This is a genomic window from Arachidicoccus ginsenosidivorans (assembly GCF_007971385.1).
Taxonomy (GTDB): domain Bacteria; phylum Bacteroidota; class Bacteroidia; order Chitinophagales; family Chitinophagaceae; genus Arachidicoccus; species Arachidicoccus ginsenosidivorans.
This window is the reverse complement of record NZ_CP042434.1, coordinates 403,699-519,041: the sequence shown is the minus strand read 5'-3', so window position 1 is coordinate 519,041 and position 115,343 is coordinate 403,699. Positions and strand designations below refer to the sequence as shown.

General features: G+C 41.1%; 103 protein-coding genes, 3 tRNA genes, 5 pseudogenes and 2 riboswitches (2 of these 113 only partly in view). Of the genes and pseudogenes, 77 read left to right on the top strand and 34 right to left on the bottom strand.

What is annotated here, in order from left to right:
* Together FSB73_RS02005 and FSB73_RS02000 are read right to left on the bottom strand one after the other, a co-directional pair.
* Positions 1-2,213 (bottom strand): annotated as a pseudogene (locus FSB73_RS02005) (cation:proton antiporter) (it extends 17 nt beyond the left edge of the window).
* 46 nt (positions 2,214-2,259) lie between these two features.
* Positions 2,260-2,841: a hypothetical protein gene (locus tag FSB73_RS02000; protein WP_146779914.1), complete on the bottom strand. Its 582-nt coding sequence runs from the start codon at positions 2,839-2,841 to the stop codon at positions 2,260-2,262.
* 387 nt (positions 2,842-3,228) lie between these two features.
* On the opposite strand from FSB73_RS02000, the gene FSB73_RS01995 reads away from it, so the two are divergent.
* Positions 3,229-3,516: a hypothetical protein gene (locus FSB73_RS01995; RefSeq protein WP_146779913.1), complete on the top strand. Its 288-nt coding sequence runs from the start codon at positions 3,229-3,231 to the stop codon at positions 3,514-3,516.
* Positions 3,517-3,640: 124 nt separating this feature from the next.
* On the opposite strand, the gene FSB73_RS01990 is transcribed toward FSB73_RS01995, so the two are convergent.
* Positions 3,641-3,901, bottom strand: a complete 261-nt coding sequence (locus FSB73_RS01990) for a hypothetical protein (RefSeq protein WP_146779912.1) — start codon at positions 3,899-3,901, stop codon at positions 3,641-3,643.
* Between the two features lie 62 nt (positions 3,902-3,963).
* Positions 3,964-4,067, bottom strand: a riboswitch (SAM-I-IV-variant riboswitch).
* 325 nt (positions 4,068-4,392) lie between these two features.
* Between FSB73_RS01990 and bioB the strand changes: the two genes are divergently transcribed.
* Entirely contained in the window at positions 4,393-5,544 is a 1,152-nt protein-coding gene (bioB, locus tag FSB73_RS01985) for a biotin synthase BioB (protein ID WP_146779911.1), read from the top strand.
* 135 nt (positions 5,545-5,679) lie between these two features.
* On the opposite strand, the gene FSB73_RS01980 is transcribed toward bioB, so the two are convergent.
* From FSB73_RS01980 to FSB73_RS01970, 3 genes are all read right to left on the bottom strand, one after another.
* Entirely contained in the window at positions 5,680-6,252 is a 573-nt protein-coding gene (locus FSB73_RS01980) for a Crp/Fnr family transcriptional regulator (protein ID WP_158639372.1), read from the bottom strand.
* A 78-nt stretch (positions 6,253-6,330) separates the two neighbouring features.
* The gene (locus FSB73_RS01975; protein ID WP_262712590.1) at positions 6,331-7,221 is read right to left on the bottom strand and encodes an NAD-dependent epimerase/dehydratase family protein; all 891 of its coding nucleotides are present in this window, start codon (positions 7,219-7,221) and stop codon (positions 6,331-6,333) included.
* A gap of 366 nt (positions 7,222-7,587) precedes the next feature.
* A complete protein-coding gene (locus tag FSB73_RS01970; RefSeq protein WP_146779909.1) occupies positions 7,588-8,046 on the bottom strand; it encodes a DUF2269 family protein in 459 nt (152 codons plus the stop codon).
* Positions 8,047-8,328: 282 nt separating this feature from the next.
* On the opposite strand from FSB73_RS01970, the gene FSB73_RS01965 reads away from it, so the two are divergent.
* Positions 8,329-9,309, top strand: a complete 981-nt coding sequence (locus tag FSB73_RS01965) for an aldo/keto reductase (protein ID WP_146779908.1) — start codon at positions 8,329-8,331, stop codon at positions 9,307-9,309.
* A gap of 218 nt (positions 9,310-9,527) precedes the next feature.
* On the opposite strand, the gene FSB73_RS01960 is transcribed toward FSB73_RS01965, so the two are convergent.
* Positions 9,528-10,982 carry an NADP-dependent isocitrate dehydrogenase gene (locus FSB73_RS01960; protein ID WP_225974378.1) on the bottom strand — a complete coding sequence of 485 codons (1,455 nt, stop codon included), beginning with the start codon at positions 10,980-10,982 and terminating at the stop codon, positions 9,528-9,530.
* A 489-nt stretch (positions 10,983-11,471) separates the two neighbouring features.
* Here FSB73_RS01960 and FSB73_RS23725 point away from each other — a divergent pair.
* From FSB73_RS23725 to FSB73_RS01920, 9 genes and pseudogenes are all read left to right on the top strand, one after another.
* Positions 11,472-12,286: pseudogene (locus tag FSB73_RS23725) on the top strand (LUD domain-containing protein); the annotation flags it as partial.
* A 42-nt stretch (positions 12,287-12,328) separates the two neighbouring features.
* On the top strand, positions 12,329-12,877 hold the full coding sequence (locus FSB73_RS23720) for a 4Fe-4S dicluster domain-containing protein (RefSeq protein WP_394344833.1): 549 nt from the start codon (positions 12,329-12,331) through the stop codon (positions 12,875-12,877).
* A 121-nt stretch (positions 12,878-12,998) separates the two neighbouring features.
* Complete coding sequence (locus FSB73_RS01950; RefSeq protein ID WP_146779907.1) at positions 12,999-13,955, top strand: fatty acid desaturase; 957 nt, start codon at positions 12,999-13,001, stop codon at positions 13,953-13,955.
* Positions 13,956-14,158: 203 nt separating this feature from the next.
* Positions 14,159-15,037, top strand: a complete 879-nt coding sequence (sucD, locus tag FSB73_RS01945) for a succinate--CoA ligase subunit alpha (RefSeq protein ID WP_146779906.1) — start codon at positions 14,159-14,161, stop codon at positions 15,035-15,037.
* A gap of 177 nt (positions 15,038-15,214) precedes the next feature.
* A complete protein-coding gene (gene rpsF / locus FSB73_RS01940; protein ID WP_146779905.1) occupies positions 15,215-15,571 on the top strand; it encodes a 30S ribosomal protein S6 in 357 nt (118 codons plus the stop codon).
* A 3-nt stretch (positions 15,572-15,574) separates the two neighbouring features.
* A complete protein-coding gene (gene rpsR / locus FSB73_RS01935; protein WP_091397181.1) occupies positions 15,575-15,841 on the top strand; it encodes a 30S ribosomal protein S18 in 267 nt (88 codons plus the stop codon).
* An 82-nt stretch (positions 15,842-15,923) separates the two neighbouring features.
* Positions 15,924-16,373: a 50S ribosomal protein L9 gene (gene rplI, locus FSB73_RS01930; RefSeq protein ID WP_146779904.1), complete on the top strand. Its 450-nt coding sequence runs from the start codon at positions 15,924-15,926 to the stop codon at positions 16,371-16,373.
* 192 nt (positions 16,374-16,565) lie between these two features.
* Positions 16,566-18,959, top strand: a complete 2,394-nt coding sequence (locus tag FSB73_RS01925) for a TonB-dependent siderophore receptor (protein ID WP_146779903.1) — start codon at positions 16,566-16,568, stop codon at positions 18,957-18,959.
* A 47-nt stretch (positions 18,960-19,006) separates the two neighbouring features.
* Positions 19,007-20,287, top strand: a complete 1,281-nt coding sequence (locus FSB73_RS01920; protein ID WP_146779902.1) for a PepSY-associated TM helix domain-containing protein — start codon at positions 19,007-19,009, stop codon at positions 20,285-20,287.
* Between the two features lie 95 nt (positions 20,288-20,382).
* Here the strand turns inward: FSB73_RS01920 and FSB73_RS01915 are convergent, their stop codons facing one another.
* Positions 20,383-21,225, bottom strand: coding sequence for an N-acetylglucosamine kinase (locus FSB73_RS01915; protein ID WP_146779901.1), 843 nt, complete (start codon positions 21,223-21,225; stop codon positions 20,383-20,385).
* Positions 21,226-21,380: 155 nt separating this feature from the next.
* Here FSB73_RS01915 and FSB73_RS01910 point away from each other — a divergent pair, with 155 nt between their 5' ends.
* From FSB73_RS01910 to FSB73_RS01890, 5 genes and pseudogenes are all read left to right on the top strand, one after another.
* Entirely contained in the window at positions 21,381-22,979 is a 1,599-nt protein-coding gene (locus FSB73_RS01910; RefSeq protein ID WP_146779900.1) for a S41 family peptidase, read from the top strand.
* Positions 22,980-23,086: 107 nt separating this feature from the next.
* Positions 23,087-23,160 (top strand) — tRNA-Arg (locus FSB73_RS01905).
* Between the two features lie 276 nt (positions 23,161-23,436).
* A complete protein-coding gene (locus FSB73_RS01900) occupies positions 23,437-24,030 on the top strand; it encodes a hypothetical protein (protein ID WP_146779899.1) in 594 nt (197 codons plus the stop codon).
* 168 nt (positions 24,031-24,198) lie between these two features.
* Positions 24,199-24,348, top strand: a pseudogene (locus tag FSB73_RS01895) (IS3 family transposase); the annotation flags it as partial.
* A complete protein-coding gene (locus FSB73_RS01890) occupies positions 24,341-24,646 on the top strand; it encodes a hypothetical protein (protein ID WP_146779897.1) in 306 nt (101 codons plus the stop codon). The pseudogene FSB73_RS01895 and the gene FSB73_RS01890, both read left to right, overlap by 8 nt.
* Here the strand turns inward: FSB73_RS01890 and FSB73_RS01885 are convergent.
* The 3 genes from FSB73_RS01885 to FSB73_RS01875 form a co-directional block, all read right to left on the bottom strand.
* Positions 24,629-25,138, bottom strand: coding sequence for a GNAT family N-acetyltransferase (locus FSB73_RS01885; RefSeq protein ID WP_146779896.1), 510 nt, complete (start codon positions 25,136-25,138; stop codon positions 24,629-24,631). The two genes, FSB73_RS01890 and FSB73_RS01885, sit on opposite strands and share 18 nt — an antisense overlap.
* Positions 25,128-25,415 (bottom strand): type II toxin-antitoxin system TacA family antitoxin, encoded by a 288-nt coding sequence (locus tag FSB73_RS01880; RefSeq protein ID WP_146779895.1) that lies wholly within the window; start codon positions 25,413-25,415, stop codon positions 25,128-25,130. The genes FSB73_RS01885 and FSB73_RS01880 overlap by 11 nt, the downstream gene beginning before the upstream one ends.
* A 403-nt stretch (positions 25,416-25,818) precedes the next feature.
* The gene (locus FSB73_RS01875) at positions 25,819-26,415 is read right to left on the bottom strand and encodes a tyrosine-type recombinase/integrase (RefSeq protein WP_146779894.1); all 597 of its coding nucleotides are present in this window, start codon (positions 26,413-26,415) and stop codon (positions 25,819-25,821) included.
* 37 nt (positions 26,416-26,452) lie between these two features.
* Here FSB73_RS01875 and FSB73_RS01870 point away from each other — a divergent pair, with 37 nt between their 5' ends.
* Entirely contained in the window at positions 26,453-26,701 is a 249-nt protein-coding gene (locus tag FSB73_RS01870) for a helix-turn-helix domain-containing protein (RefSeq protein WP_146779893.1), read from the top strand.
* 191 nt (positions 26,702-26,892) lie between these two features.
* Positions 26,893-27,885: a glycoside hydrolase family protein gene (locus tag FSB73_RS01865; RefSeq protein WP_146779892.1), complete on the top strand. Its 993-nt coding sequence runs from the start codon at positions 26,893-26,895 to the stop codon at positions 27,883-27,885.
* A 42-nt stretch (positions 27,886-27,927) separates the two neighbouring features.
* Here FSB73_RS01865 and FSB73_RS01860 read toward each other — a convergent pair whose 3' ends face one another.
* On the bottom strand, positions 27,928-28,236 hold the full coding sequence (locus FSB73_RS01860; protein ID WP_146779891.1) for a Dabb family protein: 309 nt from the start codon (positions 28,234-28,236) through the stop codon (positions 27,928-27,930).
* A gap of 201 nt (positions 28,237-28,437) precedes the next feature.
* On the opposite strand from FSB73_RS01860, the gene recD reads away from it, so the two are divergent.
* The 6 genes from recD to FSB73_RS01830 all read left to right on the top strand — a co-directional run bounded on the left by recD (position 28,438) and on the right by FSB73_RS01830 (position 38,375).
* Entirely contained in the window at positions 28,438-30,216 is a 1,779-nt protein-coding gene (gene recD, locus FSB73_RS01855; protein WP_146779890.1) for an exodeoxyribonuclease V subunit alpha, read from the top strand.
* A gap of 36 nt (positions 30,217-30,252) precedes the next feature.
* Positions 30,253-33,504, top strand: a complete 3,252-nt coding sequence (gene recC / locus FSB73_RS01850) for an exodeoxyribonuclease V subunit gamma (protein WP_146779889.1) — start codon at positions 30,253-30,255, stop codon at positions 33,502-33,504.
* A gap of 62 nt (positions 33,505-33,566) precedes the next feature.
* Positions 33,567-37,130, top strand: a complete 3,564-nt coding sequence (locus tag FSB73_RS01845) for a UvrD-helicase domain-containing protein (protein ID WP_146779888.1) — start codon at positions 33,567-33,569, stop codon at positions 37,128-37,130.
* A 463-nt stretch (positions 37,131-37,593) separates the two neighbouring features.
* Positions 37,594-37,779 (top strand): DUF6496 domain-containing protein, encoded by a 186-nt coding sequence (locus FSB73_RS01840; RefSeq protein WP_146779887.1) that lies wholly within the window; start codon positions 37,594-37,596, stop codon positions 37,777-37,779.
* A gap of 57 nt (positions 37,780-37,836) precedes the next feature.
* Entirely contained in the window at positions 37,837-38,175 is a 339-nt protein-coding gene (locus FSB73_RS01835) for a hypothetical protein (RefSeq protein WP_146779886.1), read from the top strand.
* Between the two features lie 44 nt (positions 38,176-38,219).
* Entirely contained in the window at positions 38,220-38,375 is a 156-nt protein-coding gene (locus tag FSB73_RS01830) for a lmo0937 family membrane protein (protein ID WP_146779885.1), read from the top strand.
* Positions 38,376-38,479: 104 nt separating this feature from the next.
* On the opposite strand, the gene FSB73_RS01825 is transcribed toward FSB73_RS01830, so the two are convergent.
* A complete protein-coding gene (locus tag FSB73_RS01825) occupies positions 38,480-38,734 on the bottom strand; it encodes a hypothetical protein (protein ID WP_146779884.1) in 255 nt (84 codons plus the stop codon).
* Between the two features lie 152 nt (positions 38,735-38,886).
* Between FSB73_RS01825 and FSB73_RS01820 the strand changes: the two genes are divergently transcribed.
* The 3 genes from FSB73_RS01820 to FSB73_RS01810 all read left to right on the top strand — a co-directional run bounded on the left by FSB73_RS01820 (position 38,887) and on the right by FSB73_RS01810 (position 41,833).
* Positions 38,887-39,318, top strand: coding sequence for a hypothetical protein (locus FSB73_RS01820; protein ID WP_146779883.1), 432 nt, complete (start codon positions 38,887-38,889; stop codon positions 39,316-39,318).
* Between the two features lie 23 nt (positions 39,319-39,341).
* Positions 39,342-39,767, top strand: coding sequence for a restriction endonuclease subunit S domain-containing protein (locus FSB73_RS01815; protein WP_146779882.1), 426 nt, complete (start codon positions 39,342-39,344; stop codon positions 39,765-39,767).
* Between the two features lie 167 nt (positions 39,768-39,934).
* Entirely contained in the window at positions 39,935-41,833 is a 1,899-nt protein-coding gene (locus FSB73_RS01810; RefSeq protein WP_146779881.1) for a glycoside hydrolase family 15 protein, read from the top strand.
* 12 nt (positions 41,834-41,845) lie between these two features.
* Here FSB73_RS01810 and FSB73_RS01805 read toward each other — a convergent pair whose 3' ends face one another.
* Positions 41,846-44,038 (bottom strand): bifunctional alpha,alpha-trehalose-phosphate synthase (UDP-forming)/trehalose-phosphatase, encoded by a 2,193-nt coding sequence (locus FSB73_RS01805; protein WP_146779880.1) that lies wholly within the window; start codon positions 44,036-44,038, stop codon positions 41,846-41,848.
* Between the two features lie 451 nt (positions 44,039-44,489).
* On the opposite strand from FSB73_RS01805, the gene FSB73_RS23715 reads away from it, so the two are divergent.
* The 7 genes and pseudogenes from FSB73_RS23715 to FSB73_RS01770 all read left to right on the top strand — a co-directional run bounded on the left by FSB73_RS23715 (position 44,490) and on the right by FSB73_RS01770 (position 54,687).
* On the top strand, positions 44,490-45,653 hold the full coding sequence (locus FSB73_RS23715) for a transketolase family protein (RefSeq protein WP_225974377.1): 1,164 nt from the start codon (positions 44,490-44,492) through the stop codon (positions 45,651-45,653).
* Complete coding sequence (locus tag FSB73_RS23710) at positions 45,548-46,498, top strand: transketolase-like TK C-terminal-containing protein (protein ID WP_225974376.1); 951 nt, start codon at positions 45,548-45,550, stop codon at positions 46,496-46,498. Before FSB73_RS23715 ends, FSB73_RS23710 begins: the two co-directional genes overlap by 106 nt.
* 214 nt (positions 46,499-46,712) lie before the next feature.
* A complete protein-coding gene (locus FSB73_RS01795) occupies positions 46,713-48,059 on the top strand; it encodes a sigma-54-dependent transcriptional regulator (RefSeq protein WP_146779879.1) in 1,347 nt (448 codons plus the stop codon).
* A gap of 122 nt (positions 48,060-48,181) precedes the next feature.
* Positions 48,182-52,122, top strand: a pseudogene (locus tag FSB73_RS01790) (CheR family methyltransferase).
* 4 nt (positions 52,123-52,126) lie between these two features.
* Positions 52,127-52,489, top strand: coding sequence for a response regulator (locus FSB73_RS01780; RefSeq protein WP_146779877.1), 363 nt, complete (start codon positions 52,127-52,129; stop codon positions 52,487-52,489).
* Positions 52,490-52,599: 110 nt separating this feature from the next.
* Positions 52,600-53,226 (top strand): histidine kinase dimerization/phospho-acceptor domain-containing protein, encoded by a 627-nt coding sequence (locus FSB73_RS01775; RefSeq protein WP_158639371.1) that lies wholly within the window; start codon positions 52,600-52,602, stop codon positions 53,224-53,226.
* Between the two features lie 924 nt (positions 53,227-54,150).
* Entirely contained in the window at positions 54,151-54,687 is a 537-nt protein-coding gene (locus FSB73_RS01770; RefSeq protein WP_146779875.1) for a DUF2383 domain-containing protein, read from the top strand.
* An 89-nt stretch (positions 54,688-54,776) separates the two neighbouring features.
* Here FSB73_RS01770 and FSB73_RS23705 read toward each other — a convergent pair whose 3' ends face one another.
* Positions 54,777-55,178, bottom strand: coding sequence for an NAD(P)/FAD-dependent oxidoreductase (locus tag FSB73_RS23705; RefSeq protein WP_225974375.1), 402 nt, complete (start codon positions 55,176-55,178; stop codon positions 54,777-54,779).
* Positions 55,178-56,074, bottom strand: coding sequence for an NAD(P)/FAD-dependent oxidoreductase (locus FSB73_RS01765; RefSeq protein WP_225974374.1), 897 nt, complete (start codon positions 56,072-56,074; stop codon positions 55,178-55,180). The genes FSB73_RS23705 and FSB73_RS01765 overlap by 1 nt, the downstream gene beginning before the upstream one ends.
* 480 nt (positions 56,075-56,554) lie before the next feature.
* Positions 56,555-56,651: riboswitch (TPP riboswitch) on the top strand.
* A 63-nt stretch (positions 56,652-56,714) separates the two neighbouring features.
* Here FSB73_RS01765 and thiS point away from each other — a divergent pair.
* The 30 genes and pseudogenes from thiS to lpdA all read left to right on the top strand — a co-directional run bounded on the left by thiS (position 56,715) and on the right by lpdA (position 82,987).
* On the top strand, positions 56,715-56,942 hold the full coding sequence (gene thiS, locus FSB73_RS01760) for a sulfur carrier protein ThiS (protein WP_146779874.1): 228 nt from the start codon (positions 56,715-56,717) through the stop codon (positions 56,940-56,942).
* 59 nt (positions 56,943-57,001) lie between these two features.
* Positions 57,002-58,881: pseudogene (thiC, locus tag FSB73_RS01755) on the top strand (phosphomethylpyrimidine synthase ThiC).
* Positions 58,881-59,657, top strand: a complete 777-nt coding sequence (locus tag FSB73_RS01750; RefSeq protein ID WP_146779873.1) for a beta/alpha barrel domain-containing protein — start codon at positions 58,881-58,883, stop codon at positions 59,655-59,657. The pseudogene thiC and the gene FSB73_RS01750 overlap by 1 nt, the downstream one beginning before the upstream one ends.
* 34 nt (positions 59,658-59,691) lie before the next feature.
* Positions 59,692-60,513 carry a bifunctional hydroxymethylpyrimidine kinase/phosphomethylpyrimidine kinase gene (locus FSB73_RS01745; RefSeq protein WP_225974742.1) on the top strand — a complete coding sequence of 274 codons (822 nt, stop codon included), beginning with the start codon at positions 59,692-59,694 and terminating at the stop codon, positions 60,511-60,513.
* Between the two features lie 89 nt (positions 60,514-60,602).
* Positions 60,603-61,421, top strand: coding sequence for a thiamine phosphate synthase (locus FSB73_RS01740; RefSeq protein ID WP_146779871.1), 819 nt, complete (start codon positions 60,603-60,605; stop codon positions 61,419-61,421).
* 115 nt (positions 61,422-61,536) lie between these two features.
* On the top strand, positions 61,537-62,442 hold the full coding sequence (locus tag FSB73_RS01735; RefSeq protein ID WP_225974373.1) for a thiazole synthase: 906 nt from the start codon (positions 61,537-61,539) through the stop codon (positions 62,440-62,442).
* Positions 62,443-62,568: 126 nt separating this feature from the next.
* Positions 62,569-63,846, top strand: coding sequence for a 2-iminoacetate synthase ThiH (thiH, locus tag FSB73_RS01730; protein WP_225974372.1), 1,278 nt, complete (start codon positions 62,569-62,571; stop codon positions 63,844-63,846).
* Positions 63,847-63,865: 19 nt separating this feature from the next.
* The gene (locus FSB73_RS01725) at positions 63,866-64,609 is read left to right on the top strand and encodes a HesA/MoeB/ThiF family protein (protein WP_146779870.1); all 744 of its coding nucleotides are present in this window, start codon (positions 63,866-63,868) and stop codon (positions 64,607-64,609) included.
* Positions 64,610-64,728: 119 nt separating this feature from the next.
* On the top strand, positions 64,729-65,724 hold the full coding sequence (trpS, locus tag FSB73_RS01720) for a tryptophan--tRNA ligase (protein WP_146779869.1): 996 nt from the start codon (positions 64,729-64,731) through the stop codon (positions 65,722-65,724).
* A gap of 90 nt (positions 65,725-65,814) precedes the next feature.
* On the top strand, positions 65,815-66,456 hold the full coding sequence (locus FSB73_RS01715) for a deoxynucleoside kinase (protein ID WP_146779868.1): 642 nt from the start codon (positions 65,815-65,817) through the stop codon (positions 66,454-66,456).
* A gap of 91 nt (positions 66,457-66,547) precedes the next feature.
* On the top strand, positions 66,548-67,021 hold the full coding sequence (locus FSB73_RS01710; protein ID WP_225974371.1) for a VOC family protein: 474 nt from the start codon (positions 66,548-66,550) through the stop codon (positions 67,019-67,021).
* A 38-nt stretch (positions 67,022-67,059) separates the two neighbouring features.
* Positions 67,060-68,115, top strand: coding sequence for a dipeptide epimerase (locus FSB73_RS01705; protein WP_146779867.1), 1,056 nt, complete (start codon positions 67,060-67,062; stop codon positions 68,113-68,115).
* Between the two features lie 193 nt (positions 68,116-68,308).
* Entirely contained in the window at positions 68,309-68,857 is a 549-nt protein-coding gene (locus tag FSB73_RS26165; RefSeq protein WP_262712456.1) for a LacI family DNA-binding transcriptional regulator, read from the top strand.
* On the top strand, positions 68,839-69,345 hold the full coding sequence (locus tag FSB73_RS26160; protein WP_317132850.1) for a substrate-binding domain-containing protein: 507 nt from the start codon (positions 68,839-68,841) through the stop codon (positions 69,343-69,345). The genes FSB73_RS26165 and FSB73_RS26160 overlap by 19 nt, the downstream gene beginning before the upstream one ends.
* Before the next feature lie 184 nt (positions 69,346-69,529).
* Positions 69,530-70,738: a glycoside hydrolase family 88 protein gene (locus tag FSB73_RS01695; RefSeq protein WP_225974370.1), complete on the top strand. Its 1,209-nt coding sequence runs from the start codon at positions 69,530-69,532 to the stop codon at positions 70,736-70,738.
* Positions 70,739-70,828: 90 nt separating this feature from the next.
* The gene (locus FSB73_RS01690; protein WP_146779866.1) at positions 70,829-72,136 is read left to right on the top strand and encodes a DUF2264 domain-containing protein; all 1,308 of its coding nucleotides are present in this window, start codon (positions 70,829-70,831) and stop codon (positions 72,134-72,136) included.
* A gap of 149 nt (positions 72,137-72,285) precedes the next feature.
* A complete protein-coding gene (locus FSB73_RS01685; protein WP_146779865.1) occupies positions 72,286-72,492 on the top strand; it encodes a hypothetical protein in 207 nt (68 codons plus the stop codon).
* On the top strand, positions 72,483-73,592 hold the full coding sequence (locus FSB73_RS01680) for an alpha-L-fucosidase (protein WP_225974369.1): 1,110 nt from the start codon (positions 72,483-72,485) through the stop codon (positions 73,590-73,592). The genes FSB73_RS01685 and FSB73_RS01680 overlap by 10 nt, the downstream gene beginning before the upstream one ends.
* Entirely contained in the window at positions 73,589-73,762 is a 174-nt protein-coding gene (locus FSB73_RS23700) for a hypothetical protein (protein ID WP_225974368.1), read from the top strand. The genes FSB73_RS01680 and FSB73_RS23700 overlap by 4 nt, the downstream gene beginning before the upstream one ends.
* A 106-nt stretch (positions 73,763-73,868) precedes the next feature.
* Complete coding sequence (kduD, locus tag FSB73_RS01675; protein ID WP_146779864.1) at positions 73,869-74,639, top strand: 2-dehydro-3-deoxy-D-gluconate 5-dehydrogenase KduD; 771 nt, start codon at positions 73,869-73,871, stop codon at positions 74,637-74,639.
* A 96-nt stretch (positions 74,640-74,735) separates the two neighbouring features.
* Positions 74,736-75,623, top strand: a complete 888-nt coding sequence (gene kduI / locus FSB73_RS01670; RefSeq protein ID WP_146779863.1) for a 5-dehydro-4-deoxy-D-glucuronate isomerase — start codon at positions 74,736-74,738, stop codon at positions 75,621-75,623.
* Positions 75,605-76,741 (top strand): DUF4861 family protein, encoded by a 1,137-nt coding sequence (locus tag FSB73_RS01665; RefSeq protein ID WP_146779862.1) that lies wholly within the window; start codon positions 75,605-75,607, stop codon positions 76,739-76,741. The genes kduI and FSB73_RS01665 overlap by 19 nt, the downstream gene beginning before the upstream one ends.
* A complete protein-coding gene (locus FSB73_RS26155; RefSeq protein WP_146779861.1) occupies positions 76,735-76,890 on the top strand; it encodes a hypothetical protein in 156 nt (51 codons plus the stop codon). Before FSB73_RS01665 ends, FSB73_RS26155 begins: the two co-directional genes overlap by 7 nt.
* Positions 76,891-76,957: 67 nt before the next feature.
* Positions 76,958-77,392, top strand: a complete 435-nt coding sequence (locus FSB73_RS01655) for a nuclear transport factor 2 family protein (RefSeq protein WP_146779860.1) — start codon at positions 76,958-76,960, stop codon at positions 77,390-77,392.
* A 339-nt stretch (positions 77,393-77,731) separates the two neighbouring features.
* On the top strand, positions 77,732-78,934 hold the full coding sequence (locus FSB73_RS01650) for a bifunctional 3,4-dihydroxy-2-butanone-4-phosphate synthase/GTP cyclohydrolase II (RefSeq protein ID WP_146779859.1): 1,203 nt from the start codon (positions 77,732-77,734) through the stop codon (positions 78,932-78,934).
* A gap of 144 nt (positions 78,935-79,078) precedes the next feature.
* Complete coding sequence (locus FSB73_RS01645; protein ID WP_146779858.1) at positions 79,079-79,582, top strand: GbsR/MarR family transcriptional regulator; 504 nt, start codon at positions 79,079-79,081, stop codon at positions 79,580-79,582.
* A complete protein-coding gene (locus FSB73_RS01640) occupies positions 79,575-79,958 on the top strand; it encodes a hypothetical protein (RefSeq protein ID WP_146779857.1) in 384 nt (127 codons plus the stop codon). Before FSB73_RS01645 ends, FSB73_RS01640 begins: the two co-directional genes overlap by 8 nt.
* A 43-nt stretch (positions 79,959-80,001) precedes the next feature.
* Positions 80,002-80,358: a hypothetical protein gene (locus tag FSB73_RS01635; RefSeq protein ID WP_146779856.1), complete on the top strand. Its 357-nt coding sequence runs from the start codon at positions 80,002-80,004 to the stop codon at positions 80,356-80,358.
* A gap of 132 nt (positions 80,359-80,490) precedes the next feature.
* Positions 80,491-81,453, top strand: coding sequence for a TIGR01777 family oxidoreductase (locus FSB73_RS01630; protein WP_146779855.1), 963 nt, complete (start codon positions 80,491-80,493; stop codon positions 81,451-81,453).
* Between the two features lie 124 nt (positions 81,454-81,577).
* Positions 81,578-82,987, top strand: coding sequence for a dihydrolipoyl dehydrogenase (gene lpdA / locus FSB73_RS01625; RefSeq protein WP_146779854.1), 1,410 nt, complete (start codon positions 81,578-81,580; stop codon positions 82,985-82,987).
* 267 nt (positions 82,988-83,254) lie between these two features.
* Here lpdA and FSB73_RS01620 read toward each other — a convergent pair whose 3' ends face one another.
* The 3 genes from FSB73_RS01620 to FSB73_RS01610 form a co-directional block, all read right to left on the bottom strand.
* On the bottom strand, positions 83,255-83,968 hold the full coding sequence (locus FSB73_RS01620; RefSeq protein WP_146779853.1) for a ferredoxin reductase domain-containing protein: 714 nt from the start codon (positions 83,966-83,968) through the stop codon (positions 83,255-83,257).
* 192 nt (positions 83,969-84,160) lie between these two features.
* Complete coding sequence (locus FSB73_RS01615) at positions 84,161-84,895, bottom strand: C40 family peptidase (protein WP_146779852.1); 735 nt, start codon at positions 84,893-84,895, stop codon at positions 84,161-84,163.
* Between the two features lie 295 nt (positions 84,896-85,190).
* Positions 85,191-87,176: a M1 family metallopeptidase gene (locus FSB73_RS01610; RefSeq protein WP_158639370.1), complete on the bottom strand. Its 1,986-nt coding sequence runs from the start codon at positions 87,174-87,176 to the stop codon at positions 85,191-85,193.
* A gap of 219 nt (positions 87,177-87,395) precedes the next feature.
* Here FSB73_RS01610 and FSB73_RS01605 point away from each other — a divergent pair, with 219 nt between their 5' ends.
* The gene (locus FSB73_RS01605) at positions 87,396-87,830 is read left to right on the top strand and encodes an FKBP-type peptidyl-prolyl cis-trans isomerase (protein ID WP_146779851.1); all 435 of its coding nucleotides are present in this window, start codon (positions 87,396-87,398) and stop codon (positions 87,828-87,830) included.
* A 101-nt stretch (positions 87,831-87,931) separates the two neighbouring features.
* Here FSB73_RS01605 and FSB73_RS01600 read toward each other — a convergent pair whose 3' ends face one another.
* The 6 genes from FSB73_RS01600 to FSB73_RS23695 form a co-directional block, all read right to left on the bottom strand.
* Complete coding sequence (locus FSB73_RS01600; RefSeq protein WP_146779850.1) at positions 87,932-88,438, bottom strand: GNAT family N-acetyltransferase; 507 nt, start codon at positions 88,436-88,438, stop codon at positions 87,932-87,934.
* A gap of 131 nt (positions 88,439-88,569) precedes the next feature.
* Positions 88,570-91,194, bottom strand: coding sequence for a valine--tRNA ligase (locus tag FSB73_RS01595; RefSeq protein WP_146779849.1), 2,625 nt, complete (start codon positions 91,192-91,194; stop codon positions 88,570-88,572).
* A gap of 340 nt (positions 91,195-91,534) precedes the next feature.
* Positions 91,535-92,245 (bottom strand): DUF4197 domain-containing protein, encoded by a 711-nt coding sequence (locus FSB73_RS01590; protein ID WP_146779848.1) that lies wholly within the window; start codon positions 92,243-92,245, stop codon positions 91,535-91,537.
* Positions 92,246-92,315: 70 nt separating this feature from the next.
* Positions 92,316-93,098 carry a diaminopimelate epimerase gene (dapF, locus tag FSB73_RS01585; RefSeq protein ID WP_146779847.1) on the bottom strand — a complete coding sequence of 261 codons (783 nt, stop codon included), beginning with the start codon at positions 93,096-93,098 and terminating at the stop codon, positions 92,316-92,318.
* A gap of 39 nt (positions 93,099-93,137) precedes the next feature.
* Positions 93,138-93,734 carry a phosphorylase family protein gene (locus FSB73_RS01580; RefSeq protein WP_225974367.1) on the bottom strand — a complete coding sequence of 199 codons (597 nt, stop codon included), beginning with the start codon at positions 93,732-93,734 and terminating at the stop codon, positions 93,138-93,140.
* Positions 93,735-93,762: 28 nt separating this feature from the next.
* Complete coding sequence (locus tag FSB73_RS23695) at positions 93,763-94,014, bottom strand: nucleoside phosphorylase-I family protein (RefSeq protein ID WP_225974366.1); 252 nt, start codon at positions 94,012-94,014, stop codon at positions 93,763-93,765.
* Positions 94,015-94,239: 225 nt separating this feature from the next.
* Between FSB73_RS23695 and FSB73_RS01575 the strand changes: the two genes are divergently transcribed.
* The 3 genes from FSB73_RS01575 (at position 94,240) to msrA (ending at position 96,097) form a co-directional block, all read left to right on the top strand.
* Positions 94,240-94,310, top strand: a tRNA-Cys gene (locus FSB73_RS01575).
* A gap of 185 nt (positions 94,311-94,495) precedes the next feature.
* A complete protein-coding gene (gene prmC, locus FSB73_RS01570) occupies positions 94,496-95,374 on the top strand; it encodes a peptide chain release factor N(5)-glutamine methyltransferase (RefSeq protein ID WP_146779846.1) in 879 nt (292 codons plus the stop codon).
* Positions 95,375-95,554: 180 nt separating this feature from the next.
* Positions 95,555-96,097 (top strand): peptide-methionine (S)-S-oxide reductase MsrA, encoded by a 543-nt coding sequence (gene msrA / locus FSB73_RS01565; protein ID WP_146779845.1) that lies wholly within the window; start codon positions 95,555-95,557, stop codon positions 96,095-96,097.
* 261 nt (positions 96,098-96,358) lie between these two features.
* Here the strand turns inward: msrA and FSB73_RS01560 are convergent, their stop codons facing one another.
* The 3 genes from FSB73_RS01560 to FSB73_RS23685 all read right to left on the bottom strand — a co-directional run bounded on the left by FSB73_RS01560 (position 96,359) and on the right by FSB73_RS23685 (position 99,738).
* Positions 96,359-97,390, bottom strand: coding sequence for a PDDEXK nuclease domain-containing protein (locus FSB73_RS01560; protein WP_225974365.1), 1,032 nt, complete (start codon positions 97,388-97,390; stop codon positions 96,359-96,361).
* A 912-nt stretch (positions 97,391-98,302) separates the two neighbouring features.
* On the bottom strand, positions 98,303-99,070 hold the full coding sequence (locus FSB73_RS23690; RefSeq protein ID WP_225974364.1) for a M1 family metallopeptidase: 768 nt from the start codon (positions 99,068-99,070) through the stop codon (positions 98,303-98,305).
* Positions 99,028-99,738: a gluzincin family metallopeptidase gene (locus FSB73_RS23685; RefSeq protein ID WP_225974363.1), complete on the bottom strand. Its 711-nt coding sequence runs from the start codon at positions 99,736-99,738 to the stop codon at positions 99,028-99,030. The genes FSB73_RS23690 and FSB73_RS23685 overlap by 43 nt, the downstream gene beginning before the upstream one ends.
* Positions 99,739-100,022: 284 nt before the next feature.
* Here FSB73_RS23685 and FSB73_RS01550 point away from each other — a divergent pair, with 284 nt between their 5' ends.
* The gene (locus FSB73_RS01550; RefSeq protein ID WP_146787965.1) at positions 100,023-101,654 is read left to right on the top strand and encodes an ABC transporter substrate-binding protein; all 1,632 of its coding nucleotides are present in this window, start codon (positions 100,023-100,025) and stop codon (positions 101,652-101,654) included.
* Between the two features lie 358 nt (positions 101,655-102,012).
* Here FSB73_RS01550 and FSB73_RS01545 read toward each other — a convergent pair whose 3' ends face one another.
* Positions 102,013-102,258 carry a hypothetical protein gene (locus FSB73_RS01545; RefSeq protein WP_146779844.1) on the bottom strand — a complete coding sequence of 82 codons (246 nt, stop codon included), beginning with the start codon at positions 102,256-102,258 and terminating at the stop codon, positions 102,013-102,015.
* A gap of 137 nt (positions 102,259-102,395) precedes the next feature.
* On the opposite strand from FSB73_RS01545, the gene guaB reads away from it, so the two are divergent.
* From guaB to FSB73_RS01530, 3 genes are all read left to right on the top strand, one after another.
* Positions 102,396-103,895, top strand: coding sequence for an IMP dehydrogenase (guaB, locus tag FSB73_RS01540; protein WP_146779843.1), 1,500 nt, complete (start codon positions 102,396-102,398; stop codon positions 103,893-103,895).
* Positions 103,896-104,207: 312 nt separating this feature from the next.
* On the top strand, positions 104,208-104,633 hold the full coding sequence (locus tag FSB73_RS01535; protein WP_146779842.1) for a hypothetical protein: 426 nt from the start codon (positions 104,208-104,210) through the stop codon (positions 104,631-104,633).
* 71 nt (positions 104,634-104,704) lie between these two features.
* The gene (locus FSB73_RS01530) at positions 104,705-107,128 is read left to right on the top strand and encodes an ABC transporter permease (RefSeq protein ID WP_146779841.1); all 2,424 of its coding nucleotides are present in this window, start codon (positions 104,705-104,707) and stop codon (positions 107,126-107,128) included.
* 181 nt (positions 107,129-107,309) lie between these two features.
* Here FSB73_RS01530 and FSB73_RS01525 read toward each other — a convergent pair whose 3' ends face one another.
* The 3 genes from FSB73_RS01525 to FSB73_RS01515 form a co-directional block, all read right to left on the bottom strand.
* Positions 107,310-107,936, bottom strand: coding sequence for a metallophosphoesterase (locus FSB73_RS01525; RefSeq protein WP_146779840.1), 627 nt, complete (start codon positions 107,934-107,936; stop codon positions 107,310-107,312).
* Positions 107,937-108,001: 65 nt separating this feature from the next.
* A complete protein-coding gene (locus tag FSB73_RS01520) occupies positions 108,002-109,309 on the bottom strand; it encodes an RNA ligase family protein (RefSeq protein ID WP_146779839.1) in 1,308 nt (435 codons plus the stop codon).
* Positions 109,310-109,660: 351 nt separating this feature from the next.
* Entirely contained in the window at positions 109,661-110,917 is a 1,257-nt protein-coding gene (locus FSB73_RS01515) for an RNA-guided endonuclease InsQ/TnpB family protein (RefSeq protein WP_262712455.1), read from the bottom strand.
* 261 nt (positions 110,918-111,178) lie between these two features.
* On the opposite strand from FSB73_RS01515, the gene FSB73_RS01510 reads away from it, so the two are divergent.
* The 4 genes from FSB73_RS01510 (at position 111,179) to ricT (ending at position 114,460) form a co-directional block, all read left to right on the top strand.
* Positions 111,179-111,251: transfer RNA gene (locus FSB73_RS01510), tRNA-Gly, on the top strand.
* 250 nt (positions 111,252-111,501) lie between these two features.
* Positions 111,502-112,509, top strand: coding sequence for a DNA polymerase III subunit (locus FSB73_RS01505; protein WP_225974362.1), 1,008 nt, complete (start codon positions 111,502-111,504; stop codon positions 112,507-112,509).
* A gap of 239 nt (positions 112,510-112,748) precedes the next feature.
* The gene (locus tag FSB73_RS23675; protein WP_225974361.1) at positions 112,749-113,189 is read left to right on the top strand and encodes a hypothetical protein; all 441 of its coding nucleotides are present in this window, start codon (positions 112,749-112,751) and stop codon (positions 113,187-113,189) included.
* Positions 113,087-114,460: a regulatory iron-sulfur-containing complex subunit RicT gene (gene ricT, locus FSB73_RS01500; protein ID WP_225974739.1), complete on the top strand. Its 1,374-nt coding sequence runs from the start codon at positions 113,087-113,089 to the stop codon at positions 114,458-114,460. The genes FSB73_RS23675 and ricT overlap by 103 nt, the downstream gene beginning before the upstream one ends.
* On the opposite strand, the gene FSB73_RS01495 is transcribed toward ricT, so the two are convergent.
* Complete coding sequence (locus FSB73_RS01495; RefSeq protein WP_146779838.1) at positions 114,408-115,043, bottom strand: lysophospholipid acyltransferase family protein; 636 nt, start codon at positions 115,041-115,043, stop codon at positions 114,408-114,410. The two genes, ricT and FSB73_RS01495, sit on opposite strands and share 53 nt — an antisense overlap.
* Before the next feature lie 190 nt (positions 115,044-115,233).
* On the bottom strand, positions 115,234-115,343 hold the 3' portion of the coding sequence (locus tag FSB73_RS27885) for a hypothetical protein (protein WP_317132821.1). 46 nt of this gene lie beyond the right edge of the window; the window shows 110 of its 156 coding nt (coding positions 47-156); the start codon falls outside the window, past its right edge — the gene reads right to left on this strand; its stop codon occupies positions 115,234-115,236.

Below are 115,343 nucleotides of genomic sequence, written 5' to 3'. Positions count from 1 at the left end.
TCCTCCTTTTTTCTTCTGGACCTTCCTCTAATCCTGGATTATTTTTTGGGGCGTCCTTTCTGAATAAATTACCGATCAGATTACCTGTTTTTTCTGCCACTTTGCGGCCTTCTGAGAAAACATCCAAAATAGTTCCTTCTTCATGATGCAGATCGGTCAGCTTAGAATAGGTAATTTGCTGCTGTGGATACAGCAGTATGTAACTAAATTTTGCAAAGTATTTATTCAGATAATAGGAAGTCTTCGCCAGTTTGGCATGATAGGAGCTATATCCGGGTCTGGAAATCACGACAATAAACAGATCATTTGTTTGCAGTTCTCTACTCAGTATAAGGAAATCATCCCAGTCTTCCCAATTCTCATAGGTGATGGTCAACGGCTTGGAAGACGGTTGATTGATGGCTTCAACCGCGTCTTTGATAGCAGGGTTACAATAGATGACCAAGGGCAAACCACTCTCTTTGGAAATCGTCAATACTTTAATGACCCAATGATTAAAGCCTTCCTCCCATTCTGCATGTTTATTCACCACCACCACGATCCGACCAAGGGTATTAAAGGGTTGGACTGAGTGGTGTACAAAGACAGTTTGTTCTGTATGGGAGAGAATCTGGTCGGTGGTCACACCAATCAGGCTCTTTTTGCTACCAGATTGAGTAACGCCAATGATGATATCTGTAATCAGGTGCTCCTTGATGGTATATAAAATACCTTTTGATACGCTCTGATCATACCGGATAATAGGGGTAATGATCGTATCTGAACCGGCTGCCTGTTCCAGAGCCGTCTTCATCATTTTTTCGGACTCTTTACGTTTGGATTCATCATCATTTTGTTCTTCCACCACATGGAGGGCAAAACGCTCTGGTGCTTCTTTTCTGGTATTCATCATTAGGGATAAATCCACCAGATCGCTGACCGTATCCGGCTCATCAAAACAGATAAGTACCTTATCCTTATCCACGTTGGTTTCTTCTGTCGTAGCAGAGGCGTCCGCCTCTGCAATGTTCTTAGAGGCCTTCTCCACAATAAGCGAGCTGACCGTGCAGGTAACTAAAATGGTCAGGATACTCCCATTTAAAATATCTTCACTAATCAGGCGAATAGGCGTGCCATCCGGCGCTTCTCCTAAAATAACATTATAACCAACCAAAACGGTGGCAAGCGTCGCTGCCGCCTGGGCCATACTCAGTCCACCGATCATACGGCGCTGGTCCCGGCTTAACTTAAAAGATTTTTGGGTCAGCCAGGCGGCGCCAATTTTCCCCAGTATAACAACCGCAATCATGACTGCGCCAACTTTCAGGCCGCCCAGATTACTGAAGAGTTCTTTGACATTGACTAGCATGCCGACACCCACCAAAAAAAACGGGATGAATATGGCATTGCCAACAAAACCAATGCGGTTCATGAGTGCCGAATTATGCGGTATGAACTTATTGAGTACAAGGCCGGTTAAGAATGCACCGACGATTGCCTCAATACCAGCTACTTCCGCCAGAAATCCACCCAAAAAGACCATGGCCAGCACAAAAATATATTGACCAATACTATCCTCATAATGTTTAAAAACCAACGAGCGATCAATGGAAAGATAAATATAACCGTCAAGGCAAACAAAACCATTGAAATGGATAGATTCAGCCAAAAGCTACTGCCAATCACACCTTGTGACATACCAACGATAACGGCCAAAACGAGTAAAGCCAGAATATCAGTGATCATGGTCCCGCCAATGGTAATGGTCACAGAAGGATCTGTTGTGATCCCATAACGACTGGTAATAGGATAGGCCAAAAGCGTGTGCGAGGCCATCATGGAGGCAAATAATATAGAGGTTGTCATGGAATAGCCCAATATATAATAACCGCTGATGGAGCCTAAAAGCATTGGCAGGCAGAAAGTAAATAGGCCAAATAGCATGCTTCTGAACTTATTTTATTGAATTCCACCAGATCGATTTCCAGGCCTGCCAAAAACATGATATATAATAAACCTACAGTGCCAAATAAGACAATACTGCTGTCTCTTAATAATAAATTGAGTCCATATGGGCCAACAATAACCCCGGCAATGATCAAACCTATAATATGCGGAATTTTAATCCGATTCAGCAATATGGGCGCAAATAGGATAATAAACAGCACCAGCGAAAAAATGATCACCGGATTGGTTAGGGGTAAAGAAAAATCTAAGGCGGCTATAAGGGTCATAACATGGTTTTAAAGGTGATGTTTGCCGGGTAAACCAAAGGTGGATTTACTGCTTTTTCATGGTCAGGTTGTAGATGATCTGGCAGTCGGGCCGGATTATGCTTCTTTTTCCGCCAAGGGTTAAAGAATCATTCATTTGTCTTAAAAATACATTAATCTGCGTGTTGCTGTTAAGTGTCGTATCTGCAGATTGTGCCGTCAATTGCAATAAACCATCTTTATATTGACCCACATAGACCCGACTTAACACATTTTTTGTAAAAGCCTGGGCAATTACTGAACTACCAGCAATAGAAAAAGTCCATTGTTCCGTTTTTGTATCTCCAACGGCAGAGCCCGAGCAGGTGGCTACCGAACAAACCATACTGACGTTCCATTTACCAGGCAGTTGAGGAAACTTCACTTTAAGTGAATCCTCAATGACATGGGCGCTATCCAGGCTTTTGGCCAGTTTATGGAGCTGGTCTTCTTTTAATGCCAGTTCATTGGCCTTTAATATTAACTCTTGTTGCTGTTCCATGACCTGTTTTTCGCGGGCGGCCAGTTTTTTCTCTCTTTCTGCCTGGCCGCAACCAAGTGATAAAAGCAGCACTGCAAATAGAAGTATGGTGGTTGTTTTACGATACATGAGGGCAATATATAAAAATATATAAAATAGTTTAAGAATTATACTCCTAAATATAAAGATTTTTTTATTAATAAGAAAAGTGATGGTTAATTTGGCTAAATCAACAACGCTGGCAGGCGCATGGCCACATCTTTAAGGCGCTTGCCGCAAATATATTCGTTGAATCCTTTTTTATAAGAAAAACAGGCACTGAACCTTTATGTTTTGCCATTATGGCGTCCCAAGAGCAATAGGTAGCTATTAGCTTAAGTGATATTATTGAAAATTTATATACAAATGGATAGACGCCAGATCAAAACGGCCAAAATAGTTTTACCCTTACTTTTTGTATCTTTGGTAGGGTGGGATTTTAAGCAAGCATTAAAAATAAAATTGAATCATACCATTATGCAAGCAACCATACAATTAAAAACCATTACCAGAAATAGAGATGTTTATCCTGCAGATGTATTCATTGAGCAGCAGGATAGTGAACCTGCACATCCAAGACTCGGGTTTGCCAGGGCATTTTTACAACACATATTATCTGATCATTATCCAGCCTTGCACGTAGGTGATCAATTTAAAGAAAATACCTTGCTTTTTACTTTTTCAATTCAACATATTCATATAACGGCCCATAATCCGTATGATGGAGAGAAAAGGATAATCGTAACAGGTGTGCTGCAGGATTAGATTTGGGGCGGAGTTGCGGCTGTTGTCATCGAAAAAGGAACCACTCCATTACAGAGTAGTTCCTATACAAATGGATGAAAACTTTTGAAATAAATGGTTGCGTAGGCCTTTATTTCAAGCTTCTTTAGGCATACACCAGCCTTTGATTCTGCAATTTGACTTTATGATGCAGGCGCAGCCCGCATTTATTGAGTACAATACTGCTATCAAAATTTCTTTTGCTTAATTCTGCTCTTAAAACTTCAAGATAAACTTTACGGATGGTATTTCTGCCCAGACACCTGACCTGCTTATTGAACCTTGCAACCAGCTCTTCATCTGGCAGCCTGGTAAACTCTGATTTAAATAATAGTGCCTGTTCTTGTAATAAAACTTCGTAATCCATTGCAATAAATTTTTATAGTTAAAAAATATTGCATCAAAGAAAATTGCTGTTTAAATCGTTGGACTTTTCAACTTTTTTGGTTTCTAAAACCCTCATCCTTTGACCACCGTAGCTTTTCTCGCTCGGTTGGCGTTAAAAATAACTGCTTAACTTCTTGATGCGGATACAAAAATAGGGCCTTTTAATTGCTGACCAAATAAATCTACTAAAATTGTAGACTAATAGAATTTATTTTTAACTAAATGATTGTAATTTAATTAATTATGTCGAAATATTTTTTCAATTATTGGCATAATTTTCTTTCGTGACTGATATTTGGCGCCTCATATAAGTCGCTTTGTGTAGTTTTTTTACTTAATCAAGGGACAACAAATAAAATGCTCATGGGGATATAGCTTCAGGTTTTAAAGCGGTATGGATATAAGGTTTTTAAATGGGAATAATTGTTGAAAATATATGTCTTGAATTACAAAACTCCCTACATTTGTTCCATGACAGACAATCATACATTTAGCGATAACCAGACAAGAAAAACCTGGACAAAGCAGCAGATTCTTTCCCTCTATAATAAACCGTTTTTGGAATTAGTATATGAAGCGGCTAGTGTTCACCGGGAACATCACGATCCAAATAAAGTGCAGATCAGTTCACTTATTTCTATAAAGACGGGCGGCTGTCCGGAGGACTGTGGCTATTGCCCACAGGCGGCCAGGTATCATACGGAAGTGAAGATTCATGAGCTATTACCTGTCCATCAGGTCAAGGCGCAGGCGCTGCGTGCAAAACAACATGGGATTTCCAGGGTGTGCCTGGGAGCTGCCTGGCGTAATGTAAAGGATGGGGAAGAATTTGACCAGGTACTGGAAATGGTTCGTACAGTGACCAAACTGGATATGGAGGTTTGTTGTACCCTTGGCATGCTCACCGAAAATCAGGCAAAGCGTTTGGAGGAAGCAGGTCTTTATGCCTATAACCACAATATAGACAGTTCAGAGGATTATTATAAGGAAGTTATTTCTACCAGAGGCTTTGAAGATCGTCTGGAAACTATTGATAATGTACGCAAGACTTCCATTACAGTGTGTTCAGGTGGCATTATTGGTATGGGCGAAACAATAGAGGACAGGTGCGATATGTTGCGTATACTGGCCAATATGTATCCCCAACCGGAGAGTGTACCGATTAATGCACTGGTGGCAGTGGAAGGCACGCCGCTGGAAGATCAAAAGCCCGTTTCCATTTTTGAAATGGTGCGTATGGTGGCCACTGCCAGAATCGTTATCCCTACGACCCAGGTCAGACTGTCTGCAGGCAGAACCAGTATGTCACAAGAAGGCCAGGCCCTTTGCTTTCTGGCGGGTGCCAATTCTATTTTTGCAGGCGATAAATTGCTGACAACCCCCAATCCGGATATCCATCAGGATAAACAATTATTTGATCAGTTAGGCATCGTGCCACAAGCACCTTTTGAAAAACATCCTCAAAGACCTGTTGTTGAGGCGAAGGATGCTGAGGTACATGCACTGGGAGAGCGTCCTAAGTGGAGTAGGCCCGGGCATAAAATTGAGCGCAATGAATTGGCCAAAGCTGCAGGAACGATCAACGGTTCTGATGAGGCCCTGGTAGAAACAAAATCTGAATAAGACTGTTAGATATCATTACGTTAAATAGAATCGGATTATTCAATACTTTGAATAGTCCGATTCTATTTGGTATTCACCTATTAACGGTTAAGCGGATCACCTATCTGGTTTTGTATTGCTTTTTGGTGAGGATATTTATTGGGTTAATTCTTTTCTGATGCGACTTAAAGACTGTGGGGTTATTTTTAAGTAGGAAGCAATATATTGTTGGGGAACTTGTTGCACTAATAATGGATAGCGCTTTATAAATTCCAGGTATCTGGTTTTGGCATGCCCAAAATGCAAAAAGTCATTATTCTTGATTTTACTTAGTAATGCCACCTCGGTAACAGTTTTGATGAAAATATAGAAGTTGGGGATCTCATTACTTAACTGCTCAATAATACTTTTATGAATGGTCATGAGTTCAGAAGCGACGACTGCCTGGAAGGCTTCAGTAGCAGGCTTCCCTGTATAATAACTCTCCAGGTCAACGAAAAACTGGTTTTCTGAAATAAAATGTTTCGTTATATCATTGCCCTCAGGATCCAGCGAATAAACCCGCAGAATCCCAGTTTCTACAAAGGCAATTTCATGCGCCACTTTTTGAAATTCCAGAAAATGATCATTGGCTTTGAGTTTATTATAGGTGAAATAGGAGGAGATGTAATCAATCTCATCTTTTGAAAGAATCCCGCCAAAACTTAATATTGATTTTAATTTTTCCAATTTTACCTGACTATTTATTTTGAATAACACTTTGGGCACAACTTATAATGGCTTCATTAACCGGTCGTGGCTGCCAATTTAATTCATTGATTGCTTTATAAATATAGGTCTTTCTTTTATTCCCAGATCCAGTAAAATGGGTTTGAGATTTTTCTCATATAACGAGAATATTCTCGTAGCACAGTTGGGCAGTTCCCTGGTGGAGATTTTCCTTCCTGGATATTGTTGTTTCAGGATTTTGGCTATTTGCGCAAAACTTAGATAGCCGGCAGAAGCGATGTACCTTTTACCAGCAGATTGGGGCATTTCCATGGCCAGTATAAGTAACTCGGCCACAGAGCGGACATCTATAATATCAAATCCGATTTTTGGGGTGGCAGGTAAACTGCCGTTTAGAATACTAATCACAATGTTAGCGGATGTGCCAAAGTCTTTTTCAAGGACAGGGCCTAATATCGCTCCAGGTAATACGGTTGTCAGCTCCAATCCAGTATTATTTTGCTCAAGGTATTCCCAGGCCGCTTTTTCTGCGATGGTTTTACTCCTCATATAAGGCGCCGTATCCTGTTTATTGGTTTCATCGGTCCAGTCCGCTTCATTAAATACGTTATTACGGTCTTTTTTTGACTTACCGTATATGACGGCGGCTAAGGAAGATACCATAACCACTCGTTTTACTTTTGCCTCACTGGCGGCTTTGAGGATATTTAATGTGCCGTTTTTGGCGGGCAGGATAAGCTCATTTTCATGTTTGGGTAGTATCCGTGGAAAAGGGGAGGCAATATGCTGGATAAAGTCCATATTTTGGACTAATTTTTTCCAGACCTTACTATCATCTAGGTCAGCTACCTCAATAGTCAGGTTGTGCACGTTGGGCGTGTGTTGTCCAATGATTTCCCGGATGGAATTAATCCTGTTTTTATCTCGCAAAGTTCCGGTAACGAGATAGCCCTTGTTTAGAAGCTGAATGGCGGTATGTGAACCTAAAAATCCAGTGATGCCTGTCAGTAATACTTTTGATTGTTCATTGTTTGCTGTTTATTTTTTATTGTTATACACAAAGAACTGGAAGTTGCAGGAGTTCACAATTACCATTTGGTAAGAAATGTAAGGTGGCGTTCTGTAGATTATCTGTGGATGTTTTGAGTGCTGTGTCTACCTGTAGTTGAAGCAGGGTGGCTGAGATAACATGTTGAAGGGAGGGGGGAAACTGGGGGTTAAACGGGAACGGACTATTCAATGGAGTTGAATAGTCCGTTTTGCTTGAGCATTGATCATTTGGGCATGTCAAAGGCACTTGACCAGTGATCAAAAAGTTATTGCATGATTAAATTATTATGCAGGCTTCGCTACCATGAGTAAAATGATGGCAAAGGCTAACAGAAATATAAAAATGCCAGTATAAATTCCTTTTTTATTTAGCCTTTGGTAAAGGGGGCTGTCTTTGCCTGCACTTTCAAGGGCGGCAATCTGCTTTTTGAGTAGCGGACTGTATATGGCAATGCCAGTGCCTGCCGCCAATGCATATAATATCAAAGAGCCCCAGAGCCAAAACGCTGTAAATGGATTTAAGTGCATATACCAACATAGGCCTAAACCGGTAAACAGACTAAGTATATAGGCCGGATTGGCCATATAGTCATCCAGCATCTTGATGCCATTTAAAGCAAAAGGCAGATATTTCTGGTTTTTATGCCCGATATAGAGCCATAAGGGATAGCTTAGATTGGCACCCAAGGCCATAATTGCCATCAGGATATGTACAGATTTTAGGATTGCATAAATGGTAATCATTGTCTATTGTATATTTTAAACCAGGTTATTACTGGGCCAATTAAGCTCGATTGTTCAGCAACTTGCTGTTTGTGCTGCCACTATAAAACAAAGGTCAATAGATCCTGAAAATTAGCCAAACCACTCGCCTAAACGCTCGCCGAATCATTTACCGAAACTGGCTATCTTTTGGTAAATCGAGTTATAACATTTTAATGACAGTAGGTTTTGGGCGATCTCATTTACCTTTAAGGTCCTTTTTTAAAGGCTTTGTTTAAAATCAAAATAAAAAAATCAATAATTATGCATAGTATTCAAATTGGCGATTCAGCATTAAAGGTGATGCCCATTAATCTGGGTGGCAATGTATTTGGCTGGACGCTGAGTGAGCAGGAATCCTTTAAAATTTTGGATGGCTTTGTGGAAAGGGGCTTTAATTTTATTGATACAGCAGATGTGTATTCTGTATGGGGTGGCCCTAATAACAAAGGCGGAGAATCTGAAACGATCATTGGTAAATGGATCCGAGCCAGAGGCAACAGGGATAAAATTGTGATTGCCACAAAAGTTGGTTGGGATTTTAAAGATGGCAGGAAGGGATTAAAGGCAGATTATATCCGTAGGGCAGCTGAGGATTCCCTTAAAAGATTACAGGTGGACGCCATTGACCTGTATTATAACCATATTGATACAGGGGAAGTGCCGCTAGAAGAAACGCTGGGGGCTTTTAAACAGTTAATTGACGCTGGCAAAGTGCGTTATATAGCGGCCTCAAATGTGCCTGCAGATAGATTGAAAGCTTCATTGGAACTGGCTAAAACAGGAAGCTACCCTGCTTATCAGGCGTTGCAACCGCATTATAACCTGGTGGAACGGGCAGGATATGATAGCGACCTGCAGCAAATAGCTGCTCATTACAACCTAACGGTTTTTCCTTACTGGTCACTGGCTGGTGGTTTTCTGACGGGCAAATACCACACCATATCAGATCTGGAACAAAGTATCCGGGGATTACATGTAAAAAAATATCTGACACCTGAGGGATTAATGATTGTAGATGTTTTGCAGCAGCTGGCAGATAAATATCAAACGACGCCTGCGGCTGTAGCCATGGCCTGGCTACTATTCACCCCCATGGTTGGTGCGCCCTTGTCCAGTGCCACCAAAGAGGCGCATCTGGATATACTTGCCTCTGTGCCGGATCTGGCCGCAAGGATTGAACAAGAAGATATTGATCGGTTAACGGAACTGTCAGGTAAAATGACCTACAATAATGAGAAGTAGGTAGTATTATTACAGTGGGACCAGATTTAGATTAGCGATAGGATTACAGAAAGTAAGGATAGGTAATCTGAAGCGATTAGGTCAAAACCGAATCTATAATTTCCAATACCTACTGTTATACAATAAATAAAAACGCTGTCTGTATTGTAATACAGACAGCGTTTTTATTTATATGATGTTGCTTAACGATGGTTAAGTCATATTTATTAATGCCCTGGTTACTGACCTTGGGCCAGGCTGTATACTTTCTGGCCGTTGATTTCAAGGAGGGTTTCCACAGAAGTTATCTGAAACTCGTTCGCAAGCTTTGTATAAAGGTCAATAATCGTCTGCTGAGTAACCGCCTGACCTTCAGTCGCTTCAAAACGCAGCGTATAATTATCCACCAGTACGGTAAATTTGCTGCCTTCCGGCCAAACCTGCGTACCACGGTTACTGATATTAATCAATGGCAGGTCTGCTGTACTGTATTTTTGAGCCAATGCAGCGATTTCACCTGGCTGAGCGGTGCTATCAATAAAGAAATCTACACCAGCCAGTGTTTTAGTGACGGGCTCTTTAGCATGTAGCAGCAGGTTTTCCTGTAATTGAGGCACTTCAATTTTAATGGGTTGGTCCGCAACGGCTGTTTTTGCGCCAGTTTTAGGTGTTTTACCAAAATGCGCAATGATTTTTTCTGCAAATGCTGTGGTGTTCAGCGCAGCGGTAGCCTTATCACCAAAATCTCCTGTATGGAATCCCTGTTCTAAGGTATATAAAAGTGCATTTTCTATTTTAGCAGCTGTGGCGTTAAGCCCCAGGTGTTGCAACATGGCAATACCACTTAGCAGAAGAGCGGTGGGGTTGGCTATATTTTTACCAGCTATGTCAGGTGCAGTACCATGAACGGCCTCAAAAATACAGATATTGTCTCCGATATTAGCACTTGGTGCAAAGCCCAGACCGCCTATCAGTCCTGCACAAAGGTCACTGACGATATCACCTTGCAGATTGGTTAGTACCAGTACATCAAAAGACTCGGGTCGTGTAACCATTTTCATGCAAAGGTCATCTACGATGATGTCATCTACTGTCAGCTCAGGGTATTGCTGTGCGATCTTATGAAAGGTGTTTAAGAACATGCCGTCTGTGATCTTCATGATATTGGCTTTATGAACACAAGTCACACGACGCGCTTTTTTCTGGCGGGCCATTTCAAAAGCGTAGCGGATAACCTGTTCACTGCCAGGACGGGTAATAATACGACGGCTAATGGCCACATCCTCTGTTAACTGATGCTCGATTCCTCCATAAGTATCTTCAATATTTTCACGTACAACCGTTAAGTCAATTGGAATACCAGCTTTGCTAAATACGGTGTTTACGCCGTGCAAGGTCTGGAAGGTTCTTTTGTTTGCATAGGTGTTCCAGGTTTTTCTGGCAGTAACATTTATGCTTTTGACGCCTTTCCCTTTTGGGGTTTCCATAGGGCCTTTGAAAAGGATGCCCAATTGCTCTATGGTAGATTTAGCTTCCGGGGTCATTCCATTGCCAAATCCTTTATCAAATACCCATTTACCCATTTCAACAAACTGATAGTTTAATGGGGCACCGGCAGCCTTAAAAATGTGTAGAACCGCCTCCATAATCTCCGGACCGATTCCGTCACCTTTTGCTACAGCTATTTCAATCATGATGTATTAATTGTAATATTGTGATATATTTTAATAAGAAGCAGCAAAGTTACTTGAACTTGAAAGACTTTCATGTTAAAACGCAAACGTTTCTATTAGGATAAAAGCGGGTGTAAGTGTTAAAGGACTGCTATAATTCTATTATATCATGGACAATATACTATAATTTTGAGGCCAGAAAGCGCTAAAATCCACCAATTTAGTAGAAAATTGGCCGCTTTGTGTTTTGATCCCTAACCCGAAGATTTTAAGGCCAGGCATTATAATATGTATGACATATTTGACCCATTTCTTTGGGGTAGAAAATGTGTTTTTTGCTGTCTTCAGGTCGTTTCATTGTCTGAGTTGTTGTTATTTTTTTCAGATTAGAGAAATTAGGCCCGATTTTTTCAGATTTTTGTATCTTGAGCGAGAATTAAAAGCGTTCTATTGTTATTATATAGATCGCGCTCCAGTGAGTGAACCGTAAAGTGAGTGAACAAGTACCCGATGAACGAACAAGCAGCATCATTTATGGCCAAAGCGGCCGTGAAAGCTGGCGATATGAGCCATCGCCAGACCATCAATTTTAATATATCCAAATACAATGCGGCTGTACCCAGAGGCAAGACGCAATTTTATGATATTGAAAGCGCCCGTCAATTAGCCAAAAATGCCAAATGGCAGGCTGTGGAACATCTTGACGAGTCTTTACTTAATTTTGAAAAGCAGATTTCGTCCAGAGGCGCCAAAGTCTTGTGGGCAGAAGATACGGCCCAGGCCTTGGCTGCAATCGGAGAGATTTGCCAATTAAAAGAGTGTAAGACGGTCGTAAAGAGTAAAAGCATGGTGACAGAAGAGATCCATCTGAATGCTTTTTTACAGCAAAATGGTATCGAGAGCGTGGAGACGGACCTGGGAGAATATATCCAGCAACTTGACGGCGAACCGCCTTATCATATTGTGACGCCGGCCATGCATAAAAACAAAGAGCAGATTGCCCGGCTATTTACCGATAAACTGGGTGCGCCGGCAAATATGCCTCCTGAGCAACTCACTATTTTTGCCCGTCATCAATTGCGAGACAAGTTTACCCAAGCTGAGGTGGGCATTACGGGGGCTAATTTTATAATTGCTGACATCGGGGAATCGCTATTACTGAAAATGAAGGCAATGCAAGACTTACCACCGCTTTCCCTAAAACCCATATTGTTGTTGTGGGCATCGAAAAGGTGATTCCGACTTTGCAGGATTTGTCCTTGTTTTGGCCTATGCTCTCCACCTTTGGTACGGGGCAGAAGGTAACCTCCTATAATACATTGATCACGGGGCCAAAACAAGCAAATGAGACAGACGGCCCCGAGGAAATGTATGTGATTTTGCTGGATAATGGCCGAACCAATATGCTTAAAAAGCCCGAATCCAGACAGGCGCTATATTGTATCAGATGCGGTGCCTGCCTGAATGCCTGTCCGATTTATAAAAATATTGGTGGCCATGCCTATGAGACTACTTATAGCGGGCCAATTGGTTCAGTTATTACGCCCCATTTAAAAGGCATGAAAGAATATAACCACTTGAGTTATGCTTCTTCACTTTGTGGCAATTGTACCGAAGTCTGTCCGGTTAGAATCGATATTCACGAACTACTGTTGATCAATCGTCATGAAGCAGTTAAGGAAGGAGATAATACTATGGCCGAGAAAATGGCCTGGAAGGCCTGGAAGACAGTAAGCCTGCATCGCCGTTTAATGAATTTAGGAAATGGGCAACTAAAAAATAAAATGGTTAACCGGATTTTTACGGACTGGACTGAATACAGAGGAGCGCTGAATTTTAGTCAAAAGACTTTCAATGAATCCTGGAAACAGCAGCAGAGGATGAAGGGTAAATCGGAAGCAACCTCAACAAAATAAAAAAAAGAATTAGTATTTAACAACTTATATAGTATAAAATTGTAAAACTTATTAAATCTTATCATTAAATCCAACTAAAGAATCCAACTAAATTTCTCCATAACTCCATATTTTTAAATTAATGAAAAACAAAGCGTTTTCCTGGTCAGATGAGTGCGAACCACATAAGCTTCGGACCAAAGAAATTATCCAAAAACACCCTGGGATCAGAAACTTTATCGGACGCAACAGAGTTACCTTTATTATTATTTTGTTTTGTGTCGCCTTGCAGACCATGTTGGCTTATTGGCTGAAAGATGTGGCCTGGTACTGGATGCTGCTGGCAGCTTATTGCATTGGCGCTTTTATAGATCATACCTTATTTGTATGTGTACATGAGTGTTCACACAATCTGATCTTTAAAAACAGGGCCCTGAATACCATGGCCAGTCTGATTGCGAACTTACCCTTGGTATTTGCCAGCTCTATCTCCTTTAAAAAATACCATCTGAAACATCACGCTTTCCAGGGAATTGTAAACCTCGACGCAGATATGCCAGGAGAGTGGGAGGCTAAACTTGTCGGTAACTCTACCATCGGCAAGGGACTCTGGCTTTTGTTTTATCCCATCGTCCAGGCCACGAGGCTTGCCAGAATGAGTAAAGAAATAAAAGCCCTTGATGGCATGACGATTTTAAACTGGTTGATCCAGATTGCTTACGTAGCCACCTTGGTCTATTTTTGGGGATGGATGGCGATCTTATACCAGTTAGTCAGTTTCTTTTTCTCGGTAGGACTTCATCCGCTTGGAGCTCGCTGGGTCCAAGAGCATTTTCTGACCCATGGCAAACAGGAAACCAAAAGCTATTACGGTCCGTTGAACGTTGTTAACCTAAATGTAGGTTATCATAATGAACATCATGATTTTCCATCTGTTCCCTGGAATCAGTTGCCTAAATTACATCAGGAAGCCCCGGAATATTATGAAAATTTAGGATCTCATAAATCCTACACCAAATTACTATTGAAATTCTTATTTGATCCCAGTCTATCGGTTTATTCCAGAATGGCCAGGGATAAAAGAGGTAAAACCAAATAAGAAGGCAGTTTATTTGTTAAGCAGCCGTTGCAGATCTTTCCTATAAGATCTGCAACGGCTACTTTTTTTATGCATTATTAATAACACCCGGTAAGGTGCAGCGCTTGATTATTGCCATTCAAAGCTAAATTCCCGTGAATTGGTTTGATGGTCTAATGTCTTTGCGTTAAATTTGCACATCCATAATCAATAAATATATTGCAATGTCAGTATTAGTAAATAAGGACTCAAAAGTAATTGTACAAGGCTTTACAGGTACAGAAGGCACATTCCATGCGACACAGATGCTGGAATATGGCACGCAGGTCGTAGGCGGCGTTACCCCGGGAAAAGGTGGCCAAACCCACCTGGATCGTCCGGTTTTTAATACGGTAGCTGATGCGGTTAAAGCGACTGGAGCTGACGTAAGTATCATATTTGTACCGCCGGCTTTTGCAGCGGATGCTATTTTTGAGGCGGCTAATGCAGGCATTGAACTCATCGTTTGTATAACGGAAGGCATTCCCGTTCAGGATATGGTTAAAGTTAAAAGTTTTCTGGAAGGCAAAACTGCAAGACTGATCGGACCCAATTGTCCTGGCGTTATAACAGCGGAACAAGCGAAAGTAGGCATTATGCCCGGCTTTATTTTTAAGGCAGGTAAGGTAGGTATCGTATCCAAATCAGGTACGCTGACCTATGAGGCTGCAGATCAGGTTGTAAAAGCAGGTCTTGGTATCTCTACTGCCATTGGTATTGGTGGAGACCCAATTATCGGCACCACAACTAAAGAGGCTGTTGAACTCTTAATGAATGATGATCAAACAGATGCGATTATCATGATAGGTGAAATTGGCGGATCTATGGAAGCAGATGCTGCTAAGTGGATCAATCAGAATAATAGAAAACCAGTGGTGGGCTTTATTGCCGGTCAAACGGCACCGGCAGGTCGTAGAATGGGCCATGCAGGGGCTATTATTGGTGGTGCAGATGATACAGCTGCCGCCAAAATGAAGATCCTGGCAGAAAATGGCGTAACGGTTGTGGATAGCCCTGCAGATATCGGAAAAACGCTGGCCGCGCTATTAAATAAATCTAAATAATGATTATCAAATAGATAGATATTATAACTTTATAAACGCACCTGAAAAGGTGCGTTTATTGATTTAAGCAACTGCTAAATCGAAACGCTTTTGAAATCTTTATTTTGAGAATGTCCTTAGGAATAGCTACCTTTGCACCCTTAAATTTAATTTTTTAACAAAAACAAATTCAGGGTAATGAACAATTACGAATTGATGGTGATTTTAACCCCTGTGCTTTCTGAGGATGAATTCAAAGCTGCTCAGAAAAAATACACTGATTTTCTTACTGAAAATGGTGGTACTGTAACGCACAGCAATCCCTGGGGTCTTAAATCACTGGCGTATCCCATCCAGAAAAAAACAACTGCCCTTTACTGGGTTCTGGAGTACAGTGCGCCATCCGACTTCAATGAGAAGCTTAAAATCCAATTTTTACGTGACGACCAGGTACTGCGTCACATGATCACTAGTCTCGACAAATACGCCGTTGAGTACAATGCGAAAAAGAGAAGTGGCGTACCAACCGGTAACGAAAAAGCAGCAGAAGCATAAGTTATGGCAAAATCAAACGAAATCAAGTATCTTACTGCGATCAAGCAGGAGAAGACCAAAAAGAAATTCTGCCGTTTCAAAAAATACGGTATTCGCTACATCGATTATAAAGATGTTGAATTTCTGAAAAAATTCATCAATGAACAGGGTAAATTGCTGCCACGTCGTCTGACTGGTAACAGCCTGAAATATCAGCGCAAAGTATCTGATGCTGTTAAAAAAGCACGTCAGATGGCTTTACTGCCTTATGTTACGGATCTGTTCAAATAATATTCAATTTAGTCACCTTCCCTAACTCCTTTTAAAGGAAGACAGTTTCCAAACTGGGTTATGGAACTAAACACAAAGCAAAATGCAAGTTATTTTAATCAAGGATGTTGATAATCTGGGTGCACCGGATGAGTTGGTTACCGTTAAAAACGGTTATGCTCGTAACTATCTGATTCCTCAGAAGTTTGCAGTAGAAGCTAGCTCTTCTAACTTAAAACAGCTCAATGAGCGTTTAAAAGTTAAATCCAAGAAAGCAGCAGCAATGCTGGCTGAACTCAACAAGGTTATCGAAGTATTACAGGCTGAACCAGTATTGAAACTGGGCGCTAAAACAGGTACTTCTGGTAAAATCTTTGGTAGTGTCACAACTTTACAGATTGCCCGCGCTATCCGTGAGCAAAAAGGTTATGATATTGACCGTAAGCACATCACTATCGCTGAAGAAGTTAAAGAACTGGGAACCTACAAAGCCAATATTGACTTTGGTAATGGCAATGCCACAGAGGTTAGCTTCGAGGTAGTGGGTGAATAATCCCATCGCATATTTTTTTTTTGCCCGCTCTGAGTTTTCAGGGTGGGTTTTTTATTTAAAGGACTTTAACGAAGTTTTCGTTTAAAATTGCCGATTGCACAAATGTTTTTCCCGATTGCGTAAATGCTTTGAGCGAGGCCTGTGTAATTTTGCACCCTCAAATCAATCATTTCTATACGTTAAACAAAATTGATGAAAAAGCTCTTATTAATACTAGTGATGTCTTGTCTGGGTATATATGCAATGGCCCATGGCAGAGAAGGTGATGATGACGATGACGCGAAAAAAGGTACTATTGAGGGAGTCGTCTTGACCAGTGACGGAGCCAAGGCAGCAGGCGTTTCTGTTTCAATTGAAAATACGAATCTCCATACTTTAGCCGATGATGCAGGAGAATTCAGCTTTAAAGTACTGGCCGGTACTTATTCGGTAGTTGCTACCTATGTTGGATATACACCTGTCAGAGGGGAAGTTACTGTTGAAAAGAATAAGACGGCACATATAACCTTACATCTGAATTTGACACAAAATGAACTAAAAGATGTAATTGTATATGCGAAACGTAATTCTTATAAAATCAATCATAGCTCAGCTACACTTCGTTTAGATGAGCCGCTGCTGGAAGTTCCACAAAATATTCAGGAAATCAGCTCTGTTGCACTTGCTGATCAGGGAATTACGCAATTTGATCAGGGAGCCATCAGAAACGTAAGTGGTGCGACCAAACTGGAGCACTGGGCCGATTACACCAGAATCAATATGCGTGGATCCAGAGCTTCTGAATTCAGAAACGGTATGAATGTGACTTCCACCTGGGGGCCTTTAACGGCTGATATGGCTGTCGTCGATCGGATTGAATTTGTAAAAGGACCAGCCGGCTTTATGATGAGCAATGGTGAACCCAGCGGGATTTTTAATATCGTAACCAAAAAACCGACCGGTGTTACAAAAGGGGAAGCTTCCATTATGCTGGGAAGTTATGATTTTTACAGAGGAGCGATCGATCTGGATGGCAAACTGGATAAAAACAATAAATTGCAGTACCGCTTCAATATAATGGGACAGTCTTCTGGTTCATTCCAGAAATATGGATACAATGACCGTATTACCGTTTCTCCTGTCATTAAATATTTAGTGGACGATAAAACAGATATTACCCTTGAATATTTGTATCAATACGCCAGGATGCAGGATGGGGGAGCTGCATATGTGTATTCTCCAAAAGGCTATGCAGATTTGCCTGTTGATTTTACAACAGCATTTGCGGGTATTAAACCCAATATCTTCAATGATAATAATGTGACCTTGTATTTGCATCACCAGTTCAACCCTAACTGGAAATTGACTGTACAAGGATCTTATATGAATATGAATAAGACGGCATCTGATCTTTGGCCCAGCTCTTTGGATGCTGATGGCAATATGATCAGGGCCATTGCCTTAAGTGATGCGATTATTCGTCAAAAATTTGGCCAGGCCTTTTTAAATGGAAAAGCCCAGACGGGAGGCATACAGCACAGGTTTTTAATTGGTCTGGATATGGGGGATAAAGATAATTATTATGACTGGGGACAAAATCAAGAGCTGGACACTGAAAAAGACCCCTTCAATATCTATAATCCAGGTAATAATACACCGATTAACGGATTACCTGTTTTTGACCGTTCCATCGATTTAATGCAAAGAGCAGCAGCTGCCGGAACCTATACCAGCCAGTCTTATACGGGACTTTACTTGCAGGATGAATTAGGCTTCTTTGATAATGCCCTGCGGCTGACACTTGCCGGTCGTTATACCTATGTAACCCAAAATGATTATGGGACTTCTTATAATGCCAAAAAAGTGACACCAAGAGTGGGACTTAGTTATTCCTTTGATCCAAATACCTCTGTCTATGCATTATATGATCAGTCCTTTATGCCACAATCAGGTTTGCTTAGAGGGAATAAATCTCCTAAACCCTTGACTGGTAACAATATAGAATTTGGGGTTAAAAGGGATTGGTTTGGAGGCCGTTGGAATACAACGCTTTCTGCCTATAGAATCATTAAAAACGGAGCGTTGGTAACAGATCCGGACACCAGTGGCGGTAATCAGGACCTGAAATATTCTTTGCAGATCGGCCAGACCAGAACCCAGGGAATTGAACTGGATATTCATGGAGAAATCGTAAAAGGCCTGAATGTTATTTTGAACTATGCTTATACCGATTCCAAAGTGACCAAAGATATTGATCCTGCAAATGTGGGTCAGAAAGTGACCGGGTTTTCTAAACATGTGTCTAATGGCTGGTTAACCTATACACTTAGTGGTGGTGCCTTACAGGGCTTTGGCGTATCGGCTGGTTATACATTTTTGGGAGATCGTTCAACCTGGAGCTGGGCTTCTGCCAACCAGAAGGGCTTGCCCGATTATTTCAGGATGGACGGCGGGCTCTTCTGGAAAGGAGAGAAGATGACCGTTAATCTGAATGTAAATAATTTACTGAACAGATATCTGTATTCTGGTGCGCCTTATGCCAACTTCTATTACTATCAGGCAGAAGCTCCCAGAAATTTTAAACTAGGTATTTCCTATCGTTTTTAGGTTAGAATAAAGAAAATGTAATATATTAGAAGATTAAATAACCTGTAATGCCGATCAATAAGAAATCGAAGATCAATAACATCATCACCTGGCTACATTTGTGGCTGGGTTTGGTGTCTGGTATCATCGTGGTGATTGTCAGCATTACAGGTTGTTTGTTTGTCTTCCAGGAAGAAATTTCCAGCATTACAAGGCATGATGTATTATATGTCAATCCGCCCGCAAATCATCAGCAGGTCTTACCGCTCAGTACCTTACAGGCAAAGGCAGCGAAAGCCCTGGGTAGTGACGCACCGTTAACCTTTACAACGACTTATACCAGCCCCGAAAGAAGCTGGGAATTTATGAGTTATGTGCCCGGTGATCCTGACGCGCTGACCTATGGTGGGACGATGAAGGTGTATAAATCCGTTTTCCTGAATCCTTACACAGGTGCCATAACAGGTGAAGTCAATTATAAAAAAGACTTCTTTATGATTGTAAAAGGCATTCACTGGAGTCTTTATCTAAATGATGCCATTGGTCAACGAATTGTCGGTTGGTCTACTTTTATATTTGTGATTTTACTTATTACGGGTCTTATCATGTGGTGGCCTAAAAAGTGGAACAAAAAAAATAGAGACAATAGTTTTAAAGTTCGCTGGAAGGCGAAATTTAAAAGACTGAACTATGACCTGCACAATGTATTGGGTTTTTATACTTTTATCATCGCACTGATTTTAGGACTTACGGGCCTGGTCTGGGCCTTTCAGTGGTTTAATAAGGCCGTATACGCAACCGCTACTTTAAGCACAAAACCCATCACCTATCCCACTTTTAATTCAGATACGACGGCAGTAGTGGCGTTGACAAGTCCGGTTGATTATGCATTTCAGCAAATTAAGCAAGTCTATCCCGAGGCTAAACGTTATGCGACCAGTACAGTTGCCGGGAAATCGGCGGCGATCGGTTTCTCTGCCTATGGTCATGAAGGGACTTATTATGATGCCAATACCCTGTATTTTGATCAGGGAACAGGCAAAAGGCTAGGGGATGTGCTGTTTAAAAAACAGAATTTAGGGGCCAAGATTATCGCCATGAATTATGATATTCATGTAGGGGCGATTGGTGGCCTGGCAGGAAAGATTATTGCTTTTTTGGTGAGTCTTGTTTGCGCCTCTCTTCCCATAACCGGATTTTATATCTGGTGGGGTAAGAAAAGAAAGCAAAAGAAAAAATACAAAAAACAGCTTAAAACCTGGAATAGATACCAGGCACAAAAAAATGGCGTTTTGCAGCCATCTAACACACCAGCGTTCGGGGAAAAGCCTGAACTACTGGAGCAATAAAAATATTGCCTTAAGTAAGTAAGTAAGTAAGTAAGTAAGTAAGTAAGTAGGTAAGTAACTGATTGTTATTTTAACCATACCATTGAATCATTTTTCTATCCAGCATAATAGGTAGCCAGTCCATCAATTGGTTCTTTCATGACGGTGCCAAGTTCAAGTTCATAATTGTTACAGAGCTCCTGCAGGACATCTTTATAGGCATAGGCTATACTGCCCACAAAGTGCAAAGGAGAAGTCCAGGCTTCTGTAAATTTGTAAATATGCTGGTTAATAAAATCATTAAGGCCGTCTTCTAGGATGTTTTCAACCATATAATGCCCTCTGTTTTCCGATAAAAATCTGGAAAATCCAGCCAAGTACTTATTGGGGCGCTCTCCCCGGTAGACTGCCTGGATAATAACATCTCTGTCAGTCTCATAATTTAGTTTGTAACGGTGTAGCAGCTCGTCATCAAATGTATTATACAGATAATATTGAATGACTTTTTTGCCTAGATAGGTACCACTGCCCTCGTCGCCTAGAATAAAGCCCAGGCCATTTTGTAATTTTTGGATGTCCTTACCATTATAATAGGCGCAACCACTACCAGTGCCCAAAATAGATATAATGCCAGCCTGGGAGCCGCAGGTGGCGTGCGCTGCACCTACCAGATCCGTGGCAATTGTGCAGGCGGCATCAGGGAAAGATTGCTTTAGAATACCCGCCATCATTTTTTTGTAGTTACTATCTGCCAGCCCCGTTCCATAAAAATGGACTTCATTTATGCTGATATTGTTTATTTTAGATATTACATTATTTTGTAAAATTATTTGAATCTCCTCTTTACTGTTAAAATAAGGACTTAATCCTTCAGTGGAAAATTTTCGGGGATGGCCGTTTTCCAGGAGTAGCCAGCTACATTTTGAGCTTCCATTATCTGCAATAAGTTTGACAGCCATATAATAGGATTTTGTAAATACGTTTGTAATTCTAAGTTAATGATATTTTGAGCGTTTTACAGATTATTTGAATGTTAATTTTCTAAATAATTTTTAGAACTTATTGTCATCAAAAAATAGGAACTTCGCACGGCAATAAAATTAGAAGTGAATCCATGAAAAAAACGAACCTTAAACTCTGGTTGCCCTTCCTGTTATCTATTATGATTGTACTGGGAATGGTAATCGGCTATAAATTAAGAAAAGATACCATAGGTCCGGATAGTTTTATTGCAAACCCTCATAATACTGCGATAGGTGAAGTTGTTCGTATTATTGATAAAATGTATGTGAAAGGTACTGATAAAGATAGTCTTGAAATGAAAGCCATTAATGCGCTTTTGAGCCAGCTCGATCCCTTTTCCATATATATCAGTGCACAACAGTTAAAAGAGATCAATGATAAGGTTAGAGGTAGTTTTGTGGGTATCGGTATTGGATTTGAGGTGATTCAGGATACAGTAGCCATTACGAATGTGGTTACAGGAAGCCCTGCAGATAAGGCGGGTGTAAAAATAGGAGACCAGTTTTTACGTTTTAATGATACAATTCAGATGTCCGGACCTGGGCGTTCTGATTTAGGGGTGGTGAATATATTGGAAAAAGTAGTGGGTAAAAGCTTTAAAGTATTAATTAAACGTAATCATAAAGAATTTACGACTACCTTACATAAGGCGATGATTCCTATTTTCTCGGTGGATGCAGCTTATATGCTGGATCCAAAGACAGGATATGTGAAACTTAATCAGTTTTCTGAAACAACATATAGAGAATTTATGCTGGCCTTGGAAAAGCTGAAAAAGGCAGGCATGCAGCAATTGTTGATTGACCTGAGAGGCAATAGTGGTGGGGTTCTGACTGCAGCAACTGAAATTGCCAATGAGTTTTTAGCAGATCAGCAATTAATTGTATATACCGATGGTGATAAGGTTGGTAAAAAGGAGTATCGGTGTAAAAGGGATGGTTTGTATAAGGATTTAAAACTGGCAGTCCTGGTGGACGAAACGACTGCTTCAGCCAGCGAAGTGCTGGCCGGAGCCCTGCAGGATTGGGACCGGGCGACCATTATTGGCAGAAGGACCTTTGGTAAGGGACTGGTACAAGATCAGTTTAATTTGACCAATGGTGGTGCGATGCGGCTTACAGTGGCCAAATATTTTACACCGCTTGGCAGAAATATCCAAAAGCCCTATGATGAAAATACTGTTGAATATCAAAGAGAACTGACCAAAAGAGTTCACAGCGGACAAACAGTACTTGGAGATACATCTTCTCCTACCGGAAAGGCATATAAAACACCAAAAGGCAATACGGTTTATGGTGGCGGCGGTATAACACCTGATGACCTGGTCGCTTACGATACGACAAAATTGCCCCCTAGTGCACTGGATCTATTCCTAAAAGGGACTTTAACCCGGTTTACCTTCTTGTATTATATGCACAACAGGGCGCCACTAGATAGTTTGACCAGTTCCAATGCATTATTTGATTATTCTTTACCTAAAAATGAAATCTGGGATGAATTGAGCGAATTTGCCTTAACAGATTCCATCCATATGGATTCAATTCAACCTGTTGCCAAGGAAAATATATTGGAAAAATTCAAGGCTTTTTTAGCCAAGGATATGTTTGGTCCACAGGGTTACTTTGAGATCAATAATCATTATGATAATATTGTCACAAAAGGGCTTCAGGTAATAAATCAGGCCAAATAGTAGGCTAGTTGCAAATCAGTGAGATACCTTAAATATTTTTGCTGGTTTTTTGGAAAATGATTTGGAAGTTTCTTTTTATTTCTTATTTTTGCACTCCTTTATAGGACGGCTGCGTAGCTCAACTGAATAGAGCATCTGACTACGGATCAGAAGGTTTCAGGTTTGAATCCTGACGCGGTCACTCTTCAAAGCCTTGATTGGTAAGACTTTCAAGGCTTTTTTCTTTTTCTACTTTCCTGGTATTTCGCTTGACAGTCACAAAAACAGTCACAAAAAAGCGAAGTAGAATGAAATTATTGCCAAACAATTGCCGCATAGGCAAAATGTCTGTTGTTCCAAAAAATTGGAAGACAACAAAGGGGAAAATTGCCAAGTCGAATTTAAAATCAGAATGGTATATTGTATATAGGTTTTATGATGATAATACTGGCAAGGTCAGACAGATCAAAAAAGAAGTATGAATGATCTGGAGTCTCTCTCTGAACGAATAACGGCAACAAAATACCTTTTAGCCAATGAACTTGAACTTCTTGAATCTGGTTATAATCCTATCACTAATCAGCAGTTTATTGAAGAGACCCTGAATCCTGATATTCCTACAGAGAATACACCATTTAATATGGCATTGGATTTGGCATTGAAATCTATCGATGTTGAAAAGCATACAAAAGAGGACCTGACTTCTGTATCTGGATTTATTAAAGCGGAAATTAAAGAGCAAGCGGATTCAGGCAATAATGATTCATTGTTTTTAGAGATGGTTAACCCTGTTTGTGGGACCGTAGAAAATACATTGGATTATATTGAATCCAAAATTATTGAAGCAAATCTCCCTCATAACATTTTTAAAACAATCGAAAAGACGAAAAAGGGAAATAACCAAACAGGGCTAAATGCGGAAATAGCGGCAATGGTTCATATGTTTCAAAATAAAGGGTATTTCAAATCCGGATTTACCTTCAAAGATCTTTTCAGAAGCTTTGGTCAATATACCAACAACCAAGCGGGTAAAGATTATGATTTTGTTTTTTTATATGGAATACAACTTTAAGAAGGTTCTCAACCTTATTAAAGCTATAGAAATAGAGGATTTTTCTGCAGGTTAAATGCTTCTAATTGTCAAGCCCTTTTTAATTTTTAAGATTTTTAGGACGAATGCCCTAATCCGCCTGTTTTTAAATTGCCATTCTGTCAAATTGCATGCAATTATTCACTAGCAAGAAAAAAGATCTATCAATCCATTGAAGAAATGCAAGCAGACGTTGATCTTTGGATAAATTTCTATAACAAAGAACGTACCCACAGCGGACGATATTGTTATGGAAAAACTCCAATGCAAACTTGGGAGGAAAAGCAAAGAATTGGCTAAATCCAAAGATCTGATTAATTTTTTCGGACAATCCGTTACCTTTAATGTGTCAGCTGAAGCGATCCTTGCTGAGGAGCAAACCGCCAGGAATACGCTGACCGATGGAAATGAAAAAGCGGCTGAAAAAACGGCCGCTTCTTCTCCAAATTCATTTTATCGCCAATGCCTTAAAAAAAAACTATCTTGTCAGATTAAGTATTGGCCATTACAATATATCCGCCTCAAACGCAGCAAATTGCGAATTTGTGATATTGAATGGCTAATAGGCGGCTTCAGCCTCTTATTTATATTTATATAAGTCTTTTATCGTTTTGATAGGCAAGAACATTTTTCCCGAAGTCGGCAGGAGAATAAATCCATACTTTTTATAGAAATTCTGTGCTTCGTCATCGATTGGATCAACAACAACAGCCAGTGTTCCAATCATTTCAGAAATGCCCAGGCAGCGCTCCAATGCTTCTAGCAAAAGCCTTTCACCCCATCGCTGACCTTTTAAGCTATTATCAATCGCCAGGCGTCCCAAAAGAGCGGTTGGCATGTCTTCATATCCCCATGGCAACTTTTTGGCAAGGTCTTCAGGGATATCTTGTCGCCTGATAGAACCGGAAGAAAGCGTGAAGTAGCCTTTTACAATATGATCCGTATCCTCGACTAGCACAAAACAGGTAGAAAGATTACGCTTTACGTCCTGGCTTGCCTGTTTATTAATATATGTATCCAAAAGAATTTTGCCGCAACTGAAATCTTTTCTGTTGTGCTTCTTTTGAAGATCTTCAATCTTAAGCCCCATTAGTTTCTTTGAATTTTTTGTAGTTTTTATAAGCTTTTTTCAAGGCTGCATTGGGTGCAGGAGGATTTATCATGGCATTCACGAATATCCTTTTATCCTCAATACTCTTTAATATTTGATTGTTATCGGCAACTATCTCTTTTGCTTCACGGCTGACACAGGAAATAATAAACTCAGATACACTCTTAAATCCCATAAGGGAGGAAGCATATTGAATTAGCTCTTTCTGGTCTTTGCTAATCCTGATATCTATTCTATCGTTTATCGCCACACTCATAATATTCCATTTTTAGATTATAATACAAATGTACGGTAAATAACCGTACTTTAGGTATAAATCTTTCGAAAAAATCATTTTGCCATAATTGTAATTATCATAAATAAATATAAATCAGCTGATTAGATAAATTTTAAATTCTAGTTCAAGCAAATATAAATGTAGCAATCAGTGAAATCCCAAGCCAAAAATTAATGGGATTAGTTTGATGTTTATAACCGGTTTTTGGAAAATTACAAATTACTAAATTATAACCGAGTGATTATCAGTAGAAAAAATCGTTTTTATGCTAAGTTTAATTTTTAAAGGATACAAAAGCACCGGAAACGGTATCATTTTATGCGGATTATATCTACGCAGAATATTTTCACAGCAATTTCGCGGCTAGCTAAAACATAGATGGTTATTGCATTGTAGATCCGTAAAAAAATATATTTTTACGGCTGGTATGAGTAGTAAACACAAGATCCCCCTTGACATTTTTAGTGATCCCAGCAGCCTTAACGTCTGCCTTAAGCACCTGGTTGATTCCTGCAATAGGAATAGCACGACCTGAACATTTAAGATCTTCAAATACAAATTTTTGGGGGCTCCAGTAATCAAGGTGTGTCTTTAATTTTCCAAGGACTCCTTTGCTGGTAGGAATGCACCGATCCTTGTTTCGCTTACTTTCTCGTACATGAAGCCTGGAGCGTTCAAAGTCAATATCACCAACTTCCAAGGCAGGAACTTCGCTGATACGTAAACCGCAGTCAAGCATTAAGGCGATTATTAAGGCATATACCTTGTTGTAATGAGCGACTGCAATAAGCAGGGCCTTGGCTTCCTTCATATTCAGCACGACTGGTAATTTTTTTGCATTTGGAAGCTTTGGCAATTTGAAATGCTCATAAGGAAGGTCATAAACTTTGCAAGCGGCACGCAGTGCATGGACGGTTAAAATAAAAAAAGTCTTGGAGACGTTCTTGGATTTTTTCTTTAGGTACAAATAATCGGTCACCTGATCAGCTTGTGACTGTATGCATCTTTATAAACTGATGCAAAAGGAACAAAAACTTAAATTTTTAACGGAGTTCGGGATTTATTTGAAAACTAGGAGAGAAAAGATATTGAAAGAAAAGAATCTCTTGCAGTTTTCTTATTCGTCAAATCTTGATAACAGCAAATTGGCTAAGATAGAAAAGGGAGAGGTTGATATTCAATTCAGCACATTGATTGAACTTGCAAAAGCTTATAAGCTTTCAGACAAAACTATATTGGGATTTAAATTCCCTACTGATGAGTAATTTAAAAGGATAACTGTGTGGCTGGCTTTCACTTACTCGTATACCAGTAATAAAGTTTGAAATCTAAGTGTGTGGAATGCTACAATAACAAGCAACTAATTGAGCTAGCAAAGAAGTGATCAAAGATCACTTGGTCAAACATTAATTTTAAATGAACTTCGTTACCACAACTAATTTCAAAATCCGCTGGCATGAATCGAAAACAGGCACTTAAGTTATTGGATTTAGGTACAGCCATGGGTATGATTTCTGGCCCTGCCCTCTGTAGCGGCCTTTTTAAAGTTAATAATGTCGGGGCCAGGTTGCCTGATTCCAAGGACGACTTATCAGGTACGCCAACTGCTTATCTGATGGCCTATTTCAAGTCAAGCAAACAGCAGCTTTTCTATGCTTTCAGTGAAAATTGCCTTTCATGGACTCCGCTAAATAAGGGTAACCCCGTTTTGGAGACTTCGGTCAATCTTCGAGATCCTTTTATTGGCAAGGCAAATGGTAAATTTCATTTAGTGCATACAAAAGGTTGGGATTTTCCAGTAATACATCATTATGAGTCAGATGATCTGTTAGATTGGGTAGGTGGACCGATTCAAGTGGTATCAGATGAAAAAAAGCGGGCCTGGGCTCCTGAGTGGTACTATGAAGAAAAAGAAGGCGTTTTTTATGTTTTTTGGGCAAGTATCCATAACGGACATAATACTATATTCTATCTTAAAACCAAAGACTGGAAAAATATTCGTCCAAACCAGTCTAAGATTTATTATGATCTAGGCATAGATGATATTGATTTTACGGTAACTAAAGTAAATAAGGGCCCTAAACCAGGTTATTACGCCTTCCATAAGCCTGGATCGCTTGAAGATAACTTTAGTGTAGCATGTATGTATTCTCCAACGATCAATCCGGAAGATCCCAATTTTAGTTTTGGCAATATTAAAACTCAATATACAGACATGCCGCAAGTCGTAAAACCAATTGAAGGACCAGAAATTATTCAGCTCAACCAAGAAGATAAATGGTATGTTTATGCAGATCCTTTCCATCAGCCCTTTGTCGCCTGGGAAACAACTGATTTTGAACGGTTTAATCCTATAAAGGTGCAACCGCCCCCGCAATCTAAGCATTGCTCCATTCTTGGCATCACCAGCTCCGAATTAGCTCAACTAAAAAAGCGCTACCCTGTGTAATAAAGGGAAGCGCCATATTTCTCCTGAGGATATTTCTTAAGCTCAAATCCCCACTGAATCGTAAATTAAAACCTTGTCCCAATATTTGGCACACTCGTCTCTAAAAACGTCATGGATGGGATCAACCTGATAGGCATCGTGATCTTGTTGACTTTGGAACGTGCACACCAGGCAATAATCATAACTGCTGTCGATTACTGGTCTGGAAGTGGAGGCCGGTTGGCCTATATGGAAGGTTGCAAGATCTTTAATCTGTCCAAGACTGGTCACTCCTTCGACAAAAGCGGCCTTATCCTGTTCGTTTAAGTCTTTTTTCAGCCAGAAATTAACGACATGTACAAATTTGCTCATAGTTGATAATAATATTTAATGTGTTTGATGAGATTTGGACTAAGTTAAATAAAAACGACTTATTTCTATTTATTTAATGCCTAAATAGGCGGATTTGCTTGTTTCTAAGCAAACTGGCGTTGAACCTTATGCACATTGTCCATATTTTGCCATCAAATTACCTAAATTTAACCTTTAAAATTACCCTTGTTCGTTTCGCTCATGAGTACAGTATATAATATTCACCAGGTATTTGCTCGATTTTTTAAAGATGAGCACTTAGAGCCTTATTTATTTGAGCTTTCCAGAATGCTGGAAGAGGGCCATATTTGCTTGGATCCCCAAAGCGCTGATCTGGATGGATTAAAAGAGGCTGGTTATGATGATTTGCCCGGGGTGGAAGCTATTGCTTCTTCTCCATTGGTTTCAGATGGGCGAGCGCATACCCCTTTTATTTTGCTGGGTGACCGCCTTTATATGCAGCGTTATTACTATTATGAATCCTTGATCTTGGACCGTATTCGCGGTTTTATTGATGCTGAAGGGGGCAAATTACAGCAACGGCTAACAGATCTTTTACGTCTGCAGCCTGATATAGCTGCTCTTTTTCCAGGAAGTGAATTGACCAATGGAAAGGTAGAGTGGCAATGGATGGCGGCTATAACAACAGTGCTGCATGATTTTTCTATTATTACAGGTGGGCCTGGGACGGGCAAAACAACTACAGTAGCAAAGGTCTTAAGCCTATTATTGCAGTTGAATCATAAATTACGCATCGCATTATGCGCACCGACTGGAAAAGCTGCTGCCCGCATGGCTGAATCTCTACGGGCTGCTGGCAAAAATAGCGCTCCTTTTATAAGGGAGGCCTTTGAAGGGCTGCAACCTGCTACAATCCATAGATTGCTGGGTACCATACACAGCAGCCCTGAGTTTAAGCATAACCGGTTGCAACCCCTAGACGTAGATGTTGTCATTGTTGATGAGGCCTCCATGATAGATGTGGCACTCATGGCCAAGCTCATGGACGCAGTAGGGGAAGAAACCAAACTGATTTTACTGGGGGATAAGGATCAACTGGCTTCTGTAGAGGCGGGTAGCCTTTTTGGCGATTTATGTAAGGCCTTGCCTACATTAAATGGCTTTAGCGAAAGATTTTTGCAGGAAATAGCCCCACTCTTACCCGCTGGATCTGTTTTGCACGAAGCCTCGGACGGCACTGACTCCCCTCATTTATTGTTTGAACATATCGTAGAACTTCAATTTAGTCACCGGTTTTCAGATGGCAAGGGCATTGGTAAATTCAGCAAAGCGATATTAAATAACCAACCGGAGCTTATACAGGAGTTTTTTGGTAATCAGGATGATCAGGTAAAAATTGACACGAAGTATGATACGGCTGTTTTTGACCATTTTGTTCGAGGTTATAAAGAATTTATTGAACAGCCGGATATTCTTTCAGCATTACAGAAATTAAACAATTTAAGGGTGCTTTGTGCAGTAAGAGAAGGCGCTTTTGGTGTTGATCAGGTGAACGCGCGCATTGAAAGATTACTTAGGCAAAAGGCAGGACTTAAGCCTTTCGAGCCATTTTATCAAAACCGCCCAATAATGGTCACTTCCAATAACAGCCAGTTAAATTTATTTAATGGAGATATTGGCATCATTCGCGAAGATGAACAGGGGGTTATGCGTGCCTGGTTTGAAGCGGCCGATGGTAGCCTAAAATCGGTGCTGCCTGGATTTGTCGGCAAAGTAGAGACTGCTTTTGCCATGACCATTCACAAAAGCCAAGGTTCAGAATTTAAAGATGTGTTGATTATGCTTCCACAAAACGAACAGGCCACTAAAATGATGACAAGAGAATTACTCTATACAGCTGTAACGAGAGCCCGATCTCAGGTTATTATTCAAGGCAGTGAAGCTGCTATATTAACAGCAGCTGCTGTGGGCATTCATAGAGGGTCTGGTGTGATAGGGAGACTTCGTGCAAACCCATAAAGACAGTTTTAAAGCAAATTAAAATAATTTATATAAATGGCTTTTCAGTTAAAGGCATCAAATTCATTAGAGGAACTGGCAAAGAGTCTGTATTTTGACCTGCATGAATATAACGGGAATGTTTTCAGACCCTATTATATCGTCACCCAAACTGACGGTATGAATAACTGGCTGGGAACCAAGCTGGCAGAGTGGCAGGGTATTGCAGCAGGTATTGCCTATTTGAAACCGAATGATCTTATATTCAAAATCTACTTGTTACTCGGTGGGACTGCCCAGACCATTATGAGTGGCGATAACCTGTGTTGGTTATTGTTTCATCTGATGGGAACCCCGGAATTTATGGCTAAGTTTCCCAAGGTGGCCAGCTATTATGTGTTAACTGAAGAAAAATCCCAAGATCAGATAGCTATAGATAATGCCCGGATAAAAAGATTAGGTCTTGCAAAAAAGGTGGCCGATTTATTTGATCAATACCAGATTTACCGCACCGATATGATCATGGCCTGGAATAAAGGCCAGCAGGGAGGCCAGGAATTGGAAGCCTGGCAGTTTTATTTATGGGAAAAGATTAATATAAAAGATCAAGATAATACGGGGCGGGGAAAAAGGGTCTTTGCGGACAAAAATGAGATAGCAGACTTTATTGAAAAAGCGATCCAGCAGAATCAAACGGAGGTTGCCAGATTGCTCGAAAAAATGCCGGCCGTCTTTATTTTCGGTATTAGCCTTTTGACGGAGTATCACTTACATATTTTTGATTTATTGGCTGGTAAAATGCAGATTTATTTTTACCTGTTAAACCCGGCTCCCGCTGATTATTGGTATGATGATCTAAGTGAGAAAAGACTTATTTTCCTGCGCAAGCTGGGCAAAGTTGCTTCGGATCAGACTGCCCAGGGCCATCCGTTACTACAAAGTATGGGTAAGGTGATTAAGGATACTTTTGGTATGTTATTTAAAAAGGATGAAATTCTAAATAGTTACGAAGCCCTTCCAGAGATTTTGCCGGAGGAGGACAGCCTCTTGCACAAGTTGCAGCTATCTATATATGAAAACAGAACGCCTGATAAGGAGACTCCTTTATTTGCTATAGAGGATATCAAAGATGGATCCTTATCGATTCATGCCTGCTATAGTCCTTTAAGAGAAGTGGAAAGTCTCTATAATTTTCTGGTTTATTTAATTGACCGGAAAAAGCAGTCATTGTCTGCCAGAGACATTGTGGTGATGGTAAGTGATATTGATCATTATGCGGCTTATATAAGGGCTGTATTTGATCATGCACCATATCGGTTTCCATATAAAATAGCCGATGAAAGGTTTACAGAATCCGATAGTATAAGTAGTGCGCTGGAAAGTTTGTTACTTTTAGAATCCAGCGCTTTTACAGCTGAGACGGTTTTAAGGCTACTGGACAGTTCCTATATTAGAAGTCATCTGGGCATCACCCGGCTGGAATTATTACGAGAGGTGTTGGAACAGGCGGGTATACGCTTCGGGATCGAGGGTAATTATACGGATGATTCAGTATATGTGAGCTGGAATTACGGCCTAAAGCGCATTATGTATGGTATTTGCATGATGAGCGATCAACAGGTCGGGGAAGGCCCGGAAGGTTTTTATCCCTTGAATTTAGTGGAAGGGAGTGATAGCGAACAAGTTATCCAGTTTGTGGCTTTTGTCCAGGATTTGATGGACATGCTGGAAAGGCGGGAACAAGACCGGACGCTCTCAGGCTGGGCAGATTTTGTAAAACAGCTATTGGAGAAGTTTATTCTCAAAGAAGAGCAGCAAGGGGATGAAGAGTTTGAATATCTGGCAGCCTTACTGGCAGATTACAATAGTTCCGAGGCTTTTTTTGGAGAAGCAATTAGTTTTGGTGTCTTTATGGAAAGTTTTGGGCAGCGACTGATAACAGCCTCCAGAAATAGCAATTTTGCCTCTGGTGGTGTGACTTTTTGCTCGCTGATTCCCATGCGCAGCATTCCTTTTAAAGTTGTGGCCCTACTGGGACTGGATTATGATAAATTTCCAAGAAAAGAACAGTCCCTTGGTTTTAACCTGATGGAAATTCAAAAAAGACCTGGTGATCGTAATGTAAAGGCCAATGACAAACATTTATTTTTAGAGACAATCTTATCCGCCAGAGATTATTTATATATCAGTTATATCGGCAGAAATATCAAGGATAACACAGATTTGCCCGCTTCCAGTCTGGTAGAAGAACTCATTGAGTATATTGTGGCCGAGTGCAGGGTAGAGAAACCTGCAGAAAAAAAAGAGATTAGAAAAGCAATAATCTTTAAGCACGCTTTGCATCATTTTAGCCCCATGCAATCAGGTGACGTGCCTCAATATCTTCATTTAGTGTCAGATACGGAAAATGAAATTCAGGATAAAGCAGCAACGGCAGACCTTGAAAGCGACACCACTGACTTGAATCTGGATAGATTTATCGGTTTTTTGATTAATCCCATAAAAGGATACTTGAATCAGGTGCTCGGTATTTATTACGGGCAGCGTACAGACGTATTAAAAGAAGAAGAAATTTTTGAATTAAATAATTTACAGCTTTATCAATATAAAGGCGAACTGATCGACTTAAATGAGGAGGAAGCCTGGGAGGATTACCGGGATAAAGGGGTAAAGACAGGTAAATTGCCTCTAAAAAACAGCAGTCGGGTAGCAATGATTGAACTGTTGGAGACCGTAAGTCCGGTAAGAGTGCTATTTGAGACACAAATTGCAGGGGCGGCAGTTCGTGAAGTGCATGTAAATTACAGCTGTGATGGCATCAGTATTAGCGGAAAACTGCGCTTATATGGGGACAAACTGATTTTATTGTCCTGGTCAAAAAAGGAAATGAAAACCCTGCTGCAAGGCTATATACAGTATTTAATGTTGCTGGTTAGTGATATACATGCAGAATTGGTTATAATTTCCAGTAAACAAAACCAGGTATTTTTGGCCCAGCCGCTCAATAAGCAGCGGGCCATTGAATCGTTAAATCAGCTTATTGAGCTATACCAGCGCGGGCAAAATGGCATCTTACCTTTTGTATTGGGCCTTGCGTTAAAAGGGACAAAAGACGGCCTTGATTTTAAAAAATGGTATAGTAAAATACAAAATAAAAATAATAAAGGTGCTTATACAGATCCTTATATCCAAAAAGCAGATGAATTGGGCGTTTTTTCTCCTGAGGCCTTAGAGAATTACATAGATATCCTAGAAATGCTGGAAAGCCCATTGAAAGAGTTGTTTCCAACTTTTAATATGGGGTCTTAATAAATGGCTCCTTTTTGTATTAATTTAAAGTTGAATAAGTAGAAGGTCAGAAAAATAAAAAAATGGCAGTAGAAATATTAAATTTTGATGCGAAAACGGTCCCCCTGAAAGGAACCAACTTAATAGAAGCGAGTGCGGGTACTGGCAAAACCTACTCCATCGCAATCCTTGTGTTAAGAATTTTGCTGGAAATCGATATTAAGGAGGATGGCAAAAATAGAAATATCTCCATTAAGGAAATCTTGATGGTCACCTTTACCAAGGCAGCAGTAGCAGAGCTGGAAACCCGTGTACGTAGCTTTATACGCATGGCCTATGGAGCGACGCAGGGAGAAAATTGTGAAGATGAGACGATAACTGCCATTATAGAAGCAGAAATTGCGCGCAGGGCTTTAAAGCATAAAGATGACCTGGTTGATCAACCAGAGGACGGGGAATCAATAGAGGAAGATGAACAATTAGCACTAGCAAATAATAAGGCTAAAAAGGAGGTGGAAGCGCGTTTATTCGAGGCATTGACATTCCTGGATGAAGCCTCCGTGCAGACCATTCACAGTTTTTGCCAACAGGTACTTCGCGAGTTTGCCTTTGAAACCAGACAATCCTTTTCGGTAGATCTGGTAACCGATATGTCGCAAGTAATTACGACACAGTTAAATCAGTTTTGGCGTTCCAATATAGCGGTCATGCCACTTGATTTTTTACAGTTGCTCGCAGGTAGGTTGAATAGGGCTGATTTAAGTAAAGTAATTGGTGATTATTTTTCAGGAAAGCCCATTTATAATTATGATCCCAATCAGTCTTATCCATTAGATGAAGCGTTTTTTGACGGCTGTAGGTCTTCCACACAGACTTTACAACAGGATATTGCGTCTCTGAACCAACAAATGCTGGATATGTGTGCAGACAGACAGACTTTGGAAATGTGGGTCAGCCGTGAGAAAAATGCTATTAAAACTTTTGGCCCATTAATAGATCAACCCACCGCTTTTTTAGAAACTTTTTGGACAAAATTTGAGAAGCCACCTCAGTATTTAGAGCGGGCATTCCCTGAATTACTAGAGATTGCGAACAAGTTAGCGCCACTCAGCGACGCATTAAATGAGGCACAAACACAGCTAATGCATCATATTTATGCAGCAGCTACCTCTATTATTGGCCCTTCTGTATCGGCCTATAAAGAAAAACACGGGCAATTATGTTTTGATGATCTAATTGAGCAGCTATATCAACGGCTGTGTTTGGAAGATAATCCGGCGCTTATTAATGCCATTCGAAAGAAATTTAAAGTGGTATTTATCGATGAGTTTCAGGATACCGATCGCAAGCAATATGAAATCTTTAATACTGCCTTTGGTAAGGACACCGTGGTGTTTTATATCGGAGATCCCAAACAAAGCATCTATGCATGGCGCAAAGCCGATATTGATACCTATCTAAAAGCCGGTGAGCATGTGGATCGTAAATATGGGATGCATGTTAATTACAGGTCAACGAATGATTTTATAGCCGCAATGAATGGCTTTTTTATGCCTACCGCTGATTTTGATACCTTTTATTATAAGGATAACCCTCAGGGCATTCATTACCATTTAGTAACCGCTCCAGCGGGGAACAAAAAAGGACGATTATTATGTGATAAGGACACTTTTCCTGTTATTACTATAACCGAACAGCCAAATATGGCGGAGGTAGAAAACGCCCTTGTGGCTCAGGTAGCGGCCATTTTAAGTGGAAAATACAGCATAGAGACGATCGTAAAAAATGCGGCTGGAGAAGAAGTTTATGAATCGAGGCCTGTCAGACCGAGTGATTTAGGAATTTTAGTCCGTAGAAACCGCGACATGATTCCACTTAAAAAGGCGTTATCCAGGTACGGGATTCCGTCCGTTGTAATCGGCAATGCGAAGATTTTGGAAACGGAGGAAGCGAAAGAAGTTTTGTATGTGTTGGACGCCATTTTGGAGCAATCCAGAAATGCCATCAACAAAGCCCTGTTAACCTCCATTACGGGAATGAGCATTCAGGATGTGTTAAATCAGGATGATGTTATTACCACCAGACGGTTTGGCGCGTATAAACTTGCCTGGGAGAAAAACGGGGTATATAAAGCACTATTTTCATTTATTGCTGATTATAAGGTGGAAAACTATTTGACAGATCCCAGAACCAGAAATGGAGAAAGGATCATATCTAACTTATATCAGCTTATTGAGTTACTCTACAAACAACAATCTAATAAGAAGTTATCACCTGTAGAATTAAAAGATTGGCTCAGTCGCAGTATTGAGGATCCCATTGCAGAAGGGGACGAGTATGAACAACGGGTAGAGAGTGATGATCAGTCGGTAACGATCATGACTGTGCATAAAAGCAAAGGACTGCAATTTAATATTGTTTTGACCCATGCCATGGACCTGATGACCCAAAATGGACATGAAAACTTTTTTGTTTTTAAAAATAAAGCGGGTGTGGATGAGGTAATCCCGGCTGATTTGTTAATTGGGGAAGACCTGGAGCAATATGATACACAAAGGATGCAGGAAAACAGAAGAATGCTTTATGTTATCCTGACTAGAGGGGTGTATGCCTGTTTTATTTATAGTTCCACTTATTCAAATAAAAAGCAGCATTGTGCATTCTATGCGTTTTTAAACGCATTTAAAGAAAATCTACCCGAAGGGATACGCTTTATGGAACCCTTAATTGTACCGGAAGGTTTTAGATATAAGCGAAAAGAAAAGGATATTCAAATCACATCAACACCAAAAAAGGATACAGTTTCGTTTGTTTTACTAGAAAATAACTGGCGTAAACTCAGCTATACCTATTTAGCGGCGGCACCATCCGTCCATAGTCCTTATGAATCCAGAAATCCTGGCAGTACCTATGATCAGTTTGTTTTTCAGGTCTTACGGCGAGGTAATATTACGGGTAATCTTTTACATGACGTTTTTGAACATATAAGTTTTGAACAATCCGGCGCGTGGTCAAAAGAAATTCAAAAAGCAGTGTCAAGATATGCACCGCATGATGCTGCTCTTTATGAGCCCATGCTGTTGGAGCTACTGGAACACACTTCTTTTGCTACCATAAAAACGGATAATGGACAATTTTCACTGAGTCAGACGAGTATGGATAAAAGATTAAATGAATTTGAATTTGATTTTCCGGTGCACTTGTTTAATAGAAGTGATTTAAGTACACTTATTGGTGATAAAGCGGTATTGCAAACAAATCATTCCCTGGGCTGGGAAGGTATGATGAATGGAAAAATAGATATGCTTTTTGAGCACAGCGGTAAATATTACGTACTGGACTGGAAATCTACTTATTTAGGGGGCGAATTGTCTGATTATGCTGCTAGGAACCTGGAACAAGAAATGTCCAGACATAATTATCATTTGCAATATTTAATATATACAGTAGCAACGGTCAAATATTTGATAGAAAGATTAGAAGACTTTGATTATGAAAGAGATTTCGGAGGTGTATTGTATTATTTTGTAAGAGGTGTCCGTGCTGGAAGTGGATCGGGAATTTATTTTGTGAAACCGCCTGAGAACATAATTGCTTCCTTAATTGCCTTATGGAGTACAAAGACATCAGAAATCACTGATTATTAGAAGGGTAAAATTTAGATTGAATTGATATAAAAAAAATAAGCCCTGGTAGAAACCAGGGCCGCAACCAAAACTAACTGCTTATGAGAACTATAAAGTTCCGCTAAGACATTCAATTATCCAAATACATTAAAGGATAATAACAATTCATTTGAACTGAAAGCTGCATTTTGTAGCTAAACAGTTAAATTTTTTGGATTAACTTTCTTTTTGCGTGCCTTATTTAAATGATATAATTTACGGGATCTTTTAAAGTTGATATATGCCTGAATGGATTTAACGAATGCATCTTTAACCAAAACCTTTTATAACCTACTCAAAAATGACTGACTAAGAATAAGTAAGTGCGGATTTTACCATTTGTGTAGAAAGCATTACCCATTAATGCCTGGAAGACGTCAATTTTACAGCTAAATCTTTCTGGCAGATTTTTTGGATTAATATCACAGAAACAAAGCGTAAAATCATGGCAAAGTATAGTCATAAAGCAGAAGAGAAAGTGGAAAAATCCATGCATGAAATGAAAGAAGGTAAACTAAAAAGTGGCAGTGGAAAAAAAGTCACCAACCCTAAGCAGGCTGTGGCCATTGGTTTATCAGAAGCAAGAATGGAAGGCGCAAAAGTGCCAAAGAAAAAAAGCAGCAAAAAGTAATCACTATGTGGTTTCCCTAAATTGAAGAACCCTTATTTATAACCAAATAATATTATTATGGAAACTGGAGATTTAACGACGCTGACTTCGGTAATGGAGAAGCTTCGAGAACGAAAACTGGACACAGAATTTAAATGGAGCGAAAAAGGATTTAATGCCGGCAAGGGGAAAGATTATCAGCCTGGAGATTTGAAAATAATCAGAACCTACCGTTTTGAAGGCGATTCGAATCCTGATGATTCATCAGTTCTTTATGTGATTAAAGCGGATGATGGTTTGATTGGTTATACATTGGATGCATATGGAGCGGTTAGCAACCATGGCCCCGAGTATAACAACTTTATGCGCAATATACCTGTAGAGGGACGTGAGGATCAAATTGAATTTGATTTATAAACATTCGCTTAAGCACTTATTTTATTCATTAAAACCTTTATTTTATGTCTAATCTTTTATATGTAGTGGCCGTTATTTTGATCATTGGATGGATTCTGGGCTTTTTTGTTTATAGCGCCGGTGGTCTAATCCATATTTTATTGGTAATTGCGATTATTGCTATTTTAATTCGTGTAATAAGAGGTGGTAAGGCTGTTTAATTTCAGCATGTCATGTAGAGTAAGCAGTTTACAGAACAATTTATTTCCTTTGTTTATTAAATGATAAATAGGGCTTAGACAAATAGAGTCTCGGCCCTATTTGTCTAAAAAATGGGCGCTTTAGTCCATTTAAATTTCTTTTGCGCTGCTCTTTTGTTTAAATATATAATGGCCAGCGGCATAACCATTAGCGTGGTCATTAATGCGAGTTCGCCTTTTTTGAGAAACTTAACGCTTAGTGCTGAGCATAGGGTAGCGGCCGTAAAACTTAATAACAAATTTGTCGGGAATTGCTGATTACAGGTACTTGTATTTATGGCTATTTCTTTTTCTGTTTTAATATCCTTTTTGCGGTTCATATAAATAAGTTTCAAGAGTTAATAATAAGAACCAAAGGTCAAATATTATTCCATAATACTGATTTTGAGATTTAACCATGGGTAAGGTTAAGATTGATGACTTTCTTAGCTCTGGCATATCAATTGTTTTTAATTTAAAAAAATAAATAATAATGGGTAATCAAGAATATCAAGACGATAAAATCAGGGACACTGACCCTGCAAAATTAGATAAGCTGGCAGATGAAAAATATATTGACGCTATGCGGGATCAGACAGAATCACTTTCCAAGGCAGATACCGCTTCTATTGCTAACGACAATGAAGATGTTTTTGGAGACGCCGATGACGGGGTAAGCGCAAGTGATGAGGAAGGGGTGATAGCAGATGGTGCTGATAATGTATCTGCTGAGGAAATAGCAGATCTGGAAAACGCTGCTACTCGAATGCCTGATGAGCAAGATGATATGGCCGATATGACAACCCTTGACGATTCGGATCTGGATGGGACGCCCTTAAATGAAAAAGAAGATATGATGGGAGGAGATCTGGATATCGGTCAGTCAGAGGAAGACTCGAATATTTATGATGATAATGAAGATTAATGAGCAGCTGCTGAAATAGATAAATGGAAAGATTATCAGAAAATATCATACGAAAGCTTATTGAAATCAATATGGAGCGCAGGCATGGATACGAGTTTGCCGCTAAATTGGTCAGTTGCCCGGAAAAAAGGAAATTATTACTGAAGCTATCCAGCCAAAGTGAAGGCTTTGTAATGGAATTAACTTATTTCCTTAAGCTCTATGGTGGATCTATAGGATCTGCATCCATGGACTATACCAGGCAGGAGCAGGATAATTTTGACCCAAATCAAAGTGATCAGGCGACTTTTCTAATCCTGCTTCAACAAGAAATAAAAAGAATCGCGCATTATAATCATTTGCTGACCGAGGGAATTGATTTGGATAATACCCTGGTTGAGAAAATCAGGGCCCAAAAATCGGAATTAATGGAAAGCGAAAGAAAGCTGACGGACGACTTAAAGGATTAATCTGATCAAAATGACACCAGAATTAATCTATTAGGCGATGGGGAATTATTTCCCCAGCATTGGGTACAGTGATCAGTGTTGTTTGGAGCCCAGCCCAAATTTTTTCCATTAAGATGAAAATGCAAATAAGCTGATCGGTATTATTCAGAAACTAAAAATATAGTATTATGGCCAAAAGTGTAAAAAAGAAAACAACGACTAACTCAATAATAGCATCCGCAAAAAAAGCCGACCAGGCCGTAAAATCAGCCAAAGGAACTGAAAAAGCAGAAAAATCAGTTAAAAGATCTAAGCGACATACCTACCCATTTGGACTTATAGGGAACTGTTCTTATTTAGCCCATATTATGACTAATACAAATATATGTTGGATGTGTATGCCTCGTTTTGACAGCAGCTTTATTTTTGGTGGACTCGTGGATCAGCAAAAGGGTGGAGCGTTTTCTATTTTACCAGAAGGGAAGTTTACCAGTCATCAATATTATAAAGAAAATACCAATATCCTTTGCACCGAAATAACGTGTAGTGAGGGCAGATATAAGGTTACAGATTTTGCGCCGCGCTTTAATTTGTACGATCGGTATTTTAAGCCGCTTATGTTAATTCGTAAGGTAGAACCGCTTGACGGAAATCCCAGAGTGAAGGTAACTTGCAAACCAGTGGCTGAGTATGGAAATAAGCAGCTCGATGCTTATCCCGCAAGTAATCATATCGATTACTTTGGGGCAGGTAATCCCATCAGACTGACAACGGATTTTTCCATTAACCATATACTTGCGGGTGAATATAGCGTACTTACGGATACCAAATATCTTGTCCTGACCTATGGCAGCCCATTAGAAGCCCCGCTGGCAAGTACAGTAGAGGATTTTTTACATAAGACCCAATTATACTGGGGTGCGTGGGTGAAAAAAACCAGCATAGGCAACATGTATCAAACGCAAGTGATTCGCAGTGCCCTTGTGCTTAAAATTCATCAATATGAAGACACAGGTGCGATCATAGCTGCCAGTACAACCTCACTTCCTGAAGCGCCTGGTTCAGGTAGAAACTGGGATTATCGTTTTTGCTGGCTTAGAGACGCTTATTATATTTTGTTGGCCTTTAATAATATTGGTCACTTTGAGGAAATGGAAGGCTATTTTAATTATATCGCTAATATTTCAGTTAAAGAAAAGGGCCGATATCAGCCTTTATATGGTATTGCCGGGGAGAAAAACCTGAAAGAAAGGATTCTGGGTCTTACTGGTTATTTAGGCAATGTGCCCGTAAGAGTGGGTAACGAAGCCTCAACGCATATTCAAAATGATATTTATGGTCAGGTCATGTTGAGTTTATTGCCACTTTATACAGATGAACGTTTTGTACGCCGCGAAAAATCGGACTCTTCCACTTGGATCGCCTCGCTTTTAAAGAAAATTGATATGGTAATGGATGAGCCTGATGCAGGATTATGGGAGTTCCGTAATTTTAGGAATTACCACTGTTATACCTATTTATTTCATTGGGCAGGCTGCCTTGCAGCTATAAAGATTGCCAAACGAATTGAGGACAAAAAAATAGAACGTTGGGCTGTTGCTTTAAAAGAAAGGGCTGAAGCTAAGATTGAATCTTGTTATGACCCCAAAAGGAAAGTGTACCAACAAGCAACAGATTCCGCTTATTTGGATGCCAGTACACTACAATTGATTATGATGCATTATCTGGATCCCGCAGGTAAAAAGGCACAGGATCATTTAAAAGCTGTTGAAAAAAAGTTGGAGGCGCCCGGAGGATTGTTTTACAGATACCTGCACGAGGATGATTTTGGTTTTCCGGACACGACTTTTTTAATTACCGCCTTTTGGCACGTTGAAGCCCTCACGGCCGTGGGCAGGGTAGAGGAAGCCATTGTGAAATTTGAAAAATTGCTGACCTATGGCAATCATCTGGGACTTTTTAGTGAGGATGTGGATGCCGAAAACGGCAGCCAATGGGGGAACTTCCCCCAGGCATATAGTCATGTTGGACTTATGAATGCCGCCTATCGTATTGCCCAGAAAATAAATAATCCCAATTTTTTCTAAGAGATGACGGGTTTATAAATCCTTATTTAGGCTGATGGTCTTTAACAGCATAATAACTTCAGCCGGGTCGTCTATAAAATATTTTGCCTGGCTCATGCCGCCGCCTACTTTTATGGTAATCGCCTTTTGAGGCATGGCCATAAATGTATCTTCATCGGTGGTGTCATCACCTATGGCCAGATAAAAGTCGGCAGGAAATTGTCGAAGCCATTTTTCGGCTCCTTTGCCCTTGTTGATAATGGTACTTTTTACTTCAACAACTTTATGGCCTTCCAGTACTTGCAGTCCTTTGTCCGAAACCAGGTGTTTTAAATGACCGGTAATTTCTTTGGCTCTAAGTTCACCCAAAGAGGGTTCTGCCTTCCGGTAATGCCAGGCCAGGGAAAAATCCTTTTCCTCAATAAAAGAGCCAGGAGTGCGCAGTTCATATTGTTCCATCACGGATCTGACATCCGTCTTCCAATTGTTTTCCAGTGCCTCACTGATGGTCCATTTTTCCCCGAATTTCTTTGTCCAGGCACCATGTTCAGCTATAATATCAAGGGGAATTCCTTGCATCCATGTTTCAAGTGATTGTCTGCTTCGGCCACTAATGACAATGATCCTGTTTTTGGTATCACTGGTAAGTGCCTTTAATAATTGAATAAGTTCAGCACTGGGCGCTGCCTTAGCAGGGTTTTTATCAAAGGGTACCAGGGTGCCATCATAATCTAAAAATATAAGTCGACTATTTGCCTGCTGATAGGCTTTGGTAAAGTTGTCAAGGTTTACTGGGCTGATTTGTCTTGTTGATAATTTTTGTTGTTTCTCTTTTGCTATGGAAAGGCTATTTAAAAAGTTATTAACCCACATATGTATATTGAATTTTTTTATATTTTCCTGCATGATTTGCATATGCTGCATTTTCTCTGAGGGATCCATCTGCAGTGCCGTATTTATAGCCGCGGCCATGCCATCGGCATCTCCTGGATTGATAATAATGGCCTCCGTTAGTTCTCTGGCAGCGCCTGCCATTTCACTTAATATCAAAACGCCTTCTCTGTCCGTTTTACTGGCGATATATTCCTTACAGACTAAATTCATGCCATCCCGCATAGGCGTTACCAGTGCAATATCCGCACTATAATACAAAGCTGATAGAATCTCGAAGGCCCATGAACGGTAAAAATACTGTATGGGCTGCCAGCTAAGCGTACTATACTGGGCATTGATATGTGATACCTGTTTATCTATATCTTCTTTAAGTTGTTCATATTCAGGAACCTTGTCTCTTGAAGGTACGATCAATTGATAGAAAACGATTTTGCCTCTGTATGCTGGATAATCTTTTAAAAAGGTGTTATAACCGCTTAAACGCTGTAAAATGCCCTTACTGTAATCCAACCGGTCAATGGAAATCAATAATTTTTTTCCTTCCAAACCTTCAATAATCCGCTGACTATATTTTTGGGTAACAGGACGACTGACCTGGTCATGGAATTTGTCAAAATCTATACCCATTGGAAATGGCTCAGCAGTGATTAAGCGTTTGCCAAAGGCGATTATATTCATATTGGATTGTACATCCATAATGCGCAAAATGGCACTGATAAAGTGCCTGACATCATCATAGGTATGAAAGCCAATCAAATCGGCACCCAAAAGCCCTTTTAGCAACTGCTCTCTCCAGGGAATCATCCTAAAGACTTCATAGGATGGGAAAGGTATGTGCTGGAAGTAACCAATACTGATATCTGGTAATTGTTCCCGAATCAAATTAGGCACCAGCATTAATTGGTAATCATGCACCCAGATCGTATCTCCCGGGCTGGCAATACGGATAACTGCCTCTGCGAATTTTCTATTAACTGATTGGTAGGCTAGCCAATTTTTTTTCTCAAAACTTGCATAGGATGGGAAGTAATGGCATAATGGCCATAAGGTTTGATTAGAAAAACCTTCATAATATTCTTTAATTTCCTGTTGGGTCAAAAAAACCGGTTCTAGTGATTGGCGCTGAAGTGACTGCTGAATTTCGCTAGCCATGGCCTTGTCCTTTATTTGTGTACCAGGCCATCCGATCCAAATCCCTCCTTTTTCCTTGTAAAAACTCCCAAGACCAGTGGCTAAGCCACCCTCACTTGTTTTTATTTGCCATTGACCTTTTTTAATTTCTATTTTAATGGGTAGCCGGTTGGAAACGATGATCAATTTAGGCTTGTTCATGAATTAATTGATTGTTGAAGCTATCAGCAATTGTGCAATTCTTATACCATTTGCCAATATCTGGGTAATCTATGCGGTTATGGTTTTAGAAGTGCTTGCCTGCGCAAAAAATACCACTTTAGATTGTAGATCAGGATGGGGTATTTTTAGAACAATTTGTGAATTTAGATGGAATGGGGCTGAATAAGCATTGCTTTAGAAGAAAGTTTAATAGCAAACGCTTTGTGCTAATTTTGGGGTGTTAGCGTCTAGGTACTTCTATGGCTCGGCACAGTCGGTACACTTAACTTGGTTATTTTAAGGATGCTTCGACAAAAGGCGGGACCATGCAGGTAAGTACAAAATAAGCGCGGCATATACTTTGTTGTAAGTGTGAGGGGATGGTGATAAAGAATTTTTAGCCTTTTTGAATAAAGTCAATGAAAGTATCAATATAAAAATTAATGCAGGAATGGAAAATATAGAACAATTAGCTATAAATACAGTACGTGTACTTGCCGCTGACAGTGTCCAAAAAGCGAATTCCGGACACCCTGGAACACCTATGGGGCTGGCACCCATAGGGCATGTTTTATGGAGTAAAATTATGAATTACAACCCTAAAGATCCTCATTGGGCCGGCAGGGATCGTTTTGTTCTCTCCTGTGGTCATGCATGTATGTTACAATATGCCTATTTGTTTTTAACAGGCTATGAAGTGCATATGGATGATATTAAAGAATTTAGACAACTGCATAGCATTACACCGGGGCATCCTGAATACGGACTTACGCCAGGCATCGAGGTGACCACAGGCCCACTTGGACAGGGGTTTGCTAACGGTGTTGGAATGGGGATTGCCCGAGCAATGCTGGCAGCCAAGTTTAATAAAGACGGATTTGACGTTTTTAATTATAATATTTACGCGATATGTAGTGATGGAGACCTGATGGAGGGTGTTAGCTCTGAGGCTGCTTCACTGGCTGGACATCTGGGTTTAGGAAGTTTAGTATACGTTTATGATAATAATCATATAACCATTGAGGGCAGTACTGAATTGGCTTTTAATGAGGACGTAGCGGCCAGGTTCAGAAGTTATGGGTGGCATGTACAGACGGTCGACGACGGGAATGATCTGGAGGCCATCGAGTCAGCTATATTAGCCGGCAAAGATGAAAAAAAACGTCCCTCTTTGATTATTGTGCGCACCGTCATTGGTTACGGCAGTCCAGATAAGGAAGGTACGGCCGCGGCCCATGGTTCACCATTAGGGACAGCGGAGGTTCGAAAAGTAAAAGAAGGATTTGGTTTTGATCCTGATACAAGTTTTGAGATCCCGTCTGATGTTTTGCAATATTATCGTCAGGTGGGGGTGAAGGGATGGAAAAGCAACAAAAATGGGAAGCCTTGTGGAAAAATTATTGTCAGCATTTTTCCGAGCTGGCTGAAACCTACGAAAATGCAGCAAAAGATGAATTTCCGGGCGATTGGGATATTGATTTACCTGAGTTTGAACCAGATGAAAAGGGAATGGCTACCAGAAAGGCAGCCGGGAAGGCACTGGAGGCAATTGCGCCCTATTTTCCATTACTGGTTGGAGGCGCAGCCGATCTGGCTCCCTCCACTGATACTTTAATAAAAGGTCTTGGGTCATTTAGTAAGCAAGACCCTGGTGGCAGGAATCTCCATTTTGGCATCAGAGAACATGCGATGGGCGCCATTTTGAACGGGATCACCCTGACGAAGGGTTTTACGGCTTTTGGGGCAACTTTTCTCATATTTTCAGATTATATGCGTCCTCCAATGCGGCTGGCAGCCATCATGAAAATAAAACCGATTTATGTTTTTACTCATGACAGTATTGGACTGGGAGAGGATGGGACAACACATCAACCTGTGGAACAACTCATTGGGCTTAGATCCGTCCCTAATCTGGTCGTGATCCGGCCGGCAGATGCCAACGAAGCAGTCCAGGCCTGGAAGGTGGCAATGACGCATAAAGGTGGACCGGTTGCCTTGATTTTGACGCGCCAGGAAATCCCTATATTAGACCAGAATTACTTTACACACGCCTGCCATTTGCAAAAAGGAGCCTATATTCTCAACGATCCACCGACTGAACATAAGCCTGAACTCATTTTGATGGGATCGGGCAGTGAAGTGCATTTATTATTGGAAGCACAAACCGATTTATTTCAAATGGGCATATGGGCGCGGGTTGTTAGTTTTCCCAGTTGGGAACTTTTTGATCTGCAAGACCAGGCATATAAGGAAAAAGTACTCCCTGCGGACCTGCATAAAAGGATTGCGGTGGAGGCAGGTTCTCCTATTGGATGGGCTAAGTATGTTTGTGATGAGGGGATTGTGATTGGACTTAATCATTTTGGCTCCTCCGCGCCAGGGAATGTGTTAATGGAAGAATTTGGATTTACAGCAGAAAATGTCATCCAGAACGCCAAATCTTTAATGGGCCGTTTTTAGGCTAATATTTAATTTTGGGTGTTACCTGTTGACAAATGCCATACATTATAGCATATCTGAAGTATCTGAAGGGATATGGATGAAAAAAGGATACGCCCGAGTTTTTTTTGTTAAAACGCTGTTTTTTAATAATGAATCACAGCAGGAACTTGTTATTGTTTCGGTTTTTCGGGCAATTGGATTATATTTGTTATAATCCTATACCTAGTGAAACATGAAAAAAATTTTAATTATTGATGACGATATTTCAATCTGTAAGATATTAAGTAAGTTTTTGCAAAAAAGTGGTTACGAAGTAGCTACTGCATTATCCGGCAAACAGGCATTTCAGATTTTAAAAAAGGATGTATTTGATCTGATCCTTTGTGATTATAATCTGGGAGATATTAAAGGCCTTGAGGTGCTATCAAAAATAAACCAATTATATCCGCAGTCCATCGTCATCTTTATCAGTGGTTATGGTAATATCCAGACTGCTGTGGATTTAGTAAAAGAAGGTGCTTATCATTTTTTGACCAAGCCACTCTATCCCGACATTATTTTAGCCACTATTGAAGAGGCATTATCTCAGAAAAAACCAAATAAGGATAAGATTGCCGCTAAAGTTAAAGCACCTTCCAGCGAGCAACGTTATGTAAAAGGTTGCAGCGCCGCCTCTAAACGACTATTTGAACATGTAGCGCTTGTTGCCCCAACTGATTACAGCGTGATTATCCATGGTGAAACAGGAACGGGTAAAGAAGCACTAGCTAGATTACTCCATGACCAGAGTCATAGAAAAGATCGTAATTTTATTGCTATTGATTGTGGAAGCTTATCCAAAGAGCTGGCTGCCAGCGAACTATTCGGCCACTTAAAGGGCGCTTTTACGGGAGCCATGCAGGATAAAAAGGGCGCCTTTGAAATGGCTGATGGCGGTACAATATTTTTGGATGAAATTGGCAATCTGAGCTATGAAGTACAGATGTATTTATTACGCACCTTACAGGAAAAATCTGTTCGATGTATTGGTGAAGTAAAAGAAAAAGAGGTGGATGTACGGGTAATTACTGCTTCCAATGAAGATTTGTACGAGAAAGTGCGTCAAAAGACCTTCAGAGAAGATCTCTATCATAGACTTAATGAATTTAAACTCGAAGTACCTCGATTGACTGAGCGCATGGAAGATATGCCCCAACTGGTAGCTTATTTTATCAGGCAGGCAGAATCTCAATTGGATAAACATATTATTGGCCTAAGCCCGGCGGTGAAAAAACTCTTTCATCAATATAGCTGGCCTGGTAATATTCGTGAATTACAAAATGTGATTAAAAGGGCTTGCTTGTTGAGTAAAGATGGAGCGGAAATAGAAATTGATAGCCTTCCGCTTGAAATTACTTCTTTTTCGGAAACATCCTCCGCAAGCCAGCCGGCAGAACTTAAAAATGTCATTCTTGAAGCCCAGAAAAACGAAATATTACGTGTCCTGGAAAAGGTGAATTATAACAAGACAAAGGCCGCTTCCATTTTAAAGATTGATCGTAAAACCCTGTATAATAAATTAAAAGAAATAGATCTTTAAAAATCAGATAAATAGAATTTTTAAAGTCTGACATTCCTTACTTGGGCAGGCATCCTATTTGTTAAAGCATTAATTGAACATAAATTTTGGCACCTTTTGATCCGCAAAATCCCCCTCCTAAAATGTTATCGGAGAATAAATTTCTTGTCGTAGGCATTGGCGCATCGGCTGGGGGACTCGATGCATTTAAAAAAATTGTTTCCTCTATTGAACCTGATTCAGGAATGGCTTTTATTTTGGTGCAGCATCTGCAACCGCAGCATGAAAGCATTCTGCCTGAAATACTGCAAAAGTTTAGTAAGATACCTGTCCAGCCAGTTGAAGATAATGTAAAGGTGCAACCTGATAATGTTTATATTATTCCTTCGGATAAATTACTGATCGCCACTGATGGCGTGCTGAAACTGGGAAAACGTCCTACTTATACCAGGCAAAATCGGGCGATTGATGTATTTTTTACTTCACTGGCAGAGGTCCACAGAGAACAAGCTATAGGGATTATATTATCAGGAAAGGATGAGGATGGAACTCAGGGATTACACGCTATTAAATCACAAGGGGGGCTCAGTATTGCCCAGGATCTTGAATCTGCTCAATTTCCCAGAATGCCGGAAAGTGCTATCCAGGCTGAAGTGGTTGATTTAGTGCTGGCTCCAGAGCAGATGTTTAGTCAGTTGATGCAGATAAAGAACGCCTTGGCTGATAGTACTGGTAAGCATAGTCTGGAAAATTTGTTGGAAGAGAATTTGTTTGAACAGATCTATAGTGTGCTTTTATTCAGAAAGGATGTCGATTTTACTTTTTATAAGCAATCCACAGTGCGTCGCCGTATTATTCGACGTATGAGTCACTTAAAACAAGAGAATGTGAGTCAGTACTTACATTTTTTGAAGGAAAACAAAGAAGAACAGGATTTGCTTTTTCAGGATATGCTTATTCCTGTGACCGAGTTTTTTAGAGACCCTAATACGTTTGATTTTTTAAGGAGCTCTATATATCCTTATGTGCTTGAGAAAAAATCAGTTGATCAACCCTTAAGAATTTGGATTGTAGGCTGTTCTACTGGGCAGGAAGTATATTCCATGGCAATTTCACTATTTGAATATATAGGGGAGGATATAGATCATTATAAAATCCAGATATTTGCCACCGATATTTCTGAAAAAGCCATTGCCAAGGCAAAAGCAGGGCAATATGAGAAAAAAGAACTCAAGGGTATTTCCAATCAAAGACTGGATACTTTTTTTGTAGAGTCAGAAGGCAAGTATACGATTGAAAAGAAAATCAGAAATCTATGCATATTTGCTGTTCATAATTTTTTGAAAGACCCTCCATTTGCCAGAATGGATATTATCAGTTGTAGAAATGTTTTGATTTATATGAATAACTTTTTGCAACAAAAGGCATTTACCATATTTCATTATGCGCTGGCAGAACAAGGCTTTTTGCTTCTGGGTAGATCAGAAACAATTATTAATGCTGCTGATTTGTTTTTTGTATATGATAAAAAAAATAAGGTCTACTCCAGAAAAAAAGTTCCGGAACAAAGACCTTCCCTTTCTACAAGAACACATGTGCCGCATTTGAGGAGTAAATCGCATAATGCTGCTCATTTGGGCAGAAATGAGGATTTTCAGCGCAATGCAGACCATGTACTATTGACAAAATTTACACCCCCTGCGCTCATTGTCAACGATCATTTTGACATTGTACAATTCCGGGGTGCTACTTCAAGATATTTGCAGCCTTCACCTGGTAAGGCAAGTCTTAATGTATTAAAAATGGTACTTGAGGGACTGGCCTTTGAATTGCGTAGTGCGCTGCATAAAGTAAAAAAGAGCCATCAGTCTTTTATCAAACAAGATATTCCATTAGGCGGCGGAAAATTGGTAACAATAGAGGTCTTACCTTTACTTAATACCATTGAACCTTATTATTTGATCCTATTTATGGAAAGCCGGCAATCTTTAGCCTTGGATGCAAAAGGGGATCAGGTAGATGAAAAGACCAAGCGGATTATTCAATTGGAAAAGGAGCTGGCCAGGCTCAGGGAGGATATGCACATAATTAGTGAGGACCAGGAAGCCATTGCAGAAGAATTGCAAAGCGCTAATGAGGAGCTGCTAAGTGATAGTGAAGAATTGCAGAGTCTCAATGAGGAATTGGAGACCAGTGCAGAAGAATTGCAAAGTGCTAATGAGGAGCTCTTATCGGTTAATATGGAACTATCGGAAAGAAATGAGCAGTTAAGTGAACATCGGAAATTAACCGAGTCGATTATCGACACGCTGCATGAAAGTTTCTTAATCTTAAATGATAAGTTTAAAGTAAAATCAGTAAATGCAGCCTTTCTAAAACATTTTAATTGCCTTCAATCCGAAGTTTTGGGTAAATCGGTTTTTGAAATACAGCAAAAGGCCTGGAATATCCCCGGGCTAAAGGTCTCTTTAAAAAAGGTGCAACAAAAAGAAGTGAGTGCCATTGATCTTGAAGTGAATTTTGTATTTCCCACATTGGGGCTGAGAGATATTTGTTTTAATATCCATCCCATTGATCAGGCTGCAGAACCTTTGTATTTGTTGGCGATAGATGACCTGACTGACAGGAAATTGAATGAACGTAATCAGATTCTTGCAAAAGAAAGACAAACCTATTATGATTTTTTTATCCAGACACCTGCTGCAATTTGTTTCTTAAAGGGGCGTGAGATGATTTTTGAATTTGCCAATCCGGCGCTTGTTCAATTGATTGGGCAAAGAGAACTCATTGGAAGGCGTCTGGCTGACGTATTGAGTGAGCTGGATGTAAAATACCTTAAAATATTTGATAGGGTTTATCAGACTAAATCCCCATATGTGGGGAAGGAGATACCCATTTTGTTAAAAGGCCCTGATGGGAAATTATTGCGTAAATACGTGAATATCACTTGTCAAATATTCGGAGATGATGGTGGGGAACCGGAAGGTCTTATGGTTTTTGTTTACGATATTACGGATTTAATAGCAGCGCAGTCACAAATTCGTGAAAATGAATCTAATTTGATGCGCATATTGGAAGCCTTGCCAGTAATGACCTGGACCAATAAAGAGGATGGTACCGTATCGTTTTATAATCAGAAATGGTATCGGTATACTGGCGTAAATTTTGATGAACAAAAATGGGGTGGATGGAAGTCTATTATTCATCCAGATGATTATAACGTGACACTTAGGGCATTTAAAAAAGCGCTGGAAAACGGAGGGCCATTTGAGATCGAGAACCGTTACTTGAAAAAAGATGGGAAATATAGATGGCATTTGAATAGGGCAATACCAATATTTTATGGAGGGCAGATTACTATGTGGGTGGGAACAGCAACTGACATACATGAGCAAAAGATTAGTGAGCAGAAAAAGGATGAATTTTTAAGCATCGCTAGTCATGAAATGAAGACGCCTTTGACTACCGCTATCGCATATATTCAGCTCATTGAGCAGAGTCTTGCAGAAAAAGATGGTGCAAATAAGTTATATGCGACTAAGGCGCTCAATTCTATGACTCGGCTAACACAGCTAATTGCTGAACTGTTGGACGTTAGCAAAATTCAGCATGGAAAATTACCCTATTGCATCAAAGAACTGGATTTTAATGCCTTGGTAGATAATGCAATTGAAAGTATTCATTATGTGTCACCTGGCTACAAAATTACCAAGAAGGGAAATGTGTCAAAACAGTTGTTGGGTGATAAAGAAAGACTGACCCAGGTCCTAATTAATTTATTATCCAATGCAGTTAAGTATTCTCCTCACAATAAAGATATAGTTGTTGATATCAAGCAAAAAAAGGCGGAAGTTGTTGTTAGTATTTCGGATAAGGGTATAGGTATTTATAAGGACCAATTAGAGAAGATTTTGAGCGTTATTATAGGGTTAATCAACAGGATGCCATTAAATTTCAAGGGTTAGGTATTGGTCTTTATATCACTTATGAAATTATAAAAAGGCACGGTGGAAAATTATGGGTAGAGAGCACCTATGGGGTTGGTAGTACATTTTATTTTTCCTTGCCTTTAGCTAAATTGTGATATTATGGAACAATGCATTTTGATTTACGAAGATGACCGTGATTTACTGGAATTATGTAAGATCATTCTTACTGAACCTGGCAGAACGGTCAAGACTTTTAGCAGATGTGAGAATATTCTCACTGATGTGCACACCTTTCAACCGGATTTGATTCTGATGGATCTGTGGATACCGGAAATCGGCGGCAAAAGGGCCATTGAGCTGGTGAAAGAAGATAAACAAAACGATCATATTGCGGTGATTTTATTTTCTGCAAATGCAGAAATTGAACAAATCAGCGATGATATTGGCGCTGATGGGTTTCTTAGAAAACCTTTTGATTTAATGAATTTCAAAAGAACTGTAGAGAATTTGCTAGTGAATTAGTGCCCACCAGTTAACCCAATATGCCCAGAATTAATAACCTCCAATCCACTCATTTTGACCAAATGCCGACTAATTTGGTTTTGGTTGAACGCGTTTGCAGTCAATTAAGGATGATCTGGAAAGATAAGGAAATACTTGTCTGGAAAAAAAGTGTAGTATCGGAAGGTCCTGCCATTATGCTATTGTCGGATGCTGCTGCTTGTTTAATGAGCTCATCGCAGATTAATGCGCTCAAAATAAATCTTGAAAATTGTTTTAAAAATGAAACTGAAACCGCTTATGAGGTCGTTTTGAAGCCAGAAGCGCCCTGTGAGATAGCTGTTCAAATTAGAATGCTTTATTTGGGACAAATGTCCCAGACTGCTGTAGATGCAGGAATTTCCCATGATATTTCCATGAAAGCAACAAAGGAGGAAGAAGAAATATTTATATTGAGCATATCAGCGGCTGAACATGTAGCGCAAGCAGTGGAAGATGAGACATTAGCTGTTTTGAATAATTGTATGCAGCAATTGCTGGAATTTAATCGGTTATATTATTTGCTATACCAAAATAGCATTTTATTAAAGAAATTTCGACATGATTTCAGGACGCCATTGACCTCTGTTTCAATGATTGGTGGAATTTTGCTAACGGATGAAAATGAAGAGCTTCAGCAAATGGGTCAAATGTTACATACTGCTACAGAAAAATTAGATAAACTTTTAAAGGACTTTAAAAGTAAACTTGAGTTGTAGCTAGCCATATTTTGGAATATAATTTGCCGGATTTATAGTTCTGTGCCTGTTTTGATGGAACCGGTAATATTTTAAACGACAGATGATGAAAAGACTTAATAAGCCGGCCGGGAAGGTCGCTTCACGAAAAAGCAGTGACGGGAAAAATGCTTCGGATCTTGGTTCTAAAAAAGGGCAAAGGCCGCTCGAAAGAAAAGAGCCCCGACAAAAATAGATACACCAGCTGATACGGGCGCCTGGCAGGACAAAGGAGATCCGATTTATGCGGCCGTTGCTGCTAAAAGACCGGGTCTTTAGTGTGTCTGGTGGCAAGTTTTACTTTGCAGGTCTTTTATGAAAATCAGTGAACTATTTTCTGTTGTTCTTATACTTTTTTAGTTCGTTATGGTGTAAGCCAATGCTATTTGGATAGCTGTTTGATTTTGCCTTTGTTAAATATTCGTCTTCAATTAATTGCACCATTTTCCCTTGCTTTTACAGTATGGTTTAATGCTTAACTTACTTAACCTATTGAGGTCGGTGGTCTGGGCAGTGGTAAGCTGTGGTGTGGCTTACACGAAATGTTGGAGAATGGTTACAAGATTTTAGGTGTAAATTTCTCAGATTCTGTTAAAGAAGATTGTAACATGTTGATTATGAATTGCTATTTATTTTTGGAATCATATTAGAGTAGAAATAAGGGAAGTGGACAAAGCAAGCCTGTTTAGCAATTTCCATGAACTTTTAAGTAGTTGGCTTTGTAAATCATGGAATTTCTTTTCTGTAGTAGCGAACGGCCTTGTTTTTTTGTGATTTTAGCGATTCTTGTTTAAAGATATTACGCAAAGAGCGGCATTCATTGTGACCAGATTAAGACCTTGATGGTTCTTGAGTTTTTACAATTGGCGTTTCTTATGATTTCGTTAAACCTATAAAAAACCTATTATGGAAAATAAAATTAAATTAACCAGTCAGGTCAATAAAATCGTTCAAATGCACCTGGATCGAGCCTTGGGTTATCAGAAGGCAAGATCGCTGACGGCTGATGTGTCATTAAGGGATAGATTTGAGCAGTGTATGCAGCAAAGTTATTCCTTTGCAGACAAGTTAAAGGCGGCCATGGATTTACAAGGATTATCCACCAAAGGGAATCCTTCCTGGTACGGCACCATATTCAGAGCCTGGATGACAGTTCGGGTGATGTTAAGTCATAGAAAAAGTCATAGGCTCTTGCATTGCTGTTTGGTGGGTGAAAAAATGATTGATCTGAATTATGATCTTTTATGCAGTAATAAATACCTGGATTTTAATTATCCGTTGTTGAAATATACCTTCTTAAAACAACATTTCAGTTTAAAAAACACGAGGGAAGATTTAGAGGCATATATTGAATTGTTAGCACCTGCTGCCCCCGATTTTATAGAGGCGAAATCCTCCTATTCAACCGTAAATTCACTTGCTGGTAATTCTTCTAACAGCTGAAAACACAAAGCCATCATATATAATGGAAAATATTCACTGCTTCCGCTTTATATGATGGCTGTGTCTTATCACATCTAGCCTAAAATCCCTTAAATGAATCCCTGAATTATTTTATTTGGCTTCTGGACTGTTTGGAGGAAAATATTTTTCCGTGGGCGAATGATAAGCCTAAGTGTCGGATCATTGGTTAAGAAGGACCAACTCCAGGAGAAAAATAGTTTTACTTTATTTCTAAAACCGGCAATAGGGATCAGATGAATAAAAAGCCAAACCATCCAGGCAAAAAATCCTTTAAAAAATCCTTTAGGCAGATCTACGACTGCTTTATATTTTGCTATAATAGCCATAGAGCCTTTATTCACATACCTGAATGGTTCCAGCGGATGCTTTTTGTATAAATGCCTTAAGTTATGAGCCAGTAATGTACCTTGTTGAATGGCTACCTGGGCCAGTTGAGGGTGCCCCTTCTCATAGTCCGGGTCTGCCGTCATCAGGCATTGATCCCCAGGCAATAAATATCTTCGACATCCAGAACCTTATTGTATTCATTCACAAGGATTCTTCCGTTTTTTGCAAAAGCGCTTTGGGGGAGACCCGTAACCTGCATTGCCTTGACGCCACTGGCCCAAATAAGGGTATGTGATTCAATCACCTGTCCATCACTAAGATATACACGATTGTTTTCGTAATTTTTTACAGCAGTATTCAGTTTTATTTGTATGCCCATTTTTTTCAGTACCGCATAGGCCTCCTGGCCCGCTTTCTCACTCATGGTTCTCAAAAGGGTACTTTCCATATCTACAAGATAGATTTGAATATGTTCACACACCTTTTTTGCGTAGTCCTTGGGGATGATTTCGCGTTGCATTTCTGCTAGCATACCGGCAATTTCTACACCGGTAGGTCCACCACCTGCAATAACGATTTGTGTGTAGGGGGTGATATCGGATTCAGGAAGCCTGGATGCCTGTTCCAGCATCAGTAGTAAATGATTTCGTAAATTGATAGCGTCATGTATGGATTTCATGGGTAAGGCTGCCTGTTCGATCGCATCCATCCCGAAATAATTGGTCTCACAACCCATAGACAACACGAGTTGGTCATAATCAATTCTTTCGTGTGTGGTGATTATATAATGCTGGTCAGGATCAACGCTTAAAAGAGAGCCCATATGAAAGGTGAAGTTCTTTTTATTTTGGAACATTTTTCTAAATGGGTAACTGATGTTGTAAGATTCTATGAAGGCCGTAGAAACCTGATAAAGTAAAGGAGGGAAAAAATTATAATTGTTTTTATCTACTAAATGAACTTCCATGTTCTGTTGTTTAACCAACTCCTTAGCCATATGCATGCCGGCAAACCCACCTCCAATAATGACAACTTTCATAACTACATTTTTTAAATTGCCTCTTCAACACCTCGTCAAATAGGACTTTAAGGCAATATGGATAAATGTTATTTCAATAAGCAATTTAGCTAATATTTCTGAGATAAGCGCACTAATCAGTCATAAACAAATGGCAAATCGTAGCTGTACGAACGATGGTAAGCAAGTGGGGTCTATGTGGGGAATTATTTCCCTATTAAGCGCAAAGATGAAAAGTCGCAATTATAAATTATATACATTGATTTGTTTTTAAGACCTTTTAAATCCTTGTTTTCCCAGGCTGCGCCAGGTTAACCTAATTATTGTTGCATTTTTATTTTAAATTCATCCATCTACGAAAGGCTATAATAGTCCACCTTTTTAATTGATCTTCATGGATAAAAATAATTGAAATAACAGTTGTTATCTGGCTCACTTAAAAGAATGCATAAAGGTGGTTGTTTAAAAACTTTTGGCAAGTTCATAAAGAACCTTACCTTTGGATCACTTTAGGGGTGTCTACAAGGTGTAGGCTGAGATTTTACCCTCTGAACCTGATCTAGTTCATACTAGCGTAGGGAAAAGTGAAAAGCTTCCTGGTGCCCTTCCGGCATTTAGTAGTCGTTCCTAAAGTTTTATTTATTTAAAAAACCTTATAGGAATGCGACTAGAAATTAATCAAAAATTATTTGAGTATCCACTGTCTGACAGTGATGTGTTATCCACTGAGCTGACCCTTGAAATGTTGATGGCGCATCTTTATCCACTGTCCACTGATGGCATTGCTGTGGCATTAAAGGATCAAGTGATTTCAAGAGCTGATTGGAATCTGACCGTTCTTCAGGAAAATGACCAATTGCTTATTCTGACTGCAACCCAGGGTGGGTGAGCGTTATTGGTAGTTAGATCAGACTCAGATTATATTATTTACAATCAATTCAATCAGATATGGAAACGAAATTAAATGCAACAGCTGCAAAGCGTGATTTGCCACCTCAAAAAGGGGACAATATTCAAAAGATCTCTCAGGGTGCTATATCAGGATCTAAAAAGATCTATGTCGCTGGTAAGCTACACCCCATTCAGGTACCGATGCGTCAAATTTTATTGACAGATACCAAAACTGCTGAAGGGAAAATAATGGAAAATGCACCTTTGGTCGTTTACGACAGTTCAGGACCTTATACCGACCCGGCAACTCCGATTGATATTTATCAAGGTCTTCGCCATGAAAGAAGTAGTTGGTTAATGCAAAATCAAGATATAGCGCAACTTGCAGGTCCCAGTGCCATTTTTACAAAAAATCTGGACAAAACACCCCAGTCCACTGCTACGCATGTATTCCCCGTAAAATCTAAATCTAAACCGCTTAAAGCCAAAAAAGGGAAAAATGTTAGCCAGCTTCATTATGCACGCAAGGGCATTATTACTCCAGAAATGGAATACGTGGCCATTCGGGAAAATCAAGGGCTGGCTTTACTAAAGCAAAATGCACCAGATCTATACCCCCAACACCAGGGGCGACCTTTCCATAACCGCCCGGTACCCGAAATCATTACCCCGGAATTCGTTCGCTCAGAAATTGCCGCTGGCAGAGCGATCATACCAGCCAATATCAATCATCCCGAATTAGAGCCCATGATTATTGGCCGGCATTTTCTGGTAAAAATCAATGCCAATATTGGCAATAGCGCTGTCATCTCTGATATACATACTGAAGTGGAAAAAGCGGTTTGGGCCTGCCGCTGGGGCGCGGATACCATTATGGATCTTTCCACTGGCAAAGATATTCACGCGACCAGAGAATGGGTCATTCGTAACTGTCCGGTGCCGGTGGGTACTGTCCCCATTTATCAGGCGCTGGAAAAAGTAGGTGGTGTCGCAGAGGATCTGAGCTGGGAGGTATTTCGCGATACGCTGATAGAACAGGCAGAACAAGGTGTCTCTTATTTTACAATTCATGCCGGTGTATTACTGCGCTATATACATCTGACCGCTGAGCGTGTCACAGGTATTGTTTCCAGAGGGGGATCGATTATGGCCAAATGGTGCCTTTATCATCATAAAGAAAATTTTTTATATACGCATTTTGAAGAGATCTGTGAAATCATGAAAAGCTATGATGTGGCATTTTCATTGGGAGATGGCTTAAGACCGGGCTGTATTGCTGATGCCAATGACAGTGCCCAGTTTGCGGAATTAGAAACCTTGGGTGAACTCACAAAATTGCCTGGAGCCATGATGTACAGGTGATGGTGGAAGGACCGGGCCATGTCCCTATGCACATGATTAAAGAAAATATGGAAAAGCAATTGACGCTTTGCAGTGAAGCCCCCTTTTATACGCTGGGACCGTTGACAACAGATATCGCGCCTGGTTATGATCATATCACCTCTGCAATAGGCGCTGCCATGATCGGATGGTATGGTACAGCCATGCTTTGCTATGTTACGCCAAAAGAACACCTTGGGTTACCCGATAGAGAAGATGTAAAAACAGGGGTGATTACCTATAAACTGGCCGCACATGCGGCGGACCTCGCAAAAGGGCATCCAGGGGCGCAATGCAGGGATAATGCGCTAAGTAAAGCCAGGTTTGAGTTTAGATGGGAAGATCAATTCAATCTGTCGCTGGATCCGGATACGGCAAGGGCATTCCATGATGCGACACTACCTGCCGCCGGAGCCAAACTGGCCCATTTTTGTTCCATGTGTGGCCCTAAATTCTGCTCTATGAAAATAACAGAAGAAATTAGAAAACATGCTGCAGAGGGTATGCAGCAAAAGGCAGGTGAGTTTAAGCAAAAAGGCAAAGAAATCTATTTGTAATGCTGCTTGTTATCACCAGACCCGAGCATGTTACAGATAGATTATTGCAGGTAGAGGCGGCAACTATAACAGAATTGTTTGCTTCAGGGCTGGAACTTTTGCATTTAAGAAAGCCAAAGGCTGATTTTAAGGCATTGACTGCCCTTGTACAAATGATTCCTGTTGCGTATCGTGCTAAACTGGTCGTGCATCCGCCTTTAGCGATGGGAGAGACCCCACTAGACAAACCTGCTATGCACAAAATGATGGACTGGATGGATCACAATCAAATACACCGTATGCATATTTGCGAATGGCTACGCCAGCCATTATATAATCAAACAACGGTAATGGACTATATAAGTCAATTTAAAGACCTGATTTTTTCGACGGGCATACACAAATGGGCATCTCTGTCTGAACTGTGCCCGACTGACATAGGCCATCAACAGCCCCCCGGACACCCCTCCCGACACCCTTCAATTTACTATAACTATGTGTTGGTGAGCCCGGTATTTGATAGCCTCTCCAAGCAGGGGTATTGTGCAAATCCTGCTCTACTGCATGTGCCAGCTATTACACATAAAGGAAAGTTCCCCAAGTGTATCGCAATGGGTGGGCTGGAGCTGGAAAATCTTGGGCAGGTGTATAAAGCGGGTTACGTAGGCGGGGCGCTCTTAGGTAGTATCTGGCCGCCCTTGAATAGCGGGGGTATTGCAGGTGCCCTGTGGGAAAGGCGAGCTATTGACAAATTTAAAACAGTGAAAGTCGTATGGGAGAATATTTGCAAAAAATAAATCGGCCGCCTGGCGCTGGCACAGTTAAAATGCCATTTGCTTTAAGTATTGCTGGACTAGACCCTACTGGCGGGCGGGGCTTTTAGCAGATATAAAAGCCATGCACCAACAGGATGTTTATGGGTTAGGCATAATAAGTTGCAATACCATTCAGACAGACAAACATTTTGATCGGGCAGCTTGGGTAAAATTGGATTTTATTGAGGCGTCTTTAAAGACGCTTAGCGGCAGATTTGCGATTAAGGCAGTGAAGATCGGCGCAGTTAAAAACCGCCAGATGTTGTTCATTTTGCTCACAGCGATTCAGCAGTATTTACCATCCGCACAAATTGTCTGGGATCCGGTGTTCAACCCGACAGCAGGCGGACATTTTTTTGAGCTGACAAAAACAGAGCTGGCGGGTAAAAATGCTGTCAACTGGAAAGCCATATTAAGTAAATGTGCTCTTGTAACGCCTAATGCAGGGGAAGCGGCCACGCTTTGTCGCCTGTTGGGGCTGACAAAGGCAAGTGACCTTTCCAAAGAACGCAGCCTTGATTATTTAGCTCCGCTACTACAGCAAATCAGTCTTTTTACCGCAATACTGCTCAAAGGAGGGCATTTAGCGCAAACTACGCCGGATGACTGGCTATTTTATTATGAACCTGGTACAAATCAGGCGCGTCAAGCGTGTTTAAAGACAAATGCCGTAGCTAGGGATGTTACTTCTAAAAAGCATGGTTCAGGATGTGTGCACAGTAGTATTGTGACCGCCCAACTAGCCCAAGGCAATACATTGCAAGTGGCCGCGTATGCTGCTAAGGCGTATATGGAATCTTTTTTAAACAGTAGCCAGGGCTTGCTTGGCGTGCATTGAGTGGTACACATATAGATTAGGATAATCTTTCAGGATTTAGTTTCAGGTTGAAGGACTATAAAAATGAAAAATAAAAATGAAATATAGAAATGGCAGGTAATGTAAGTAATCCAAAATATAATAAAAAGCAGATAGTCAGAAGCAATGGATTTTTTCCTCGGTGGCAATTTGTTTCCCAGGGTAATACGTCAGCTGCGCATCTTTTTTATATTCAATTAGCCCTGGAGGGCGGTTGCAGATGGATCCAGCTACGCTTAAAAAACCAGACCAGGGAGCAGATTTTGGAGGCTGGCCGTATAACCAGGCAGCTGTGCGATAGCTATCAGGCTACTTTTATTTTGAATGATCATTTGCACCTGGCTTTGGAGGTGGGATCGGACGGCGTTCATTTGGGGTTAAAAGACCCTTCGATACAAGTGGCCAGGCAGACTTTAGGAGATGCGGCTATTATAGGGGGCACCGCCAATACAGCGACAGATGTGCGGATGCGGGTAGCACAGGGCGTGGATTATATAGGGCTTGGGCCTTATCGCTATACCACAACTAAACTCGGATTAAGCCCCGTTTTAGGCCTGATGGGATACAGGAAGATCCTGCAGGATATTGGCGTAAACAGCCCGGTTGCCGCCAGTAACAATAATTGCCTTGATTTTCCACCTATATATGCCATTGGTGGAATACTTGAACACGACGTTCCGGCCATATTTAAAACAGGCGTCAATGGGGTTGCTGTTTCCGGCTATCTGAGTCGTCAGGTGGACTTAAGAGCTGGCGAAATAGCAAGCAAGGTGAAACTGAGTTGCGCTACAGTAACAGAATTTTATAGCCTTTGGAAAGAAAAGAACAGTTTTGAATTTCAAAAGGTGCTGGATAGCATTGGTCAGTTTAACAAAACGGTAAATGCCTGACTGGTTTTTAGTGGAAGGCTGTTGCTTTCATTAGCGGTTTTTACAATTTTATTAATCAATATCTACATTATTGGATATCTGAATACTAGCAATTTACAGGTTTTATACAACAATCATGACAGAACTTAATCAAACAACAATGGATAAAGAAAATCAAGCAAAGGCAGCGCCGTACGACGATAACGAATCCCTTGACAGTGATGCTTTGGAGATTGGCGGCCAGGTCTTTTATTCCCGACTGTTTTTAGGAACAGGTAAATATGGGCAGCTTTCTGCAATGCAGTCGGCAATCAGCGCCGCAGAAACAAATTTGGTTACGGTCGCATTAAGAAGAATGGATGCACCATTTCCTGCAAAGGATAAACAAGGTAATAAGAAAGAAAATCAGTCACTTCTGTCGTATATACCTGAAGCGGTTTACCCCACAAAGGAAATTAGACAAACAGTACATCTTTTGCCCAATACCTCCGGAGCAAGGACGGCCAAAGAAGCAGTGCTGGCCGCGGAGCTCTCCCGGGAAATAATGGAAACCAATTTTGTTAAACTGGAAATCCATCCTGATCCAACGCATTTAATGCCAGATCCGGTAGAAACGCTACTAGCTGCGGAGGCCCTGGTAAATAAAGGATTCATTGTACTGCCCTATGTGCACGCAGATCCGGTTTTATGCAAAAGGCTGGAAGAGGTTGGCGTGGCAGCGGTCATGCCTTTAGGGGCCCCCATTGGCTCCAATCTGGGCTTAAGCAGCCGAGAATTTCTGGAAATAATTATTGAAAATTCGGCGGTGCCGGTAATCATCGACGCAGGAATAGGCAGCCCTTCAGATGCGGCGCTGGCCATGGAAATAGGGGCAGATGCGGTGCTGATCAGCACGGCCATTGCCACTGCAGCTGATCCAGTAGCAATGGCCGCAGCCTTTAAATGGGCGGTAAGGGCAGGCAGGTTAGCCCGGCGTGCAGGTATTGCCAGCAAAGGCGTGCTTGGAGAGGCGACCAGCCCATTAACTGATTTTCTATCCTGACCAGATAGAAACCGGTGAGACATGGCTGTGCATTGCTACACTGCGTAATGCAGTGCAAAAGAAGAGATCTCTTATTGAATTATTGATATGCTTTCACAACCCAGGTTATCTTAAAATGACAGAAATATGAAAACAACAGCAAGTCAGGTGTTTGGTACTAAGGGTACGAAGCCTGTTTTTCAAAAAAACGACCAAATTAATCAAAGCGATTCGGTTGCGCCGGAAATGCCGGTAGCACCAGTTTTTGCAAATAAAACCCCGGAAAATCTATCTGCCACTTTTCTGGATGAATTCAACCTTTTTAACTGGGATGAAATTCAGGAGCGAATTGCCCGGACGACCCCTGAGCAGGTCGCAAATGCGCTTAAGCATCCAAGACCGGGCCTGGAAGCATTTATGGCCTTTATGTCGCCAGCAGCGGCCTCTTTTTTGGAACCAATGGCCGTAAAAGCGCAGCGCATGACCCGGCAGCGTTTTGGGAAGACAATCCGGCTGTTTGCGCCGCTATATCTAAGCAATAAATGCCAAAATATCTGTACTTATTGCGGGTTTAGTCTGGGAAACAAACTGCCAAGAAAGACCCTGTCAGCTCGGGAGATTGAAGCAGAAGCACGCGTACTAAAGGCAAGTGGGTTTGAACAAGTATTACTTGTAACAGGGGAAGCGGCAAATGAAGTGAATACTGATTATTTTGTACGGGCATTGCAACAGCTAAAAAGCCATTTTGCCCAGATTTCATTAGAGGTGCAACCTCTAGGGCAAAAGGCGTATGAATCGCTGGTGGAAGCAGGCGCTTATGGTATTACAGTCTACCAGGAAACCTACCACCGTCCGACCTATCAGCAGTACCATCTAAAAGGCAGAAAAACCAATTTTGATTTTAGACTAGGTACCGCTGAAAGGGCCTGCAGGGCAGGCGTTAGAAAAATCGGTATCGGCGTCCTGTTAGGACTACAAAACTGGCGGGTGGATAGTTTTATGACCATGGCACACCTTAAATTTTTACGCAGGCATTACTGGCAGACTAGCTACAGTCTGTCTTTTCCAAGGCTGCGTCCGGCGGAGGGTGCCTTGGTAGCCCCTTTTCCCGTTACAGACAAAGAACTCCTGCAACTGATACTGGCTTACCGGCTGGTAGACCCTGATCTGGATATCAGCCTTTCAACAAGGGAAACCCCTTCGTATCGGGATCATTTGATTAGCCTTGGTATCACCACCATGAGTGCGGGATCTAGGACCAATCCTGGTGGATACAGCGCTGCCAAAGATTCGCTGGAGCAATTTGAAATCAGCGATGAACGTACTGTAGCAGAAATTTGCCAAATGATTCGGGATGCCGGTTATGATCCGGTATTTAAAGACTGGGATCTTTCTCTTGCTGGAGTGACAGGAGGTAATATATAATCTTGGAAAAGTTTTCTTTATGAATACAATCAACAATAAGGGTAACCATTCACAATTGACCAGGGAGGATTATATGCTCTATGGACGGCAAATGCTGGTGCCAGAGATTGGTTGGGAAGGCCAGCAGCAATTGGCTCGTGCTAAGGTCATGGTCATCGGGGCCGGCGGACTGGGTTGTCCTGTATTGCAATATTTAAATGGTGCAGGAGTGGGGCATCTGGGATGCGTTGATTTTGACCAGATAGAAATCCACAATCTGCACCGACAACTGCTCTATAGCCCTGAGGATATTGCTGCTTATAAAGTCAAGATAGCAGAAGCTACTTTAAGAAAACAACGGCCGGCGACTTTTTTTGCTTTCAAAAACCAGCGCCTGACAACAGAAAATGCGGTGCAGTTGCTACAGGGGTATGATTTGGTTGTAGACGGTAGTGATAATTTCAAAACCCGCTATATTGTCAGCGATAGCTGTAAAAAAATGGAAATCCCTGTTATCTATGGCAGTATTTTAGGTTTTGAAGGGCAAATGGCGGTATTTGGCCATCAAGGCGGAAAAACCCTCAGAGATTTGTTTGCAAGCCCTCCGCCGGCAAAAATGGCTCCAAATTGCGCTGAAAACGGTGTTCTGGCGACTTTGCCAGGCATCATGGGGTTATTAATGGCCCAGGAAGCGCTAAAGTTATTGATCGGACTGCCCGTGCTCCACAACCAACTGGTACTTTTTAATACTTTAAACTGGCAGTGGCGGACCCTGAGGTTTTGAATAATCGGCTAAGGTCTGCGTGAAGCAATAACAGGCAAGCCGTGAGCCTGCAATTTTTTGCTGCCGGGGTGACGTGTAAACAGGCAAAATTCTTACCTTCGCCCCTTATGCAAAAAGATATGCAAAAAGAGATTGTATTAAGTGGAATCAGACCGACGGGTTACCTGCATCTAGGTAATTATTTTGGTGCCATGCGCAATTATGTGCGTATGCAAGAAGATTATAACTGTTACTTTTTTGTGGCCGACTGGCATAGTCTGACCACCCATCCAGATACGAAAACACTCAGATCAAGTGTCCATAGAGTGATCGCGGAAAATCTGGCCTGTGGACTGGATCCGGACAAGGCGGCCATTTACGTACAAAGTGATGTGCCGGAAATCGCCGAATTATATCTATATCTGAATATGATGGCCTATAAAGGGGAATTGGAAAAAGTACCCACTTTTAAGGATAAAGTTCGGCTCAATCCTGATAATGTAAATGCCGGCCTCTTAACCTATCCGGTACTGATGGCCGCTGATATACTGATTCATCGCGCAGTTAAAGTGCCGGTGGGCAAAGATCAGCAGCAGCATCTGGAGATGGCCCGCAACTTTGCGGAACGCTTTAACCACCGGTATGGGGAAGTGTTCCCAATGCCAAAGGCCTTTAATTTCAATAGTGATCTTGTAAAGATTATGAGCCTTGACGGTAAAGGAAAGATGAGTAAAAGCGAAAATCAGATGGCCACCATCTATTTGAGTGACTCAGATGAATTGATTCAAAAAAAGCTTAAAAAAGCACAGACAGATCAAGGCCCTTCAGCGCCTGGTCAACAGAAGCCGGATTATATTGAAAATCTCTTTACACTCGCTTCCCTGGTAAGCGAACCTGCGGTCGTGAACAAATTTGAGGAAGACTACAATAATTGCCAGATCAGGTATGGTGATTTTAAAAAACAGCTCGGAGAAGATATGGCCCGTTTTGTAGCCCCCATCAGGGATAAAGCCCTGGCCATACAGCAAGACAGTGCCTATTTAGATAAAATTATGCGCCAGGGTGCTGCAAAGGCCCGGGAAAGTGCATCCCGCACGATAAAAATAGTACGTGAGGCAATGGGAATAAATTATTAAATTAGCAACAAAATACGCGCAGCAGAGAAGGGCGGTAAAGGCCAATTGCACTGCTGAGCGCCATTTTCTTCGTCCACCTAAATCCACCTGATGGCAAAAGCAGCAAAACAAAAGCCTAAACATATCGCTATTGCGGGCAATATCGGAGCGGGTAAAACCACGCTTACCGAATTACTTAGTAAACATTATAAGTGGATTCCACAGTTTGAGGATGTGGACCATAACCCATATTTGACAGATTTTTATGAAGATATGGCCCGTTGGAGCTTTGAGCTGCAAATCTATTTTCTCAATAGCCGTCTAAAACAACTCATTGAAATCGATCAGGGAACAGAAACCGTTATCCAGGACCGGACCATCTATGAAGATGCCAATATCTTCGCCCCGAACCTACATGACATGAGTCTGATGAGCACCAGGGATTTTAATAACTATTATCATTTTTTTGAAACCCTTAAAAAAATGATCAAGCCACCTGATTTGCTTATTTACCTGAAGGCCTCGGTTCCTGCGCTGGTAGCGCAGATCCAAAAGCGTGGTAGAGAATATGAGGATAATATCCGTTTGGATTACCTGAAAAAACTCAATCAATTATATGATAAATGGATTGAGGGTTACAAAGAAGGCCCACTACTGGTCATCGATGTGGATAATGTTAATTTTGCCGAGAGCGAAGAGCATCTGGGGGAGATTATCAATAAAATCGACAGGTTGTTATATGGCTTGTTTTAGCGAATAATTAGAAAAGGCTTTATTCCTATTCGCTAATAAAGTGTTGAGCACCATATGCTTTAGTGATAAAACGTGATCTAAATTTATGACAATGGCAGAAAATTTGACTTCGGGGGAAAATGTTCCAAATAACGAAGTGGGAATAAAACAGGAAAATCCGAACCCCAAAATCAGTTTTATTACCCTGGGCGTGAAAAATTTAGCTATAATGACCCGGTTTTACCGGGATGTACTGGGTTGGCAAATGGAAAAAGAGCAAGAAGGGGTAAGCTTCTTTAAAATGAATGGCGGGACTGTTTTCGCACTTTTTAGTGCAGAGGATCTGGCAAAAGATATTGGTCTGAAAAGCGACCAGGTAGCAGCTGATAATAGCTTCAAAAAAATGAGTCTGGCCCTTAATTTTGATTCTATTATAAAGGTAGATACCTTTTTTGCTTTCTTAAAACAAAAAGGCGTGTATATACAAAAGGCACCCAAACCGTATTCTGGGGCGGTTATAGCGGTTATTTCAAAGATCCCGAAGATAACTATTGGGAAGTGGCCTATAATCCTTTCTTATAGATAATCCCCTACCTTTGCGTTCAATACGCAAACCCGCACGCAATGAAACTTCAGTATTATGCTATTGATACGCCCTTCAAAGATACCTTTACCATATCCGGGGGGCGCTCTAAAATCAGTCAACCGGCCTTAATTGTTTCTTTGTCCCTGGGGCCATTTACAGGCTGGGGAGAGGCACCAGCCATCAGTTATTATGACGTTACCGTAGAGAAAATGGTTCGGGAAATCCAGGCTAAAAGGTTATTTATTGAAAAATTTGCCCTGACAGATCCCGAACGCTACTGGCACTATTTGCACCATCTTTTACCTGAACATCCGTTTTTAGTCTGTGCTCTGGATATAGCTTGCTGGGATCTATATGGCCAAATGAATCGGTCTGCAGTCTACCAACTCCTGGGTAATCAGTGGGAACACACGCCTTTGACGGATTATACCATTGGTCTGGACAGTATACCCAATATGGTCGAAAAGGTGAAAAAGACACCCTGGCCTATTTACAAAATAAAATTGGGTCAGCCAAGTGATCTGCAGTTACTGCGCGCGCTGCGGGAAGTAACTGATAGCCCATTTAGGGTGGATGTCAATGGTGGTTGGTCCTATCAAAGGGCAGAGCAAATGCTGCCACTTTTGGCAGAACTGGGCGTGGAACTGGTAGAACAGCCATTAGCACGGGCAAAAACGGAAAATGACCTGGAACAGATGCGCAACTTAAAACAAATATCACCTATCGCTTTGATCGCTGATGAGAGTTGTGTGCGTTTGGCTGATATGAAGGGAATTGAACAGTATTTTCATGGCATTAATATAAAACTCACCAAATGCAGTGGTATTACCCCGGCCCGAGTACTGATCAACGAGGCTCGTAGTCGGGATATGAAGGTAATGATGGGTTCTATGAATGAGACGGTAATTGGTTCAGCTGCTATTGCGCAGTTTTTGCCACAACTCGACTATGTAGATATGGACGGGCCGCTGCTTTTAGAAAGGCCCGGAGGTGTCGGTCTGACTATTGAGCAGGGTAAGGTCAGTCTTTCAGGGACGGCGGGACTTGGTATCCGGCCGACGGATCTGCCAGCTGGCGGCTTTGAGGATAGGTAGCTACCAGCCCCTAAATAAGGTATGGCTTTATCAGAAATAATTATTAATTTGGCATTTTAAAGGGAAGCTTTTAAATTTACCAAATTAATGTTCGTTTTTATGTAATCGTTTTCATGAATATCGAACTGACTTTGAATTGATTTACAAGGTTTAAGAGGTATTTTTTTGACCACTAAAACGCAAAATTAATTTTATGGCACCCATCAAAAAAACGCCAAAAAGCAATACTATTATTCAGGTTGCAGAAGCGACCGGGCTATCTCCTGCAACAATTTCCCGCGTACTCAATAATCATCCTTATGTAAAGGAGGCCACCAAAAAGAAGGTGCTTGAAATGATTGAGAAGCTGGGATACCAAAGAAATAATATTGCTTCGGGGCTAAGAAGCAATAAGACACGTACCATTGGGCTTATTGTTCCAAGAATTTCCATGTTTTTCCACGCAGAGGTCATTACCACTATTCAGAATATCCTGTATAAACACGGGTATAACCTGACGATCTGCCAATCCGGAGATTCTGTTGAAATTGAAAAGAATCTGATCCGTACCCTACAATCGGTAAGGGTAGATGCAGTAATTGCTGCCTGTACCTTACATACCACCGATTTCAGCCCTTTTGAGCAGCTGATGGCCAGTGGCACTCCTCTTATATTCTATGACCGCGTTCCCGTGGAGAAAACAAGTGCTATGGTGATCAAGGGCGATGATATTCAAGGGGGTATCTGGCTACATCGCATCTGATAGAGATAGGCTGCAAGAAAATTGCCCATATCTCAGGCCCCCTGGATTGCAATTTATATCAGGACCGGTTAAAAGGGTTTTATAATGCAATGAAAATCGCTGATTTACCGGTACGCAAAGAGTGGTTGTTCTATCAGGAACTTACCAAAGAAAATGCAAGAATTGCCTTAAAGCAAATCTTTGAGGGGCCGGAAGTGCCCGACGGGCTGGTGGCAGACAATGACACGACGGCTATTGCTGCCTTAAAATTTGCCAAAGAAATGGGCCTGAAGGTACCGCAGGATTTGAAAATTGTAGGCTATTCCAATGATCCCAGAAGCGAGATCATCACGCCATCTATTACGACCATCGAACAATATCCGGAAAAGATGGGTGAGAAGATTGTCGAAGTGTTAATGGCCAGGTTACTGCATAAAAATATGAGTCCTACAGAAATCAGTGCACCGACCATTATGCCAGTACAGTTAATCAGAAGGTTATCTACCTGATGGCTTCATAGCCTCCCACAAGGCCGTGCAACCAGAATTGAATCAGTATAAAGATGTAAGGAGATAAAATTTAATATTTGTATTTACGCCGCTGCTTGAATCAATGGATCGTTTTAAATTCAAATTCAAATTCAAATTTAATTTTTCACAAACCATTTTTACAAACAAAAACTACCTCCAAACCATGTTAAGAAAAAAACATCGCCTAAAACAAATTTTACTGGGCGCTTCGCTACTACTGGTAGCGGCCAGCGGTCTAAAGGCACAGCGAAAATCTGAGATGAAGCAGCTGATCAAAACCCAATTTGATTTTGCTGCCAAACAGTACAAATTACTCGCGCAGCAAACGCCCAAAGACAAAATGCCCCAGACGTACAATCCCAAAACGGACAAAAGTACTTTTAGTAATTTGCAGTGGTGGTGCAGCGGGTTTTATCCGGGGACGCTTTGGATGATTTATGCCCAGACAGGGGATAAGACAATCAAGGCAGAAGCGGAGAAAAAACTTTCGGAACTGGCCCCAATGAAACATTACAAGGGCAATCATGATCTGGGTTTTATGATCAATTGCAGTTTTGGCAACGGCTTTAAGCTAACCCGCAATCCCAGTTATGCCAAAACACTGGATACGGCAGCGGCCACACTAGCGCTAAGGTATCGTCCCCATGTTCATGCGATTCAATCCTGGAACAAAAGCAAGAATTTTACCTGTCCCGTTATTATTGATAATATGATGAACCTGGAGTTACTTTGTTGGGTGAGCGCCCATACGGGAGATACCAGCTATTTACATATAGCCAGAGAACATGCTAACACGACCATGAAAAACCATTTTAGGCCGGATTACAGTTCTTATCATGTAGTGGATTATGACCCCAATACAGGAGCTGTCCTCCAAAAGAAAACCTGGCAAGGGGCTAATGATAGCTCTTCCTGGGCCAGAGGCCAGGCCTGGGGACTTTACGGTTATACAATGATGTATCGTTATACCAAAAATAAAGCTTACCTGAATCTGGCAAAGCATATTGCACATTATATTTTGACCAATCCCTCCATCCCGGCTGATATGATTCCTTATTGGGATTATGATGCACCGGGTATTCCTGATGCGCCCAGAGATGCCTCTGCCGCTGCCATTACCGCCTCCGGCCTGCTGGAGCTGGGTCGTTACACCGGTGGTAAACAACGTAAGACTTATGTCAATGCAGCTAAAAAGATTATCGTTTCACTGAGCTCAGATAAGTACCGTGCAAAACTTGGTCAAAACGGTGATTTTATTCTGATGCATTCTACAGGCGCTAAACCATTTAATTCAGAAGTAGACAGTCCGCTTTCTTATGCTGATTATTATTTTCTGGAAGCACTTACGCGTTACAAAAAGTGGTATCTATAAGCTATTTTTTTGGTCAAAAACTAAAACGTTTACACAAGAAATACTATCGTTCAGCTAAATGCTGAGAATAGCCGTTAAATAAAAATTGTTATGGCAAACAGAAGACAAATACTTAAAACCGCCATACTGGGTGGAGCCGTCGGATTAGGGGGGCTGCCGCTCAGGCTGCTGGCAAGAAATTCAAATAAAAATATAGCTGGCGATCCCGATTACCCAGGGGTGCTGGCGCCAAAAGAATTACTAAAAAGTGGCGCTGCTGATAGAGCTTACTGGGTAGATTTACTTTACAAAATGGCGGCGCCCGTATTACTGAATTTGGAAAAGGATGAGCTGCGAAAAAATATGATCGTTAAAAAAGCACCTACCTATGACAGCAGGACCGTCGACGTAACCTATCTGGAAGCGGTTGGCCGCACCCTGGCAGGCGTCGCTCCCTGGCTGGAATTGCCCGATGATGATACAAAGGAAGGCAAGCTTAGAAAAAGACTTCGGGAGGCCGCTGTAAAAGGACTGGCCAATGCGGTGAATCCCGAGGCAAAGGATTTTTTAAACTTCACCAAAGAAATGCAGCCAATTGTAGATACGGCTTATTTTGTGCAGGCATTTATCCGGGCGCCTAAAGCCTTATGGGAACCTTTAGACGCTGAGACCAAAAAAAATGTGGTCTCCTGCGTAAAATCTCTACGCAACCGTAAGCCCTTTGAAAGCAACTGGGTGATCTTTGGCTCCATGGCGGAAGCGTTTTTACTTTCTATCGGCGAGCAGTATGATAAGGAAAGGTTGATGCATGGCGTTGAACGCTTGAACCGTTGGTATGTAGGTGATGGCTGGTATAGTGATGGCCCCAGATTTGCCTTTGATTATTATAACGCTTATGTGATGCATCCTTTTATGGTAGATACGCTACAAATTCTAAGTCAGCATAAACTGGTGGAGGAAAAAGAGTATCTGCAGGCCAATAAAAGAATGATCCGTTATGCGGAGCAGCAGGAAAAACTAATTTCTCCCGAAGGTACTTATCCGCCTATTGGTCGCTCCATCCCATACAGAACGGGCGCCTTTCAGGCATTAGCCATGGTTAGCTGGCAGCAAAACCTGCCAAAGCATATCGACCCGGCTCAGGTGCGTTGTGCTTTGACAAAGGTGTGTTATAATATGTATACAAAAATCAATAGCTTTGATCGTGAGGGGTGGTTGGAACTGGGTTTTGTAGGGTTGCAACCTGAGGTAGCAGATTATTATACCTCTACTGGCAGCTTGTACATGTCTACACTTAGTTTTTTGCCTTTGGGGCTGCCTGGGGACAATCCATTCTGGACAAATCCACCGGCAGATTGGACCGCCAAGGCCGCCTGGGCGGGAAAACCCTTCCACAAGGATTATCATGTAGACTATTGATCTATAGATACTATGAAGTGACTGAAAGGCATGGGCCTGGTCTTATTGGATTGGGATTTTTGAAAACGTTATCAAAATTTTAAAACTTTTAAATTTTCTGGATGAACACAGATTCATTAGGAAATTGTAGCAATTAAAATCAGAAAAATATGTTCAGCAAAAAAATGATTAATAAAATAAATGCAGGTCTGGCACTTTCAGGCCTAAAGGCCGGTGTGCGGTTTGCTGTGGCAGCAGCTATCGCAGTTAGTTTGGCCTTGGTTTTGACCCTTATCACACCTACTAACTTAAAGGCGCAGTGGGGACAGGGAGGCGATAAGCATGAGGTTAAAAAGATAAAAAAGAAGTGCCGTTAAAATATGGCGCCCATAGGATCGGCAAAAGAACCGATCCGGATATGAACCGTTGGCGGGATTATGGACTCGGTGAATTTATTCATTTTGGACTGTATTCTATTTTAGGTGGAGATTATAACGGGATGCATTATAATGGCGCCTCCGAATGGATTCGTTCCTGGAATAAACTTCCCCATGAAGTCTATGATAACTTATATAAAAAGTTTAATCCCAAGGATTTTGATCCAGAGGCCTGGGCAAAAATGGCCAAGCAAATGGGCGTTAAATATGTAACCATTACCACTAAACATCATGACGGTTTTTGTTTATGGCCAAGTAAATTTTCCGATTTTAATATTACGAAAACCCCTTATAAAAAAGATATGATCGGTCCTATGGTTCGCGCCTTTGATAAGGCAGGAATCGATGTTTATCTTTATTTTTCAGTGATGGACTGGCATCAGAAGGACTGGCGTTATGATCTTAAAACTGCGGCAGATTCAGTGGCCTTTAACCGGTTTAAGACCTTTACCAAAAATCAGCTGACAGAATTACTCACGCTGTATCCTGAAACCAAAGGCCTTTGGTTTGATGGTACCTGGGATACCAGCTGGAAAAAAAGCGGTGCCTTCTCAGATAGTCTGGATCAGTATCTGAAAAAATTACATCCGGGGCTTATCATTGGCAGCCGCCTCAGGGCTGATGATTATGGGAATCGTCATTTTGATGCCAATGGTCATTTAATGGGGGACTATGAACAGGGTTGGGAAAGAAAGATCCCTAAAGATTACAGCGCTACCAGGGGTAATGACTGGGATTGTGTCATGACTATTCCTGAAAACGGCTGGGGATATGCCAAAACCTGGATGGGACATTGGAAAACGCCCTATGAGTTAATTGAAATGCTGGCCAAATGCGTATCACTGGATGGTAATTTTGTGATCAATTTTGGACCAAAAGGCGATGGAACATTCAGAAATAAAGAAATCCAGACAGCCAGGCAGATAGGGGACTGGATGCAGGTCAATCACGAGGCTATATACGGCGCCGGTTATGCAGGTTGGGAAAAACAAGACTGGGGATATTATACCAAAACAGAAAGGACGCAAAGATCTATATGATCGTCTTTAATGTTCCCATTAACGGTGCGTTAAAAGTCGTGCCTGGCAAAAAGGGACATATTAAAAATGCTTACCTTTTGCAGGATCATAAAAATCTGAAGATTGAGCCTTTGGATGGTAACGGCGTACTGATCCATTTAGAACAAAAGAACATACACAACCATTTGTAATTGTGTTGGAAGCCACTGATGACGGCAAGGCAGTGGATACAGAAAACAAGCATGTATAAAAATGTGCAACATCCAATCATTAACATCATAAAAATTAAACGTAAAAATGTCAATTAATAGCAACGCATTTAACCTGGAAGGAAAAACGGCCATCGTAACAGGATCTAACCGGGGAATTGGCCAGGCCATGGCTATTGGCCTGGCAGAGGCCGGTGCCGATATTATCGGCGTCAGTTCCAGTTTTCCAAAAGCGTCAGAAACCCAAAAGGTGGTTGAGTCACTGGGGAGAAAATTTTCCAGGTATAATGCAGATTTTTCAGACAGAGAAAGTGTATATGCTTTTATAAAAGAAGTAAAAGCACAGCAACCTGATATTGATATTCTGGTAAATAATGCGGGAACCATTATGCGGGAACCAGCGGCTACCCATCCGGATGATTATTGGGATAAAGTCATCTCTATTAACCTGAATGCACCCTTTATTCTGGCACGGGAATTTGGGAAGGCCATGATTGACAAAGGACAAGGTAAAATTATCTTTACCTGTTCAATGCTCTCCTACCAAGGCGGCATCAATGTACCAGGTTATACGGCCAGTAAATCAGGTATTGCAGGGCTGGTAAAAGCCCTGGCCAATGAATGGTCCGCTAAAGGCGTTCAGGTAAACGGGATTGCTCCAGGTTATATAGCCACAGATAATACCAAGAATCTGATGGCGGATCCGATCAGGTCTAAAGCCATATTGGAAAGAATTCCGGCAGGCCGTTGGGGTGCACCAGAGGACCTGAAAGGTGCGGTCGTCTTTTTGGCCAGTAAAGCGGCTGATTATGTAAGCGGTACCATACTCAATGTAGACGGCGGCTGGATGGCCAGATAGTTAGGCTGATGGCCAATTATTTGAATGACAAAAAACGCTACTCATAATAATTAAACAAAAAATGCTTTATTAAACAATTATTAAATACAAAAAACAATGGAAGTAAGATTTCAAAATAGTCCAAATGAAACAAAACAAATGGACACAAAGCAACTCAGAGATAATTTTTTAATCGAACAGCTGATTCAAAAAGATAAACTTAAGCTGGTCTATAGCCATTATGACCGGGTGATTGTCGGCGGCGTTTCTCCGGTAGATGCTGTCGTTGAGTTACCAAATGAACCTGAACTGAAGGCCGATTATTTTTTACAGCGCAGGGAACTTGGTGTGGTAAATCTAGGTGGACCAGGCATTATTCAGGCAGCAGATAAAAGCTATGAGCTGGAAAAACTGGATTGCTTATATGTCGGACTTCATACGGAGCATGTCAGTTTTGCTTCCAAAGATAAAGCCAATCCCGCAATTTTCTATATGTTAAGTGCACCGGCGCACAGCGAGCATCCCACCACACAATTTGCCAAAAAGGATGCTTTTCCCACAGAGACCGGTAGCCTGGAGACCTCCAATAAAAGAACCATTTACAGGTATATCCACGCAGATGGCATTAAGAGTTGTCAGCTGGTTATGGGACTGACGATTTTGGATACAGGCAGCGTCTGGAATACCATGCCCGCCCATACCCATACGCGCAGAATGGAGGCCTATTTTTATTTTGATGTACCAAAGGATCAGCGCGTGATTCATCTGATGGGAGAACCTTCAGAAAGTCGTCATCTGGTCGTGAACAATAATGAAGCTATTTTGTCCGCTCCCTGGTCCATTCATGCAGGTTGTGGCACGTCCAATTATGGATTTGTATGGGGAATGGCTGGTGAAAATTACACCTATTCTGATATGGATTTGGTGGATATTGCCGATTTAAATAATAAAGGCATTCGATTGATTCATTTAAAGCAAAGATATATATGCATAAAACACTTTTGACCGGCATTGTTTTACTGGGGCTTTTTAGTTGTGGCAGTCATTCTGATGGGCAGAGTGCTGGTACACTGACCCTGAAAAATACGACAGCCATTGACAGACCGGAGGCGACCGTTCGTTTGACCAGAGAACAACTGGAGGCCAAGGCTGGATCATTAAAAGGAAATTATCTTCGCTTTCATAGTGGACAAAAAATACTTACTGCCCAATATGAAGATCTGGATAGTGACAGTGTGTGGGATGAGGTTATTTTACTTTGCCCCATCAAGGCCTCTGCAACAGTTGAGGTGCAATTGGAAAAAACAACTAAAAAGCCAGAAGTTACGGGGGCTAGTATGGCACATGCCAGGCTGAAATTAAAAAATGAAGATCAGACTTTTGGTGAAAACCAAACGCAGGTGCAGATGCCAGATCAGAACCCGCCTACGGATTTTTCCAAGCATGCATTGCCTCCTTATCTAACAGAAGGGCCTGGCTGGGAAAATGATAAAGTGGCCTTTCGGTTATATTTTGACACCAGGAACAATAAGGATATCTATGGCAAGCGAACCGCTGATATGGTCATGGATTCAGTAGGCGCCAACCCTAAAAACAGTTATCATAATCTGGCGGACTGGGGAATGGATATTCTTAGAGTAGGGACTTCTCTAGGTGCGGGAGCGCTCGCTTTTCATTATCAGAAAGCTGACGGGAAGGATACACTGGTCAGGCTCGGAGGAAACGATATCAAAGGGGAAACCTATCAACTACTTTCAGACGGTCCTTTAAAAGCCACCTTTTTAATGACCTATCCCTGGCAGCTAGCCGGTAAACCGGTTATCGTTACAGAAAAGATCAGTATAGGCGCAGGGGATTATTACTATACCAGTGAGGTGGCTGTAAAAGGAGCAGATGTGCCCAAAGATTTAAAAGTAGATATGGGTATAGCAGATTTTTATACCAATCAGATGGATTCTATCCTAACAGATCAGGCGAAAGCCGTTTATAGCTTTGGAGCCCAATCTGAAAATCATGATAATCTGGGGATGGCCGTTATTAGTCTGGATCCCGGAGCTGCCCATATTTGGTATATTAAAGAAAAGCCCCGGTTACAACGGATATTACCAGTAGTTATATGTTAGAGTCCTCCATCAGTGGGTCCCATCCGGTCACCTTTAGATTTTACGCCGGTTGGTCGCTCACTGATCCAGCCTTTAACTCAGCGGCAGGCTTTAAAAATAAGTTGCAAGAGGCAATTACTTTACTCAGTCATCCGGTAAGTGTAGAATAAATATTTATAAATAATATATATGATAACTTAACTGATTGATTGACTAGTTAATATATAAATCTAAATCATGAAACATTTATTTCTCAGTACATTTTTATTATGTATGATAGCAGTAACCGCTTTTGGCCAGCGAAGGGCCACTGAATCTGTAAAACAGGCAATTACAAAGTTAAATCAAGCCATGGTGGATGCAGATAGCACCACCTTGTACAAAATGACCTTTCCGACTTTAAGCTATGGGCATTCCTCTGGAGTAATCCAGAACCAACAACAGTTTGTGGAAGGCATCACCTCAGGCAGGTCTGATTTTATCTCAATTGATCTGTCAGATGAGTCCATTAATGTGGTTGGCAATACCGCTACTGTGCGTCATATTCTTTCGGCAAAAACTTTTGACAATAAAGTCCCCGGTACAGTTCGCCTGGAAATTTTGCTGGTTTGGGTCAAAAGCCATGGTTCCTGGAAACTGCTGGCAAGGCAGGCCGTCAAGCCCGCCAATTAAGCATAAATGACCAATAGCTGATTAGGGGATTGCCCCCCTTTCATTGCTTTTGCTATGACTACCAGCTCAAGTCCTGAATTTGCGCCCGCTATTGTTTTTACCATGAAAACGATAGCGGGATTTTTGTAATTAATGGATTGTCAGTGCGCTTGATAGGCGTTGGCCCTTCATATTACTTAGGTACAGTCACTTTCTTCTAATAGAGTTTAACCTGGAACGCCTCCTTGCTTTGCGGATTTAGTTGTAATTTTGCATTTCACAACCGCTAAACGGATGCATTTAGTTAAAAAATGGAGGTCCGTTTGTACCGGTTAATTTTATTTAAGGCAATAATTATTTATGCTAAGTACGATTGAAGCAGCACTGGACGATATAAAAGCGGGTAAATTAGTGATTGTAGTAGATGATGAAGACCGTGAAAATGAAGGCGACTTTATCACTGCTGCTGCCAATATAACACCCGAGATCATTAATTTTATGAGTAAGGTCGGACGCGGTTTGATCTGCGCTCCCATTACTGAGGGGCTAGCCGATAAATTGGAACTAACGCTGATGGTCCCTAAAAATACAGCGTTACATGAAACCCCGTTTACGGTAAGTATTGATTTACTGGGACATGGTTGTACAACAGGGATCAGCGCCCATGACCGGGCCAAAACCATCCAGATGATGGTAGATGAAAATGCCCGGCCAGAGGACTTTGGACGCCCTGGGCATATATTCCCTTTAAGGGCCAAAGACGGCGGCGTTTTAAGACGCACCGGTCATACGGAGGCTGCCGTGGATCTGGCCAGACTGGCCGGATTTAAGGCTGCAGGTGTTCTGGTGGAAATTATGAACGAAGATGGGACTATGGCCAGATTACCTCAGTTAGAAGACATTGCCAGACAATATGACCTTAAAATCATTACGATTAAAGATTTGATCGAATATAGGCTACAACAATCTGATTCACTGATTGAAGAAGTGGTTCGGGTGCATATGCCGACAAAGTACGGTGATTTTCAATTAGTGGCATTTAAAGAAAAGCATAATGCAGCAGAGCATCTGGCCTTAATTAAAGGTAGTTGGAATCCAGGGGATGCGGTGCTTACCAGGGTTCACTCCAGTTGTGTTACAGGAGATATTCTAGGCAGCCTTCGCTGTGATTGCGGAGATCAGCTCCATGCCGCCATGCGTATGGTGGAAAAGGAAGGAACCGGTATGGTCTTGTATATGAATCAGGAAGGCCGGGGTATTGGCCTGATCAATAAGCTGCGCGCTTATAAACTGCAGGAGGAAGGACTTGATACCGTAGAAGCCAACCTGAAACTGGGTTTTAAGGCCGACCAACGTGATTATGGGGTAGGGGCGCAGATTTTGCGGCATTTGGGCGCCACAAAGCTTAAACTAATGAGTAATAATCCCACTAAAAGAGCCGGCCTGCTGGGTTATGGTATTGAAATTGTTGAAGTGGTGCCTATTGAAGCCTCACCCAACAAACACAATGAAAAATACCTGCAGACCAAAAGGGACAAAATGGGGCATAATATTTTAAAATAATTCTCTTCGTCGATTAATAGTTATTGGCACCTGATTTTCAATAAGTCAGGTGCCAATTTGTTTTTTTAAGGATAAAAAATAAAAATTATTAAAATAAACTTTCAGAAAATATTGAAAGTTCAGAAAATATAGTATATTTGCGTTATGGAAATAAACGTAGCAAGAGAGAAATTTATAGAAACCTGGGGTAATCTGGGTAGTTCATGGGGTATCAATAAATCCGTGGCTCAGGTGCAGGCCTTTTTACTATTGGCACCTGATCCTGTATCCACGGACGAGTTGATGGAAGCACTTCAGATCTCCAGAGGTAACACAAATATGAGTCTTAGGCAGCTGATGGATTTTGGGGTGGTTTCTAAAAAAAATGTACCCGGACAGCGCAAAGAATATTTTGTTCATGAAAAAGATATCTGGAAATGGGCGCCAAAGATTATGGCGGTAAGAAAACAAAGGGAACTCAATCCTGTTTTGGAAGTTTTGACAGAACTTAAAGAATTTAGCGCTGCAGGTAAGGCGTCTATAGAAACAGTTTTTGAAACGCAGGTAGGAGAGATTCACAGTTTTAGTGCAAAGGTCAGTAGGGTCGCAGATAAGCTTTGCTCGTCCAAATCAGATATGCTATTGAAGCTGTTTAAATTATTTGGCTGATCACACAACAAATTACAATACTGGCATGACGAGTTATCTTATGGCAACATACACCTTTTATTTACTGGTGATGGTCGTAGTGATCGGATGGGCTGGCTGGGCCCTGCATGATGCAGGCAGGCCTTTTATAAGGGAAGTGTTTTTAAAAGATTATACGACGGCAGATCTGATAAGTAATCTACTTCTCACAGGGTATTATCTGGTAAATATCGGCTATAGTTTTGTTGTACTCAGCAGGCTGCCTGCTGTTCATAACTGGGCAGAAGTCATGGCTGCCCTTGGGACGCAAATTGGTCAGTTGGTTTTACTTCTGGCAATATTACATTATAGCAATCTGGTGGTTTTCTTTTTATGGAAAAGATACCATCAGGTATAAACTTTTTTTCTTCCTTATTTTTCAATCTTAAATAATAATTGTTATGCAACAAGTAAGTGTTCTATGGGCATATCTGATCTATTTACCCATTGCTTTATGGTTAACCATCTTTGTTACGGGTAAATTGTTTGGCAACGCCATTGTCTACATGATGGATATTTTCCATGACAGAAAGCAGATCGCTGTCGCGACCAATCAACTTTTTAAAATTGGTTTTTATTTGATCAACATGGGCTTTGCACTCTATATACTTAGGATCAACCAGGACGAACTCACAACAAAGACTATATTTGAGGTGTTAAGTACCAAAATTGGCGGTTTTAGTATTTATCTGGGCATCATGCTACTATTTAATATGTTCCTGTTTTTCCGGGGCAGAAAAGCAGCCCGCAAAGCTTAGGTGCCAACCCGCATGATAAAATAACGCACGCTAACAGGCGTGTGCCGGAAATCGACTACTTGTAAGCTACTTGTATGGGGACAGCTATTTAACGCTGGGTTCTTAAATTGATTGGCGACTAAATATCAAACAATGACAACTAAAAATAATCAGGGAGAACAGGCTCCAGATACCCCGCAAAAGAAAATTGTGCTGGCAGGCGGCACGGGTTTTATCGGGCAGTATATACAAAAGTATTATCAGCAGTTAGGCTATCAGGTAATTATTATCACTCGCCGCCCTGATCCGGCGAGTCAGGAGCCGCAAATCTCCTGGAACGATACATCAGGCATCGCTTTTGCGCTGGAAAATGCCGCGCTTGTCGTAAATCTGGCGGGCAAATCAGTTAACTGCAGGTATACTAAACATAATAAGCAGCTGATCTTTTCTTCCAGATTAAAAACGACTGCTAAATTAGGGGAAGCGATTGCCCGTTGCCAACATCCTCCCGCACTGTGGATTAACAGCAGTACGGCGACCATCTACCGGCATGCAGAGGATCACCAAATGACCGAAAAAAACGGCCAGATCGGTGCAGGCTTCTCTGTGGAAGTGGCCAAAGCCTGGGAAAAAGCGTTTTTTGGGTTTCATTTGCCAGAAACAAGACAGGCGGCGCTTAGAATTTCCATTGTCCTGGGACAAAACGGTGGGGCACTGCCTGCTTATAAAAGGCTTGTCAGGTTTGGCTTGGGTGGGGTACAAGGTAGTGGCAATCAAATGTTTAGCTGGGTGCATATCGCCGATGTAGCTAGCGCAATTCGCTATATTGAAGACCAAGAGCTGACTGGCATTTTTAATTTGGCCGCTCCTGAAGCCGTAACGAACCGGGAATTTATGCGTGCATTACGCAGCGAAGTAAAAATGCCCTTGGGAATACCGCTGGCCCTGCCCCAAAGCGCGCTTTTACTTAAATTGGGGGCAGGTATAATCGGTACTTCCAGTGAACTGCTGCTTAAAAGCCGCTGGGTTTATCCTGAAAACCTGTTAGAAAAGGGATTTATATTCCAGTATCCTAATTTAAAGGAGGCGTTGCACCAGATACTGAGTAGACAATAGAAAGGTAAGTGTTGGTTCGCTACGATATATGAAAGGAGAAATTGGCTGGTTTTTAGCCATTAGAATGGGTAAAATGCCTTATTTTCGCGGTTATATTTTAAGAAAATAAACATAATCAAATTCTATGGCATACGACTTAATAGTGATCGGAAGTGGGCCTGGCGGTTATCCGGCGGCTATCCGTGCTTCTCAGCTGGGATTGAAAGTAGCAATCATTGAAAAAGAACTGCTGGGTGGCATCTGCCTGAATTGGGGATGTATCCCTACCAAAGCACTTTTAAAGAGTGCCCAAGTCAATAATTACTTAAAACATGCGGATGCTTATGGCCTTAAAGCGGAGAATATCGAAGCTGATTTTAATGCCGTAATTAAGCGTAGCCGCGGCGTTGCGGATAAAATGTCCAAAGGCGTCCAGTTTTTGATGAAAAAATATAAGATTGAGGTCATCATGGGGACTGCTACCCTGAAATCTAAATCTCAGATTGAAGTAGTGGCTGCTGATGGAAGCAAACAGACACTGGATGCAACAAATATCATCATTGCTACTGGTGGAAGAAGCAGAGTGCTTCCCAATATCCCGCAGGATGGCAAAAAAATTATCGGTTACAGAGAAGCCCTGGTACTAGAACAACAACCAAAATCAATGGTAATCGTCGGTAGTGGTGCCATTGGGACTGAGTTCGCCTATTTTTATAACAGCATCGGGACCAAGGTGACGATTGTTGAATTTGCCGACCGCGTCGTGCCGGTAGAAGATGCAGACATCTCTAAAGAACTGGAAAAGCAGTTTAAAAAACAAGGCATTGAAATTTTTACCAGCGCCAGCGTTGAATCGGTGGATACTTCCGGTGCAGGTACTGTTTCTACGGTGAAGAAAAAAGACGGATCAACCTTTACCATTGAAGCAGATATTGTACTGAGTGCAGCAGGTGTAGTGGCCAATGTAGAAAACATCGGTCTTGAAACCCTGGGCGTAAAAGTAGAAAAAGGTAAGATTATCGTTGATAAATACCAGCAGACAAATGTGCCAGGTGTTTATGCTATCGGAGACTGTACTCCACATCAGGCGCTGGCACATAAAGCCGGTAAGGAAGGTATCAATGCTGCAGAGCATATTGCTTATATCAATAAGAAACTGGAACACCAGCCTGAAGGAATCGATTATGGCAATGTACCGGGATGTACCTATTGTCAGCCGGAAATCTCTTCCGTAGGGATGACTGAAGCACAGGCAAAAGAGGCCGGATATGAACTCAAAGTGGGTAAATTTCCATTTATTGCCTCTGGTAAAGCGACCGCAGCCGGTGCAACGGAAGGATTTATTAAAGTAATCTATGATGCAAAATACGGCGAACTGCTGGGTGCACATATGATTGGCATGAATGTCACTGATATGATCGCTGAAGCCGTTGTTGCCCGTAAGTTGGAAACAACTGCCCATGAAATCTTAAATGCCATCCACCCGCATCCGACCATGAGTGAAGGCTTTAAAGAAGCGACGGCAGTGGCTTATGGCGAGCAGACCGATCTCTAATCATTACGGACTCGGTGCATCTTTGTTGAAAATAATACCGGCTGGTGTGTTTATTATTTTATATCAGCCGTTGTACTTAATAATAGTAAAGCCCAGGCAAAACCTAGCATAGGTTTTTTGCCTGGGCTTTACTTTACTTTACCTTACTATTGCTTTACTTTTGTAACTGTTGTTTTGCCTTATGTATGATAAAGACTCCTGCAATAATTGCCCTGTTGTGCCCTTTGGATTCATCTAATAAGGCATGGCTCGTATGTAGCCTATTGATTAAAGCTCTACTGTAATTAACCCTTCGCCGGCTCCCAGATCTTTCAGGTCCTGCCCAATGGCTGCCACCATTGGATCTGGTCCACAGATATAAAAATGCTGGTTCATATCTGAAATATTTTTTTGCAAAAATGCTTTGTCGATCCGGTCATTTATGTACTGACTATTGGTCTGCTCTGTCATCACATTGACGAACTTATCACCCAGGATCTCTTCCAATTCCTCTTCCAGGATAATATCTGCTTCGGTTTTATTAGAAAAGAATAACCGGTTATTGCCCACCTGTCCTTTCTGATGCAAATCTCGAAAAATAGCGATAAAAGGGGTGATGCCCGCTCCTCCGGCAATAAAAGTACCTTCACCACTATACTGGATAGCTCCCCATACGTCATGGAGCAGCAGTGAGTCGCCTTCTTTTAAACTGCGCAGCTCATTGGTGACTCCAGGGTGATCTGTATAGGTCTTAATGGTAAATTCCAAGTGATCCCAATCTTGAAGACCGGTAAAAGTAAAGGGACGACGCTCCGCTTTAAAACCTTCTTTGTTGATAGCGACCTCCGTGGCTTGTCCTGGAATAAAATGATAGTTTTGAGGTCTTTGAACAGCAATTCTAAGGACATTGTGGGTAACAGGTTCTATACCTAATATTTTGACCTCGTGCTCCTCTGAGGGTTGATTTTGTTCAGCCGTTTGTATTTGTTCGTCTTCTGCCATGGCTATATGTTTTTTGTAATTTTTTAAAAAGTTTATCTGATACTCCTAAAGTTACAAAAAAAGCCCGATAGCCTTGCAGGTTCCTTTTTATTTGCTTGTTGCGCAATCAATAGACGGTGGCATGATCAACCGGATAATCCGTTGTGAGGCGGCCTCAATTGTCGCACACCTAACTATATGTAATTACTGGAATTAGTTTTTGGTCATATCTCCCTTAGGTACGCGTCCAGCAGCTCTATAGGCTCTTCTCCAATAATAATCATCCAGATCACTGATCATCACGCCTGAGCTGGTGGAGGCATGGACAAATTTCCCATTTTGCAGATAGACACCCACATGGGTAATCCTACTGCCACCGGTTGTATGAAAAAAGACCAGATCCCCTTGTTTTAACTGGCTTTTTTTAATATGATCGCAATAACTATATTGTTGCTCCGCCGTTCTGGGCAGCGATACATTAAAAACATCATTGGCTAGGGTTCTGGAAAAGGCTGAGCAGTCAATACCGTTTTTGGAACTACCGCCATATCGGTAGGGGGTACCATACCAATCATCAATTTCTTCCAGTAAATCAATATTATGGAGCTTATTGTCATCTACGCCAAGAATGGTCGCATATTTTCGTACCAGGGTTGTTTCATTAAGGCTTAAATCCGCATTGCTATTTACCGTTGCTTTTTCCTCCTTTTCGGGCGCCTTTTCCGTATAGCCATAGCTTTTATTTTTTGACGAGACCCGATCGCCCGGATTTACACGGATATCATCTAAAAAGCGAGGACCACTGCTCGTCCCTTTGGAGGTGCTGGCCGTTGAACTACTCTGGCGCATGGTGCTACAGGAGAACATTGTCACGCTGCCAAGGGCCAGTAACAGATATAAAGATAAAGGTACAGGTAAAGAAAATCGGCTTGAAGGTCTGGTTTTCATCCTAAGGAAAACGGTTGATTATAATGATTAAAAGGATCCTGTCATACTACAACACCCAATTTGTACTTATTTTTGATTTTGTTCAAAAGATTATATGCTGAACATGTATAAAATTGCGGTAATTTAACGGACCAAACGGCTGCTACCGTCGCTTGCTTTCTTTTTATACATGTTTTATACTTGCTTTACAGCCTTGTTGTTATAATCCAAATCAATATGCTGATGCCCGCAGCAAATAATCTGCCGACTTTCAAATATACAGCGTTTAATTGGTTAAATTCTATCCAAAACGGTATTATTTAGCCTGCCAAAGGTTATTGCTACGGTCCACATCAGGGAGTAATGCTTTAGGATCGAGCTGTACACTTTTTAATTTGGAAGTGGTTTTAACCTTAAAAGTCCAGCTGTCTCCTCTTTGCCAGATCTCAACAGGAAGGCTCATTGTAATGGGCCCTGCTGCGTCCTGGTGGATTTCAACCGTTACCGGCATGGGCAATTGCTGCTTATTTTTTAGCGTGATCAATGCACCCTTGGTAGGGTCATCATCCACATAGGAAACGCCGGTTACGGCCTGATCTAATTGCCAGTTATTATAAAACCACCCGCGCCAGAACCACCCCAGGTCTTCTCCGGCTGCATTTTCAATGCTGCGGAAAAAATCTGTTGGCATCGGATGTTTGTAGGCCCATTTGGCGGTATAATGTCTGAAGGCATAATCGAAGCGATCAGGCCCCAGGATTACCTCTCTTAACAGCACCAGTCCGAAAGCCGTTTTAAAATAGCTCATCGGATGGACATATTTATAATCCTGCCAATCTGCAGGTGTCATAAGTGTGGGCCCGTTTTGCACAGAAGCTATAACCGGCACAATCTCATCTGCCGGATTGCCACCGCCCGGCGCATATTCCCCGTCTCTTTTAGGGGCGAACTCGCCATGATTAAAATCCTGCTGGGCATAGATATCAATAAAGGTATTAAAGCCTTCATCCATAAAAGGTGCCCTTCTTTCGTCAGATCCGACAATCATGGGAAACCAACTGTGACCGATTTCATGAGAAATCAACATAAACAAGGATTTGCCACTCGCTGCGTGGTGATCAAAGGTAATCCCCGGATATTCCATACCACCAATAGGTCCTGCCACATTGGTGGCCTCTGGATAGGGATATTCAAACCAGCGGGTGGAAAAGTCTTCTACTGATGCTTTCAAATACTCAGTGGCCCTGACCCAGCTGCTGTCATTTTGCGCACTGCTAATGGGATAAACGGATTGCGCAAAACTGTTTTTGCCATTGGGTAGATTGATTTTAGCGCCATCCCATATAAATGCACTGGACAGGGCGAAAGCTACATCACGGGTGTTTTTCATCTGAAAGTGCCAGGAAGTTTGCCCAGTCTTCTGCTTGGTGGCTATCCCTTTTTGAATATCCGTTTTACTGCGAATGACGACTGTTTTATCTGAACGTCTTGCTTTTTGCAATTGATCATATAGCTTACTATCCAGTGCGTCTTTGGCATTGATTAGTGCGCCGCCACCCACAGCGAGCATACCAGCTGGCGCTGTAATGGTATAATCCATATCGCCATATTCAAAATAAAATTCACCGCCACCTATAAAAGGAAGCGTATTCCACCCCCTTATGTCATCGTAAACACAAACCCTGGGAAACCAATAGCCAAATTCAAAAATAGTACCCTGTGGGGTGGTCATATAACCAGCCCGGTCCCCGGCCGATGATTTTTGCAATTCAAATGAATAATCCAGTCTTAGCTGCACTTTGGCGCCTGCACCTTTTAACGGCGTGGGTAAGAACAATTGCATACGGGTTCCGTCTACTTGATATTTGGCGTCTTGCCAATGTCCGGATTGCAAAACCTGTACTTTTGCAAACTGGAAACCTAATTTGTCTGTAAGTGTTCTATTGTTGGGGTTGAGTATATTGGCCAGTACATCTGGCTTCTCTGTATTCTGATCAAGTTCCAGCCAGATATAAGGCAGCAGGTCACCGCTATTATTGGTATAATCAATGACTGCAACTCCTTTTAATACATGGCTGCTACTGTCAAAAGAGGCGTTTAGGGTATAATCTGCACGGTTCTGCCAGTAAGCAGGCCCCGGGTCGCCACTGGCACTTCTAAAGGCATTGCCGTTTTGCGTATATAATGTCGGGGCAAACGCAGCGTGTGGATCATAATGCTGAGCCTGCACACTATTGACCGCCAATAAGCCCGCTGCAAATAGATAGCAAAGAGATGCTCCTTTGGATTTGTACTTGCGCATGTTGAAAAATTAAGTACCGAATGTAGGCATTTTTGGCAAAATATGATCGCTGGTTTTGCGCTTTTTTGTGAACGGGCATGGCTAGTCGCCTATAATAGTGGAAAGCGGGTTTTTGAAAGTTCAATATTCAGGCAGACCTAAGGCCGTATTTACATGGAAATCCAGTAATTTTACCGCTGCCAATTGGCAAATTGAATCAAAAAAATTAAAGTAGCTAATATGGGTATTGCAGATATGTTATTTCAGCGCAATCAAAAAAAAGCTGCCGAGAACCTGGCGGCAGGGCAGGCTTTTCTAACGGAAAATGCCCAAAAAGAAGGGGTGGTGACATTAGAGAGTGGATTACAATACCAGGTCCTTGAAATGGGCGCAGGAGAAAAGCCTCAGGATACCGATCAGGTTAGTTGCCATTATCATGGCACCCTCATCGATGGAACTGTTTTTGATAGTTCTGTTGAGCGTGGACAGCCTGCCAGTTTTCCCCTCAACCGGGTGATTAAAGGCTGGACCGAAGGGTTGCAACTCATGCCGGTAGGTAGTAAATTTCGTTTTTTTATACCGCCTCATTTGGCTTATGGAGAGCGTGCGGTCTCTGCTGTAATCGGTGCGAACAGTACCTTGATTTTTGATGTGGAGCTGCTGGGTATAAATTAATGTAACATAAATTAGTTTGAGAATGGCTTTTTTAGAATGGCTTTATAGTGACATAATAACTGTGATCACCTTTGATCATCTTTGATGCTCATCATGTGGATTTATAGTGGAAGCGTCATAACATAATCATTCATGTAATAGCCCTGCCCAATAGGAATATCGACCTCCAGGATGGTCTTAAAACCCATGCGCTGATAAAACCCCAGGGCTTTGTTATAGCGATTGACATTTAGTTTTAATGCTTTGCCACCCATTTGCCGGGCCTTTTCAATCGCAAAGTTCAGTAGTATTTTTCCATAACCTTTGCCTTGATGATCCGGCAATAGGTAAATCTTATGCAATTTACAGTCCGTATCATTGAGCGTCTGGATATCAATAAAGCCCATGGCTGTCTGCTGCTCCCACAATATATAAAAATGGTGACCTTGGTTGAACTGATTGATTAGAGCCGCATCACTATAGATCAGATCGATCATATAATTCAGCTGCTCAGGGCTTAGAATATCACCATAGGTTGCAGGCCAGCTTATCGACACGATATGCTGGATATGTGCTATGTCTTTGCTGGTTGCTGGTTGTATTTTAATAGTTGAATTAGGTAATACCATAAGGGGTTGCTGCGCTTTTGTAAAAGTAAACAGACAACTGATTTAGCTTTCTGGCTACGCATCAGTTGTCCGTCTATCTTTCTATCTATCTTTTTAATCTGGTTTAGGAGCTGTATCCAGGCCAAAATTGTTTAAGGTAAGGCTGCCAGACTTTCTTCCAAGGTTTTGATGCGGGCCAGGGCATCCGCTTCCTTTTTGCGTTCCTTATTTACAATCTCTGGTTTGGCATTTTGGACAAAACGTTCATTGCTGAGCTTTTTGCGAACACTATCTAGAAAATCATGCTGATATTTGAGTTGAGCGCTGAGTTCAGACTTCTGGGCCTCCACATCAATTTGTTGGTTTAATTCCAGATAGTATTTATCCTGTTGCAGCGTAATCACTACAGTGCCAGCTATGGCCTCCCTTGTAAATTGCAATTGGTCGGCATTCACCTGCTTTTGCAAGATGGCTAGTAAGGGGTGATATTTGTGCTGTTGAGCTGTTTCTATAAACAACTTTATGGTCTCCCTGGGCTTTAGATTATTTTTGCCTCTTGCGTCCCGGATCTGGGTAATGATATTTTTTAAAAGATCGCCCTGCGTTAAAAGCGTGGGATCATATTTTTTGGGCGGCGTCAGAGTGCTTATGCATAGCGCCTCCGCTCTGTCACCCAAAGTGGCATAGATCTCTTCAGTAATAAAGGGCATATACGGATGCAGCAGCTGTAACAGCGCCTCAAAAAAGGCAATGGTACGGCCAAGCACTGCGGGGCGAATCGCCTTTCCATAAGCTGGTTTTACCCATTCCAGATACCAGCTGCAGAAGTCATCCCAGATCAAAGAATAGAGGACCTTTAACGCCTCGCTTAGTCGGAACTGACTGAGCATTTGCTCTATTTCGGCTTTTGCCTGCTGTAGCCTGGCTTCAAACCACTCAGCCGCAAAATCAGTTGTCGTTTCATCTATTTCTGTGGCGGTTGCATTTTCCCACATCTTGATCAGCTTCAAGGCATTCCAAAGTTTATTGTTGAAATGACTGCCTTGTTCCAAAGACTTTTCATCAAATAATAAATCATTGCCGGCAGGAGAGGAGATCATGATCCCAAAGCGGACAGCATCTGCACCGTACTGATCAATTAGGCCAATCAAATCAGGGGAGTTGCCCAGAGATTTGGACATCTTCCTGCCTAATTTATCTCTTACCATACCAGTAAAATAGACATCCTTGAAAGGAATTTCTTTTTCATATTCTAAACCGGCCATGATCATACGAGCTACCCAGAAAAAGATAATATCCTGACCCGTGACCAAAACAGATGTCGGGTAATAATAGTTGAATTCAGGGTTTTCAGGCTCCGTAATGCCTTTGAAAACCTCCATAGGCCACAGCCATGAGGAGAACCAGGTATCCAAAACGTCTTCGTCACGCCGGATATCTGAGGCCTGAATGTCCGGAAATTTTGCCCTGAATTGCTCAAGTGCCTCTTCAGCAGTGGCGGCTACCTCAATAGAACCTTCTGGCCCATACCATGCCGGGATTTGCTGACCCCACCATAGTTGGCGGCTGATGCACCAGTCCTTGACGTTTTCCAGCCAGTGGCGGTAAGTGGCCATAAAGCGGTTACCCGGGTGGATATTAATCTTCCCTTCTGTAACAGCTTTTAAGGCGGGTTCGGCCAGTTGTTCCATTTTGACAAACCACTGGGTAGAAATCCTGGGCTCCACTACCGCACCTGACCTTTGAGAATACCCAAGCCGGGTATCATAGACCTCTTCTTTTATCAAAAGGCCATTTTCTGCGAGCTGTTGCACGACTTTTTTACGTGCCACAAAGCGGTCCAGTCCGACAAAGATCTGTGCCGCTTCACTAAGAGTGCCATCGGGGTTTAAAGTGTCAATGACTTCCAGGTTGTGTTTCATCCCTATATTATAGTCATTGATATCATGAGCCGGCGTCACCTTAAGGGCACCAGTACCAAAACTCCTGTCAATATACGTATCAAAAATAACCGGTATTTGTCTGTTGATCAGCGGAACAATGACCTTTTTGCCTTTTAAGTGCTGGTACCTGGGATCGTCCGGATGCACGCAAATCGCCACATCCCCCATAATGGTTTCCGGACGGGAAGTTGCAACTGTGATGTAATCTTCGGGATTATCAACGGCCTGATAGCGGACATAGTAGAGTTTACCCTGCAAGTCCTTGTATTCCACTTCTTCATCACTAAGGGCGGTCTTGGCAGCGGGATCCCAGTTAATCATCCTGGCACCTCTATAAATGAGTCCTTTTTGATACAGATCGATAAAAACTTTAATCACTGCTTCGTAATAATGGTCATCCATCGTAAAAGAAACCCGGTCCCAATCAACACTGCACCCCAATTTCTCAATCTGTTGATAGATAATACCGCCATATTTTTCCTTCCACTGGAAAGCATAGTCTAAAAATTCAGCTCTGGTAAGGGTATGTTTATCGATTCCTTTTTCCTTAAGCATGGCGACCACTTTGGATTCAGTGGCGATGGAAGCATGATCACTTCCTGGAACCCAGCAGGCATTCTTGCCTTGCATCCTGGCATGGCGAACCAAAATGTCCTGGACGGTTTCATTAAGGGTATGACCCATATGTAAGACACCTGTTACATTTGGTGGCGGAATGACCACTGTAAAGGGCGTTTTGTCGTTTGGTGTACTGTTAAAATATCTTCTTTCCTTCCAAAGGGAAGTCCATTTGCTGCTGGCTGCAGCGGCATCAAAAGTTTTGCTTAATTCCATGGTGCAAATATAGTATTTGGCAGGTAATAAGTTTAATTTATGGTAAGGCTTCTATATAGGTTTTAAGCCTTGAAAATCTAGTTATAACCAATTTTTTAGAATTGCTGCGTGTTAATTATCCTGAAGGTCTTAAGGTGACGGTTTATTGTTTCGCAAAAAGTTCGCTACAAAAAAGGTGAGATTTTGTTCAAGTGAATGATTATCATAACATTGTTGTACAAATTGAAAACGCCCGCTGCTAATGCCTCCTTATTACTTTGACAAAAAAAGCGTGCATACCTTATGTAAGTACGCACGCTGCCTGTATATTAAGTTGATTGATTCCAAATAAGACCGCCCTTTACTTGCCGCCGAAAATAGCCTTTAAAGCTGCTGTCGTCTGCTTGGCCGGGTCATGGCGAATGTCCTTTTCAGCAGTCTGCATCTGTGAAAACATAGCGTCTATTGCTTTAGTGGCGACATAATTACTCAGATCCGGGTTTAATTTATTTTTTACCAGCGGCACTTTATTATAGGTTTCAGCAATCTGGTTATAATATTTTGTGGCGTCATTTTGTTCCAGTGATTTTTGGATCACAGGCGTGAAAGCGCTCATTAACTGACTGGTTGTCTTTGTCTTAAAGTAATTTGTAATCGCTCCATCACCACCGGTAATCAAATTTGCCGCATCTGTGATGGACATGGATTTAACTGCGTTAACAAAAATGGGTTTAGCCAGTCCAACTGCGCCTTCGGCTGAATGATTGATTTGTGTAACCGCTTTATTTACAACACTTCCAAGACCCAAGGAGGTTAAGGTGCTGGCCACCTTTTGTGCCTCAGGAGGCAATAAAATTTTATACATCGCATTATTTAAGAACCCCCCTGAAGAACCCAGATTGCCAATACCGGCAACAACTGCATTGGTTAAAAGATCTTTAATAGCGGTGTTCTGGGTGTTGCCTGTTGTCGAAGTCATGCCAGGTAGGGCGGAGGTTATCTGGTTTAAATTGCCGCAGGACATAGCGGTCAGGCCTAGCGCCAAGGATAAAACCATGAGGGGTTTTTTCATGTACGTATTGTTTTTTATTTATTTAAAATGGTTGTGCTTTAATTAGTACAAACATAAAATTCAGGGGCTGTTAAGGAAGCTTGATTTTGCCCTCGAATACCAATTGGGCAGGACCGCAAAGCAGTATATTCTCAAAATGCTCCTCACTGGTCCTGTCAAATTCTACGGCCAGTTTTCCACCCAGGGTTTCAACTTCAATTCGGTTAAAGCCTCGGTCATTATGGGCAGCTACAATGCTGGCAGCCGTAACACCTGTGCCACAACTTAGCGTCTCATTTTCCACACCTCTTTCATAAGTGCGTACAAATATGCTGGTGTCATTGACGGTTTGGACAAAGTTGACATTGATGCCTTCAGCTTTAAAAGGGTCACTGTTGCGAATCTTTCTGCCTTCTTCTACGACATTTAGTTCTTTTACATTATCGGTTAAGACAACATAATGCGGACTGCCTGTATTTAATATAAAGTCTGTGCCGTAGGTTTTGACCTGGCTGACATCTTTCATTTTGAGGTTTACCCAGCCATTTTCTTCAATGGTCGCTTCATGCAGACCATCAATGGCTTTAAAATGGTAAGTAGGTCCCATAATACCAATCTGTTTGGCAAATTTTACGGCACACCTTCCACCATTGCCACACATGCTTTGTGAGCCGTCAGCGTTGTAATAATCCATCTCAAAATCCAGACCCGCTGCTTTTTTTAGGATAATGAGCCCGTCGGTTGCTACGCCAAAACCTTTACTACATAATTTTCTGATCTGTTCCAGGGAGAGTTCTACAGGGTTTGTTACGGCGTCAATCATTACAAAATCATTTCCCGTGCCCTGATACTTATAAAATGTTAATTCCTGCATTCTTCTTATTTATAATGAATGTGCCATTAAAAATCCAAACTAAATTCCACTAAGTACATTAAGTACTTTTTGAATGGCTACAGCGACTGCTTTTTTCCCATCCGGGGAAAAAGTCTGGTTGATGCGGTTCGCAACAACTGTACTGATGCTCAGGCATTGATGCCCCAGTGCGCTGCCCAGCCCGTAAATGGCACTTGTTTCCATCTCAAAATTAGCAATTTTATGTGAACCGTAGGAAAATGAGGTCAATAAATCAATAAAATTAGGATAGTGTAAACCTAATCTGAGCACCCTGCCCTGCGGTCCATAAAATCCAGGGCAGGTAACCGTCATGCCATGATGGAATCCATCAACAAAATGCATTCTTAATGAACTGCCTGCACTATGGATATAGGGTCTTGAAAAGTGCTGATCAATGTTGGTATGTTGAATAAACTGTTGCAATAGTTCGTTTTCCTGTTCAGTATTGTCATGCTGATAATAATTCATCAGATTGTCTATACCCACACCATGGGAGGACACGATCATGGAATCTACCAGGTATTCTTCCTGGAGGGCACCACAGGTGCCAATGCGGACAATATTGAGTGATGTCAGGTTGGGTTTAATGGTTCTGGTATTAAAATCAATATTCACCAGTGCATCCAGCTCATTAAAACGATATCTATATTGTCTGGTCCGATGCCGGTGGATATAACAGAAATTCTTTTATTGCCCAAAAACCTGTGTGGGTTACAAATTCCCTGTGTTGGGTGGTGAATTCGACTTTGTCGAAGTGTTTACTGACCTCGCTTACTCTGTCGGGATCTCCGACAGTGATAATTGTGGGGGCCAGTTCCTCTGGCCTTAGGTTCAGGTGATAGATTGCGCCTCGCTCATTAATAATCAGCTCGCTCTCTGCAATTGGGTTTGCCATAATGCAAAATTAATCGTTATTCATTAGGGAACAGCCAGAAAAATATTCACATTGTGATTTTCGGATATATACTTTCTGCTGAAAAGTATTTATCTGGATTTATCTGCCTGATTCAGGTGGGAAGTTAGTACTTTTGACGGGAATAGAGGAGGAGGAAATATTTTCCACATAGAATTTTGTATTATGAAGGAATTGATTATTTTTGCAGCCCTCTATAGGAGATAAGGTCTTGTGGCCGAGTGGCTAGGCAGAGCTCTGCAAAAGCTCCTACAGCGGTTCGAATCCGCTCGAGACCTCTCTAATATGATCACTGAAGCCCCGTAAATCGGGGCTTTTTGCATATAATGCCCTGAAATTAGCTATTTTGAATAACCGCACTTTGTGACAATATCTCGTAAAGAGTCGTAAAATAATGCTTGATTTTGTATTTTTACCGACTAATGACCGACAAAATAAAGTTGCAATTTTATAAAGTATAATCATGACCCTTAAGGAAGCTGGAGTGCAATTAAAATCTTCTCTGATTAATTATTATGATATTAGAGAAGCAGCGGCCATAGCGGATTTGGTTTTGGAAGACCTGACTGGTCTACGACGGGTGGATAGAATTTTGCAGGATAAACAGCCTTTGACCATGACGCAACTATGGCGTCTAAAATGCGCTATTAAACTACTGCAGCAAAAAATGCCGGTACAATACGTATTGGGGTATGCTTATTTTGGAGGGCTGCGCCTAAAAGTAAATAATCAGGTACTAATTCCCCGCCCGGAAACCGAGGAATTGGTGGAATGGATTGTTACCACTATCATGGAAGAAAGTTCCAAAAGTGGAAGTCCTTACGAAAAACTATTACTGGATTTAGGAACCGGTAGTGGATGTATTCCGCTAGCAGTAAAGCGTCGCCTGCCTGAGTTATTCGTAAGTGGGTGTGATATCTCTGATGGAGCGCTGGGTGTTGCCCGGCATAATGCAAGACTTTCAGGACTAAACGTGGATTTTTTTAAGCTGGATATACTCGATGCGCAAAGCACAGAAAAGTTGCCGCCACTGGATTATATAGTCAGTAACCCACCTTATATTCATTTTGATGAAAAACTGCAGATGGAAGCGCATGTATTAGATTTTGAACCTCATCTGGCGCTTTTTCCTGACAAGACTTTGCCAGCCACTATTTTCTATCAGAAAATCAGTTATTTAGCTAGTAAAAGACTAAAGCCTGGAGGACATCTGTTCATGGAAATTAATCCACTATTTGTTAATGAGATCCGGGAAATGTTAAAAAGTGCAGGTGCTGTTCATATAGAAATCAGAAAGGATTTACAAGGAAAAGACAGAATGGTTAAGTCTGTGTTTAAATAATAATTTTCTTTTGACAGGATAAAATTCTTTAGTAGTTTGCATGACCTGAATCAAAAAAGGTGGATAAATGAGTGGTAAGAAACTATGGTTGGGGTCAGTACTTTGTTTTGCGCTACTAGCTTCTTGTGTAGAACAAAAAAATCATCAAAGAAATATGGACGATCAATTTGCTGACAAAAAATCGAAACAGATAATGTAGACACGGCCACACTGGGAACTGGGTGTTTTTGGTGTACCGAAGCGATATTTCAAAGGCTAAAAGGCGTGGTAAAGGTAGTGAGTGGTTATAGTGGTGGTGAACAGCCTAATCCGACTTATGAAGAGGTCTGTAATGGCACGACCGGATATGCGGAAGTGTGTCAGGTGCTCTATGATCCTAATGTACTTTCCTTTGACGAGTTGTTGAAGGTCTTTTGGGAAACCCATGATCCTACTACCCTGAATCGCCAGGGAAATGATGTGGGGCCACAATACAGAAGCGTCATTTTCTATCATAACGCGCAGCAAAAAGAAAAGGCAGATAATTATAAAAAAGAATTGAATGCCAGCGGTGCATGGCCTAATCCGGTTGTCACCACAATTGAACCCTACAAGAATTTCTATTCCGCTGAAAATTATCATCAGAATTATTACAATAATAATCCTAGACAGATGTACTGTCAATATGTAATTAAACCCAAGCTGGAGAAGTTCGAGAAGGTATTCAAGGACAAAATGAAATAAATTTTGCCTGTTAATATTGTAGGCATGCAAACCTATTGGATGTCGTACAATTCAACACAAGGATCGATTACACAATAACATAATAAGTCAAGCCGCCTGAACATTTTAATTTTAAATGTCAGGCGGCGCATGATCGCGTTGTCAGATTTATCTGGCAGTGGCATGCCATCTCTTCTAGGGTAGGTTGAATTTCACAATAATATTCCCCAATTAAGATTCTCCTACTGGTATTTGAGCAGCGTTAGAGAAAATTAGAATAATTTATGATTTTTCCCGATTATCTAACTTTTCAATCTCTTTTTTCAACTCATCTAATAGTTGCTGTTCCGTGGGAAGATAAAGTTGATATTTGCTGGCTATTATTGTTCGATTGTTTTCAGGCAAAGTAATTTTGACCATTGCATCATTTTTGTCAGTACACAATAAAATGCCAATAGTTGGGTTTTCGAAGTCCTGTTTTTCATACCTATCGTAATAATTTACATACATCTGTAATTGCCCAATATCCTGATGGGTAAGTTTATTTGTCTTAATTTCGATAATCACGAAAGATTGCAACAGACGATTATAAAACACCAAATCAACAAAATAATCATCACCATCAATATGTATCCTCTTCTGTCGTGCCATAAAAGCAAAGCCATTACCTAATTCAAGAATAAAATCGTGTAAATGTGTTATTATACTGCTCTCTAAATCTCTCTCATAGTAATCAGATTCACGTTTTAGGTCTAAAAACTCAAGGACCATTGGATCTTTAATGATGTCTTTAGGATCAGTAGGCTGTTTTTCATTACGAGCCATGGCTAGGACAGATTGGGCATCATTACTCATTAATAATCGTTCATACAATTGGCTATTTATTTGACGTTCCAATTGTCTTGCTGCCCAATTGTTTTTTACCGCTTCTGCAATGTAGAAATCTCTTTTGTCTTGATTATCAATACGAATAAGCGTTCGATAGTGTGTCCAACTGAATTGTGAACGCAGTGCGTTCACAATTGGGAACGTTCGATAAAATTGTCGAAACCAATTCAATTGTCGATATGAATAAGTTTTACCATACTGTGGTTCTAATTCAGTTGAAAGAGACATAATTAAGAATTCTCCATAACCAGCACGCTCCTGTCCCTCCTGTTCTTCTTCAAAAATCACTTTACCAATTTTCCAATACATGAGTACCCTTTCGAAATCCACACTGCGAATAGCTTTCAGCTGTGCCTCCGAAATAATGGCTTGTACCTGTAATATTAAATCTTTTCTTAATTTCATCATATTTACTTTTATTTCCATATTTTCATCCTCTCCGGTTCATTCTTAGTTGAGTGTTTGAAAATTTAACAATGATATACATTGTTCTACACCACTATGGCAAGAATGTGGTTTTCATATCCTTAAACGCAACTCCAATCCCGTTTTTTATTCAAAACATCAATAGAAATTTTTGAGGAAATCAAAGAGAAAACAAAAATAGTAAAAATTCGCTTGTGTTCGGTAAAAAAAGGTATGAAACAGGAATTCAGCATAAATCAGCTTTGTGGCAATAGGAGTGCCTTAATGTATTGTTTAATCTCTTGCTGCATACAGCATAATATTGATCCATACACTTACTTTGTGGATATCATTACCTTTAAAGGTTCACATAAAATCAATGAAGTCAAAGAACTATTGTCTCACAATTGGAAGCCATTAAATGAAAATGCTACTGTCGCATCCCCAGCAAAGGAAACAGCATAGGTAGGATTGCTGGATCATAGATGCATATACTTGCCTTAGATGGCAATTCGATCAACGCCAGAGGAGAATCAATACCACCATTTTTGATTTTTAATGGAATAAATGCCGCTGAAGCATCTTTTGCAGCATGGTAGCTACGGGAATCATCCTGGGCACTTATGTTTTTTATAGCTGCTAGCCTACTTTTATGGTAATAAAAAAAACTTGCATACTAACTCCTGCACAATAATCCTTGACGGACACATCAACTGGTCTACCTTCAATAATCTTGGTAATTTGTTCTTGGGTAAATTTTGCCATTGTTATTAATTCGAAGCAAAAATATTGCGGGGAATAATGGAAACAATGACGGTCTTGACCGAATGCTCAATCCTATATGTCAGGCGGCTTTTGAATGAATCTGTTTATTTTTTCTTAAGCGGCCTATATTCCCTTCTCAGCGCTATTCTTTTATGGAATTCTTAGAATTTAATGGACTTCTTTGCAACTCAGATAATACTGATATTCAATAGCGATGGGATTAAACAGGTTTGCCTGGGCAGCCGATGCCAGTGATTGCTTTTGCCACTCAGTGCTCGGATGTAACTGCACTTGGGCATCCTCGCTTTTGAGTACCATTGGCATATCAAATCCTTTGACACAATTGCTGTACCGGTAAGACACATATTTATTATCCTTGGAGAATTTAATTTCAAAGGTGGGAATCTGGGTAGTGGTCAGATACTGCTCATAGACCTTATCAAAATTAATCCCGGACTTTTCATTAATATATTGCTCGATCTGTTTGCCTGTTACAGTTTGATGGTAAAAGGTCTTGTTTAACCCTCTAAGAATTTCCCTGAAAAGCGTATCATTATTAATAGCATTTCTGATATTATTGATCATATTGGCGCCTTTATAATACATATCGCCGCTGCCTTCCTGATTAACACCATAGGCTCCCTGGATGGGTCGGTCATTTTCAATGTTTTCCCGGATGCCGTTTACATATTGCTGGCCTGCGGCTTTCCCCCAATAATACGCTGTAAATAGGGATTCACTGTAGTTGGTAAAGCTCTCATGTACCCACATGTCAGCAATATCCTTGCTGGTAATGTTATTGCCAAACCACTCGTGGCCACTTTCATGGACAACAATAAAATCAAATTTTAAGCCCAGCCCTGTATGGGAAAGATCCCTGCCCAGATAACCCATTAGAAAATGGTTGCCATAGGCAATGTCGCTTTGATGCTCCATGCCCAGATGGGGGCCTGTACCAGTTTATACCCGTCCTCATAAAAAGGATAAGGGCCAAACCAATATTCAAAGGCTTTCAGCATTTTAAAGACATCTGGTTCACAGTGCGCACGCATTTTATCAATATCGTAATCCAATGCCCAGAAACTAACAGGTAATTTGCCCTTTTCCCCTTCATAGCTGGAATCAAAAAAAGTGTATTTACCTATATAAGGAATGATATCGTAATTATTGATGGGGTTTTTAACCTGCCAGGTGTAGCCGGTCAGATGACCGGGATACCTGGTTTTGGCAATTAAATGCCCATTGGCGATGGCCAGTAGCGTATCGGGTACAATGGAAGTAAGGCTGGCACCATTATCCGGTTCATCTCCCTGGTAATCTTTACAGGGATACCAAACGGACGCTCCCATACCTTGACAGGCAACTGTCATCCAGGGTCTGCCCAAGGAATCTTTAGCCCAGATAAATCCTCCGTCCCAGGGTGGTTTAACTGCTACAATGGGCGCACCATGGTAATACACGGTCATCGCATTTGTGGTTCCTGGATTCCATTTTGGTACGGGAACCATATGGGCATTGCCATCATCTCTTATGCCGGTAATATGACTGCCATCCAAAAGTACAATACTATCTATTTTTAGTGGTTCCATCAGATCGATCTGCATCGTATCTGGATGAACCGGCTGATCGCCTACTTTGAAACTGATTTTATTTGCTCCTTTAATGGTTCTGGTCAGATAATCAGGTTGGAAAGTGATATCGTAACGAGTGACATCCCACCAACTACGGGCTGGACCGTTACTGCCCCTTAAGGTGTCCTGATGAGTAAAGGCTTTGGCCTGGCCATCCAGTAGCTGGCCATTAGCACAAGTAATGCCCCTGTGGCTACCAATAGCAAAATAAATAGCTTTTTCATGCGGTAAATCTACAATGTTTTGGATATTTGAAGATGCAATTTTGTCTAAAATATTGGCTTTTATCCGGATGTGTGCTTTTGATGATGGCCTGTGGCCATCCCCAAAAGCAACAGCTACAGGTGTTTTATTATAATGAGGCCCGAGGGGTGGCCACGCTGGATCCGGCCATGGCCAAGAGTCAGTCAGTCATGTGGCCAATCCACCAGATCTTTAATACGCTGGTGGTGTTGGATAGCAATTTAAATCTTCAGCCTTCTTTGGCCAGGGGCTGGGACATTAGTCCAGATAACCTAAATTATACCTTCCACCTGCGATCAGATGTGTATTTTCAGGATGATCCTGCTTTTAAGGGTGGAAAGGGGCGTAAAATGACGGCCGCTGATGTGGTTTTTAGCCTCAAAAGGATTATTGACAGCAAAACAGCCAGTACAGGTGCCTGGATCTTTAATGACAGAATCGCACCAGACGGTTTTAAAGCACTCAATGACAGTACCTTTAGCTTAAGATTGATTCGGCCTTTTCACCCGATATTAAATATTCTGACCATGGATTATTGCTCCATTATCCCGGTGGAGGCGATAACAAAGTATGGGAAAGATTTTGGACGACATCCAGTCGGTACCGGGCCCTTTGCCTTTCAGTATTGGGATGAAGGCCAAAACCTGGTTCTATGTAAAAACCCCACTTATTGGGAAAGGGATAGTACAGGCAGGCGTCTCCCTTACCTGGACGCTGTCAGTATCAGCTTTAACAGCAATAAAGCCACGGAGTTTTTAAAATTCAGGCAACAAAAATTAAGTTTTATCAATGATATTGATCCCGCTTTTAAAGATGAGGTCATTAGTAAAAGTGGCCATTTGAGAAAGAAATGGGCGGGTGTCATTAATATGCAGAAGCACCCATACCTGAATGTTGAGTATTTAGGCATTTTAATGGACCCAGATAATCCGCTTGTAAAAAACAGTCCATTAAAGGATAAGCGCATCCGTCAGGCCATTGCTTATGCTATTCCAAAAAAGGAGCTAATGATGTATTTGCGCAATTCTATTGGACTTCCCGCTACTGGTGGCTTTGTGCCGGCAGGTATGCCTTCCGAGAATGCTGAGCGTGTTAAGGGGTTTAGCTTTGACGTGCAGAAGTCTTTATCCTTATTGAACCAAGCTGGCTATCCTGGAGGCAAAGGGTTACCCGTTATTAAACTCTCTACCGCGCCCGAAAATGCGGACATTGCCAGTTTTATTGCCCGTCAGGCGGATAATGTGGGGATTCATATACAAGTGGAAGTCTCCCAGAAAAGCATGATTTTGCAACAGACAGCCAAGTCTGAGGCGGCTTTTTTTATCGGCACCTGGATTGCCGATTATCCGGATCCGGAAAACTATATGGCGGTATTTAACTCAAAGAATCCTGCTCCACCCAATTATACGCGATTTAATAACAAGCAGTTTGACCTTTTATATAATCAGTCACTGCTTGAAAACGATGATAGTGCCAGGTATGGACTTTATCGGAAGATGGATCAGCTGGTAATGGATGAAACGCCGGTCATCCCTATTTACTATGATGAAGTGATTTGGTTGATGCAGCCGGATCTTCGTGGATTTAGGCCCAATGCGCTGAATATGCTTCAATTAAAACGTGCTTATTTTGCAAAAGGCCATTAAAATAGTTATATCGGGGGAAATGTTGATAAATAGCTAAAGCACTGATGGGTAGCGTTGATTTAGCGTAAAGGTGACGTTTTTAGCCGTTCTGGCTGTTTTGTATGAATACGCTCAATTTTCTTGCTTGCAAAAAATTGGCACATTTTATTGAGTTTGCTTACGTTGAAATAAATGATAATAATCGATATGTCAATTAAAAATACAATTGCAGCAAGGCAATTAAGGAGAATAATAAAAGGCGGCAATATTGTATTGCCTCCTTTGTCGGGTGTGATTTTTTAAGATGAGTACCAATTGCTTCTTGGGATCGCTGACAGATTATTTGTATATTAAAAATTAAGCGATATGTTGTAGGCCGTCATGCAATAACTTCTTTAAGGTCCGACCAAAGATGTTCTTCTTTGCGATCTTTCTGATTTTTAGAATTAAGCCAGCGTTGGCAAGTTACGCTAAAGGTGGAATCTGTTACTTCTGTTACCAAATAGGTCCCTTTTTTTGAAAACAACAACACTTCGTCTCCAGGATTACAGGTCGGTTCTCCTTGTAGGCGCTGTGGTGGATGGTGTTCTTGCTCTTTTAAGGCCTGTCTGATCTTACGATACATATGGGTCTTTTTAACGATGATCAATAGGTTAGCCGAATTCTCTGCTAATTTTATGCCGTTTCTACTAAATCTTCTTATGGAATTGTTAGGATTGAAAAAAAATTTGTCCATAATTATTCATGAATCTATCTTTGCATATGGAAACAAACAATACCTCTACAAAATCAACCTCCCTTAAGTCAAGATTTTACGGAACCGGGCTCACATTTGATGATGTGCTGTTACAACCAGGTTACAGCGATGTGTTGCCTAGTCAGGTTAATATCCAGACGAAACTGACAAAAAGTATACAACTCAATATCCCTATGCTCTCTGCAGCGATGGATACCGTTACGGAAGCTTCTCTAGCAATTGCCCTGGCCAGAGAAGGCGGACTCGGGATCCTGCATAAAAACATGTCTATTGAGAAACAGGCAGAGCAGGTAAGAAAAGTAAAAAGAAGTGAGAGTGGCCTGATCTTCGATCCAATTACGCTTCTGGCGGATGCTACTATTGGTGACGCTTTAAGGCTCATGCGTGAAAACAAAATAGGCGGTATCCCTATTGTGGATGAAGGGGGTAAACTGGTGGGCATCTTAACCAACCGTGATTTACGCTTTGAAACCAATATGCGTCAGAAAGTGACCGAGGTGATGACCAAAGAGAACCTTGTTACGGCACCTGAAGGAACCGATCTTAAAAAGGCAGAAAAAATCTTCCGTCAGCATATGATTGAAAAACTGCCGGTCGTTAATAAATCTGGTAAATTAACTGGACTGATTACTTACAGGGATATCCTGCAATTAAAGAATTTTCCCAATGCCGTTAAAGATAGTTTTGGCCGATTACTCGTAGGGGGTGCCTTGGGGATTACCAAAGATTTACATGAACGCGCCGATGCTTTGCAGCAGGTAGGTGTAGATATCGTGGCCTTAGATAGCTCACATGGACATAGTGCCGGTGTGATCAATGCACTGAAAGGACTTAAAAAGAATTTTAAAAATTTGCAGGTCATTGCTGGTAATATTGCGACCTATGCAGGTGCGAAGGATCTGGCGGACGCCGGTGCGGACGCTGTTAAGGTAGGTATCGGACCAGGCTCTATTTGTACGACACGTATTGTGGCTGGTGCCGGTGTGCCACAGTTGAGCGCCATTATGGATGCAGCAGCAGCGCTTAAACGCAGAGGAATCCCAGTGATTGCCGATGGTGGTATTCGTTATACGGGCGATATGGTGAAAGCACTCTCAGCCGGGGCCCAGTGTGTGATGATGGGTAGTGTATTTGCCGGTGTAGAAGAAAGTCCCGGAGAAACAATTATCTATGAAGGCCGTAAGTTTAAACAATACCGCGGTATGGGAAGCATTGGGGCTATGCAGCAAGGCAGCGCCGACCGTTATTTTCAGGAAGGGGGTGCTGACGCCAAGAAATTGGTACCCGAAGGTATTGAAGGCCGCGTAGCTTTTAAAGGGAATCTCAATGAAATCGTTGCGCAGTATGTGGGTGGCTTAAGAGCAGGTATGGGACTGACAGGTTCCAAAGATCTGGCTGCTTTGCAAAAAGCTACTTTTGTACAGATTACCAATGCAGGTATGAGTGAAAGCCATGCGCATGATGTATATATCACGAAAGAAGCGCCTAATTATAGCAGAAGATAAGGGCTGATAAATATAGGCCTTACTCGAAAAATAAAGTAAGACAGCAGGTATTTCAATTGGTAAATTATTTTACCAATTGGAATACCTGCTGTCTTTTTTTTATATCTTCATCTGAATGAAGCGCTGTATCAAAAACGTACAATTGATGTCCGAAAATGATACAAATAATTATTTATAAATATATGTAAAATAATTTAAAATAAGGTAATTATCACTTGGCATGTTTTACGTTGCAGATTTATTGTGAATAGTCCTCTTTAGCGGCACTTTGGGGACGATGCATAAATTTTGAAAACCAAAATTTGAGAAAATATGTTCAAAAAGAATCTGCGTATTGCATTTAGAAATTTTAATAAAAATAAGGCGTCGGCTATCATAAATATTATCGGTCTTGCTGTAGGAATTAGTGCCTCGTTAATCATCTTTCTGATTGTTCGTTATGATTTTAGTTTTGATCATTGGCAGCCAGAAAATAAGCAGATTTACAGGGTGTATACTCAAATAGGCATTGAAGGAGTGAATAACGGTATTAACCTTTTGGCGCCTCAGGCTATCAGACAAAAAGTGACGGGCGTCAGTCAGGTAGCGCATATCTGTGATGCAGGTATTTTCAATTATGCCAAGATTAAGGATGGAGGCAGTGAAGCGGTCGTTTCTAAATGGGATGATCTGGTATTGTGGATCAGGACCTTTAAAGCGGCAAGAGCCAATCCAGTTGAAAGTTTGAAAAATGAATAAAGAACCATAAGTTAGTGTATAATAATTAGTTAGTCTGCCCATATTATTGCATTGACTCAATTTTAAATATTATGTTTTTTAGTTATTTAAAAATTGCCCTACGGTCACTTAGAAAAAATAAATTTTCCAGTATCCTCAATGTACTTGGATTGTCAGTAGGTATAAGTGCTGCCTTGGTTATTTTTATCATTGTCAGATACGATTATAGTTTTGATAAATGGGAGCCTGATAGTAGTCAGATTTATAGGGTGTATACTAAATATGGAAAATATTTTTTTCGCGGAATAAATTTACAGGCACCCAATGCCATTAAGCAAAACGTAATTGGGGTAAAGGCTGTTGCGCATTTTATAGAAGGCAGGTCTTTGCATTATGCCCAAGTGGAAGGTAGTGCTGCATATTTGCGTCACTGGGGAAACCTGGGCTTTGCAGATCCAGGTTATTTTAATCTTTTTCCACATAAATGGTTGGTGGGTAGTCCTGAAGTACTTACGGACCTTAATTCAATGGTGCTGGCTGAATCGGAGGTTGGCCGTTTATTTCCAGGCGCGACTTACCAGGATGTAATTGGTCGGGTTATTCAATTTGACGACAGCGTTCGACTAACTGTAAAAGGGATAGTTGCAGATATAAAAGAGAAATCGGATTTTGATTTCAAGAACTTTGTTTCTTTAAATACTTTCACACAAACCAACCTATTTAAAAATGAATCAGAGGATAATTGGAATGCCGTTAATGACCGTTCACAATGTTTGATAAAAATTGCGCCAAATGTAAATGTGGCATCTGTTGCTGCCCAGATAAAAGCTTTGTATGAAAAACGCAGTGAAGGAGTTGATAGTAGTGACAGATCTGTGGGACTGTTGCAACCTTTATCGCATGTGCACTTTAATACTGAAGTGTATGGGGTTGTAGAGAAATCGGCTTTGGTGAAGCTAAGTATCCTGGCGGTTCTGTTACTAAGTCTGGCCATCATAAACTATATCAATCTGTCCACAGCACAGTCCACGCTTAGAGCAAAAGAAATTGGCATTAGAAAAACTTTTGGCAGTGGTAAAGGAGCTATTATTAGGCAATTCTTGCTTGAGACTTTTGTACTGACAGCGGTGGCTACCTTTTTGGCTATTTTGTTGGTACCATTTATTTTGCGGGTATTTAATGGGGCCATCCCGGATGGTCTGCACATGTCAGTACTTTTTCAACCGCAGGTTGTTTTGGCTTTGTTGTGCTTGATATTACTGGTCAGTCTGTTAGCTGGTTTTTATCCTGCATTTGTGCTAACGCGTTTTGAGCCAGTGGCTGTTTTAAAGGGACGGGTTGTGAACGCTGGCAAGAGTGGGGGTGGTTTATTTAGAAAATCGCTTACAGTGGCTCAATTTGTTATTGCCCAGGTATTTTTCTTATTGATGGTCGTGGTTGGTAGGCAGCTACATTATATGATGCAAAAGGATTTAGGTTTTAGGCAAAAAGGGATTATTACTTTTAAGGTACCAGATGCTGATCAAATACCACAAAATGGAAAGGAGGTTTTTATAAGTGAACTGCAAAAACTGTCAGGAATTCAAGATATAAGCTTGTCCACAAGAACGCCCATTAAAGCCAGCCAGTTTCTCTGGGATTTTAATCTTGCCTCGGGAGGTAATACATCCAGTTTTCAAAAGGTGCATGTAAGCCAGATAGATCAAAATTATTTAGCCCTTTTTGATTTGAAACTACTGGCCGGACGCAATCTCAGGACCAGTCAAAAGCAGACGGTAGGTGAGGCACTTATTAATCTGACATTTTTAAAGAAAATGGGTTTTCAGGATCCAACAACAGTATTAGGTAGTTATTTAGTAGAGGGAAATGGAGATAGTTCCCGTATTGTAGGCGTTTTGGAAGATTTTGCCAGTCAGAATTTGCATAAGGCGATGGCGCCGACAGCCTTGGTGGCAGACAATCAAATAAAAGGTAATACGGTATCCGTATTATTTAATAATAAGGATGCTGAAAGTTGGGCCGCTACAATTACTACAATAGGGAAGGCCTTTAAGAAATTCTATCCTAAGGCAGTTTTTGACTATGAATTCTATGATCAAAGTATACAGCAGCTTTATAATTTTGATTTAAGGGTATCTTTCTTACTTAAATGGGCCACCGGGCTGGCTATCTTTATCAGTTGCCTGGGTTTACTGGGCCTGGTTAGTTTTATGACAGGTCAAAGGACCAAAGAGATTGGCATAAGAAAGGTCTTAGGTGCCTCTATCGTTAATTTAATGTATTTATTGTCAAAAAACTTAATTCGGCTGGTTTTACTAGCCTGCGCGATTGCACTTCCCCTTGCCTGGTATTTTTCCCATAAATGGTTGGAGGATTTTGCTTATAAAATTCGGGTAGGTTGGATCACATTTATACTTTGTGCATTGGGTATGCTGTTAATCGCTTTAGCTGTTCTTTGGCTTAGGACATTTAAAGCTGCTAGTGCAAACCCGGTTTCTAGTTTGCGGGATGAATAATATTGTTTTGTTATCAGAAAAAAGGGCATACACAAAGATTATTGTATTGACCTTTGTGACGCCCCTTTCTGGGAATTCAGATAGTATCCACAACCTACAAGTATACTATGCTGAATTTATCTGAATATATAAAAGAAAAGAAAAATCATTGTTCATTTTTATTCTATTCATCATATTGATTCTACAACCCTTCTTCTATTGTTGAACTGGGATCTTCCGCCCTTTTTGATAGAATTTTTATTACCTCTTTAATATCAAATGGGCGGTATTCTCCCAGGATGCGGTATGCACTATCAATCCCGACATCCATGCTTTTACCCCAGGGTTGGTTTGGATGTCGGTCAATGGAGTCATGTGAGTGGCCATATGCATGATAAACGCCTTTACTCATATGGTGCCAGACACGCATGGCGTAATGACAGAGAATGAACATATTACCATGGTAATTGAGTGCCATTATATCGGACATTGAACTGAATTTATCAGCATACTGCTCTATTTTGGTATCGTGATTACCAATAATATGGTGTACTTCCTGACATACAATCCTACCACGCATTTCCGGGATGCATTTGTGATTTTTAAAAACAAAATCACCTAGATTGATTAAAATATCATCATGGCCAACGTGTTTATTAATATTATTAAGGATATGTTCTGTCATCTCATATTCATCCTTGAAATTTCTAAAACCGGATTTCCAGGTGGATCTCTCAGGACCGCTGATACTTTTATGGAGTAGATGTAAATCCGAAGTAAGCCAGACTTTTCGGGCTCCCGCGGCGGCATCAATTTTTAAATGAAACATTTGATTTTATTTAATCTATTGTTTTTTTTCTTCTATAGCTATTTTATGTTTATCTACCTTATAATTTAATTATCTTCTTCCATGTCTGCTGTATCTGCATCTTGCAAAGACGTTTCATGTAGCTGAAATTTTCGGGATTTGATTTTATAAGCGGTGACCTTAGGATAGGTATCCTGACGCAAAACAAATCCTTCCTCAATCACTAAATGATCCAGCGTGGAGGGTTTATCCAATAACTTGTTATAAAACAAATCCTCCAAGGCGGCTTGCAAGTCCGGGCCTTCATCAGATACGGGAAAGCTAATGTCATGCAGTTTCAAAAAGTGATCCAGCCTGCCAGTGTAAAGCTCTGGTACAATGTCAAGACCCAGTTGCAAAGCCCGCTGTTTTAATTGGTGCCAGGATAAATCAATTTCAATGCCTTCGCCATTGATTTGAGTAATCCGGTAAATAAATAATTTGGGCGCAGGGAATCCATAGCTATAACCTTTTTGGATAACACCGCCAGTATAATCAGTACCAACGATTTCTCCATAAACGGCTTCTCCTTTATAAAGTTTACCTTCCAGATTGTTCCTGGCTACCTGGCTCCATAAGTCATCCATGAAGAATTTATAATTATTGACAGATCTGAAATTCCTGGATTTGATGACTTTTCTGGAACCCACGATGTAACTGTATTCTTGATCCTGCACTTTTAAGCCCAGGGACTTAAGTAACCTTTCTGCCAGACTTAGTTTGCGCTTGGTCTGGGTATGAAACACCCGAATGGAAGTCCCATGTAGTTTGTGGGTAATCGTAACCCAGGACATAGGGGTGAGGTGTCCGGTATTTCTCAGCAGCTGTGCGGTATCGGTATGCTCAGGTGCAAATTTAGGATCCACCAATGTTTCAATGTCAAATTTTGGTTCTCTTTTGCCACCACTGCTAAAGCCTCTTTCGGGGCGAAGGTATTTGCGGCAAATGGCTTTGCCATTAATGTCCGTAAAACTGTCTCCGATCTTAAGTTCAGATGGGTCAATCAGATAACTCAGGCTGGTCACTGGCATAATAAAACCAGTGGAGATGACGCCTCTGAGTTTAAGCGCTTTGACACGACCGGAATCTTCAAAGAATCCCTTTTTGCTGGTATCCAGGTTGTTTTGACCATGACGGAAAAGATTGTTATTGGACAGAAATTGCTGATCCAAAACGGCTCCAGCTGGAAAGAACAAATAAACAGCATTGGGATTGTAGTTTTTCTGTACCAGACAGTTATTGCCCAAATAGGTTACTTGAACCAGATTGTCCAATCCTGGTATAGTAACTTGTGACGGCAAGGCGATTATCTGAGCGGTGTAATTCTCAGATCCTTTGTGAATGGTTAGATTCATATGGGTATGTTTTTAAATATGTACAAATTCGGTGTATAATAATTGTCCTCAAATGGCTTTTTATATGACTCATGCAAAAAAACAAATTTCAATTTTAAAAGAGGGACTATTTTGGACGTGATTTTTATAGTTGTTGTCAAAAATATTAGCAATACTCAAGTTGCTGTTTTATTAGTTGCTTATTTAGGAATCCTTAGGTTCCTTTTTTGTTGAATCAAAAATTCTATTACATTTGTGTCCTGATTAAATAAGGGAGTAAAAAGCTCCTGAATTAATTAATTATTTTAGTTTAAATAATATATAAGCGGAAGTAGCTCAGTTGGTAGAGCTCAAACTTCTGTCCTGGAAAACTTACTCAAAATTAAATACTTGATGTTTCCTTCCTAATTCATCGACAAGCTGAGCAGTAGGTTTGAAACTATCTGCTGAACTCTCATCTCCAAAGGCTGTCAAGGTGGAACTCACCTCCAAATTTTCTAAATTTATTGCGGCGTTTAAATCTCTGTCTTGCCTATAATGACAATAATTACAATTGTATACCCTTTGATCAAGGGTAAGTTCTTTTTTGATTGCGCCACAATTTGAACAAGTTTTGCTGCTTGCAAAAAAGCTGTTTGCTATAATTACCTTGCCACCATACCATGATTTTTTATAGAGTAATTGTCGTTTAAATTCATAGAAGCCACCATCAAGAATGGCGGATGCCAGTTTATGATTTTTACTCATATTCTGAACCCTAAGGTTCTCTATTGTAACAGACTCGAAATTTTTGGCCAGGTAACTGGTGATTTTATGTATATTGTTTATCCTGATATTGGCTACTCTGTTATGCGTTTTTGCCAATTTTAGACAACTTTTTTTATAATTGGCGCTTTGGTTTTCAGCGCCTTTCATAAATTTGCGTGCAACCGCTTTTTGATCTCTTCTTATTTTTAGTTTTGCATTCTTATAAGGTTTTAAGTTTTCAAATGTTTCACCATTACTAAGTACCGCAAGCTGCTTAACTCCCAGATCTACACCAACAGCCTGGTGTTTTTTTTCTGTGTGATTAGTTTGGACTTCAGTTTTAAAGGCCAGATACCAATGGTCTGCTATTTTGCTGATAGTGCAATTTTTGATTTCATCGACTGGCACCGCTTCAGAAAGTTTGACCCGACCAATTTTTGGTAGTTTTATCTTGTTTTTTTCTATAAGAATTTTCCCTTCCAAATAGAAACGATCATTACTGCCTTTCTTTTTAAATTTTGGAAGCCCCTTTAGGCCGACTATCGTTTTTTTGCCATTAACGATTTTAAAACGGTAATTTTTATAACCATACTTTTTTTGATACCGGTGGAAATTTTTAAAACTGACTTCCAGATTTCTCAGGGCTTGTTGGGAAGAGAATTTGGATGCTTTATAGTACCAAGGAAATTTAGATTTCACTTCGGCTACCAGCCATTTATGCATAGTAATAGCCGAAGGTGTTTTTTTCTCTTTGTCATAGCTAGCAATGCAATAGTTTAGTCCAGCATTATAGGCATGCCTTGCAACACCTGCGTGTTGCGCAAATTGGGAGCGTTGCCTATTGTTTGGCTCCAATCGGACTTTATAAGATTTAAAATGCATAGTTGCTCTGACTATTTTTTAGAAGGACAAAAAAACAAATTTCAATTTTAAAAGAGGGACAATTTTGGACGCGATTTTTATAGTTGTTGTCAAAAATATTAGCAATACTCAAGTTGCTGTTTTTTCAGTTGTTTATTTAGGAATCCTTAGGTTTCTTTTATTGTTGAATCAAAAATTCTATTACATTTGTGTCCTGATTTAAAAAAAAGGAGTTAAAAGCTCCTGAATTAATTAGTTATTGTATTTTAAAATAATATATAAGCGGAAGTAGCTCAGTTGGTAGAGCTCCACCTTCCCAAGGTTGAGGTCGCGAGTTCGAATCTCGTCTTCCGCTCTTAAATTATTTTAAAGCAAAATCCGGTGGTTAGTTCCATATTGGAACCAACCACTGGATTTTGCTTTAGCCCTGGTCATTTTTGAAAATCTCATTTACTTTAAGTTTTTCAAAAATATAAATGATAGAAGAGTGATTCTTTTGTTCTTAAAGTCAAATTGTTGCTGATCCACCCTAAACCTTTCTGCTGCATGGTCGTGGATAACTCCATGTTTCATAATTGATAAATAGCCCTTATCTTCGCTGGCAAATGCAATTCAAGGATATAATCGGGCAAGAGGCCACTAAAAAGCAGTTGGTGGAGATGGTTAATCGCAGTAGATTAAGCCATGCGCTGTTTTTTTTGGGAAAGGAAGGAACAGGGGCACTGCCACTGGCTATGGCCTTTGCACAATATATCCTTTGTGAAAACAAAACTGAAGGTGAATCCTGTGGCGTTTGCCCGGCCTGTAAAAAGGCCGCAGGGCTGATTCATCCAGATATTCATTATTCTTTTCCGGTAATCCCTAAAAAATCAGGAGATAAACCCATAAGCTCAGATTATCTGCCGGAATGGCGGGAATTTATAAAGGGACTTCCCTATGGGAATGTATACGACTGGTTGCAGTCCATTCAGGCTGAAAATAAACAAGGTAATATTACTACAGAAGAGTGCAATGATATCTTTCGCCAATTAGCGCTTAAGAGCTATGAAGCAGAATACAAAATCCTGATCCTCTGGATGCCGGAGTATTTAGGTGTTGCAGGTAATAAACTACTGAAACTCATTGAAGAACCACCCGAAAAAACACTTTTTATTCTGGTGGCAGAAAATGAGGAGAAAGTACTAGGTACTATTTTGAGCCGTACACAGCTGGTTAAAATTCCTGTATTGGATAATCTGGAAGTAGCCACAGCCTTGGAACAAAAGGCAAATCTCTCTGCTGATCAGGCACTTCAGGTAGCTGCGCTCTCAAATGGTAATTATAGAGAGGCCATCCACCTGGCAGGCCATAATGAGGAAGACTGGCAGTCTTATCTCAGAGACTGGCTGAATGCCATTCTCCAGGGAGGTAATATCGTGCTGGTCAAGTGGATAGAAGATGTGGCCAAACTGGGAAGGGAGAACCAAAAGCAATTCTTATTTTATTTTAATCATCTATTAGGCCAAAGCATCCGGCTTAGAATTCTGGGTCCTGAAGGGTTCCCGATTTCTGAAAAAGACCGGGATTTTGCATTAAACTCAACAAGGTCGCCTCTGTTAGTCAGCAGGAGGTAATTGTGGAGGAATTAGATAAGGCCGCCTACTATATTGAGCGAAACGCTAACCCCAAAATGCTGTTTCATGCACTTAGTATTAAACTAAGGCATATAATTAAACAGAAATCATTAATTTTGGCTGGTTAGCTAACAAATGTTTTCTGGTTTGTTTCGCTGATTCTATATATATATTAACAATTTTAATCATCCGTTATCTGAACATAATAATGAAACAGGTAATGTCAAACATAAACGAACATGGGTTGTGGAAGTTGTGGCACAAAGCCAAATGGCTGCAAAAGCAATGGCGGTTGTAGTACGGGAAGTTGTAACCGGTTGAATGTACATGATTGGTTAATGAACCTACCAATGAGTGATGAGGAAAGCAGCTGTAAAATAGTTGAATTAAGTTTTAAGAACGGAAGTCGCAAAGATTTCTTCAGAAATAATTCACTCCAGCATTTTGAAAAAGGCGAATACGTAACCATAGAGGGCGTAAGCGGCTTTGATGTGGGAGAAATCAGTCTGACCGGAGAACTAGTCCGGGTACAGATGAAGAAAAAAGGCGTTAAAGAGTTCAGTCCGGATATCAAAAAATACTGCGACGCAGTAGCGATCGGGATATCGAACTCTTTAAACAAAGTAAAGCCAGGGAACAACAAGTACTCATGCGTTCTCGTGAGATTGCCAGGGATCTAAAACTAGCCATGAAACTCTCTGAAGTAGAAATCCAGGCAGATGGCAAAAAAGCCACCTTCTTTTATACTGCTGATGATAGGGTCGATTTTAGAGAAATGATCAAGGCCTATGCCTCAGAATTCAAAGTAAAAGTAGAAATGCGCCAGATCGGCATCCGTCAGGAAGCAGGTAAAGTGGGCGGTATTGGTAGTTGTGGTAGGGAACTTTGTTGTAGCACTTGGCTGACAGACTTTAAGAGCGTTAATACCACAGCAGCCAGGTACCAGAATCTGAGTATTAACCAGACTAAACTTAGTGGTCAGTGTGGCCGTTTAAAATGCTGCCTGAATTACGAACTGGATACTTATTTAGATGCCTTACAGCATTTTCCAAATAATGCAGATAAACTGGAGATCCAGCGTGGCAGAGCCACACTGGTGAAAAAGGATATATTTAAGGACTTAATGTGGTACACCTTACCGGACAGCAATAAACAATATCCACTGACGCTTAAAAGAGTGCAGGAAATCCTGCGCTTAAATGCAGAAGGAGAACGTCCTGAAAATCTGGAAGCTGTTGAATTGGTAGGCAAAATCCAGGAAGTCGAGCCTAGTTTCGTAGATGTTGTGGGGCAAATCAGTCTTCGTTCTTTGGAACGTAGTGACAAAAAACGTAAGAATAAAAGCCGAAATGAGCGTGGAGACCGAAGTCGCGGTAGCCGCTCAGGTAGTCCATCAGATCAACAAACACAGGGTGGCGCTATAGGTGGCGGAGAAAATCAGCGTACCAAAGGTAGAAGTGATCGGCCTGATAGACCAGAACGGGATCGGACAAGTAGAAATAACCGCGGAAATAATAAAGGACAGAACAACCCTGGTCAAAATGCACAGGGACCGCAACAAAAAGACCGCGACCGCAGTGGCAATGGACAAAGTTCCAGAAATGCTACAAATCAAGGTCAAAATCAAGGTCAGAATCAGAATCAGAGTCAGAACAAGAACCGAGGTCAGAATCGTGGAAATAATGGAGCCGGTCCAAATAAGGGACCTCAAACCAAAGGATCAAACGATCCCAGGGACAGGCAACCGCAGGGTAACAGACCCGACGGCCGAAAACCTAATAAACCAAGACGAGACCGAGATAACCGGGATGGGCAGGGCAATAGAGGTGAAAACCAAGGAGGTAACGGTTCGAGTACCAATAATAATCCCCAGGAAGTTCAACGCCACCAGCGCAGCGTTAATAATTGGCTTCGTAATAGTTCCACATGGATTCAAAAATCTGGCGGCTGAGTTGAATATGCGTCAGGCCAGTCGGATCCACTGGTGGTAAAAAATGTAATTCGATGGTGCCGGGCAGTAAGTAAAATGACTTGCTGGCCGGCATCATTTTTTTTGTACCTATGATAACCACCGGTATGATCGGTTTGCCCGTTTCAATAGCCAACCGGAACGCTCCGCTTTGAAATTTGCCCAGTGGTTGTTGGGTTTTATTTCGGGTGCCTTCCGGGAACAATAACATATCCATGCCATTGGCCAAAACTTTTTTCATTTCCAGGTAGCTCTTGCGCCTGCTCTCATCACTATTTCTATCCACCAGGACGGATCCCCATCTATAAATCCAGCCAAATAATGGAACAGAAGCCATACTTTTTTTGGCGATGGTCTTGGAAGGATTAGGCAGGAATGGATTGGTGACCATAACGTCCAGGAAACTATTATGATTGCAGACCACAATATAATTCTGCCCTTTTTGGTAGTGCTCTTTTTGAATCATCTTTCTTCTCAATCCCGTAAGGACAAAAAAACGGTCATCCAGACCCTGGAGACTGCCTGTTGCCAGCCAGCTTTTTTGGGGTCTTTTAACCAGGCACATCTACTCATAATGACCAGACAGGGGAGCATTGTGACAAAAAATACAATCAATGCCCAGCCAGCCCAGATACGGCCGAATATATTTTTGAATAGAATTTTTATTTTTTTAGAGGGTTTCAATTCGCTGGGTTTGGTTATTTATGTGTGAGCCATTTTTATAAGGTCCTGGGTTGGGAAGTTACCGACCATATTTAATCCCCGAGGCTCCAGTCAATGGGATCCTTTTTTTGCTGCACGAGCAGTGCATTGGTCTTGCTAAAGTGCTGGCAGCCAAAAAAGCCATTAAAGGCACTCAGTGGAG

Coding starts and splice junctions, on each gene's coding strand:
- FSB73_RS02000 (WP_146779914.1), bottom strand. CDS start 2,841: ATGTATCGTAAAACAACCACCATACTTCTATTTGCAGTGCTGCTTTTA.
- FSB73_RS01995 (WP_146779913.1), top strand. CDS start 3,229: ATGCAAGCAACCATACAATTAAAAACCATTACCAGAAATAGAGATGTT.
- FSB73_RS01990 (WP_146779912.1), bottom strand. CDS start 3,901: ATGGATTACGAAGTTTTATTACAAGAACAGGCACTATTATTTAAATCA.
- bioB (WP_146779911.1), top strand. CDS start 4,393: ATGACAGACAATCATACATTTAGCGATAACCAGACAAGAAAAACCTGG.
- FSB73_RS01970 (WP_146779909.1), bottom strand. CDS start 8,046: ATGATTACCATTTATGCAATCCTAAAATCTGTACATATCCTGATGGCA.
- FSB73_RS01965 (WP_146779908.1), top strand. CDS start 8,329: ATGCATAGTATTCAAATTGGCGATTCAGCATTAAAGGTGATGCCCATT.
- FSB73_RS01960 (WP_225974378.1), bottom strand. CDS start 10,982: ATGATTGAAATAGCTGTAGCAAAAGGTGACGGAATCGGTCCGGAGATT.
- FSB73_RS23720 (WP_394344833.1), top strand. CDS start 12,329: ATGTATGTGATTTTGCTGGATAATGGCCGAACCAATATGCTTAAAAAG.
- FSB73_RS01950 (WP_146779907.1), top strand. CDS start 12,999: ATGAAAAACAAAGCGTTTTCCTGGTCAGATGAGTGCGAACCACATAAG.
- sucD (WP_146779906.1), top strand. CDS start 14,159: ATGTCAGTATTAGTAAATAAGGACTCAAAAGTAATTGTACAAGGCTTT.
- rpsF (WP_146779905.1), top strand. CDS start 15,215: ATGAACAATTACGAATTGATGGTGATTTTAACCCCTGTGCTTTCTGAG.
- rpsR (WP_091397181.1), top strand. CDS start 15,575: ATGGCAAAATCAAACGAAATCAAGTATCTTACTGCGATCAAGCAGGAG.
- rplI (WP_146779904.1), top strand. CDS start 15,924: ATGCAAGTTATTTTAATCAAGGATGTTGATAATCTGGGTGCACCGGAT.
- FSB73_RS01925 (WP_146779903.1), top strand. CDS start 16,566: ATGAAAAAGCTCTTATTAATACTAGTGATGTCTTGTCTGGGTATATAT.
- FSB73_RS01920 (WP_146779902.1), top strand. CDS start 19,007: ATGCCGATCAATAAGAAATCGAAGATCAATAACATCATCACCTGGCTA.
- FSB73_RS01915 (WP_146779901.1), bottom strand. CDS start 21,225: ATGGCTGTCAAACTTATTGCAGATAATGGAAGCTCAAAATGTAGCTGG.
- FSB73_RS01910 (WP_146779900.1), top strand. CDS start 21,381: ATGAAAAAAACGAACCTTAAACTCTGGTTGCCCTTCCTGTTATCTATT.
- FSB73_RS01900 (WP_146779899.1), top strand. CDS start 23,437: ATGAATGATCTGGAGTCTCTCTCTGAACGAATAACGGCAACAAAATAC.
- FSB73_RS01885 (WP_146779896.1), bottom strand. CDS start 25,138: ATGGGGCTTAAGATTGAAGATCTTCAAAAGAAGCACAACAGAAAAGAT.
- FSB73_RS01880 (WP_146779895.1), bottom strand. CDS start 25,415: ATGAGTGTGGCGATAAACGATAGAATAGATATCAGGATTAGCAAAGAC.
- FSB73_RS01870 (WP_146779893.1), top strand. CDS start 26,453: ATGCAAAAGGAACAAAAACTTAAATTTTTAACGGAGTTCGGGATTTAT.
- FSB73_RS01865 (WP_146779892.1), top strand. CDS start 26,893: ATGAATCGAAAACAGGCACTTAAGTTATTGGATTTAGGTACAGCCATG.
- FSB73_RS01860 (WP_146779891.1), bottom strand. CDS start 28,236: ATGAGCAAATTTGTACATGTCGTTAATTTCTGGCTGAAAAAAGACTTA.
- recD (WP_146779890.1), top strand. CDS start 28,438: ATGAGTACAGTATATAATATTCACCAGGTATTTGCTCGATTTTTTAAA.
- recC (WP_146779889.1), top strand. CDS start 30,253: ATGGCTTTTCAGTTAAAGGCATCAAATTCATTAGAGGAACTGGCAAAG.
- FSB73_RS01845 (WP_146779888.1), top strand. CDS start 33,567: ATGGCAGTAGAAATATTAAATTTTGATGCGAAAACGGTCCCCCTGAAA.
- FSB73_RS01840 (WP_146779887.1), top strand. CDS start 37,594: ATGGCAAAGTATAGTCATAAAGCAGAAGAGAAAGTGGAAAAATCCATG.
- FSB73_RS01835 (WP_146779886.1), top strand. CDS start 37,837: ATGGAAACTGGAGATTTAACGACGCTGACTTCGGTAATGGAGAAGCTT.
- FSB73_RS01830 (WP_146779885.1), top strand. CDS start 38,220: ATGTCTAATCTTTTATATGTAGTGGCCGTTATTTTGATCATTGGATGG.
- FSB73_RS01825 (WP_146779884.1), bottom strand. CDS start 38,734: ATGAACCGCAAAAAGGATATTAAAACAGAAAAAGAAATAGCCATAAAT.
- FSB73_RS01820 (WP_146779883.1), top strand. CDS start 38,887: ATGGGTAATCAAGAATATCAAGACGATAAAATCAGGGACACTGACCCT.
- FSB73_RS01815 (WP_146779882.1), top strand. CDS start 39,342: ATGGAAAGATTATCAGAAAATATCATACGAAAGCTTATTGAAATCAAT.
- FSB73_RS01810 (WP_146779881.1), top strand. CDS start 39,935: ATGGCCAAAAGTGTAAAAAAGAAAACAACGACTAACTCAATAATAGCA.
- FSB73_RS01805 (WP_146779880.1), bottom strand. CDS start 44,038: ATGAACAAGCCTAAATTGATCATCGTTTCCAACCGGCTACCCATTAAA.
- FSB73_RS23715 (WP_225974377.1), top strand. CDS start 44,490: ATGGAAAATATAGAACAATTAGCTATAAATACAGTACGTGTACTTGCC.
- FSB73_RS23710 (WP_225974376.1), top strand. CDS start 45,548: ATGGCTACCAGAAAGGCAGCCGGGAAGGCACTGGAGGCAATTGCGCCC.
- FSB73_RS01795 (WP_146779879.1), top strand. CDS start 46,713: ATGAAAAAAATTTTAATTATTGATGACGATATTTCAATCTGTAAGATA.
- FSB73_RS01780 (WP_146779877.1), top strand. CDS start 52,127: ATGGAACAATGCATTTTGATTTACGAAGATGACCGTGATTTACTGGAA.
- FSB73_RS01775 (WP_158639371.1), top strand. CDS start 52,600: ATGATCTGGAAAGATAAGGAAATACTTGTCTGGAAAAAAAGTGTAGTA.
- FSB73_RS01770 (WP_146779875.1), top strand. CDS start 54,151: ATGGAAAATAAAATTAAATTAACCAGTCAGGTCAATAAAATCGTTCAA.
- FSB73_RS23705 (WP_225974375.1), bottom strand. CDS start 55,178: ATGACGGCAGACCCGGACTATGAGAAGGGGCACCCTCAACTGGCCCAG.
- FSB73_RS01765 (WP_225974374.1), bottom strand. CDS start 56,074: ATGAAAGTTGTCATTATTGGAGGTGGGTTTGCCGGCATGCATATGGCT.
- thiS (WP_146779874.1), top strand. CDS start 56,715: ATGCGACTAGAAATTAATCAAAAATTATTTGAGTATCCACTGTCTGAC.
- FSB73_RS01750 (WP_146779873.1), top strand. CDS start 58,881: ATGCTGCTTGTTATCACCAGACCCGAGCATGTTACAGATAGATTATTG.
- FSB73_RS01740 (WP_146779871.1), top strand. CDS start 60,603: ATGGCAGGTAATGTAAGTAATCCAAAATATAATAAAAAGCAGATAGTC.
- FSB73_RS01735 (WP_225974373.1), top strand. CDS start 61,537: ATGACAGAACTTAATCAAACAACAATGGATAAAGAAAATCAAGCAAAG.
- thiH (WP_225974372.1), top strand. CDS start 62,569: ATGAAAACAACAGCAAGTCAGGTGTTTGGTACTAAGGGTACGAAGCCT.
- FSB73_RS01725 (WP_146779870.1), top strand. CDS start 63,866: ATGAATACAATCAACAATAAGGGTAACCATTCACAATTGACCAGGGAG.
- trpS (WP_146779869.1), top strand. CDS start 64,729: ATGCAAAAAGAGATTGTATTAAGTGGAATCAGACCGACGGGTTACCTG.
- FSB73_RS01715 (WP_146779868.1), top strand. CDS start 65,815: ATGGCAAAAGCAGCAAAACAAAAGCCTAAACATATCGCTATTGCGGGC.
- FSB73_RS01710 (WP_225974371.1), top strand. CDS start 66,548: ATGGCAGAAAATTTGACTTCGGGGGAAAATGTTCCAAATAACGAAGTG.
- FSB73_RS01705 (WP_146779867.1), top strand. CDS start 67,060: ATGAAACTTCAGTATTATGCTATTGATACGCCCTTCAAAGATACCTTT.
- FSB73_RS26165 (WP_262712456.1), top strand. CDS start 68,309: ATGGCACCCATCAAAAAAACGCCAAAAAGCAATACTATTATTCAGGTT.
- FSB73_RS01695 (WP_225974370.1), top strand. CDS start 69,530: ATGTTAAGAAAAAAACATCGCCTAAAACAAATTTTACTGGGCGCTTCG.
- FSB73_RS01690 (WP_146779866.1), top strand. CDS start 70,829: ATGGCAAACAGAAGACAAATACTTAAAACCGCCATACTGGGTGGAGCC.
- FSB73_RS01685 (WP_146779865.1), top strand. CDS start 72,286: ATGTTCAGCAAAAAAATGATTAATAAAATAAATGCAGGTCTGGCACTT.
- FSB73_RS23700 (WP_225974368.1), top strand. CDS start 73,589: ATGATCGTCTTTAATGTTCCCATTAACGGTGCGTTAAAAGTCGTGCCT.
- kduD (WP_146779864.1), top strand. CDS start 73,869: ATGTCAATTAATAGCAACGCATTTAACCTGGAAGGAAAAACGGCCATC.
- kduI (WP_146779863.1), top strand. CDS start 74,736: ATGGAAGTAAGATTTCAAAATAGTCCAAATGAAACAAAACAAATGGAC.
- FSB73_RS01665 (WP_146779862.1), top strand. CDS start 75,605: ATGCATAAAACACTTTTGACCGGCATTGTTTTACTGGGGCTTTTTAGT.
- FSB73_RS26155 (WP_146779861.1), top strand. CDS start 76,735: ATGTTAGAGTCCTCCATCAGTGGGTCCCATCCGGTCACCTTTAGATTT.
- FSB73_RS01655 (WP_146779860.1), top strand. CDS start 76,958: ATGAAACATTTATTTCTCAGTACATTTTTATTATGTATGATAGCAGTA.
- FSB73_RS01650 (WP_146779859.1), top strand. CDS start 77,732: ATGCTAAGTACGATTGAAGCAGCACTGGACGATATAAAAGCGGGTAAA.
- FSB73_RS01645 (WP_146779858.1), top strand. CDS start 79,079: ATGGAAATAAACGTAGCAAGAGAGAAATTTATAGAAACCTGGGGTAAT.
- FSB73_RS01635 (WP_146779856.1), top strand. CDS start 80,002: ATGCAACAAGTAAGTGTTCTATGGGCATATCTGATCTATTTACCCATT.
- FSB73_RS01630 (WP_146779855.1), top strand. CDS start 80,491: ATGACAACTAAAAATAATCAGGGAGAACAGGCTCCAGATACCCCGCAA.
- lpdA (WP_146779854.1), top strand. CDS start 81,578: ATGGCATACGACTTAATAGTGATCGGAAGTGGGCCTGGCGGTTATCCG.
- FSB73_RS01620 (WP_146779853.1), bottom strand. CDS start 83,968: ATGGCAGAAGACGAACAAATACAAACGGCTGAACAAAATCAACCCTCA.
- FSB73_RS01615 (WP_146779852.1), bottom strand. CDS start 84,895: ATGAAAACCAGACCTTCAAGCCGATTTTCTTTACCTGTACCTTTATCT.
- FSB73_RS01610 (WP_158639370.1), bottom strand. CDS start 87,176: ATGCGCAAGTACAAATCCAAAGGAGCATCTCTTTGCTATCTATTTGCA.
- FSB73_RS01605 (WP_146779851.1), top strand. CDS start 87,396: ATGGGTATTGCAGATATGTTATTTCAGCGCAATCAAAAAAAAGCTGCC.
- FSB73_RS01600 (WP_146779850.1), bottom strand. CDS start 88,438: ATGGTATTACCTAATTCAACTATTAAAATACAACCAGCAACCAGCAAA.
- FSB73_RS01595 (WP_146779849.1), bottom strand. CDS start 91,194: ATGGAATTAAGCAAAACTTTTGATGCCGCTGCAGCCAGCAGCAAATGG.
- FSB73_RS01590 (WP_146779848.1), bottom strand. CDS start 92,245: ATGAAAAAACCCCTCATGGTTTTATCCTTGGCGCTAGGCCTGACCGCT.
- dapF (WP_146779847.1), bottom strand. CDS start 93,098: ATGCAGGAATTAACATTTTATAAGTATCAGGGCACGGGAAATGATTTT.
- FSB73_RS23695 (WP_225974366.1), bottom strand. CDS start 94,014: ATGGCAAACCCAATTGCAGAGAGCGAGCTGATTATTAATGAGCGAGGC.
- prmC (WP_146779846.1), top strand. CDS start 94,496: ATGACCCTTAAGGAAGCTGGAGTGCAATTAAAATCTTCTCTGATTAAT.
- FSB73_RS01560 (WP_225974365.1), bottom strand. CDS start 97,390: ATGGAAATAAAAGTAAATATGATGAAATTAAGAAAAGATTTAATATTA.
- FSB73_RS23690 (WP_225974364.1), bottom strand. CDS start 99,070: ATGGAGCATCAAAGCGACATTGCCTATGGCAACCATTTTCTAATGGGT.
- FSB73_RS23685 (WP_225974363.1), bottom strand. CDS start 99,738: ATGCAGATCGATCTGATGGAACCACTAAAAATAGATAGTATTGTACTT.
- FSB73_RS01550 (WP_146787965.1), top strand. CDS start 100,023: ATGCAATTTTGTCTAAAATATTGGCTTTTATCCGGATGTGTGCTTTTG.
- FSB73_RS01545 (WP_146779844.1), bottom strand. CDS start 102,258: ATGTATCGTAAGATCAGACAGGCCTTAAAAGAGCAAGAACACCATCCA.
- guaB (WP_146779843.1), top strand. CDS start 102,396: ATGGAAACAAACAATACCTCTACAAAATCAACCTCCCTTAAGTCAAGA.
- FSB73_RS01535 (WP_146779842.1), top strand. CDS start 104,208: ATGTTCAAAAAGAATCTGCGTATTGCATTTAGAAATTTTAATAAAAAT.
- FSB73_RS01530 (WP_146779841.1), top strand. CDS start 104,705: ATGTTTTTTAGTTATTTAAAAATTGCCCTACGGTCACTTAGAAAAAAT.
- FSB73_RS01525 (WP_146779840.1), bottom strand. CDS start 107,936: ATGTTTCATTTAAAAATTGATGCCGCCGCGGGAGCCCGAAAAGTCTGG.
- FSB73_RS01520 (WP_146779839.1), bottom strand. CDS start 109,309: ATGAATCTAACCATTCACAAAGGATCTGAGAATTACACCGCTCAGATA.
- FSB73_RS01515 (WP_262712455.1), bottom strand. CDS start 110,917: ATGCATTTTAAATCTTATAAAGTCCGATTGGAGCCAAACAATAGGCAA.
- FSB73_RS01505 (WP_225974362.1), top strand. CDS start 111,502: ATGCAATTCAAGGATATAATCGGGCAAGAGGCCACTAAAAAGCAGTTG.
- FSB73_RS23675 (WP_225974361.1), top strand. CDS start 112,749: ATGGGTTGTGGAAGTTGTGGCACAAAGCCAAATGGCTGCAAAAGCAAT.
- FSB73_RS01495 (WP_146779838.1), bottom strand. CDS start 115,043: ATGTGCCTGGTTAAAAGACCCCAAAAAAGCTGGCTGGCAACAGGCAGT.